The 115,343-nt window shown below is 46.6% G+C and carries 92 protein-coding genes (2 of these 92 only partly in view); 36 read left to right on the forward strand and 56 right to left on the reverse strand.

The features are described 5' to 3' along the window. Positions 1 to 102: the 5' end (the start) of a CinA family protein gene (locus tag GZ78_RS08160; protein ID WP_034834658.1), read on the reverse strand. 393 nt of this gene lie to the left of the window's left edge; 102 of the gene's 495 nt are visible here — the first part of the coding sequence; its start codon is at positions 100 to 102; the stop codon falls past the left edge of the window. 181 nt (positions 103 to 283) lie between these two features. Here GZ78_RS08160 and mutS point away from each other — a divergent pair, with 181 nt between their 5' ends. Beyond that, complete coding sequence (gene mutS / locus GZ78_RS08165) at positions 284 to 2,890, forward strand: DNA mismatch repair protein MutS (protein ID WP_034834659.1); 2,607 nt, start codon at positions 284 to 286, stop codon at positions 2,888 to 2,890. 361 nt (positions 2,891 to 3,251) lie between these two features. Next, positions 3,252 to 3,575, forward strand: coding sequence for a ferredoxin FdxA (gene fdxA, locus GZ78_RS08175; protein ID WP_034834664.1), 324 nt, complete (start codon positions 3,252 to 3,254; stop codon positions 3,573 to 3,575). 141 nt (positions 3,576 to 3,716) lie between these two features. On the opposite strand, the gene rpoS is transcribed toward fdxA, so the two are convergent. Then, entirely contained in the window at positions 3,717 to 4,742 is a 1,026-nt protein-coding gene (rpoS, locus tag GZ78_RS08180; protein ID WP_034834667.1) for an RNA polymerase sigma factor RpoS, read from the reverse strand. Positions 4,743 to 4,843: 101 nt separating this feature from the next. Then, positions 4,844 to 5,629 carry a peptidoglycan DD-metalloendopeptidase family protein gene (locus GZ78_RS08185; RefSeq protein WP_152558620.1) on the reverse strand — a complete coding sequence of 262 codons (786 nt, stop codon included), beginning with the start codon at positions 5,627 to 5,629 and terminating at the stop codon, positions 4,844 to 4,846. A 595-nt stretch (positions 5,630 to 6,224) separates the two neighbouring features. Here GZ78_RS08185 and GZ78_RS08195 point away from each other — a divergent pair. Next, a complete protein-coding gene (locus tag GZ78_RS08195; RefSeq protein ID WP_034834670.1) occupies positions 6,225 to 7,478 on the forward strand; it encodes an ISL3 family transposase in 1,254 nt (417 codons plus the stop codon). Positions 7,479 to 7,529: 51 nt separating this feature from the next. On the opposite strand, the gene GZ78_RS08200 is transcribed toward GZ78_RS08195, so the two are convergent. From GZ78_RS08200 to rpsB, 30 genes are all read right to left on the reverse strand, one after another. Further along, positions 7,530 to 8,465 carry a DUF368 domain-containing protein gene (locus tag GZ78_RS08200; RefSeq protein ID WP_034834671.1) on the reverse strand — a complete coding sequence of 312 codons (936 nt, stop codon included), beginning with the start codon at positions 8,463 to 8,465 and terminating at the stop codon, positions 7,530 to 7,532. A 106-nt stretch (positions 8,466 to 8,571) separates the two neighbouring features. After that, positions 8,572 to 9,240, reverse strand: coding sequence for a protein-L-isoaspartate(D-aspartate) O-methyltransferase (locus tag GZ78_RS08205; protein WP_034834672.1), 669 nt, complete (start codon positions 9,238 to 9,240; stop codon positions 8,572 to 8,574). Position 9,241: 1 nt separating this feature from the next. Continuing rightward, positions 9,242 to 9,985, reverse strand: coding sequence for a 5'/3'-nucleotidase SurE (gene surE, locus GZ78_RS08210; protein WP_034834674.1), 744 nt, complete (start codon positions 9,983 to 9,985; stop codon positions 9,242 to 9,244). Next, positions 9,966 to 11,024, reverse strand: coding sequence for a tRNA pseudouridine(13) synthase TruD (gene truD, locus GZ78_RS08215; RefSeq protein WP_051785953.1), 1,059 nt, complete (start codon positions 11,022 to 11,024; stop codon positions 9,966 to 9,968). Before truD ends, surE begins: the two co-directional genes overlap by 20 nt. A gap of 312 nt (positions 11,025 to 11,336) precedes the next feature. Next, on the reverse strand, positions 11,337 to 11,840 hold the full coding sequence (gene ispF / locus GZ78_RS08220; protein WP_034836137.1) for a 2-C-methyl-D-erythritol 2,4-cyclodiphosphate synthase: 504 nt from the start codon (positions 11,838 to 11,840) through the stop codon (positions 11,337 to 11,339). Further along, a complete protein-coding gene (ispD, locus tag GZ78_RS08225; RefSeq protein ID WP_081869738.1) occupies positions 11,840 to 12,574 on the reverse strand; it encodes a 2-C-methyl-D-erythritol 4-phosphate cytidylyltransferase in 735 nt (244 codons plus the stop codon). Before ispD ends, ispF begins: the two co-directional genes overlap by 1 nt. Positions 12,575 to 12,856: 282 nt before the next feature. Beyond that, positions 12,857 to 13,129, reverse strand: coding sequence for a septum formation initiator family protein (locus tag GZ78_RS08230; RefSeq protein WP_034834676.1), 273 nt, complete (start codon positions 13,127 to 13,129; stop codon positions 12,857 to 12,859). Between the two features lie 264 nt (positions 13,130 to 13,393). Further along, positions 13,394 to 14,686, reverse strand: coding sequence for a phosphopyruvate hydratase (gene eno / locus GZ78_RS08235; protein ID WP_034834679.1), 1,293 nt, complete (start codon positions 14,684 to 14,686; stop codon positions 13,394 to 13,396). Positions 14,687 to 15,371: 685 nt separating this feature from the next. After that, positions 15,372 to 15,809 (reverse strand): isochorismatase family protein, encoded by a 438-nt coding sequence (locus GZ78_RS08245; protein ID WP_269078761.1) that lies wholly within the window; start codon positions 15,807 to 15,809, stop codon positions 15,372 to 15,374. A 294-nt stretch (positions 15,810 to 16,103) separates the two neighbouring features. Further along, entirely contained in the window at positions 16,104 to 16,247 is a 144-nt protein-coding gene (locus tag GZ78_RS29385; RefSeq protein WP_161787339.1) for a hypothetical protein, read from the reverse strand. 513 nt (positions 16,248 to 16,760) lie between these two features. Next, complete coding sequence (gene kdsA / locus GZ78_RS29825; RefSeq protein WP_034834685.1) at positions 16,761 to 17,615, reverse strand: 3-deoxy-8-phosphooctulonate synthase; 855 nt, start codon at positions 17,613 to 17,615, stop codon at positions 16,761 to 16,763. A 9-nt stretch (positions 17,616 to 17,624) separates the two neighbouring features. Continuing rightward, positions 17,625 to 19,256: a CTP synthase gene (locus tag GZ78_RS08255; protein ID WP_034834687.1), complete on the reverse strand. Its 1,632-nt coding sequence runs from the start codon at positions 19,254 to 19,256 to the stop codon at positions 17,625 to 17,627. 139 nt (positions 19,257 to 19,395) lie between these two features. Next, positions 19,396 to 20,703, reverse strand: coding sequence for a tRNA lysidine(34) synthetase TilS (gene tilS / locus GZ78_RS08260; protein WP_161787340.1), 1,308 nt, complete (start codon positions 20,701 to 20,703; stop codon positions 19,396 to 19,398). A 101-nt stretch (positions 20,704 to 20,804) separates the two neighbouring features. Continuing rightward, a complete protein-coding gene (locus tag GZ78_RS08265) occupies positions 20,805 to 21,755 on the reverse strand; it encodes an acetyl-CoA carboxylase carboxyltransferase subunit alpha (protein ID WP_034834691.1) in 951 nt (316 codons plus the stop codon). A gap of 336 nt (positions 21,756 to 22,091) precedes the next feature. After that, positions 22,092 to 25,601, reverse strand: a complete 3,510-nt coding sequence (dnaE, locus tag GZ78_RS08275) for a DNA polymerase III subunit alpha (protein WP_034834694.1) — start codon at positions 25,599 to 25,601, stop codon at positions 22,092 to 22,094. A gap of 207 nt (positions 25,602 to 25,808) precedes the next feature. Continuing rightward, positions 25,809 to 26,435, reverse strand: a complete 627-nt coding sequence (gene rnhB / locus GZ78_RS08280; RefSeq protein ID WP_034834698.1) for a ribonuclease HII — start codon at positions 26,433 to 26,435, stop codon at positions 25,809 to 25,811. Then, positions 26,422 to 27,579, reverse strand: a complete 1,158-nt coding sequence (gene lpxB / locus GZ78_RS08285; RefSeq protein WP_034834700.1) for a lipid-A-disaccharide synthase — start codon at positions 27,577 to 27,579, stop codon at positions 26,422 to 26,424. The genes rnhB and lpxB overlap by 14 nt, the downstream gene beginning before the upstream one ends. Positions 27,580 to 27,700: 121 nt before the next feature. Next, entirely contained in the window at positions 27,701 to 28,468 is a 768-nt protein-coding gene (lpxA, locus tag GZ78_RS08290; RefSeq protein WP_034836142.1) for an acyl-ACP--UDP-N-acetylglucosamine O-acyltransferase, read from the reverse strand. Positions 28,469 to 28,518: 50 nt separating this feature from the next. Continuing rightward, positions 28,519 to 28,959, reverse strand: coding sequence for a 3-hydroxyacyl-ACP dehydratase FabZ (gene fabZ / locus GZ78_RS08295; protein WP_034836144.1), 441 nt, complete (start codon positions 28,957 to 28,959; stop codon positions 28,519 to 28,521). Positions 28,960 to 29,126: 167 nt separating this feature from the next. Then, entirely contained in the window at positions 29,127 to 30,155 is a 1,029-nt protein-coding gene (gene lpxD, locus GZ78_RS08300; RefSeq protein WP_034834701.1) for a UDP-3-O-(3-hydroxymyristoyl)glucosamine N-acyltransferase, read from the reverse strand. Positions 30,156 to 30,158: 3 nt separating this feature from the next. Next, positions 30,159 to 30,656 carry an OmpH family outer membrane protein gene (locus GZ78_RS08305; RefSeq protein ID WP_201772690.1) on the reverse strand — a complete coding sequence of 166 codons (498 nt, stop codon included), beginning with the start codon at positions 30,654 to 30,656 and terminating at the stop codon, positions 30,159 to 30,161. Between the two features lie 350 nt (positions 30,657 to 31,006). After that, positions 31,007 to 33,322 (reverse strand): outer membrane protein assembly factor BamA, encoded by a 2,316-nt coding sequence (gene bamA / locus GZ78_RS08310; RefSeq protein WP_034836147.1) that lies wholly within the window; start codon positions 33,320 to 33,322, stop codon positions 31,007 to 31,009. A 47-nt stretch (positions 33,323 to 33,369) separates the two neighbouring features. Further along, complete coding sequence (rseP, locus tag GZ78_RS08315; RefSeq protein ID WP_034836149.1) at positions 33,370 to 34,740, reverse strand: sigma E protease regulator RseP; 1,371 nt, start codon at positions 34,738 to 34,740, stop codon at positions 33,370 to 33,372. Positions 34,741 to 34,899: 159 nt separating this feature from the next. Then, positions 34,900 to 36,087, reverse strand: a complete 1,188-nt coding sequence (ispC, locus tag GZ78_RS08320; protein WP_034834705.1) for a 1-deoxy-D-xylulose-5-phosphate reductoisomerase — start codon at positions 36,085 to 36,087, stop codon at positions 34,900 to 34,902. Positions 36,088 to 36,089: 2 nt separating this feature from the next. Continuing rightward, positions 36,090 to 36,890 (reverse strand): phosphatidate cytidylyltransferase, encoded by an 801-nt coding sequence (locus GZ78_RS08325; RefSeq protein ID WP_034834706.1) that lies wholly within the window; start codon positions 36,888 to 36,890, stop codon positions 36,090 to 36,092. Beyond that, entirely contained in the window at positions 36,884 to 37,663 is a 780-nt protein-coding gene (gene uppS, locus GZ78_RS08330) for a polyprenyl diphosphate synthase (protein WP_456236225.1), read from the reverse strand. Before uppS ends, GZ78_RS08325 begins: the two co-directional genes overlap by 7 nt. A gap of 281 nt (positions 37,664 to 37,944) precedes the next feature. Next, the gene (gene frr / locus GZ78_RS08340) at positions 37,945 to 38,502 is read right to left on the reverse strand and encodes a ribosome recycling factor (RefSeq protein ID WP_034834709.1); all 558 of its coding nucleotides are present in this window, start codon (positions 38,500 to 38,502) and stop codon (positions 37,945 to 37,947) included. After that, positions 38,495 to 39,235 carry a UMP kinase gene (gene pyrH, locus GZ78_RS08345; protein WP_034834711.1) on the reverse strand — a complete coding sequence of 247 codons (741 nt, stop codon included), beginning with the start codon at positions 39,233 to 39,235 and terminating at the stop codon, positions 38,495 to 38,497. Before pyrH ends, frr begins: the two co-directional genes overlap by 8 nt. Positions 39,236 to 39,496: 261 nt before the next feature. Continuing rightward, the gene (gene tsf, locus GZ78_RS08350; protein WP_034836154.1) at positions 39,497 to 40,357 is read right to left on the reverse strand and encodes a translation elongation factor Ts; all 861 of its coding nucleotides are present in this window, start codon (positions 40,355 to 40,357) and stop codon (positions 39,497 to 39,499) included. A gap of 188 nt (positions 40,358 to 40,545) precedes the next feature. Next, entirely contained in the window at positions 40,546 to 41,379 is an 834-nt protein-coding gene (gene rpsB, locus GZ78_RS08355; protein ID WP_034834712.1) for a 30S ribosomal protein S2, read from the reverse strand. 876 nt (positions 41,380 to 42,255) lie between these two features. Between rpsB and map the strand changes: the two genes are divergently transcribed. The 4 genes from map to GZ78_RS08375 all read left to right on the forward strand — a co-directional run bounded on the left by map (position 42,256) and on the right by GZ78_RS08375 (position 47,878). Next, positions 42,256 to 43,056, forward strand: coding sequence for a type I methionyl aminopeptidase (gene map / locus GZ78_RS08360; RefSeq protein WP_034834714.1), 801 nt, complete (start codon positions 42,256 to 42,258; stop codon positions 43,054 to 43,056). 97 nt (positions 43,057 to 43,153) lie between these two features. Continuing rightward, a complete protein-coding gene (glnD, locus tag GZ78_RS08365) occupies positions 43,154 to 45,871 on the forward strand; it encodes a [protein-PII] uridylyltransferase (protein ID WP_034834716.1) in 2,718 nt (905 codons plus the stop codon). A 386-nt stretch (positions 45,872 to 46,257) separates the two neighbouring features. After that, entirely contained in the window at positions 46,258 to 47,211 is a 954-nt protein-coding gene (gene corA / locus GZ78_RS08370; RefSeq protein WP_034834718.1) for a magnesium/cobalt transporter CorA, read from the forward strand. A gap of 172 nt (positions 47,212 to 47,383) precedes the next feature. Then, complete coding sequence (locus GZ78_RS08375) at positions 47,384 to 47,878, forward strand: aminoacyl-tRNA deacylase (protein WP_051785955.1); 495 nt, start codon at positions 47,384 to 47,386, stop codon at positions 47,876 to 47,878. Positions 47,879 to 47,920: 42 nt separating this feature from the next. Here GZ78_RS08375 and GZ78_RS08380 read toward each other — a convergent pair whose 3' ends face one another. Genes GZ78_RS08380 through GZ78_RS27280 form a run of 3 tightly spaced genes read right to left on the reverse strand, consistent with a single transcriptional unit; the run spans position 47,921 to position 50,514 of the window. Further along, complete coding sequence (locus GZ78_RS08380) at positions 47,921 to 49,267, reverse strand: sensor histidine kinase (protein ID WP_161787341.1); 1,347 nt, start codon at positions 49,265 to 49,267, stop codon at positions 47,921 to 47,923. After that, a complete protein-coding gene (locus tag GZ78_RS08385; RefSeq protein WP_034834719.1) occupies positions 49,254 to 49,931 on the reverse strand; it encodes a winged helix-turn-helix domain-containing protein in 678 nt (225 codons plus the stop codon). Before GZ78_RS08385 ends, GZ78_RS08380 begins: the two co-directional genes overlap by 14 nt. Before the next feature lie 55 nt (positions 49,932 to 49,986). After that, a complete protein-coding gene (locus GZ78_RS27280; RefSeq protein WP_051785957.1) occupies positions 49,987 to 50,514 on the reverse strand; it encodes a PepSY domain-containing protein in 528 nt (175 codons plus the stop codon). Positions 50,515 to 50,860: 346 nt separating this feature from the next. Between GZ78_RS27280 and brnQ the strand changes: the two genes are divergently transcribed. The 13 genes from brnQ to cydX all read left to right on the forward strand — a co-directional run bounded on the left by brnQ (position 50,861) and on the right by cydX (position 71,024). Next, positions 50,861 to 52,198, forward strand: a complete 1,338-nt coding sequence (gene brnQ, locus GZ78_RS08395) for a branched-chain amino acid transport system II carrier protein (RefSeq protein ID WP_034834721.1) — start codon at positions 50,861 to 50,863, stop codon at positions 52,196 to 52,198. Positions 52,199 to 52,550: 352 nt separating this feature from the next. Beyond that, entirely contained in the window at positions 52,551 to 53,705 is a 1,155-nt protein-coding gene (locus tag GZ78_RS27285; protein WP_051785958.1) for an ATP-dependent zinc protease family protein, read from the forward strand. A gap of 8 nt (positions 53,706 to 53,713) precedes the next feature. Next, positions 53,714 to 55,255, forward strand: coding sequence for a UUP1 family membrane protein (locus tag GZ78_RS08405; RefSeq protein WP_034834722.1), 1,542 nt, complete (start codon positions 53,714 to 53,716; stop codon positions 55,253 to 55,255). Positions 55,256 to 55,258: 3 nt separating this feature from the next. Continuing rightward, positions 55,259 to 56,257: an alpha-L-glutamate ligase-like protein gene (locus GZ78_RS08410; protein WP_034834723.1), complete on the forward strand. Its 999-nt coding sequence runs from the start codon at positions 55,259 to 55,261 to the stop codon at positions 56,255 to 56,257. Positions 56,258 to 56,465: 208 nt separating this feature from the next. Next, positions 56,466 to 57,131, forward strand: coding sequence for a glutathione S-transferase family protein (locus tag GZ78_RS08415; RefSeq protein ID WP_034836166.1), 666 nt, complete (start codon positions 56,466 to 56,468; stop codon positions 57,129 to 57,131). A 424-nt stretch (positions 57,132 to 57,555) separates the two neighbouring features. After that, the gene (locus GZ78_RS27290) at positions 57,556 to 59,748 is read left to right on the forward strand and encodes a diguanylate cyclase (RefSeq protein ID WP_051785959.1); all 2,193 of its coding nucleotides are present in this window, start codon (positions 57,556 to 57,558) and stop codon (positions 59,746 to 59,748) included. A 250-nt stretch (positions 59,749 to 59,998) separates the two neighbouring features. Then, positions 59,999 to 62,131, forward strand: coding sequence for a di-heme-cytochrome C peroxidase (locus GZ78_RS08425; RefSeq protein ID WP_034834725.1), 2,133 nt, complete (start codon positions 59,999 to 60,001; stop codon positions 62,129 to 62,131). An 88-nt stretch (positions 62,132 to 62,219) separates the two neighbouring features. Further along, positions 62,220 to 63,605, forward strand: a complete 1,386-nt coding sequence (locus tag GZ78_RS08430; protein WP_051785960.1) for a cytochrome P450 — start codon at positions 62,220 to 62,222, stop codon at positions 63,603 to 63,605. A 57-nt stretch (positions 63,606 to 63,662) separates the two neighbouring features. After that, a complete protein-coding gene (locus GZ78_RS08435; protein WP_081869740.1) occupies positions 63,663 to 65,504 on the forward strand; it encodes a c-type cytochrome in 1,842 nt (613 codons plus the stop codon). Positions 65,505 to 65,763: 259 nt separating this feature from the next. Beyond that, positions 65,764 to 67,668, forward strand: a complete 1,905-nt coding sequence (locus GZ78_RS08440) for a hypothetical protein (protein WP_034834726.1) — start codon at positions 65,764 to 65,766, stop codon at positions 67,666 to 67,668. A 500-nt stretch (positions 67,669 to 68,168) separates the two neighbouring features. After that, positions 68,169 to 69,743, forward strand: a complete 1,575-nt coding sequence (locus GZ78_RS08445) for a cytochrome ubiquinol oxidase subunit I (RefSeq protein WP_034834728.1) — start codon at positions 68,169 to 68,171, stop codon at positions 69,741 to 69,743. Between the two features lie 12 nt (positions 69,744 to 69,755). Next, complete coding sequence (gene cydB / locus GZ78_RS08450; protein WP_034834730.1) at positions 69,756 to 70,889, forward strand: cytochrome d ubiquinol oxidase subunit II; 1,134 nt, start codon at positions 69,756 to 69,758, stop codon at positions 70,887 to 70,889. Between the two features lie 12 nt (positions 70,890 to 70,901). Continuing rightward, on the forward strand, positions 70,902 to 71,024 hold the full coding sequence (gene cydX, locus GZ78_RS28260; RefSeq protein ID WP_034834731.1) for a cytochrome bd-I oxidase subunit CydX: 123 nt from the start codon (positions 70,902 to 70,904) through the stop codon (positions 71,022 to 71,024). Between the two features lie 141 nt (positions 71,025 to 71,165). On the opposite strand, the gene GZ78_RS08460 is transcribed toward cydX, so the two are convergent. After that, positions 71,166 to 71,534 carry a vWA domain-containing protein gene (locus tag GZ78_RS08460; protein ID WP_034834733.1) on the reverse strand — a complete coding sequence of 123 codons (369 nt, stop codon included), beginning with the start codon at positions 71,532 to 71,534 and terminating at the stop codon, positions 71,166 to 71,168. Positions 71,535 to 71,748: 214 nt separating this feature from the next. Here GZ78_RS08460 and GZ78_RS28825 point away from each other — a divergent pair, with 214 nt between their 5' ends. Next, the gene (locus GZ78_RS28825; protein WP_330217609.1) at positions 71,749 to 72,012 is read left to right on the forward strand and encodes a lactonase family protein; all 264 of its coding nucleotides are present in this window, start codon (positions 71,749 to 71,751) and stop codon (positions 72,010 to 72,012) included. A gap of 180 nt (positions 72,013 to 72,192) precedes the next feature. On the opposite strand, the gene GZ78_RS08465 is transcribed toward GZ78_RS28825, so the two are convergent. The 5 genes from GZ78_RS08465 to GZ78_RS29390 form a co-directional block, all read right to left on the reverse strand. Then, positions 72,193 to 73,407, reverse strand: a complete 1,215-nt coding sequence (locus GZ78_RS08465; RefSeq protein WP_034834734.1) for a type II toxin-antitoxin system HipA family toxin — start codon at positions 73,405 to 73,407, stop codon at positions 72,193 to 72,195. Next, positions 73,407 to 73,643, reverse strand: a complete 237-nt coding sequence (locus GZ78_RS08470; RefSeq protein WP_034834737.1) for a helix-turn-helix transcriptional regulator — start codon at positions 73,641 to 73,643, stop codon at positions 73,407 to 73,409. The genes GZ78_RS08465 and GZ78_RS08470 overlap by 1 nt, the downstream gene beginning before the upstream one ends. Before the next feature lie 166 nt (positions 73,644 to 73,809). Then, the gene (locus tag GZ78_RS08475) at positions 73,810 to 75,138 is read right to left on the reverse strand and encodes an ATP-binding protein (protein WP_034834738.1); all 1,329 of its coding nucleotides are present in this window, start codon (positions 75,136 to 75,138) and stop codon (positions 73,810 to 73,812) included. 171 nt (positions 75,139 to 75,309) lie between these two features. After that, a complete protein-coding gene (locus GZ78_RS08480; RefSeq protein WP_161787342.1) occupies positions 75,310 to 77,079 on the reverse strand; it encodes a VWA domain-containing protein in 1,770 nt (589 codons plus the stop codon). A 110-nt stretch (positions 77,080 to 77,189) separates the two neighbouring features. Continuing rightward, on the reverse strand, positions 77,190 to 77,387 hold the full coding sequence (locus GZ78_RS29390) for a hypothetical protein (protein WP_236631512.1): 198 nt from the start codon (positions 77,385 to 77,387) through the stop codon (positions 77,190 to 77,192). A gap of 84 nt (positions 77,388 to 77,471) precedes the next feature. On the opposite strand from GZ78_RS29390, the gene GZ78_RS08485 reads away from it, so the two are divergent. Beyond that, positions 77,472 to 78,602 carry a TraG/VirB4 family ATPase gene (locus GZ78_RS08485; RefSeq protein ID WP_161787344.1) on the forward strand — a complete coding sequence of 377 codons (1,131 nt, stop codon included), beginning with the start codon at positions 77,472 to 77,474 and terminating at the stop codon, positions 78,600 to 78,602. On the opposite strand, the gene GZ78_RS08490 is transcribed toward GZ78_RS08485, so the two are convergent. The 5 genes from GZ78_RS08490 to GZ78_RS27295 all read right to left on the reverse strand — a co-directional run bounded on the left by GZ78_RS08490 (position 78,593) and on the right by GZ78_RS27295 (position 83,612). Beyond that, positions 78,593 to 79,492, reverse strand: a complete 900-nt coding sequence (locus GZ78_RS08490; RefSeq protein WP_081869741.1) for a protein kinase domain-containing protein — start codon at positions 79,490 to 79,492, stop codon at positions 78,593 to 78,595. The genes GZ78_RS08485 and GZ78_RS08490 overlap by 10 nt on opposite strands. A gap of 15 nt (positions 79,493 to 79,507) precedes the next feature. After that, the gene (locus GZ78_RS08495; protein WP_051785962.1) at positions 79,508 to 80,473 is read right to left on the reverse strand and encodes a DUF3150 domain-containing protein; all 966 of its coding nucleotides are present in this window, start codon (positions 80,471 to 80,473) and stop codon (positions 79,508 to 79,510) included. After that, positions 80,470 to 81,474, reverse strand: a complete 1,005-nt coding sequence (locus GZ78_RS08500; protein WP_051785963.1) for an AAA family ATPase — start codon at positions 81,472 to 81,474, stop codon at positions 80,470 to 80,472. Before GZ78_RS08500 ends, GZ78_RS08495 begins: the two co-directional genes overlap by 4 nt. A 96-nt stretch (positions 81,475 to 81,570) precedes the next feature. Continuing rightward, the gene (locus GZ78_RS08505; RefSeq protein WP_051785964.1) at positions 81,571 to 82,605 is read right to left on the reverse strand and encodes a lambda-exonuclease family protein; all 1,035 of its coding nucleotides are present in this window, start codon (positions 82,603 to 82,605) and stop codon (positions 81,571 to 81,573) included. An 11-nt stretch (positions 82,606 to 82,616) separates the two neighbouring features. Continuing rightward, the gene (locus tag GZ78_RS27295) at positions 82,617 to 83,612 is read right to left on the reverse strand and encodes a recombinase RecT (RefSeq protein WP_051785965.1); all 996 of its coding nucleotides are present in this window, start codon (positions 83,610 to 83,612) and stop codon (positions 82,617 to 82,619) included. Positions 83,613 to 84,185: 573 nt separating this feature from the next. On the opposite strand from GZ78_RS27295, the gene GZ78_RS08515 reads away from it, so the two are divergent. Continuing rightward, positions 84,186 to 84,371, forward strand: coding sequence for a hypothetical protein (locus tag GZ78_RS08515; RefSeq protein WP_034834742.1), 186 nt, complete (start codon positions 84,186 to 84,188; stop codon positions 84,369 to 84,371). Here the strand turns inward: GZ78_RS08515 and GZ78_RS08520 are convergent. Beyond that, entirely contained in the window at positions 84,348 to 85,364 is a 1,017-nt protein-coding gene (locus GZ78_RS08520) for an integrase domain-containing protein (RefSeq protein WP_051785966.1), read from the reverse strand. The two genes, GZ78_RS08515 and GZ78_RS08520, sit on opposite strands and share 24 nt — an antisense overlap. Before the next feature lie 950 nt (positions 85,365 to 86,314). On the opposite strand from GZ78_RS08520, the gene dptF reads away from it, so the two are divergent. The 8 genes from dptF (at position 86,315) to GZ78_RS08570 (ending at position 101,974) form a co-directional block, all read left to right on the forward strand. Next, positions 86,315 to 87,898, forward strand: coding sequence for a DNA phosphorothioation-dependent restriction protein DptF (dptF, locus tag GZ78_RS08535; RefSeq protein WP_051785967.1), 1,584 nt, complete (start codon positions 86,315 to 86,317; stop codon positions 87,896 to 87,898). Continuing rightward, positions 87,898 to 89,259 (forward strand): DNA phosphorothioation-dependent restriction protein DptG, encoded by a 1,362-nt coding sequence (gene dptG / locus GZ78_RS08540; protein ID WP_051785968.1) that lies wholly within the window; start codon positions 87,898 to 87,900, stop codon positions 89,257 to 89,259. Before dptF ends, dptG begins: the two co-directional genes overlap by 1 nt. Further along, complete coding sequence (dptH, locus tag GZ78_RS30255; protein ID WP_034834745.1) at positions 89,240 to 94,369, forward strand: DNA phosphorothioation-dependent restriction protein DptH; 5,130 nt, start codon at positions 89,240 to 89,242, stop codon at positions 94,367 to 94,369. The genes dptG and dptH overlap by 20 nt, the downstream gene beginning before the upstream one ends. Before the next feature lie 98 nt (positions 94,370 to 94,467). Then, positions 94,468 to 96,573 carry a DEAD/DEAH box helicase family protein gene (locus GZ78_RS08550; protein WP_034834747.1) on the forward strand — a complete coding sequence of 702 codons (2,106 nt, stop codon included), beginning with the start codon at positions 94,468 to 94,470 and terminating at the stop codon, positions 96,571 to 96,573. Then, positions 96,563 to 96,763: a DNA modification system-associated small protein gene (locus GZ78_RS08555; protein WP_034834749.1), complete on the forward strand. Its 201-nt coding sequence runs from the start codon at positions 96,563 to 96,565 to the stop codon at positions 96,761 to 96,763. Before GZ78_RS08550 ends, GZ78_RS08555 begins: the two co-directional genes overlap by 11 nt. Further along, positions 96,760 to 98,742 (forward strand): AAA family ATPase, encoded by a 1,983-nt coding sequence (locus tag GZ78_RS08560; RefSeq protein ID WP_034834751.1) that lies wholly within the window; start codon positions 96,760 to 96,762, stop codon positions 98,740 to 98,742. Before GZ78_RS08555 ends, GZ78_RS08560 begins: the two co-directional genes overlap by 4 nt. Position 98,743: 1 nt before the next feature. Further along, positions 98,744 to 99,124, forward strand: coding sequence for a hypothetical protein (locus GZ78_RS08565; RefSeq protein ID WP_034834754.1), 381 nt, complete (start codon positions 98,744 to 98,746; stop codon positions 99,122 to 99,124). Positions 99,125 to 99,133: 9 nt separating this feature from the next. Then, positions 99,134 to 101,974 carry a DNA-directed RNA polymerase subunit alpha C-terminal domain-containing protein gene (locus GZ78_RS08570; RefSeq protein ID WP_034834757.1) on the forward strand — a complete coding sequence of 947 codons (2,841 nt, stop codon included), beginning with the start codon at positions 99,134 to 99,136 and terminating at the stop codon, positions 101,972 to 101,974. Positions 101,975 to 102,090: 116 nt separating this feature from the next. On the opposite strand, the gene dndE is transcribed toward GZ78_RS08570, so the two are convergent. From dndE to dndB, 4 genes are read right to left on the reverse strand one after another with little or no spacing between them, the layout of a single operon-like run. Continuing rightward, positions 102,091 to 102,444: a DNA sulfur modification protein DndE gene (gene dndE, locus GZ78_RS08575; protein WP_034834758.1), complete on the reverse strand. Its 354-nt coding sequence runs from the start codon at positions 102,442 to 102,444 to the stop codon at positions 102,091 to 102,093. Between the two features lie 11 nt (positions 102,445 to 102,455). Then, positions 102,456 to 104,417, reverse strand: a complete 1,962-nt coding sequence (dndD, locus tag GZ78_RS08580) for a DNA sulfur modification protein DndD (protein WP_034834761.1) — start codon at positions 104,415 to 104,417, stop codon at positions 102,456 to 102,458. Next, positions 104,407 to 106,137 (reverse strand): DNA phosphorothioation system sulfurtransferase DndC, encoded by a 1,731-nt coding sequence (gene dndC, locus GZ78_RS08585; protein WP_081869742.1) that lies wholly within the window; start codon positions 106,135 to 106,137, stop codon positions 104,407 to 104,409. The genes dndD and dndC overlap by 11 nt, the downstream gene beginning before the upstream one ends. Next, positions 106,127 to 107,248, reverse strand: coding sequence for a DNA sulfur modification protein DndB (gene dndB / locus GZ78_RS08590; RefSeq protein ID WP_081869743.1), 1,122 nt, complete (start codon positions 107,246 to 107,248; stop codon positions 106,127 to 106,129). Before dndB ends, dndC begins: the two co-directional genes overlap by 11 nt. Positions 107,249 to 107,361: 113 nt before the next feature. Between dndB and dndA the strand changes: the two genes are divergently transcribed. From dndA to GZ78_RS08610, 4 genes are all read left to right on the forward strand, one after another. Beyond that, positions 107,362 to 108,489: a cysteine desulfurase DndA gene (gene dndA, locus GZ78_RS08595; protein ID WP_034834765.1), complete on the forward strand. Its 1,128-nt coding sequence runs from the start codon at positions 107,362 to 107,364 to the stop codon at positions 108,487 to 108,489. Then, the gene (locus GZ78_RS08600) at positions 108,490 to 109,302 is read left to right on the forward strand and encodes a restriction endonuclease (protein ID WP_034834767.1); all 813 of its coding nucleotides are present in this window, start codon (positions 108,490 to 108,492) and stop codon (positions 109,300 to 109,302) included. Between the two features lie 68 nt (positions 109,303 to 109,370). Continuing rightward, positions 109,371 to 109,559 carry a hypothetical protein gene (locus GZ78_RS08605; protein ID WP_034834769.1) on the forward strand — a complete coding sequence of 63 codons (189 nt, stop codon included), beginning with the start codon at positions 109,371 to 109,373 and terminating at the stop codon, positions 109,557 to 109,559. A gap of 96 nt (positions 109,560 to 109,655) precedes the next feature. After that, the gene (locus GZ78_RS08610; RefSeq protein ID WP_034831824.1) at positions 109,656 to 110,993 is read left to right on the forward strand and encodes an IS1380 family transposase; all 1,338 of its coding nucleotides are present in this window, start codon (positions 109,656 to 109,658) and stop codon (positions 110,991 to 110,993) included. A 510-nt stretch (positions 110,994 to 111,503) separates the two neighbouring features. Here GZ78_RS08610 and GZ78_RS08620 read toward each other — a convergent pair. Genes GZ78_RS08620 through GZ78_RS08635 form a run of 4 tightly spaced genes read right to left on the reverse strand, consistent with a single transcriptional unit; the run spans position 111,504 to position 115,209 of the window. Beyond that, positions 111,504 to 113,528 (reverse strand): DNA phosphorothioation-associated putative methyltransferase, encoded by a 2,025-nt coding sequence (locus GZ78_RS08620; protein WP_034834772.1) that lies wholly within the window; start codon positions 113,526 to 113,528, stop codon positions 111,504 to 111,506. Continuing rightward, positions 113,518 to 114,006, reverse strand: coding sequence for a hypothetical protein (locus GZ78_RS08625; protein WP_051785969.1), 489 nt, complete (start codon positions 114,004 to 114,006; stop codon positions 113,518 to 113,520). Before GZ78_RS08625 ends, GZ78_RS08620 begins: the two co-directional genes overlap by 11 nt. A gap of 59 nt (positions 114,007 to 114,065) precedes the next feature. Next, positions 114,066 to 114,482, reverse strand: coding sequence for an HIT family protein (locus GZ78_RS30950; RefSeq protein ID WP_034834774.1), 417 nt, complete (start codon positions 114,480 to 114,482; stop codon positions 114,066 to 114,068). Between the two features lie 4 nt (positions 114,483 to 114,486). Continuing rightward, positions 114,487 to 115,209: an epoxyqueuosine reductase QueH gene (locus GZ78_RS08635; RefSeq protein ID WP_051785970.1), complete on the reverse strand. Its 723-nt coding sequence runs from the start codon at positions 115,207 to 115,209 to the stop codon at positions 114,487 to 114,489. A 49-nt stretch (positions 115,210 to 115,258) separates the two neighbouring features. Here GZ78_RS08635 and GZ78_RS30955 point away from each other — a divergent pair, with 49 nt between their 5' ends. Further along, positions 115,259 to 115,343: the 5' portion of a ubiquitin family protein gene (locus GZ78_RS30955; RefSeq protein ID WP_081869827.1), read on the forward strand. It continues 344 nt past the right edge of the window; 85 of the gene's 429 nt are visible here — the first part of the coding sequence; the start codon lies at positions 115,259 to 115,261; the stop codon falls past the right edge of the window.

Consider the following 115,343-nt stretch of genomic DNA (forward strand, 5'->3'; position numbering starts at 1 on the left):
GAGCCAACCTCCGGTACAGGACTCAGCAGCTGCGACTTTCAAGTTTGCAGACTTCAGTTTTTCGGCCAGCTGTCCCAGCTTTTTGTCAAAATCTCCGGACATCAATCGCGCCTCTGACCCATGCAGAAATGTAATTCTTTCAGTTAACAACAGGTACTCACCAACAGCTTATAGCTGCTTGAAGACTAAAGATAAACCATTGCCCCCATGAAAACAGCCGACTTTTCATAGTAAAATACCAGATTGTTTGTCAGTAACCCCAATTCAAGGCTTACCCTCTTCTATGAGCCAGAGCAAAGATACCAAAAGTCAGCATACCCCCATGATGCAACAATACCTGCGCATCAAACAGCAGAACCGGGATCATCTGGTATTTTATCGCATGGGTGATTTTTACGAACTGTTCTATGACGATGCCCGTAAAGCTTCTGAACTGCTGGATATCACCTTAACCACTCGTGGACAGTCTGCCGGCGAGCCTATTCCCATGTCAGGGATACCTTATCATGCGGCCGAGGGCTACCTTGCCCGACTGGTTAGACTCCGCGTCTCTGTTGCTATCTGTGAACAGGTAGGAGACCCTGCGACATCAAAAGGACCCGTTGAACGTAAAGTAGTCCGAATCCTGACTCCCGGAACGATAAGCGATGAAGCGCTTCTGGATGAACGACAGGATAACCTGTTAACAGCACTAAGCTGTTCAGAGCAACAGTTTGGAATAGCCTCTCTGGATATCAGCAGCGGTCAATTCACGGCTATAGAAGTCACTGGGGAAGAAGCACTACTGGCAGAAATTGAACGCATTAACCCAGCTGAAATCCTTGTTAATGACAGTTGCGAGTGGCCATCGCAGATTATTGGACGCCCGGGAACAATTAAACGTCCGCCCTGGGATTTTGATCGTGATACGGCTTATGAAGGACTGACTCGCCAGTTTCAGACAAAAAATCTACAAGGATTTGGCTGTGATTCACTGGTAACCGGCCTGGAAGCCGCAGGCTGCCTTTTACAATATGCTAAGGAAACACAACGAACAGCATTACCCCACATCCGTAGCATTCAGCAGGAAATCCGGGAAGAAAGCGTAGTACTCGATGCTGCCAGCAGAAAAAATCTGGAGCTAACCCAGAACCTGAATGGTGGAAGAGACCATACACTCTTGTCTGTGCTAGATAAAACAGCCACTGCCATGGGGAGTCGATTACTTTCGAGATGGCTTAACAGACCTCTGAGAAATCTGCAGAAATTGCAGAAACGGCAATCCATAATTTCAACAATAAAATCAGGCTATTACTTCGAACAGATTCAGCCATTACTCCGAGGCATTGGAGACATAGAACGAATTCTTGCCAGGGTTGCACTAAAATCTGCTCGCCCGAGAGACCTGGCTCGGCTGAGAGATGCTTTGAACCAACTACCTGAACTGCAATCCATTCTGAGCACAATCGACAACGAGCACATTCACAAACTGGCAGAGGCCATCAGTGAACACCCAAAGGTTGCGGACCTGTTAAGTCGATCCATTATCGAGAATCCTCCTGTCATCATAAGAGATGGAGGCGTCATTGCAGAAGGCTACGACTCAGATTTGGACGAGTTTCGAGCACTCAGTCAGAATGCCGGTGACTACCTCATTGAACTGGAAAAAAGAGAAAAAGAAAGAACTCGACTGCCAAGTCTGAAAGTCGGATTTAACAGAGTTCACGGCTATTACATTGAGCTCAGCAGAAGAGAATCTGAAGATGCACCTGTCGACTATATACGTCGTCAGACGCTAAAAAACACAGAACGATTTATCACCCCCGAACTAAAAGAGTTCGAAGACAAGGCTCTGTCCAGTAAAAGTAGAGCTCTTGCCAGGGAAAAAGCCCTGTATGATCAATTATTGGAAAACCTTCTTGAAGCCCTGGGCACTCTCCAGGAGACGGCTATGAGCCTTTCCGAACTGGATGTATTGAACAATCTTTCAGAAAGAGCTGAGACGCTGAATTTCTGTCAGCCAGAATTGAGTTCTAATCCCGGCATTGATATTGAAGAAGGCCGTCACCCCGTTGTAGAGCAAGTACTCACAGAACCCTTTGTTGCCAACAATGTAGCATTGCATACAACAAGAAGAATGCTTGTCATCACCGGCCCTAACATGGGTGGTAAATCAACCTATATGAGACAAACGGCTCTGATCGTTTTATTGGCCCATGTCGGCAGCTTTGTCCCGGCGCACCACGCAAAAATTGGTCTTGTAGACAGAATATTTACCCGAATAGGTTCTTCTGATGACCTTGCCGGAGGTCGCTCCACATTCATGGTAGAAATGACCGAAACGGCCAACATCTTACATAACGCGACTGCAAGCAGTTTGGTTTTGATGGATGAAATCGGCCGTGGCACAAGTACTTTTGATGGTTTATCGCTGGCCTGGGCTTGTGCGCATCACCTCGCTGATACAGTTAAAGCATTCACCCTGTTTGCTACTCATTATTTCGAATTAACGCAATTACCAGACGAATGCAGCTCCGTCAAAAATGTCCACCTGAATGCCACAGAACATGACGACAGAATTGTATTCTTACATTCGGTTCAAGAAGGTCCCGCAAGCCAGAGTTATGGTTTACAGGTTGCACAATTAGCAGGCGTTCCCAGAAACGTAGTCAAACAGGCAAAATCGAGACTTCAGCAGCTTGAGGAAGGTTCGTCTGATCAGACTATGCTATCAACCTCAAACCACGCTACAAATGAGAGCAATGAGAATCCCGTTCAAGCAGATATGTTTTCAGCTTCACAGCCACATCCGGCAGTAGATGCCCTTAAGGATCTTGACCCTGATACTTTATCTCCCAGACAAGCCCTTGAGCTGCTTTACGATCTGAAATCACTGACGAAGGAGACCTGACAGAGTTTAGACAATTTGACTTTTAAGCTCAAAAAGAACGGCCACAGCCATAAGATCTATGCACTGGATTTGTTTTTACAGTACAACCATTCAAACAAACTCCGTAAAAAAGCTGTCCGTTCTACTGAACCTTAATACTCGAACGTCAACCTCAGTCAGATTCCAAGAAAAACTGACTATTCTCATAACTGCTTGAACTACTACCTTAGAAACAATACTGGTAGACTTGTCGCCTCGACTGGTTGCAATGTGCCAAATCAGTCGGGGGAAAGCGAGTGGAAGTGTCATTACTGATGGTGACATTTCATAAATGTATTGTGACTGACTTATCATCAGCCTGAACAAACGGAGTGTAACCATCATGACTTTCGTAGTGGGTGAAAACTGCATCAAGTGCAAATACACCGATTGCGTGGAAGTGTGTCCCGTAGATTGCTTTTACGAAGGACCCAACTTTCTGGTTATCCACCCGGACGAATGTATCGACTGCGCCCTCTGCGAACCTGAGTGCCCAGCCAATGCTATCTTCTCCGAGGATGAGGTGCCTGAAGACCAGCAAGAGTTTATTGAACTCAATGCAGTACTCGCTGACGTCTGGGACAATATTACAGAAAAAACAGACCCACTCCCAGACGCTGAAAAATGGGATGGTGTAAAAGGTAAACTGGAGCAGCTGGAACGCTGACATCCAAACACTTTTCTGAAAAGGTAGACGACGATATAAACCCGTTAAAGCCAGCTCTCAATAGTTAGCTTAAAAGTCTTCCAAAGAAAAAGCCATGACCTCAGGATCATGGCTTTTTTATTTCTCATGAAAACTAATTAATCAGCTAAACAAAGACTCACCTGATAAACCTTGCTTCTCCAGAATAGAACGCAAACGCTTGAGTGCCTCAACCTGTATTTGCCTGACTCTTTCTCTAGTCAGACCAATTTCCTTACCAACCTCTTCAAGAGTGCTGGTTTCATAGCCTCTCAGACCAAATCTTCTGGCAACAACTTCACGCTGTTTTTCAGAAAGCTCGCCTAACCATTTATCCAGGCTGTCATTGAGATCGAGATCTTGAAGCAGCTCTGCTGGATCAGACTCTTTCTCATCAGAAATTGTATCAAGTATCGACTTGTCAGAATCAGGACCTAATGGCGTATCAACAGAAGTAACACGTTCATTGAGACCCAACATTCTCTTTACATCATCGACAGGCTTATCCAGTAACTGCGCAATCTCTTCAGGGGTTGGATCATGATCCAACTTCTGAGTCAGTTCACGAGCAGCCCTAAGGTAAACATTTAACTCTTTGACCACATGAATTGGCAGACGAATGGTGCGCGTCTGATTCATGATCGCCCGTTCAATAGTCTGACGAATCCACCAGGTTGCATAGGTAGAAAAGCGGAACCCACGCTCAGGGTCAAACTTTTCGACCGCTCTGATTAACCCAAGATTCCCTTCCTCAATCAGATCCAGAAGAGTGAGACCTCGGTTAACATAACGTCTGGATATTTTCACCACCAGCCGCAGATTACTTTCAATCATACGACGCCGTCCAGCTTCAACACCTCGACGGGCAAGGCGGGCATAATGCACCTCTTCCTCTGGTGTTAACAGAGGAGAAAAACCAATCTCATTGAGGTAAAGCTGTGTGGCATCAATAGATTTATAGAAACCGTCATCATCACGACGAGCTCTACTGTAATCTGACGCACTGGGTGTCAAAGGCCGTGCTACAGGTTCTTTTTCTTCGACTTCTTCATTAAGTTCAGAATCCTGTGCTACTTCAACTTCACCCTTTCCCTGGGTAAAATCCTCAGCAAAACTACTTTGCTCTGAGTCATCCCTCTTCGCTGCCATAAGAGTCAGTCCTATCCGAAAGCCCCACTGTCCGCCGAACAACCAACTAAATCGTTGGGTCGACTCCCGTGAGATCCATCTACCGACACCGCAGAATGAAATCAGCGCTTTGGCAGGAATCGCATCGGGTCGACCGGTTTGCCATTGTGCCGAATTTCAAAATGCAGCTTAGGCTCTGTCGTTCCTGTAGAACCTATTTCGGCTATCTTCTGGCCTGCTTTAACTGAGTCTCCCTCACGCACAAGCAATTCCTTATTGTGAGCGTAAGCGCTCAGATAGCTATTATTGTGTTTCATAATAATCAGCTTGCCATAACCAGCGAGTTCACTACCGGCATAAACCACCTCGCCAGCGGCAGCTGCACTTACAGGCTCTCCCAATTTGCCTCTGATATCAATCCCTTTGTTCAAACCGTTACTGTTGCTGTATACCTGTACCACTTTACCTTTGGCTGGCCATTGCCAACTAAAAGCCCTAGATGATGGTTCTATTTTTTTATGTTTATTAGCTGGTTGTTTTTTAACCATACCAGAACCAACAGTTGCTGACACATTTTTTGATGCCAGCCTGGAAGTACGAGACCCATAGCTTGAGGGGGTCAAATTGACATGTTGACCTGGATAAATAGTATAAGGTGGACGAATGCCATTAGTGGCAGCTAACTCTTTGTAATCTCTACTATAAAGCCAGGCAATGGAAAACAGAGATTCACCGGGGCGTACAATATGGCTACCACTACTGACTTTAGGAGGGAGTCTGAGTTCCTTAATCTGAACAGAAGAAGGATTGTGTGAGCACCCCGCCAGTAGAAAAAACAATGCAATCAAACTAAATATTCTTGAGCAAATACTCAAATTAATACCATGCCCAAGATGATCGATCATCATTCACTCTGCTCCATACTTGCTCACTGAGGCGCTCCTCACCATATAATATATTAGGATATATTTAAATTTACTTAATCTAAAAAAATATATCAGACCAAGTAGTTTCACCTATATTTTATCGCCATTCACCCTATATGAGTCATCAACACCGAAATAGATTCCCAGTATCCTTTCAAACAACAAAATGCCAAGCAGATATGAGAGCTGATTTACAAAATAATCATGAGTAAAGACTAAATAACATGTCACATTTGGGGCACTGAAACCATAAAACAGATAGTTAACTTCAACAGCTCTATCCAAAACCGTTGATGCTACCATTGCGATGACTGAGATAATTCTATGGAAGAAAACAAACTAATCGATTTTACAAAAAGAAGAGAGCACTCCAAGTCGATTTGCAGGAATAATATGGCCGGAAATAAATCAGACGTTGAGTAATGAGTGCAAAGCACTAGCCCTTATACTCTCTATAAAATAGGCTCTTCAGGGATAACTGTGGGTAAAAATGAACAGATTTTGAGATAAAAGCATCAGTAGCAAACTTTTGATAGTTTTTTGTTGATGGACAAAAAAACAACAAAAGTGACCACTGATGCTGATTAAAACTATCCTCAATAAAGTTCATAAACTCAAGTCATTTGTTTATCAAGATGTAAAGCTCGGCTTCTATCAAGGTTCTGAAGTATTCAATGTAACCGTTGTTCCACGAAAGAACAGTCACGCTATCTGCTCAGGATGCCAGAAGCCTGCTCCTGGCTATGATCATCTTGCTGAACGTCGCTTCGAGTTTATCCCTCTCTGGGGCATCAGGGTTTTCCTGCTCTACATAATGCGACGGGTGGAATGCAATTCATGTGGTGTAAAGGTTGAACAGGTTCCATGGGCTGATGGCAAGAAGGAGCTGACCAAAGTTTACATGCAGTTCCTCGCACATTGGGCAAAAAAGTTATCGTGGAAAGAGGTTGCCAGTAGTTTCAGTACTTCATGGGAGAAAGTCTTTCATGCTGTTGAGTACGTTGTTGAATGGGGAAAGGCCCACCGTACACTCGATAACGTCAGGGCTATTGGCGTTGATGAGATTGCCTACCAGACAGGCCATAAATACCTGACTGTCGTTTACCAGATTGATCGCGGTTGCACACGATTATTGTGGGTTAGTCAGGAGCGTACAGAGGCTACGATTCGAAGCTTCTTCGCTTTCTTTGGTACGGAGCGTAGTCAGCGATTGGAGTATGTCTGCTCTGATATGTGGAAGCCCTACGTAAAAGCCATCGCGGAATGTGCCAGTCAGGCACTGCACATCCTGGATCGCTTCCACATCGTGGCCATGTTGAACAAGGCTATTGATGAAGTCCGGGCATCTGAACATAAGCAGCTACAGGCCGATGGTTATGAGCCTGTTTTGAAAAAAACACGCTGGTGCCTACTCAAGCGCAAAGAAAACCTCACAGAGAAAGAAGAGATAAAGCTGAACACCGTGCTTCAGTACAACCTGAAAAGCGTCAGAGCCTACCTGCTCAGAGAAGAATTTCAGGCATTCTGGGAGTACATTTCACCACATTGGGCGGAAAAATATCTGGATCGTTGGTGTACAAGAGTCATGCGATCAAAGATAGAGCCGATGAAAAAAGTTGCTAAAACTGTTCGACGACACAAGCCTCTCATCCTGAACTGGTTCCGGGCAAAAAAGGCGTATTCCAGCGGTATTGTTGAGGGTCTGAATACCAAGATAAAACTCACTACGAGAAAATCATACGGATTCAGAACTTATAAATGCGCAGAAATCGCTTTATATCATGCACTCGGCAAGCTGCCTGAACCGGAAATGACCCACAGATTTTACTGACGAGGCATAAAATAAGGGCTAGTGCTTGATGAACAAAGATATGCTTCTCAATTAATTTTCAGTTAAGCGACTACCAAACTTTTCCAGAAGCACAACCAGCACAATGGCTGACAACATTAATGCAATAGAAGGTAATAGATAAGCTGATTGTCCCGAAAGAGACTCATACGCCCAGGGAGAGATATTTCTTTCCAGAAATGGAACCTCCTGACCTGAACTGTTTATTCTCGTTTCAAGCGTTTCCTTCCAGGGCCACACTTTACTGAGAGCCCCCAACATTAATCCTGTTAAGAGCGACAAAGCCAGATCACGATGATGTTTTAACAGCCATGAAAGCACATGGGAAAAAGTCAGCAAACCCACAATGCATCCCGATCCAAAAACAGACAGCACCAGGACATCCAAACCTTTCACGGCAGCCAAAACTGCGGGATACAATCCCATCAGCAGTAAGATAAAACTACCGGAAATGCCCGGTAAGATCATGGCTGAGATAGCAATACATCCAGCGAAGAACAGCATCAGATAGGACGGTGTCAAAGCAGTAGGCGTCAACGTTCCTATAAAATAGGAAAAACCACAACCCAAAACAAGAAGTATCACTGATGTAACACTCCAATGTTTAATCTGTTTGAGCATGTGAACGCCGGAAATCAAAATCAAACCAAAGAAGAAGGACCAGATCAACTCAGGATAATTATCCAATAAGAATGTGATGAGATGAGCAAAACTCAAAATACTAAGGAGTATTCCTCCAAACAACAAAACCAGAAAAGTGCCATCAATATGCTTCCAGCAAGCAGCCACACCTTCTGATTTGAGCCTCATCAGCAATGCAGGATTTATGCTCTTCAAAGCATTAAGCAGGCGATCATAGATACCGGTAATAAACGCAATCGTTCCGCCTGAAACACCGGGAACCACATCAGCAGCCCCCATAGCCATTCCCCTGAGCAAAAAGCCCAGACCTTCTTTCATTTTCGACATGATCCAACCTGTCTTATTCTGTTAAGGAAATAATCAGAGCAATACATCTGCCAACCCTTTCAAACGTATCTGACAGACTCCCAGCCTTTATAGACCCCGGACTGCATTACTTCTGTATCCCATCCAGTAATGGCACAAAACGCACTGCTTCAAGAACCTCTCTCTTGAAGGTATCTCCCTGGCGGGTAATCAGCAACAAATCCTGAACGCCCCGATCACCAACAGGAATGACAAGTCGCCCATTATTTTCAGACATTTGCTGCAAAAGCTCTTCCGGCATCTGGTCAGGTGCTGCCGTCACAATAATCCCATCAAATGGCCCCATAACTGGCCAGCCCATCGCACCATCACTGAGCTTTAGCTGAGCATTTCGAATATTAAGCGTTCTTAATCGTTTTTTAGCTCGCTCATTAAGCGCTTTAATACGCTCAACGGAATAAACTTTTTTTACCAAAGGAGAAAGGACAGCGGTCTGGTACCCAGAGCCAGTACCAATTTCAAGCACCCTGCCCAGAGGACCTGCAGCCATAAGCGCCTCAGTCATTCTAGCCACGATATAAGGCTGAGACAGCGTCTGACCAAACCCTATTGGCAAGGCAGTGTCTTCATAGGCTCTGTGAGAAAGCGCCTCATCCACAAACAGATGCCTGGGAGCATTTCGAATCACTTCCAAAACAGCAGGTGATTTTATCCCTTGCTCCTTGAGTCTTTGAATCAGTCTATCCCGGGTTCTCCGAGAGGTCATTCCAATACCATCAATATCAACATCTTTCATGTCAACTGCCCAGCCATTCACTGAGCTGAGACAGAGTTGCATGATGAGTCTGGTCGTACTGGAGCGGAGTTACAGAAACAAACCCCTTCTCAATTGCATGAAAATCAGTACCTTCACCTGCATCCTGCTCTTTGCCAACAGGAGCAATCCAATACGCAGGCTTCCCCCTGGGATCCATAACCTTAACTGGCTTTTCAGGTCGTTCTCTATGACCCAAACGAGTGACTGCCACACCTTTTATTTGTTCATAGGACATATCGGGCACATTAATATTCAATATGGTTCCTGCTGGCAGAGATAAGTCCTTTAGTCTGAGAACTAAATCCCTGACAACACGCCCTGCCGCTTGAAAACCCTGCTCCCCTTTCCCACAGGCAGACACTGCAATAGCAGGCATGCCCATAAAACGACCTTCCAGAGCAGCACCTACGGTCCCTGAATAAAGAACATCATCCCCAAGATTGGCACCGTGATTAATACCAGAAACAACAATATCAGGCTCACTTTCCAATAATGCATTAACAGCCAGATGCACGCAGTCTGCCGGTGTACCATCAACACTGTGAAAGCCACTGGGATGCTCCGTTACCCGCAGAGGGCGATCAAGAGTCAATGAACTGCTCAGGCCCGAACTGTTTCTGTCAGGCGCAAAGACAATTCTTTCACCCACACCTTCCAAAGAGTTATGCAGCGTTGCCAGCCCCATGGCAGCAACACCATCATCATTACTTAGCAGTATTCTCATCCAACCGTCCTTCTATACACTCTAAAATCTCCCTCAATACTGCGGTTGCAAAGCAGCCTTTTGGCAAAGAAAATTCAAGCTGTATATCACTTTCTGACAACCAGTCCCAAGTCATGGAAGCCGGGATCAACCGAATTGCCCTTCTTTCTTGCTTCAAGCCTTCTTTCTCCAAGCCTTCACACAACAACAGATTTCGACCTGCAACTTCTTCTTCCATCTTTCTGCAAACTGAATCTGAAAGCAACTCCCCTCTGCCCCACATGGGAGCCGTCAGAGAAACCTCTCCAACCTCTATTCTTGCCATTAGATCCTGATCATGATCACGAAGAATCAGACTACCACTGTCTTGAAAGCCAGGAACATCACCCTCAAGATAACGAGTCCACACCTGTTGTGATACTCGTTCTGACAGCACCTGATTAAAGAGCCAGGATCGAGCTGCAGACAAATAGATCGAGCGTTTGTTTCTGTGGGCTTTAAAGCTGCCAGAAAACATCAACATGGCTCGCTCAACATTGATGCCCTCATGACCAAATCGCTGTCCACCAAAATAATTGGGCACTCCCTGGCTGGCAACCAGCTTTAAACGCTCTTCTAACAACTCATGACTGACAGTGAGCCCCCTTAGCGTAATGATAAATCGATTACCCTTTAACGCACCGGTTTTTAACTTTTTACCATGGCGGGTAGCAGCAAGAATCTCTAAAGACTCATTATTCAGACCGGCCCACTCAGGTGAGTCCTGCCCAGGCAACCAAACACTAAACCACTGACGTGTAATCCCATATCTATCCTTGCGGCCCGCATAACTCACGGAAGAGCGCTTAACACCCGCAAACCTGGCCAGCTGTCCTGCCACCCAATCTGTGTTTTCACCTGTTTTTTGAACATTGATATATGAATGCTCACCTTCACCATCAGGTATGAAAGGCAATTCTTCTTCAACAATGAAATCATCAGGTACAGCTTTGAATGAGCATTGTCCCAGAGGACCACCCCAGGCATAAGCCCAGGCTGAGGTATAAGAAACTTGATTCATTAAACAATAATCTTTTAAGAGAAACGCGTGCTAATCCACATAGACATTTGGATGAAATAAATCAGAAAACCCAGATTCCCCTAAAGTCCTCAGAAACCGAAATAGCCATGAAACTGTCGGGCCGAAGCTTTAGAGAATAGAATTCAGTAGATCGTTTGCAGCCTTGGAAACGGGGCAGTCCACGTTAAATTTGTGTAAAAGTTGGCTAAATCAAGCCATTTAACAAAAAAACAGCCTCTTTTACTGGGCTTCAGACAGATATCATCTTAATTCCAGCAAGATTCTGGATACCATTAAAAATAACCAACATTATTACAGGGTATTCAGCTGCTGAGAAGTTCCCAGAAGAGCGACAGCATGGACAGCGATTCCTTCCTTTCGCCCGGTATAACCCAACTTTTCTGTCGTTGTAGCTTTTACATTGACGGCCCCGGTCTCAACCTGTAGATCCTTGGCAATATTTCCACGCATTACTGGAATGTGAGGAGCCATTTTCGGTGCCTGAGCAACAATCGTGCTATCGAGATTAATAACCTGATACCCATTCTCATGAATTAATGCCACCACATGCCTCAGCAACTGTCGGCTATCGATACCTTTATATCGGGAGTCTGTATCGGAAAAATGCTGTCCAATATCACCCAGTGCCGCAGCACCCAGTAACGCATCACAGACTGCATGCAGGAGAACATCACCATCAGAGTGAGCTAACAACCCGTAATCGTAATCTATGCTGACTCCACCCAATATCACTTTACTGTCTGCTAAAGCTTCATCTGAAAATCGATGAACATCAAAGCCATGACCTATTCTCATCATACTGTCTCAATCAGTTTGGCTTGCTGTTGAATATAAAGGGCTGCAAGCGCAAGGTCTGCCCCTCGGGTCACTTTGATATTATCGCCATGCCCCTCAACCATAAGAGGCTTGAATCCTGAATGCTCAATAGCACTGGCCTCATCGGTAACCGGCATCTCATCATCAAGCGCTTTTTTCAAGGCATCATAAAGCAACTTCATTCGAAACATTTGTGGTGTCAAAGCATGCCAGAGCGCATCCCTGTCCACTGTCTCTGTGACTTCACCTACTGACGAAGTTCGCTTCATGGTATCTCTTACCGGTATCCCCAGAAGACCACCCACTGTATGATCAGACAACTGTTTGACCAACCACTCAAGATCTGCGTGACGAATGCATGGGCGCGCAACATCATGAACCATAACCCAATCTTCCGCATCTGCCAGTTCTGATAATGCCTTCAGTCCATTTAACACGGAGTGGTAGCGCTCGCTGCCTCCCTGAACCAGTAAAATCCGCGAATCTCTAAGCAACTCTATATCGGTGTAATACTCATCCTCTGCACCGATTACAACAATCAACTTCTCCAGAACAGTAAAATCCAGAAGGCGCTCCAGAGTATGCTCCATCAAGGTCCGACCATGGATTTCAAGATACTGTTTGGGAATATCGCTCTGCATACGACGACCTACGCCTGCAGCAGGAACAATTGCCCAAAAACGGGGTTGATGAGAATTTCTCGCAGTACTCACATTGCCACCTACGAAAGATCATTAGAAACCTGTATCTGACAGGCTATGAATCAAAGAGCCAAAGTCGGAAATACCGCTTACCCCGAACTATAAAAATAGCTGTAAAGAACAGAATAGCGGTAATTTCTCAGAACTCTGATCAAGAAATATACCTCAACACTCTACTTATTAAATTAACACTACTGTTCCATTTAATAGACATGATTATTCTGACTTCAAACTGACTTTCATTCGGTTGGCCGTTTGTAAAAACGAGACACGCCCCCGTAAATACAGGAACTGTCAGTCGTAAATCAGATAATAGGTTTCATCTTTTTTGATCATACCTAAATCGAGACGGGCCTGCTCTTCCAGTGTCTGCAAACCATTCTGTAACTCAATAACCTCAGTAGCAAGCAGATGATTACGGCGATACAACCGATCGTTTTCCCGATCTTGCTGAGTAATCTGACTTTTAATGGCTACCATCTCTGCCACACTACCCTCCCCCATCCAGAGTTGGACCTGAAGGGCTACCAATGCCAATAGCAGTAATGTATGCACCAGCTTTCGCATCTGAACCACTCATTATTTTAAGTAGATGAGTCTATCAAAGCTTGAAAAGTGTGCCCACGGGGAAAGCATAAAAAACAAAGATATTTGAACAAACAGAAACTATTGAAGAACAAATGGCAGCTTTTCCAACACCTCAGAAAATACTCTACTTCAAGCATTCTCGTTCCAAGATAATGCACCCCAAGGTTTCCTGACAGATTCCAACCCTAAAAAAAGGGAGACTTCATCAGCCTCCCTTTTTCAGAACATTATACAGCTAACCTATCAGGCTCGCTTGAACTCCGCGAGACCACGGTAAGGAGCTTTAGCACCCAGCTCTTCTTCAATTCGAAGTAGCTGGTTATACTTGGAAACACGATCAGAACGACACAGAGAGCCGGTCTTGATCTGGCCAGCAGCGGTACCTACAGCCAAATCAGCAATAGTCGCATCTTCAGTCTCACCGGAACGATGGGAAATCACTGCCGTATAACCCGCGTCTTTAGCCATCTTGATTGCTTCCAGAGTCTCGGTCAGAGAACCAATCTGGTTGAATTTAATCAGGATAGAATTGGCAACGCCTTTCTCAATACCTTCTTTCAGAATCTTGGTATTGGTCACGAACAGGTCATCACCAACAATCTGGATCTTGTCACCCAGAATATCAGTCTGGTACTTAAAGCCATCCCAGTCGGACTCATCCAGACCATCTTCAATAGAGATAATCGGGTATTCTTCAGTCAACTTGGCCAGGTAATCAGAGAACTCATTAGAAGAGAAGATCTTGCCTTCACCCTTCATATTGTACTGACCATCCACATAGAATTCGGAAGCCGCACAATCCATAGCCAGAGTAATATCAGTGCCCAGCTTGTAGCCAGCCGCTTCGACTGCTTCCTTGATCACAGCCAGAGCATCGGCATTGGAAGCCAGGTTAGGTGCAAAACCACCCTCATCACCTACTGCTGTATTCAGGCCTTTGGCTGACAGTACTTTTTTCAGAGCGTGGAATACTTCTGCACCGATACGCAGACCTTCAGAAAAAGTTTTGGCAGCAACTGGCTGAACCATGAACTCCTGAATATCGACGTTGTTATCTGCGTGCTCACCACCGTTCAGGATGTTCATCATCGGAACGGGCATAGTAAACTGACCAGAGGTGCCATTGAGATCAGCAATGTGCTGGTACAGAGGAATGTTCTTATCAGAAGCTGCTGCTTTTGCAGCAGCCAGAGACACAGCCAGAATGGCATTAGCACCCAGAACACTTTTGTTCTCGGTACCGTCCAACTCGATCATGGCCAAATCAAGACCGCGCTGGTCTGCAGCAGTACGGCCCAACAACGCTTCACGAATAGGACCGTTAATATTGGCAACAGCTTTCAGAACGCCCTTGCCCAGGTAGCGAGACTTGTCTCCATCACGCAACTCCAGAGCTTCACGGGAACCTGTAGACGCACCAGAAGGTGCAGCTGCACGACCCATAGCACCAGACTCCAGGATCACGTCGGCTTCTACGGTTGGGTTACCGCGAGAATCCATGATTTCGCGACCTTTGATTTCAACAATTTTTGCCATGATAGCTTTCTCTCTACACAAATGCCGATGGCTAATGAAAAATACTTTGCATCACGTTCTGAAAAACACAGCTAGACAAACTATCTTCCACAACACAATCGTCTACGAAGGGAAATATGCCCGACCGGATCGAGCAATGAGGGATCATCCTGCAGACCGTCGATTCTTCAGATCTTCACCTGCTGAATAAAAACGCTCTCAGGCTGATTGGATAATAGTACTGATTTTGCCCATCAGTGCCATTATCGAATGGGACTTTTTTTTGACTTCCCGAACGTTTCAATGCGGCAACTATACCAACTCCCAGCGGGTTATCAACTATTGCACATTGCAACACCGAAGAAGCAAACATTAACATCTGAATTCAGCATTTCCTGAAGATCTCACAGTTTTGAAAAACAGCGCACAACCATTGAAAACAGGCAAGAATAATAGCCTTAATGACTCAAACATCGATACATAATGCTTATCAAGATACCTTACTGAAAAAATTTCCCCCACCAGAACCGGAGTAACCTGAATCTCCACAACACTCACGCAATATCGACCATCCGCACTAACGACAAGGCTTCTCTTTGGCCGCTTTGGAAATCGAGTGTATTTCCGGATATTTAGTCATTGTTTTTCGCCACTGCTTATCATTAAACCCCCTGATATCTTCCTCAAACCACCCAAGCCTTTCTTCCTATTGACGATTGACTGTAATATTCAATTCCCGATCAACCATGACCCCAAATCCTGCTTTCTTTGCACCTTCTGCTGTCGCCCTGACACACGCCGAGTCAAAACAACCCACAGGCATAACATCAACCACCCCCTCTCTCTGCAAGAACGGTTTTAGCCTGCCGGGTATGGCTTCAGCCACATCCCAGGATTTAGCAATATTCAACGGCTCGAACGAGTCATAACTGTCTTTCAAGAAGTAATGGTAAGATCGCTTAGCCTTCAGAGCTACCAACAGCTCTGGAAGGGTTTTACCCTTATCCATAGCAAAATTAACATTAACAAAAACCACCCAGTCATTGCTTAAAAGCAGAGTTGCCAGCCTGACCTGCTCTGATAACACTCTTTCTACCTCTACCGGGTCAAATTGCTGATCTTTAAATCCGGTTTGCATATCAATAAAAAAATGGCCACTTTTCCATTCTTTCTTGACAGCAGACCTTCAATATAAGCAATCGTGTCATTCACTCCCGCCCTGCCCAGACTCGGAAAAACCAATAGAATTAAGAAAATAATGCGAACAACGACTGAAAACTGAATAGAAAATGTCATAACACGACTCTTGCCACAAGGCAAAGTATCCGACAACGGACAAATCGGGATAGGGCGTAGCCTCACGGCTACGCTCCTCCCACAACACCCAGCATACGGTCCGTACTGGGCGTTTCGGCCAGTTAAGCGACCAACAACCTGATCAAACCTTCTTCAGGTTATTGGGATGAGCGATGCGTGCCATCAGGCTTGTATCGCTTGCCGGGCTTTCGTAATCCTGTGATGCCGACACAACCTCAGCCCTCATAACGTCGCAGCCTCCGGTTCCGCCGTGACCACTTGGCATGAGTTCCAGTGTTTGCTGGATTTGTCTGCGTCCGGTGTATCGAATAACAGAAACTATTCACCACTCTGTACCGTTCAGGCCTTCACTGACATTCGCCAGCTACTATGCCGTCTGCTGACTTCTGTATGGCGATCAGACCACCTTACGATAGCCTCAGTCCGAAATATCAGACACCACACAGACCTCCCGAGGTAAGTCACACCGCCTTCGCCGCACAACCGCCAGATCTACTGCCTGAGTGTCCGGATGAGTATGGACTTCGTCATCATACGCTGACTCGTCCTCACGCAGACAGCCTCATATCTGATTTCTGTTCGTCGGCTCGCGGTTTTGCTCCACACTGCCTTCAGCCTGCACCTCACGATACAAACCTTGTGCTTCGCTAGTCCTTCGCCCTCATCTGGCTGGACAGGGGACTTTCACCCCCAAGCTGTGTGACATGCTCGGCACACGTATAAAAAAACCGCCATATTATGGCGGTTTTTTTATACTGCTGATGATGTCAAACCAGAATCAATGGGTATCGAGTTCAGGCAAAGACTTCACCAAATCATCAACGGCTTTCACCTGACTCAAAAAGCCTTCCAGCTGAGACAGACGCAGTGCAGATGGGCCATCACATCTCGCCGAGTCCGGGTCCGGATGAGCCTCCAGAAACAGACCCGCTAAACGAGTAGACATACCCGCCAGCGATAATTCAGTCACCTGATGACGTCGACCACCCGATGCAGCACCCATTGGATCTCTGCACTGCAGCGCGTGAGTTGCATCGAAAATAACGGGAGCCTGCCCACTGACTTCTTTCATAGTACGGAAACCCAGCATATCGACTACCAGGTTGTCATATCCAAAAGAAGAGCCTCGCTCACAGAGGATGACTTGCTCGTTACCCGCTTCGGCAAACTTGTCAACGATGTTACCCATCTGGGATGGGCTCAGAAACTGAGGCTTTTTGATGTTTATTACAGCCCCCGTTTTAGCCATCGCATACACAAGGTCGGTCTGACGAGCCAGAAACGCTGGCAACTGAATCACATCAACCACTTCAGCCACCGGCTGACACTGATGAACTTCGTGAACATCAGTAATCACTGGCATACCGAAGGTTTCTTTCAATTCTTGAAAAATCTTCAGTCCTTCTTCCATTCCAGGCCCACGATAGGAGTGAATGGAAGAACGGTTGGCTTTATCAAAAGAGGCCTTGAAAATATAGGGAATTCCCAGTTTCTCTGTGACAGTGACATAGTTTTCAGCCACTTTCATGGCCATATCACGCGACTCAAGGACATTCATGCCACCAAACAACACGAATGGCTTGTCATTAGCCACTTGAACGGAACCGACAGAAACCACTTTCTGTTCAGACATACTGCGTCCTCAATCCTGCTGAGCCTGGTAGTTCAGTGCCGCTTCAATGAATGACTTGAAAAGCGGATGACCATCTCTTGGCGTAGAGGTGAATTCCGGGTGGAACTGACAAGCTACAAACCAGGGGTGTTCTTTCACTTCCACTATCTCAACCAGAGCATTATCTTCGGAACGACCCGAGATCACCAGACCGGCATTTTGTAACGGCTCAAGGTAATTGTTATTCACCTCATAGCGATGACGATGACGCTCAGTGACAACATCTGCATCATAGGCAGCATGAGCATGCGTGCCTGCTATCAAATTGCATTTCTGGGCACCCAGTCGCATGGTACCACCAAGATCGGAAGCTTCGGTACGGGTTTCCACAGCACCGTCTGATGCAAGCCACTCGGTAATCAGTCCGATAACCGGATGTTCAGAGTTCTGATCAAATTCGGAACTGTTAGCCCCCTCCAAACCAGCCTGGTTACGAGCGTACTCAATAACAGCCACCTGCATACCCAGGCAGATCCCCAGATAAGGAACCTTGTTTTCACGAGCATGGCGAACGGCTTGAATCTTACCTTCAACACCACGATGACCAAAACCACCCGGTACCAGTATGGCACTGACACCTTCAAGGCGACTCAGGCCTTCCTGCTCCAACAGTTCGGAATCGACATAGCGGATATTAACCTTGGTACGGGTTTTTAACCCTGCATGTCGAACCGCTTCAATCAGGGATTTGTAGGCATCAAGAAGCTCCATATACTTGCCAACCATGGCAATGGTGACTTCTTTTTCAGGTTTGGTGTCTCGCTCTACCACATCAGCCCACTCAGAAAGGTCAGCGGCTGGCGTATCAAGGCCAAATTTTTCAACCACAATCTGATCCAGGCCTTGTTCATGCAACATCTGTGGGATGCGATAAATGGTGTCAGCATCTTCCAGTGAAATAACTGCACGCTCTTCAACGTTGGTAAACAGAGAGATCTTGCGTCGTGCAGAAGCTTCAATAAATTGCTCACTGCGGCACACCAGAATATCGGGTTGAAGGCCAATAGAACGCAACTCTTTTACAGAATGCTGAGTAGGCTTGGTCTTGGTTTCGCCTGCTGTCTTGATGTAAGGCACAAGGGTCAGATGCATCAGCAAAGCTCTGGAAGAACCCAGTTCAACCTTTAACTGTCGAATAGCTTCGAGGAAAGGCTGAGACTCAATGTCACCAACGGTACCACCGACTTCAACCATGGCTATATCCGCATCACCGGCCCCCTGAACAACACGGCGCTTGATTTCATCGGTAATGTGAGGAATGACCTGAACGGTACCACCCAGATAATCCCCACGACGTTCTTTGCGAAGAACATCCTGATAGATTCTGCCTGAGGTGAAGTTATTTCCCTGCTTCATGGTAGTGCGCACAAAGCGCTCGTAATGGCCTAAATCAAGGTCGGTCTCAGCACCATCTTCAGTAACAAAGACTTCACCATGCTGGAAGGGGCTCATAGTGCCTGGATCTACATTGATGTAGGGATCCAGTTTGAGCATCGTCACCTTAAGGCCACGAGCCTCAAGGATAGCTGCGAGGGAAGCTGAAGCGATGCCTTTGCCCAATGAGGAAACAACACCGCCCGTGACGAAAATATAACGCGTCATTAGTATCTGCTGGCTCTTAATGCGGGGTGAAAAAATGAATACTCAAGATGGGAGATCAGGATACCAAAACCGCCGCTAAACGTAAAACACATACTGTAAAAATGCTCAGAAAATTTAGTTATGGCACCGCTTTGCGATTTCAAAAACCTGGCTTCCAAGACAATTTTTTGCCCAAATGGGGCTCACAGGCATAATGCTCTGTTACAAAAATCCCTGGTAATGCTATCAGCTCATTACCATGAAAAATAAAAGGTATAACATCCCTGACCCAAGGTGGAACCTTGTACTCCTGCAGCCATCGTTTGATACTTTTACGACCTGCACGCCCCTTCACTGCCACCTTCATTCCTGCTGGCACCTGAGACCTGAAAAGAATGCGGACTGCGCCACCCGGCAATCTCACTTCCCCTCCATTGATCACAGACAAACGTCCGCCGGAAAAAGGCAACTCATAGGCTTGATCTTGATCCCAGCTCCATTTCAGCTCGCTCCTTTCCTTGTGTTCGAACTGACAAATGAGTACCAACTTGCCTGCAAAACGGCGTAACTGATGATCTTCAAACTGCACCACAGGTTCCGCATCAGGACTCGCATCCATCACATCCGAGAAAACACTGTTCAGAAGAACCCGATCAGGCATTTTCAAATGATTGGCAGCCAACCAATAGCGTAAAACCCTCTGGGCAGATGCCCTATCAATACTACTCAGCGAAGCTACATCAATAACACTGCAGCCGCCCCAAAGAGTATTAGGAGGCGCCTCAATAACCTTCTCAGCCATCTCTTTTGTTTGCTGAAACAGTAGCTGATTAACCTCTGAGACATCTTCTGAAAACTGAGCCAGACGAGATGATACTCCCGGCCAGGCAGCCTCAATTTGTGGCATCAGGTTATGTCTGAGAAAATTACGCCGAAAACGCTGATCTTGATTGGATTCATCTTCAACAAACTTCAATCCAACATTTTCAGCATAATTTTCAACAACCTGGCGAGTTATACTCAGCAAAGGTCTGAATAAAACTCCGCTGCCCAGTTCTCTTGAAACGGGCATTCCTGCGACACCGTCCAACCCACTGCCTCGAAGCAGCCTGAAGAGAACAGTTTCTGCCTGGTCATCCTGATGATGCCCCATGACCAAACATCCACCTTCGGGCAAACATCCTTCAAAAGCGGTATAGCGAGCCTCACGGGCTTGACGCTCCAGATCTGAAGAGTGCTCTAAAGACACTCTGACGACCTGCAGTGGAACCTCCCATTGCTGACAAACAGAAAGACAGTGATCTGCCCATGAATCAGCATTGCCGCTCAATCCATGATGCACATGTATGGCTGAGAGAGACTCTATTTCACCTTTATCCCTCAGACACACCAACAAATGAAGCAAAACCGTCGAGTCAACACCACCACTAAAGGCCATCACAACCGGCCTGCCTGCAACCTTTTCCATTTGCTCAGACAGATGCTTTTTTAACGCGAAAAATCTTTCACCCCTGGACGGAATGAAAGATTTTTTCAATCGCTTCTCATACTCGAATGACTGATCCGTCATCAGACAGAGCCGTAATCCCTGATCCGCTTGTAACGACTTTCAATGAGTGTATCGGCATCCATGGACTCAAGCTTCTGAAGCTCTTCTTCCAGGGCCACACCCAGTGAAGCTGCCATCACTTCGGGATGACTGTGAGCGCCACCCAGAGGCTCAGAAACCAGCCGATCAACCAGTTCCAATTCTTTAAGACGTGTGGCCGTCACACCCATAGCTTCTGCAGCAGTGGATGCATACTCAGATTTTTTCCAGAGAATCGAGGCACAACCTTCTGGGGAAATCACGGAGTAAATTGAGTTCTGCAACATTAGTAGCTTGTCACAAACACCAATGGCCAGCGCTCCACCGGAACCGCCTTCACCAATAACCGTAGAAATGATGGGCACTTTAAGACGGGACATAACGGCCAGATTATAGGCAATCGCTTCACTCTGACCTCGCTCTTCTGCGCCAATACCCGGATAAGCGCCCGGAGTATCAATAAAGGTCATGATGGGCATCTTGAATCGCTCCGCCATTTCCATAAGGCGACAAGCCTTACGGTAACCTTCAGGCTTGGGCATACCAAAGTTACGGAGTACTTTTTCCTTGATTTCACGGCCTTTCTGATGACCAATAATCATTACAGGGCGACCATTGAATCGAGCAATACCACCGACAATAGATGGATCATCAGCAAAATGCCGGTCACCATGCAGCTCATCAAACTCTGTAAACAGGTACTGAATATAGTCCAGAGTATAAGGACGACGAGGGTGCCTGGAGAGCTGAGCCACCTGCCAGGCAGAAAGATCAGAAAAAATTTGCTCAGTCAGGGTTTTGCACTTGTCCTGCAGTCGGCTAATTTCATCAGTAATATTCAGTTCGGCATCGCTACTGACCAGTCTCAGCTCTTCGATCTTTGCTTCCAACTCAGCGATCGGCTGTTCAAAATCCAGATAGTTCGGGTTCATAGATTCCACTTCAAGAGTTCAGCATCAGCAACACAATGACAACAGGGCAGCGGAATTCTCTGGAATTAAACAGCCCACCCCAAAAAACCTGACCTGACTCATCGCATTGAAGCCACCTGAGTATTCCCAGAAGGCCTCAGGCGCTAAATAATCAAAAATGCCTTCAGTGAGCCTGCCGGACTTACGCCAATTTCGGCCTGCAGACTCAAGCGAAAGAAAAGCAGTTTTCAATGGCAACCATAAAGCCACCTTTTCGAAAGCTACTTTTCAGATAAATTTGTCAAGAAAAATACGTAAAAGCGACCGATATGTCGAGTTAAAAAGCGTAAGCGTCCGTTACTGATACTCTACCTTGGCAGATTCCTTGCCCAGCCATTGCCTTAAATCCAGCACCAATTCATCACTGGGACTGACATTCCACTGTTCTCCTAACTGAAGACTGGCAGAGGCATCTTCTCGGGAATAATTGACCTGTACCGGTAAACGACCCGGGTGTTGACCCAGCAACGTGGACATCTTCGAATGGAAGCTTTTATCTATCTGCAGACTATTGAGATTCACCTGCAGCCTGCGGGCATAGTAGCTTCGGGCATCGATAAGGTTAAGCGCTTTCTTGGCTCTAACCTTCAGACTCCCAGAGTAATCGTCAAAGCTAACTTCGCCTTCAAAGACAATCACCGTATCCAATTTAATCAAAGCCTGACACTGCTCATAGACATCTGCAAAGATAGAAACCTCAATCCGGGCGGTACGATCATCTAATGTAACAAAGCACATTTTATCGCCACGCTTGTTTTTCATGGTTCTCATGGCCACAACCAATCCTGCAATGTTCTGGCTTTCACCTCTTGCAGGTTGGAGATCCCGGATACGATTTCGTATAAAGTGGCGAATTTCCTGCTCATACTCATCGATAGGATGACCCGTCAGATAAAGACCCAGCGTGTCTTTTTCACCGCTCAGCCTGACTTTGTCGGTCCATTCCTCAACGCGGCCATACTTGTCATAGACATTCTCTTCACCCGCTGGCACCAATGCACCGAATAAATCACCGTGCCCGGAATCTAAACTTTTTGCTGCCTGATCAGCCGCTTTAATCGCTTCAGGCTGACTGGATTCCAATACAGCACGATTAAAGTTATATCGGGACTTTTTACCCGGTACCGGGCCTAACAAGTCTACTGCGCCTGATCGAATCAGAGCTTCGAGAACCCGTTTATTGATACTCTTGGCATCAACCCGCTCACAGAAATCAAACAGATCCTTGAAAGCACCTCCTGACTTTCTGGCCTCAACGATTGACTCAATAGGGCCCTCTCCTACCCCTTTAATGGCACCCAAGCCATAAACAATATGCCCATCATCGTTAACACCGAACATATAGTCACCGCTGTTTACATCCGGCGGCAATACTGTGAGCTCCATCTCTCGGCACTCTTCTATGAACGTCACAACCTTATCGGTATTCTGCATATCTGAACTCATTACTGCTGCCATGAATTCAGCAGGATAATGAGCCTTCAACCAAAGAGTCTGATAAGAGACCAGAGCATAGGCCGCTGAGTGAGACTTGTTAAAACCATACCCGGCAAACTTTTCAACCAGGTCAAAGATTTTCATGGCCAGCTCGCCATCAATCCCCTGGCTTATAGCCCCCTCTTCAAAGATCGACCTTTGTTTGGCCATCTCTTCCGGTTTTTTCTTACCCATGGCACGACGCAACATATCCGCCCCACCCAGGGTATAGCCTGCCAACACCTGGGCAATCTGCATAACCTGCTCCTGATACAGGATAATGCCGTAGGTGGGCTGCAAGATCGGCTGAAGCCACTCATGCTGATACTGAGCATCCGGGTAAGAAAGCTCTTCACGACCATGCTTTCGATTGATGAAGTTATCTACCATGCCTGACTGCAAGGGGCCAGGACGGAACAGAGCCACCAGAGCGATAATATCTTCAAAACAGTCGGGCTGAAGACGCTTGATCAGGTCTTTCATACCCCTGGACTCGAGCTGGAATACAGCGGTAGTCTCAGCTCGCTTCAACATGTCGTAGGAGTACTTGTCCTCGAGATCAATCATCATGATATCGAGTTCATCCTCACCGCGCTGCTGACGGCGAGGGTTGATCATTTTCAGCGCCCAATCAATGATGGTCAGTGTTCTCAGCCCCAGGAAGTCAAACTTCACCAGACCTGCAGACTCCACATCATTCTTATCAAACTGAGTAACAACACTACCACCGCTCTCATCACAATAAAGCGGGGCAAAATCTGTCAGTTTGGTGGGTGCTATAACAACGCCACCGGCATGCTTACCGACGTTCCGGGTAACCCCTTCAAGTTTGAGGGCCATCTCCCAGATTTCTTTACCATCCTCATCGACCTCAAGGAAATCCCTGATCATGGCCTCTTGCTCAAACGCCTTGCTCAGAGTCATGCCAATTTCGAAAGGAATCATTTTCGAGAGCCGATCTGCCAGTCCGTAGGACTTGCCCTGAACCCTGGCAACATCTCTGACCACCGCTTTAGCGGCCATGGTTCCGAAAGTGATAATCTGGGATACCGCATCACGGCCATAGGTTCGAGCCACGTAATCGATGACCTTGTCACGCCCATCCATACAAAAATCGACATCAAAGTCAGGCATGGATACCCGTTCAGGATTCAAGAATCGCTCAAACAGAAGATCGTATTGAATGGGATCAAGGTCGGTAATCTTTTGCGCATAAGCCACCAGAGAGCCCGCACCGGAACCACGACCAGGCCCTACTGGAATCCCGTTATTCTTTGACCACTGGATAAAGTCCATTACGATCAGAAAATAACCCGGAAATCCCATTTGCAGAATAATGTCCAGCTCGAAGTCCAGTCGATCACGATAAATCTTCTCTTTACTGGCGTATTCCGGATCCGCAGGATCCAAAATAGACTGAAGGCGATCCGACAATCCGTCATGGGAAAACTTTCTGAAGAAATCATCCATTGTCATCCCGTCAGGGATAGGGAATTCCGGTAAAAAATACTCCCCCAGGTGAACATAAACCGAACAGCGTCGGGCGATTTCAACTGAATTCTCAAGCGCTTCCGGGATATCAGAGAAGAGTTCGCACATCTCTTCTTCCGATTTCAGATACTGCTCTTCGCTATAACGTTTGACCCGTCGCGGATCATCCAGAGCCGAACTTTCACCAATACAGACTCGAGCTTCATGAGCCTCAAAGTCTTCTCTCTTGATAAACATGACATCATTGGTCGCCACAACCGGGCAAGCATATCGCTCAGCAAGGGCGACAGAACCATGAAGACAGGCCTCATCACCTGCCCGGGAAGTTCTGTGAAGCTCAAGGTAATACCTGCCCGGAAAAGCCTCCATCCATTCAGTCAACAATTCTCCAGCCAGCTCCTCATTGCCACTGAGAATCGCCTGCCCCACATCACCCTCTTTAGCACCGGAAAGGGCTATCAAACCTTCAGATTTCTCCTTCACCCACTCTCTTTTAACAATTGCTTTTCCATGAACCTGATTCTCCAGAAAAGACTGGGAAATCAGCTCTGTGAGGTTTCTATATCCTTTTGCATTCATAGAAAGCAACACAAGTCTGACTGGCTCTTGTGCCGGATCAGAATGGGTGACCCAGAGATCAGCACCACTGATAGGCTTGATGCCCGCACCCTGAGCACCGTTATAAAATTTTACCAGTGAGCAGAGGTTTGACTGATCAGTAACAGCCACTGCAGGAATCCCCTGGTCTGCAACTGTCTTGATCAAAGGTTTGATGCGAACCAGACCATCGCTCAGGGAAAATTCTGAATGGAGTCTCAGGTGTATGAAACGTGCAGGCATGAGAGAAGGTAGACCAACTAAAGGGAATCCTTAATTTTAACAACAGAGCTCCGAAATCTGCCAGCCCTGTGTTTCCAAGAAAGGATATTTAAACAGTAAACAACCATAAATCATGATTACCAACCCATAAGAAAGCCCTGCTGGAATAAAAAACCATTAAAACAGGGCCCAAAGGAAGAAATTCATACTAAAAAACCGGGTATCAACTTATGAATGTTCCACAGAAGCAGCCAACAATGCTTCACGCACCGGCTTGAATGATCGACGATGAATAGGCGTTGCTCCCAACTTTTTCAGCGCATCCATATGGACCTTGGTAGGATAACCTTTATGACCACCTATCCCATAGCCAGGGTACAACTTCTCCAGCTCAACCATTTCGCGATCACGAGTAACTTTTGCAAGGATTGATGCCGCACCAATTTCAGCTACACGGCCATCCCCTTTTATTACGGCTTCAGCAGGGCAAGGGAGATCAGGACAGCGATTCCCATCGATTAACGCCAAATCAGGTTTTATAGAGAGCCCCGCAACAGCCCTTTGCATAGCAAGCATGGTGGCATGGAGAATATTGAGTTCATCAATTTCGTCGACTTCCGCTCTCCCTAGTGACCACGACAGCGCCTTCTCTTTAATTTCATCAAAGAGCTCATCTCGCCTTTTTTCAGACAGCTTCTTGGAATCATTCAAACCCGCTATGGGGTTTTCCGGATCCAGTATCACGGCGGCTGTTACGACCGGCCCACAAAGCGGACCACGACCTACTTCATCGACACCACATACCCGGGAAAAAGCTTCGGGGACAGCAAACAAATCCATTTCATTTTGTTGCATCGTACTTTCCTACTACTGACATAATCGCCTGATACGCCAGAGCACTGGCATCTCGCTTAAGCGTTTTATGAATCTCTGTAAATTCCTGAACCAGATGACTTCGCCACTCCTCATCATCAAGCGCTCTGGACATGGCCTCATAAAGCTTTTCCGGAGTTGCATCATTCTGCAACAACTCGGGCACACAGGGCTTACTTGCCAATAAATTAGGCAGACCAACATGCTCGACCTTTACCAGACGGCTGAGTATTGAGTAACTCAGGGAGGCCATTCGGTAACTGATCACCATAGGTCTTTTATGCAAGGCTGCTTCTAGCGTTGCTGTTCCCGATGCAATCAAAATAGCATTCGCTGCAGCCATCATCTGTGAGGCTTTACCCACAGCAACCGTCACATCCAAATCCGAATAACTTTCCAGCATGGGTAACAGCTGTAATTTTCGTTTTTCACTGGCACAGGGCATCAGAAATCGAATGTCAGGATGATCTTTCTTCAATAAACGTGCTGTTTGCAAAAACAGATCACCCAAACGAGCCACTTCAGCTTTACGACTGCCGGGTAATAACGCAACAATTGCCCCCTTCTCCTCAATACCAAGGGAGCGACGGGCCTCTGAAGAATCCGGACTCCATGCCACCTGATCAGCCAGAGGATGACCGACAAAAGTGACTGGAACGCCATGCCCCTGATAATAATCAGCCTCAAAGGGCAGCAATGCCAGCATATGATCAACTGAGCGCCTTATTTTTTTCAGGCGTCCCTCTCTCCATGCCCAGACCTGCGGACTCACATAATGAACAGTGGGAATCTGATTGGATTTCAGGAATTTTTCTAAAGGAAGGTTAAAGTCAGGTGCATCTATTCCAATAAAGACATCCGGCTTTTCAGACACAAAGGCTTCTTTAAGCTGTTTACGAATGCCAAGCAGTTCTTTCAGCCGGCCCAGAACCTCAACAAGCCCCATCACCGAAAGTCTTTCCATAGGAAAAAGACTTTCAAACCCCTCAGCTATCATCATCGGGCCACCGATACCGTAGCACCGGGCATCAGGATGATGGACTTTGATCTCCCTGATCAGGGCTGCTCCCAGGATATCACCAGAGGCCTCCCCGGCCACCAGAGCAAATGACAGTGTTCTGGACATTCCTATTTATTCACCTTTGAAGAGGCAGGACACCCCTGCAACTACCACCAGTGAACCGCTGGAAAAGTCGAAAGTAAAGACGGGATCAGAGGTGGCAGACAGGAAGAAGTGATTGAATCGATCAGCGAGTGATGCCGCGAGTTGACGCTCTGAGAGAATCAATCAACAGCTCAATCTCAGGCTGTTTTTCCATAGACTCAAGTCGACCAAGCGCTTCGCTGGTTCGCAAGCCTTGTCTATAGATCAACTTATAGCACTGTCGCAATTCACGAATCAGCTCCGGGCTATAACCACGACGCCTCATTCCCTCAAAATTCATACCGTGCGCCTTGGCCGGATTACCACTGACCATAACAAATGCAGGTACATCTTTAAATATGGCGGTATGAGCAGCGCTCATACTGTAATCACCAATGACACAGAATTGATGAACCGTAGTAAATCCACCAAGAATAACGCCGTCTCCAACTCTCACATGCCCTGCTAGAGTCGCGTTATTGGCCATGATAATGTTGCTGCCGACAATGCAGTCATGAGCAACGTGAACATAGGCCATCAACAGATTGTTACTGCCTATTTTGGTGATCGAAGTATCCTGAGTGGTACCACGATGAATCGTGCAACCTTCCCGGATAACATTATTGTCGCCAATCTCGAGCCAGGTAGTCTCTCCCGCATACTTCAGATCCTGACAATCTTCACCGACGCTAGCGAACTGAAATATACGGTTATTTCTGCCAATTCTGGTATGCCCTTTGATGACTACATGAGCATTAATTTCTGTTCCAGAGTCAATTTCAACATTTGCGCCAATAACGGCATAGGGTCCGACCTTTACGTCCGGCGCCAGGACAGCACTCGGATCGATGATTGCTGTTGGATGAATCAATTCATCACGAACAACATTTGATTCTTGGCTGGAACGGGAATCAATCAAGACTATAGTTCCTTTCTTGCACAGGTTATTTCAGCAGAGCAAGCTATCTTACCATCAACCTGTCCTTCACAGGAAAATTTCCAGATATTTCTTTTCATGGCTACGAACTCAGCCCTGAGTATTACCTGGTCACCAGGGACAACAGGGCGACGAAAGCGGACTTTATCAGCACCTGCAAAGTAGTAGATACTATTGTCTTCTTCCTGTCTCACCTTCATCTGATAACCAAGAATACCTGCAGCCTGAGCCATAGACTCAATCAACAAAACACCTGGCATAACAGGGTGATCAGGAAAGTGCCCGGTAAATTGAGGTTCATTAGCCGTAATATTTTTGAGGCATTCAATGATGTTTTTCTCAAGATCCACAGCTATCACTCTGTCGACCAGAAGAAAGGGATAGCGATGAGCCAAAATAGACTGGATCTCCTCAATATTGATCATGCAACTGAACTCAACAAGGTTATCAGTAAAGATTCGAAAATCATCAACCACAGGCGTAATGCTGGCATTGAACACTCACCTCAATACAACAAAAGGCTGGTAATCCAGCCTTTAAGTACTATGAACCTATTGAACAGAACGAACAAACGAGTTCAAAATACACTCTGCTAATCATCAAGCCGACGCTCACATTGCTTCAGCCGTTTAGCCATATCATCCAGCTTCCTGAAGCGCACAGCGTTCTTACGCCACTCACCCGCTTCCATAATTCCAGTTCCAGAAGCATAAGCACCGGGCCGAGTGATTGACTTGGTCACCATCGCCATACCTGACAAATGGACGTGATCAGCAATAGTGATATGGCCTGCAAGCCCGGCAGCACCCGCAATAGTGCAATATTCACCCACTTTTGTACTTCCGGAGATACCCACATTAGCTGCAATGGCCGTATGCTTACCAATTACAACATTATGTGCCACCTGAACAAGGTTATCGATCCTGACGCCATCATGAATAACCGTGTCGCCCAGCGCGCCACGATCAATACAGGTACAGGAACCAATCTCCACGTCATTACCAATAACGACACCACCTATCTGGGCAATTTTGTGCCACTGACCATCGGAACGGGCATTACCAAAACCATCTGCACCAATAACAGCATTGGCATGAATAATACTGCGCTCCCCCATGAAGACACCGTGGCACACAGTAACATTCCGACAGATATGGCTGCCTGCCCCGATCACAGAATCATGCCCGATAATCGCACCGGCATCTATTCTGACATTTTCAGAAACCTGTACTCCAGACTCAACCACTACCCCTGGACCAATAGCAGCGGTAGGATGAATCTGAGCATCTGGAGCAATCACTGCGGTTGGGTGTACACCTTCTGGCTGCCCCATATCTCCATCAAACAGATGAGAGAGAGTGGCATACCCCAAATAAGGGTTTTCGAGAATCAATGCATTTCCAGTCCAGGCTTCTGCCTGAACCGGAGTCAAAATGACCGCACTGGCCCCCGTACTTTCCAGATAACGCGCATAAGCAGGATTAGCCAGGAAAGCCAGCTCTCCGGTTATCGCGTCCTGTAAGGTATTTAAACCAGAGATCTGCTCCCCTGCATCACCCTTAAGCTCAGCACCTACCTTGTCAGCCAGTTCAGACAAGGTATAGGAAAAAGACTGCATCATCGATTACTTCAACTTGTTCATACGCTCAATCACCTTTCTGGTGATATCAAATTCAGGTTTAACAAAACGAACCGCGCCACGCTCCAGCACCAGATCATAGTTCAGTTCTTTAGAAACCTCATCAATGGCTTTTTCAAGCTTTGGTCTCATCTTGCCCAGCTCAGCCTGATCAGAACGAGCTTTCTCACCTCTCAACTGACGATCTTGCAGCTGAAGGTCTTCAAACTTACGCTTGATTTCAAGCTGACGGTTCTCGCGCTGTCCGTCTGTCAGTGTTGGACCATCTTTCTTAAGCTTTTGTTCCAGTCCTTTAATATCATCTTGAAGCGCTTTTAATTGCTTTATTTTTGGAGCAAACATCTTCTCAGCTTCTTTGGCATACTTTTTGGCAGAGTCTGACTCCAGTACAGCCATTTCTGAGTCGACTACTGCAATCTTTTGTGCCTGAGCCAGTGGAGATAATAGCAACAGAGCTACAAACGCCAGTTTGATCGATTTCAAGTTCATTCTCCTGAATAAAAAATGTAAAGTCCAAGCCTGAGCATACAACTATAAGCCAGAAACCACCTAAAGCCTGAAACACCCACCTATGTGCTTGAGGTATCTTCGGAGTTCCCACTCAGCAGCACGCGAGATTGGCCTCATTATAATGAAAAGACACTATATCGCATCTATTTAATGCTGCACTGCCTTTAAAGAATCCGTAAACATTGAACCCTTCCACCTGATAACCCAAAGCTGACTCATTACCATAAATAGCACTAAAGTCCAAAAGCTCTGAATCAAGAGAGAAATCAAGGGGAAGCAAAACAAGTGCTGACCAGGATAGACCTGGCCAGCATTGATGCTTTTTAGAAAGGTGTACCCAGAGAGAACTGGAATACCTGAGTCTGATCTTCGCCTTTCGGATTCAGAGCTTTGGCCAGACTGAAAGTCAAAGGACCCAGCGGAGTAATCCAGGTCAGGCCAATACCAGCACTGTAACGTAGCTCTGCGAAATCAGGGTTTGAACAGTCCTTGATATCGCCACTGGGGCAGCTGGTATCAAAAACATTACCAAAATCAAAGAACAAGCTGGTTCTTAGTGAACGCTGATCTTTTACGAAAGGTAATGGGAAGAGAATTTCAGCGGTACCCTCAATAACAAGGTCACCACCGATAGAGTTATAGTCACTATCATTCTTCTCCTTAGCTTTTGGTCCCAGAGAGTTATCCTTGTAGCCCCGGACAGAACCAAAACCACCGGCGTAAAAATGCTCAAAGAATGGGATATCGGTTGTATCACCATAAGCACCGATATAACCAATTCGTGTCGACACTCGTCCGGTTAATGACTGAGTAATAGGCTGAAAGTACTGACCACGATAAACCAGCTTATAGAAACTGACATCTGAACCAGGAATAGTCACCTGAGCAGATGCACTCTGCGAGTAACCACGTGTGGGCAACAAACCCCGGTTAAGCTCACTCTCAGACCAGCCCAGTGTAGCCTTCAGATTGGTGAAGTTATCGCCATTATTCTTCAGATAATCCAGAATGTAATCCGGTGTATCAGTACCCGTTTTAATACTGGTAGCGTCCACACCTAATCCCATACTGATGGACTGCGTTTCTGAAATCGGGTAGCCAAAGTTGACATTAGCACCGGTAGTATCAGCAGCGTAGTTTGAAATATCAGTATTGCTGTAATCGTATGAACGGTGAAATACGCTAAACCCACGACTCACACCATCTACCGTGTAATAAGGGTCGGTGAAGCTGAAATTATAGAGCTGACTGACATCACTCTTGTTGAGTCCAACCGAAACCTTGTTACCTGTTCCAAGGAAGTTATTCTGACTCACAGAGCCACCCAACAACAGACCATCGGATTGAGAGTAACCAACACTAGCAGTAATACTGCCAGAAGGCTGTTCTTCAACGGTATAATTCACATCAATCTGATCACTGGTTCCAGGAACCGGCGGCGTTTCCACATTAACTTCTTTGAAGTAACCCAGCCGCTCTAGACGTACTTTAGACTGCTCAATTTTCTGACTGTTTGCAGAGGCTCCTTCCATCTGACGCATTTCACGACGCAGAACCTCATCTTCCGTTTTCGTGTTACCAGAGAAATTAATTCTACGAACATAAGCACGTTTGCCAGGATCAACAAAGAATGTCAGCGAGACGGTTTTCTTTTCATGATCCGGAGTAGGAATACCTGTTACGTTGGCAAAGGTATAACCTTCATTACCCAAACGTCTGCTAAGAATTTCTTCGGTCGTCGTAATAACCCTGCGGGAAAAGACTTGCTCAGGCTTGGCCAACAATAATCTTTCCGCTTCATCTTCAGGGATTATCAGATCACCCGCCAGCTTAACATCGCTAACCGTATATTTATCACCTTCATCAATGTTGACTGTGATAAACACGCTCTGCTTGTCAGGACTGATTGAAACCTGAGTAGAACGAATACTGAAATTAATATAACCACGATCAAGATAATAAGAGCGCAAGCGCTCCAGATCACCTGACAGTTTTTCTCTGGAATATTTGTCGCTGGAGCCAAAAAAGGAGAACCACCCGGACTCTTTCAGCTCAAACAGATCAACCACATCTTCCTGAGGAAACACAGAATTACCAACAACATTAATATGCTGAATGGTGGCAACCTTGCCTTCTTTAACATTAATGGTCAGTTTGATTCGGTTACGAGGCTGGGCTTCAACGTCAGCAGTAATACTGGCTCCATATCGCCCCTGGGCAACGTACTGACGCTCCAGTTCAAGACGAATGGCCTCTAAAGTAGCCTGCTGAAATATCTCGCCCTCAGCCAGACCTGATTTACTCAAGCCCTGTTTGAGATCTTCAGTTTTGATCGCCTTGTTACCTTTAATAACGATCTCACTGATGGAGGGACGCTCAATAACCGAAATAACCAGAATATCTCCATCTCTGGCCATTTGAATATCTTTGAAATACCCTGTCTGAAACAGGGATTTAGCTGCACTGGAAATCTGCACGGATTCAATATCATCTCCCACCTCAATGGGTAATGAATTAAATACCGTTCCGGCTGAAACCCTCTGCAGGCCATCAATCCGGATATCAGACACTACAAAAGCGTTGGCGCCTGACGCATAGGCCATTGAGCCAATCAGCAGAGACAACAGTGATCGCTTCATGGAATCCGTTCTTAGTCCGTGTTCATCTTTTACTCTGGGTAGTAGCATCAGAAAAGCCGGCTTATGTCGTTATAAAGAGCCAGTATCATCACACTGACCACCAGAGTCACCCCAATTTTCAGCCCAACCATCTGGGCCTTTTCAGATAGAGGTTTACCCCTAACCCACTCCACCAGATAGAACAACAGATGTCCTCCATCCAGAACAGGAATGGGCAGCAAATTCAAAACCCCGAGACTGACGCTCAACATAGACAGGAAGTAGAGAAAATTCTCCAATCCTGATTGCAGGGACGCGCCAGCCACTTTAGCAATGGTAATGGGACCGCTCAAGTTTTTTACCGAAACCAGTCCCACCACCATTTTCCACAGCGACTCAAGAGTCAATCCCGTCAAGGCTGACGTTGCCTGTACGGCTTTGGGAACTGCGGACAAAGGATCAAACTGCAACGTCCTGGTCATATCGTCAGGCCAGGAGACAGATTGCACTCCTGCACCAATATAACCCACTCGCTGACCTTCCACCTCTTTATCACCCGGCGTAAGGGTCAGTCTTTGGACACTGCCGTCCCGTTCAATTTCTATTTGTAAGACTTTACCAGGATGACTACGAATCAGATTAACCCAAGCCAACCAATCCTGTACAGGCTCACCATTTGTCTTGAGTATCTTGTCACCTGACTGCAGACCTGACTGCTCAGCTGCACCGCCTGCAACAACCTGACCTACGATAGCAGGTATCTGAGGCGAATAAGGAACTAACCCCAGTGATTTAACCGGATTCAACCCCTCATCACCCACCAGCCAGTTATCCAAAGACAACTGTCTGATCACTTCAGAGCCTTCAGGCTTGACACCAGGCACTCCAGGCCTGACTGTGACATCTACGGTGCGACTGTCACCGATAAACGACAATAGCTCCATATTAACCTGTTGCCAGCCAGGCGTTTCGGTTGAGTCAATCCTTACAATTTCATCACCGGGTTGAATACCTGCCAGAGCTGCCGGAGAATCAGGTAATACTGTTTCTACCTGAGGCAAAACGGTTTTCACACCGAGCACGTACATCAACCAGAGAGCCGCTATAGCCAACAGAAAGTTTGCAATAGGACCTGCCGCCACAATCGCTATACGAGAAAGAACGGGTTTACTGTTAAAAGCAAACTGTTTCTCGGATTCAGCTACTGGCCCTTCCCGCTCGTCCAGCATCTTGACGTAACCACCCAGTGGGATGGCTGCAATAACGTATTCTGTTCCCTGACGGTCAGTTCTTTTCCACAGAGGCTTACCAAAACCCACCGAGAAACGCAGCACTTTGACACCGCAACGGCGAGCCACCCAAAAGTGGCCAAACTCATGGATACTGACAAGAATACCCAGCGTTATGACAAAGGCCAGAAAAGTCTGCAAAGTTCCAATTATCATTTCGGGCTACCCAACCTCCGGTATACCTGCCTGTCTACCTTGACTCTGCAATGCCACAGCAGTGAATGACAGTATTTTATGATTCAAAGTAAGACTGTAAATAGAATATCGCCAGAATGACAGTGAATTATATGCCTTTCCATCTTACGAGCTTCACGCTGTCTTATGCCATTGCTCAATCTTGGCCCTGGCCTGCAACCTTGCTCTTCGATCAGCGTCTAACACCTGTTCTATATCACCCGCACTGTTAACCTGAAGCGCCTGCAATGTTGCATCAATAACATCAGGGATACGATCAAAGCGCAGGTGATCCCCTAAAAAGGCCTCAACAGCCGCCTCATTGGCAGCATTCAGCATTGCAGCAGCAGTGCCCCCTGTAGAAGCAGCGTCCTGTGCGAGTTGCAGGCATCTGAAACGCTGCATACAAGGCTTCTGAAAATCCAGTCTTCCGACATCAGCCAGAGAAAGCGGCGCAACACCCGACTGTATACGCTCAGGCCAAGCCAGCGCATGGGCAATCGGAGTTCTCATATCCGGATTACCCATCTGCGCCAAAACAGAGCCATCTTCGTAATCAACCAGAGAGTGAATAATACTCTGGGGATGGATCACGACCTCAACCTGAGAAGGACTAGCCCCAAACAGCCAACAGGCCTCAATAAACTCCAAGCCTTTATTCATCATCGTGGCCGAGTCCACGGAAATCTTTCGGCCCATACTCCAGTTGGGGTGTGCACAGGCTTGTGCCGGTGTCACCATAGGGAGAGTATCCACTGGCACATCCCTGAAAGGTCCACCCGAAGCCGTGAGCAAAATTCTTCTAACCCCTACCCTGTCAAGTCCTTCACGATAACCATGAGGCAGACACTGGAAGATAGCATTATGCTCACTATCAATAGGAAGCAACTGAGCCCCGGACTCTTTCACCGAGTCCATAAAAAGTGCACCGGTCATTACCAGAGCCTCTTTATTGGCCAGCAAAACTTTCTTTCCTGCTTTAACCGCCGCCAGTGTCGGTAACAGACCTGCTGCCCCGACAATAGCCGCCATCACCACATCAACCTCTGAATCAGCTGACACCTGGGCTACAGAGCGGGCACCACCGAGCACTTCGGTTTTAAAACCTTCAGCCTTGACTGAATCCCTTAACTGATCTGCAGCAACAGGATCCGACATCACAGCAAAGTCAGGCTTGAATGTCCTGACTTGCTCTAACATGACATCATGACTGCGACAGGCCACCAGAGATCTGACTCTGTATCGATCACTGTTTCGAGCAATTACATCAAGAGTACTTTTTCCGATTGACCCGGTTGAACCCAGAACACATACCTGTTGCATGCTTAACTCCCAGCGACAATCAGAGCCAGTGTGAAAACCGGAATGGCTGCTGTCAGACTATCTATTCTATCCAGTACACCACCATGGCCCGGTAGCAGGTTACTACTGTCTTTAATGCCGCGCTCACGCTTGAGCATACTCTCAAAAAGATCACCCAAAACAGACACGAGGACAACAGCCACCGAAAGCAGCAAGAGCCCCATTCCCCGGGCAAATGACAAATCATGATAAAGACCAACACAAGCGGCCACTAACAGTGACATCAGCAAGCCACCCACCAAACCTTCAATGGTCTTCTTGGGACTCACGCGCTCAGCCAATTTGTGCCGACCGAGATTTTTACCTGCAAAATATGCCCCAACGTCAGCAGCCCACACCAGCAGGAAAACCAACATAATGGTCCAACCCTGCTGATCATGAAATTTGAGTTTGGACAAAGCAAACCAGGCAGGCACAAGGGTCAACAAACCCATTACCAGCCTAAGCAATCGACTATGGCAGAATTTTGCGGATACTGGATAACCTTTCACCAGAGCAAATGCAATCAACCACCAGACAATCGAAACAGCCAACAATAAATAAGCGGATACACCTTGGACAAACCAACAGGCAACACCTGTCAATACTGCATAACCCAACCGAGTAACGGCATCTTCGAAACCGGAAAGATTAGCCCACTCCCAAGCTGCCAGCATGATAACCAGAGCAATCAGAACTGAAAAAGCGGTAGGGGGAAGAAAGATAACACTGGCCAGGGCCAATGGTGCCAACACCACGGCCGTGAGAATTCTCTGTTTTAACACGTAGCCTCAGCCTCCAACTGCTCGCTGGTTTTGCCAAACCGTCTCTGACGATTGACATAAGCCAGGAGCGCACACTCAAACTCCTTACGGTCGAAATCCGGCCACAAGGTTTTGGTAAAATAAAATTCGCTGTAGGCACACTGCCATAAAAGGAAATTACTGATACGCTGCTCACCACTGGTTCTGATAAGAAGGTCTGGCTCAGGCAAACCTGCCGTCGTTAGATTCTGGCCGATTAATGACTCATTAACCTGGTCTGCGGATATCTCACCCTGCTCTACCATTTTAGCCACTTTGCGAGCAGACTGAGCAATATCCCACATTCCTCCGTAATTGGCAGCAATCACCAGAGTCACTTTCGCCTCATCGGCAGTCAAAGCTTCTGCTTCTGCAATATGCTCTTGAATTGTCGGACTGAAACGACTTACGTCGCCTATAATCCTGAGCCTGATATTATTCTTTTTGAGCTTGCGAGTTTCTCTGCGAAGCGTCCTCAGGAAAAGCTCCATCAAACCATCCACTTCACTCTTGGGACGGTTCCAGTTTTCACTGCTGAAAGCAAACAGAGTAAGTACCTCAACACCGACTTCCCCACAAGCTTCTACTACTTCCCTGACGGCCTTTACACCCGCTCGATGACCAGCAAGACTGGGAAGCAATCGCCGTTTCGCCCAGCGGTTATTTCCATCCAGAATGATGGCCACATGGCGAGGCAACTTCTTGACCGGTATTCCCTCTAAGCTGCCGTTTTCCTCTTGCGATTTCATGGCCATTCACTATTTTGTTGATCTGAAAAAAACAATCTTTTTTACAACACCTTGCAGGAGCTCACAGCAAATTGCAAGCTCACACAAGGGGCTATTATCAATGCTTTCAGGCCTGTTTTTACGGAGAAACCAGAGACATGGAAAAGACAGCATCCCCGCTCAAAAAAGCATCAAGAAAAGCATCAAACAGCCATAAGCCTGAAGTACAGCCATACCTTCAAACAATGAACCCACTGCTACATTGGCATGGCTGTAATTTCATAACAAATCAATAGAAGACGAAGTCCTTAGACTTCCATCAGATCTTTCTCTTTGGTGGCCAGCGCTGCATCAACAGCAGCAATAAACTTGTCCGTTACTTTCTGGATATCATCCTGTGCACGACGCTCATCGTCCTCACTGATTTCCTTTTCCTTTTCCAGTTCCTTAACGTCAGCCAGTGCGTCACGACGAATATTGCGGATAGCAACTTTGGCATTCTCAGCTTCCTGACGAGCCTGACGACTGTATCCCTTACGGGTTTCTTCTGTCAGAGCAGGCAGCGGTATACGAATCACCTCACCTGCAGTAGAAGGATTAAGACCCAGGTCTGACTTCAGAATCGCTTTTTCCACATCAGGAACCATCTGCCTTTCCCAAACGCGAACAGCCAGAGTTCTGGCATCTTCTGTAGAAATATTAGCGACCTGACTCAGTGGAGTGTCGGAGCCATAGTATGACACCTTGACGCTATCCAGCAGACTCGGATGAGCACGACCCGTACGAATTTTCGCAAACGCCCCACTCAGAGAGTCAACACTCTTATTCATGCGATCTTGCGCATCTTGCTTAATTTCTTCAATCATTTACCACCCCACTCACCAGTGTTCCTTCTTCGCCACCTACCACCGTATTGAGCAGAGCACCGGATTTATTCATATTGAAAACCCGAACAGGCATCTGCTGATCCCGGACCAGGCAGATTGCAGTCAAATCCATAACGCCAAGCTTACGCTCAAGCACATCATCATAGGTCAGGGATTCGAATTTTACTGCATCAGGATGTTTGACAGGATCCTTGTCATAAATACCGTCAACCTTGGTTGCTTTCAGAACAACATCCGCGTCTACCTCTATGCCACGAAGACAGGCAGCTGAATCTGTTGTAAAGAAAGGGTTACCGGTACCTGCAGAAAAGATCACTACATCACCACCGTTAAGGTAGCGCATTGCACGACGATGGTCATAGTGCTCTACAACACCATCCATCGGAATGGAAGACATAACACGGGTATTGATATTTGAACGCTCAAGAGCATCACGCATAGCCAGAGCATTCATGACAGTTGCCAGCATACCCATATGGTCGCCAGTCACACGGTCAAGACCAGCAGCACTTAATGCCGCTCCACGAAAGAGGTTTCCGCCACCGATTACGATACCAACCTGAACGCCGATACCTACCAGCTGGCCGATCTCCAGGGCCATTCTGTCAAGAACACTGGGATCAATGCCAAAGCCACCTTCTCCTTGAAGGGCCTCACCACTGAGTTTAAGCAGAATGCGCTTGTATTTCGGTTGTCGATCATTTGCCGGCATTTTCAGCTTTCCGATTCAGAGTTAGGCGAAGAAGCGCCTGCCCCCGACAGCCTGCCGACTCAGCCCACGCTCTGATAAACGAGCTTCAAACACTATATGCTGCTGATCTCAGCGAACTGAATCAACAACCTTGCATTAGTGAATTACTCTCAGACACCAGAACATAAGTTAAACCTGCAGGCTTGTCAGGCAAACGTCAAAGCGCTTACCTGACTAATAGGTCAGGCACCATCCATTAACCAGTAATAACCAGTATCAGGATTAGAGTCCAGCCTGAGCGCGAACTTCAGCAGCGAAGTCCACCTCTTCTTTCTCGATACCTTCACCGACTTCGTAACGAACAAAGCTGGTGATGACAGCGTCAGCTTTCTTGGCCAGAGCGCCGACTTTAACATCAGGATCTTTAACGAAAGGCTGTTCTGTCAGGCTGTTTTCAGCCAGGAACTTGTTGATACGGCCTACAATCATCTTCTCGATGATTTCAGCCGGCTTGCCAGACTGCTCTGCCTGAGCTTTGAAGATTTCCTTCTCTTTCTCAACCAGATCAGCAGGCATTTGATCTTTGTTAACCACTTGAGGGTTAACAGCTGCAACGTGCATAGCTACATCACGAGCCAGTTCGGAGTTACCACCGTCCAGGCTAACCAGCACAGCAATACGCTTGTTACCGTGAACGTAAGCGTCAATAACGCCACCTTCTACGATACTAATACGACGAACATCGATGTTTTCACCGATTTTCTGTACCAGTGCCAGACGAGCTTCTTCCAGCTCACCTTCCATCAGCTTGGCTACGTCAGCTTCCTTACGATCAAAAGCAGCGTCCACTACTCTTTGAACGTAACCCAGGAAGTTGTCGTCACGAGCAACAAAGTCGGTCTCGGAATTCACTTCAACCATAACACCAAAGCTGCCATCTTCTGCAACTTTAGTAGCGACAATACCTTCAGCGGCAGTACGACCTGCTTTCTTGGCGGCTTTAGCCTGACCTGACTTACGCAGCTCTTCAATCGCCTTTTCGATATCGCCTTCTGAAGCAACCAGAGCCTTCTTGCATTCCATCATGCCCAGGCTAGTGCGCTCACGCAGTTCCTTAACCAGTGCTGCAGTAATTGCTGCCATGGTGGGTTCCTCTCGCAAATATTCAATAAGGGGTTCAGGACAGCCTTGAGCCTTCTTGCACTGCCTCAAGCCTTATAAAGAAGCTTGTGCATACTGAAGCTCTTGTCAATGACTATCCCAATATGACAAACGCTCTTTTAAATCTGAAAAAAGGGGGCCAGGCCCCCTTTTCACAACGATTCAGAAGATTAAGCTTCTTTAGCTTCTTCCTGACCGTCATCAGCCTTGGTTTCAGCTGCTGCTGCTTCTACAACTGCAACTTCAACTTCAACTTCAACTTCTGCTTCTGCTTCTGCTTCAACTTCAACTTCTACGAACTCGCTTTCAGCGCCAGTATTGGCAGCTGCACGACCTTCGAGAATGACATCAGCAGCAGCTTTGATGTAGAGCTGAATGGCGCGAATCGCATCATCGTTACCTGGGATAACGTAATCAACACCTTCAGGGCTGGAGTTGGTGTCAACGATACCGATGACAGGGATACCCAGCTTGTTAGCTTCCTGAATAGCGATGCGCTCGTGCTCAACATCGATAACAAACAGTGCGTCTGGCAGACCACCCATTTCCTTGATACCACCCAGAGAGCGATCCAGTTTTTCCAGATCACGACGGCGCATCAGGGCTTCTTTCTTGGTCAGCTTTTCGAAAGTACCATCTTCTGCCTGAACTTCAAGATCACGCAGACGACGTACAGACTGACGAATGGTCTTGTAGTTGGTCAGCATACCACCCAACCAGCGGTGAGCCACAAAAGGCATAGAGCAGCGAGCTGCTTCTTCACGGATGATTTTACCGGCAGCACGCTTGGTACCAACGAACAGAATCTTGTTCTTACTTTCGGCCAGCTTGTGAACGAAGCTCATCGCTTCGTTAAAGGCAGGCATGGTGTGCTCAAGGTTGATAATATGAATCTTGTTGCGCGCACCAAAGATAAATTTGTTCATCTTTGGGTTCCAGAAACGAGTCTGGTGACCAAAGTGCACGCCCGCCTTGAGCATGTCACGCATGGTGACTTGAGCCATGAGAATTCTCCTGTTATAGGGTTAGGCCTCCACACACCCCATGAATTCGACCCGATGATCAACTTTCGCTGATAGCGCCCGGGCACCCTGAATCATGTGTCGGTGCATGTGAGTTCTGTTTAAAAAATAATATAAAAACCACGCATTCAGGAAAGCCTGAGCACGAGGACGCGGATTTATACCACAACTAGACTATTTTTCAAAGCTGACAAGCATCATTTTCAGAAGAATCATGGGCACAATTAGACTAAGGAGTAGCCCCAAAATAACTTCCTTATTCAAATCTGCTCAAAATCCGTTCGGGCCGAGCTTGTCAAAGCCCAATGCCATCACCCTTCGACAGGCTCAGGGCGAACGGAGTCCAGGTGAAAATCGGGAAGTTATTTTGGGACAAATCCTAAAGGCACTATCAACATCGAATAACTGTTTCAGAATCAGATCCCATTCAGATCATAAGCCCCCATGAAATGGCCACTTCTGATATAAATGAAACCAACCCGTCGCATTCTCCATACCTATAGCCATCATGATTATTCAGGTACAAAAGTCCATAGTTAGCATAATCACATGTGATTCATGGATACCGGATTTATCATAACTCGCACCATCACAGTACCCGCCCCTCTATCTGTACTCTTAATATCATTTATGAATTTTGCGAAGCGCCCTACCCCCTAAAAACTTCTCTAAACAGTACTATGCCCAACTCACCGTTCTTTTCTGATAGAATTTAAGCAAGTGCATCCGTAAAGCCCGGGGAAAACAGCCGAAGTAAACCGTCATAGTGATTGAAGCCGCTTTTTATACTTCTGGTATTAAAGACTTGTCACCATGAAAAACACTCAGCATTTTCCTGGCCTCACATAGAACATTGAAATGAACGTTACGATCAAAACCCCTGAAGATATTGAGAAAATGCGTGTCGCCGGCAAACTGGCGGCTGAAGTACTGGAGATGATTACTCCCCATGTTAAGCCCGGTATAACCACTGGCGAACTGGATCGTATCTGCCACGATTACATCGTTAATGAGCAGCAGGCGATACCCGCCCCTCTCAATTATGGTGCAGCACCTGGCCGCCCCGGGTTTCCAAAGTCCATCTGCACATCATTAAACCATGTTGTCTGTCATGGTATCCCCAACGACAAGAAGGCACTGAAAAGCGGCGATATGCTGAACATCGATGTCACCGTTATCAAAGATGGTTACCACGGTGACACCAGTAAGATGTTTCTGGTTGGCAGCTCACAACCTTTTGCTGAAAAGCTGGTTAAAGTAACCCAGGAATGCATGTACAAAGGCATTGAGATCGTCAAACCCGGAGTAAGACTGAGCGACATTGGCCGGGTTATCGCCCAGCACGCCCATGCCAATCACTACTCGGTAGTAGAAGAATACTGCGGCCACGGTATCGGAAAAGTCTTCCACGAAGATCCTCAGGTACTCCACTACGAAGGCTATGGCGACCACAACGACTGCGTTTTGCAGGAAGGCATGACGTTCACCATCGAACCGATGATTAACGCCGGTAAGAAATTCACTAAATTACTGGGCGATGGCTGGACGGTCGTCACCAAGGATCGCCGACCTTCTGCTCAGTGGGAACACACCATTCTTGTTACCTCTGACGGAGTCGAGATACTGACCCTCAGAAGCGAAGAAACCTTCCCTTCCTGATCTTAAATGGCTCGCCCATCTTATCGACAGAGCGCGCGGGCCATTTTTTAGCGATGGAATGCGATAAAAAAACCAGTTTCACACAAGCCAGACCATTATGAATCATGCAAGCCCACAGATCCCCAATCAATTTAAAGTCAAATTGTTTGACAAAAGCGCCTTTGTTACCGCCCTCAAATCACAACCAGCCATCCCTCTCTATAAAAACACCATCCATACCGGCAAAGAAACTCTGAATCAATGGTTCAAGGAAGAAGCCAGTATTGATGAACTGGTTTACAGTCACACCTGGCTCATTGACCAAATCATTATTACTGCATGGGAACAACTCCCCTGGAACCACTCAGAATCCATCAGCTTGCTGGCAGTAGGCGGATATGGTCGGGGAGAACTGCATCCGGGCTCTGACATTGACATTCTGATTCTACTGGCCAGCGATGAATATCAGCTTCACCAGACGGAAATTGAAGCTTTCTTAACCACCCTGTGGGATATCGGCCTTAAAGTTGGCTCCAGCGTTCGCTCCATAACAGAATGCTCTGAACAGGCCAGAGATGATCTGACCATCATCACCAACCTGATGGAAGCTCGCCCGCTCTCAGACCCTGACAACCTGAACCAACGGCTTCAGGAAAAAATCAATGTCAGTCAAATGTGGCCCAGCAAACACTATTTAAAGGCCAAGTTTGACGAACAAAAAGCACGTCATAAAAAGTACGCAGACACAGAATACAGTCTGGAGCCCAATGTAAAAGGCTCTCCCGGCGGAATCCGCGATCTGCATATGCTGGGCTGGGCTGCACGACGCCACTTTGGTACCCGCGATCCAATCAAACTCATGGCTCTTAATTTTCTGACAGAAGCCGAATATGATCAGCTGATTCGCTGCCGTGAATTTTTATGGAAGGTACGCTGGGCTCTTCACACGCTCACAAACAGAGGTGAAGACAGGCTGCTGTTTGACTACCAGCGCTCACTGGCAGAGCAATTTGGCTATCAGGATCACCCGGGGTCAATGGCAGTAGAACAGTTCATGCAGAGCTACTTCCGTACCGTACTCATCGTCGCTCAACTTAAAGACCTGATTCTTCAGAACTTTGATGACAAAATCCTGAATGCCGACACACCACAAACCATCATACCCATCAATGAACGGTTTCAAATACACAATCAGTACATTGAAGCCACTCACGATCAGGTCTTTACCGAACACCCACCCGCCATTCTGGAAATGTTTGTTCTTATGACCCGCAACCCGGATATTCTCGGACCCCGTGCCGAGACCATCCGCCTGCTACGGGATATACGACACACCGTCGACAACCAGTTCAGAAAAGACCCAAGGTGCGCTAAATTATTCCTTCAACTGCTGCAAGCCCCCTATGGCTTGACCATAAGCCTTCGAAGAATGGCCCGTTATGGCATTCTTGGTCGTTACTTGCCAGAGTTTGGTCGAATTATCGGACAGATGCAGTTTGATCTGTTCCACACTTATACAGTGGATGCTCATACCCTGTTACTGATCAAGCACCTGCGTAGCTTCCGGTACGAAGAAAATAAACAACGATACCCTATTGCCTCCAGCATTATCGACGACATCAAGAAACCTGAATTACTGTATGTTGCCGGCCTTTATCACGACATTGGCAAGGGACGAGGCGGTGATCATTCTCAGCTGGGAGCAGTGGATGCTGAAGTATTTTGTCGTCGTCATGGCCTGAGACGCGTAGACACAAAATTAATTGTCTGGCTGGTTCGAGAGCACCTTACCCTGTCTGTCACTGCCCAGAAAAAAGACCTTTCTGACCCAGAAGTCATCCATGATTTCGCTCGAAAAGTAGGTAATCTGAACAACCTGAATCATCTTTACCTGTTGACCGTCGCTGACATCAATGCCACCAATCCAGAACTGTGGAACGGCTGGCGCTCTTCACTCCTGCAGCAGCTCTATAGCCAGACTCGTCAGGTTCTTGAATACGGAATAGAGAACATGCCAGACAGCGATGAAAGGATTCAGGACATTCAGCAAGAAACCCTTGAGCTACTGGATGTTAATAACCTCAACCTTCAGTCCGTCCATTCACTCTGGGATACACTGGACGACGATTATTTTTCTCGACACGACCCCCATGAAATTGCCTGGCATACTCAGGGCATACTGGCTCATAAAGGGCAGGAACCTTTAATTCTGACACGGGAAACAGACACGGACAGGGAACACAGCGGATCACAGATATTTATCTACACCCCTGATCGACCCAACCTGTTTGCCGCTACTGTAGCGGGTCTGGACTCTCTTCATCTGAGCATTCAAGATGCCAGAATCATCACCTCAAGCGACCAGTTCAGTCTCGACACTTATACCGTTCTGGAAGAAGATGGCTCTGCCATAGGGGACCATGAATCGAGAATTCTGCAGATCCATCAGTATCTGCAACAAATCCTCAGCGACCCCAATCAAATGCCCGTAGCGGCCCAGCGACGCACTCCACGGCAGCTGAGACACTTTGCTAATAAACCTCTGATCACAATCAGTAATCTACCGGGCATCAAAAAAACTTTACTGGAAATCAAGGCGACTGACAGACCGGGTCTACTGGCTACGGTAGTAAGAAAGTTTGTAGATCTGGAACTACAGGTACATAACGCCAAAGTAGCCACCTTTGGTGAAAAGCTCGAAGACAGTTTCTTTATCACCGACAAACACAATCAGCCTATCAGCGATCCTGATGTGGCTGAGCATATCTGCAACACTCTAAAACAGATACTGCAACAGGCATCCGAACAGGATGTCATCCGATTCCAGAAATCTTAAAAACTGAAAATGACTGGTCAGCTCTAAGGAAGGTGCGAACATGAGTCTGTCGAAGTGCATTACCAGCATCCTTCGGCAGGCTCAGAATAAGCAGACGTGTATAGGGTAATTAACGCTTGCCTGCACCAGGAGCCTGTCGGATTTAAGACAATTTCGGCCTTAAATCCAGAAAGAGCGGCCATCTTCTCCATTGAATTTGTTTAAAATAAGTCAACCATTCGCACAAATCCAACGAAAAAGCTGACTCACTCTACTGAATTTCATGCTCGAAAGCTTAAGTCTGACAGGTTCCTGGAGCCCTATACTTTCTGGACTAAGGTACATTGATCTGTACAATAGGATACCCTTCCCCGAAGAACCAGAATTGCTATCAGGGTCTGTATTCTATGATCAACGCCTATCACCGTAATACCGAGCAGTATTGCATCACCCGCATACAAACTGATATGGCGCTCCCTGAAAACACCCTATGGCTTGATCTTGTTGAGCTTGAAGACAGCGAAGACGAATGGCTTAAGCAGGAGTGCCCGGGATTTATTGAAGACGAAGACGCACTGTACAAGATTGAAGCTTCATCACGTTTTTTCGAGAGTGAAACCGGCTTTCATATCCGTTCTATATTCCCCCATCAGGCTGGTCAAGAGTTTCGTAGCATCAATGTTGCATTCAACCTGCGCGACGATCAACTGGTCACCCTGCAGGATGAGCCCACTGCACTGTTTCGATTAATGAGAAACTACCTGAAACTGCAGCACATCAAGGCAAGAACCCCTATCGATATTCTGATCGCTTTGTTTGACGCCAAGGTGCAGTTTCTGGCCGATACTCTGGAAGAAGTTTACGAAACACTGGAAGCCACCAGTCAACACGCACTGTCTGATGATAATACCGAAGTGGATGATCTTCTTAAAAATATCACGCTGCAGGAAGATATAAACGGCAAGGTGCGTCTGAATTTGCTGGATAGCCAGCGCTGCCTTAGATACATCCTGAAAAACTGCCGCCATAAACTCGATGATGGTCAGGTTGATCAGGTTCGGGACATACTGCGTGACATTGATTCACTGACCCCTCACACCGGTTTTCTCTTTGATAAAATCAACTTTCTGATGGATGCCACCATGGGCTTTATCAATCTGGAACAGAATAATATTATCAAGATATTTTCCGTAGCCGCTGTCATGTTCCTGCCGCCAACCCTGATCGCAAGCATCTATGGCATGAACTTCAAGGTCATGCCCGAGCTCACCACCAGCTGGGGGTACCCGCTGGCGCTGGTACTAATGCTAACCAGTGCTCTGGGAACCTATTTATTCTTTAAACGAAAAGGCTGGCTATAATACTCAGGTCTCAAGAACTATTGAGGCTTTATTTCCATGTCTCCGTCATGCTTTATAAGCGTCTGAGAGTACAAACAAAGCCTCAACGGTTCCTGGCAGCCATCGGCTCTCCGTTAGCTGCCCCTTCTTTCTCCTAAGCGGGAATAAGCTATTTTCTGCGGAGACCGGCGCCATGAGCATAGCACCCAAAATCGATCGTTATCTTCAGACCCATAACCTCTCTTTCGACACCATTTCTCACCCTCCCAGTCGCAGCTCTGTTCAGAGCGCCATTGCCGCTCAGATTCCATTAAGCAATGTGGCTAAGGCTGTGATTCTAAAAGACGATACAGACAACTATCTGATGGCCATAGTACCAGCCTCGAGTCGTCTACAAATGAAGCAAATGCAGGAGATTACTGATTGCCAACTGAAACTGGCCAGTGAAAAAGAATTGAGCCAGCACTTCAGAGACTGCCAGAAGGGCGCTGTCCCTCCTATTGGAGAGGCCTATGATATGGATATGATTTGGGACAATAAACTCAGTCTGCTACCCGACGTCTATATTGAAGCAGGCGATCATGAAACCATGATCCACCTCTCTAAAGAGGCTTTTCAGCATATTCTTGCCAATCACCCCCACGACGATCTATGCGTCACGCCTCATAAAGATAAAGACGATTTATAACAGATGAAAGCCTGCCTCCTCTGTGGCAGGCTTCCAACCCCATTAATGAAAGGTCAGCTTAACGGTAAAAGTTTGTCTATTTCGCACAAAACTGACTCCGGCACCGTGCAGATCAGCCACCACTTTAACCAGCGACATTCCCAGCCCATGCCCGGGTGTTGTACGACTCTGGTCCAACCTGTAGAGCCGCTGAAACACCTTGTCCTGCTCTGCCTCTGGAATGCCTTTTCCCTGGTCGATCACTGATACCGAACTCTGATCAATTATAACTTTAACTTCGCTACCTTCTGGCGAATATTTGATCGCATTTTCGACCAGATTAAACAAAATCCTGAACAGCAACTGGTGATTCCCCTGCACAACCAGAGCTTGCTCTACTTTCAGCGACAATGTCTGCTCACGCACTTCAGCCAGAGGTTCAGCCAACTCAATAACTTCAGAAGTGATCTTTGAAAGATCGCATTGGACAAACTCAAGATCCCCCTGACCGTACTCCAACTTTGTCAGCTCCAGCATGGCATTAAAGGTATGCAAAATAGTCGCAAGCTCTGCCTGAGCCCCCAGAATATCTTCAGCATCGGCACTACCCTTGCGCAAATATCCATCCAGTTTAATGCTTAACCGGGACAGAGGCGTTCTGAGATCATGAGCAATACTGCTGGTGACCGATGCAATGGCCTCAACAGAAGCTTCAATCTGATCCAACATATGATTGATATGCCCTGCCAGCTCATCAAACTCGTCACCTTGCTGCGTGACAGGCACCCTGGCAGCCAGCTCACCATCCCCTACTTGTGCAGTGACCTGATTGATAGTATTGAGACGAGCCAATACCTTCCTGGAAAACAGAAACCCGGTAATTAAACCGACTAATAAAACCAGCACCATGGCGGCGTATAGCGCCAGAGTGAACCGAGAAACAAAAAGGTTAAAATCTGAAGAGTTATAGGCCAGAACCAAAGCCCCCCAGCGACTATTGATTCGGCTGCCTCTGACCCTCTGAAATCGGCCATCCTCCAGAACAGAGTCACCCAGTATCCAGAAGCTGCCCATGGAGGGTGACAATGGCACTGTCTCTGGCAGATAGTTAAGGTTACCCAGATAACCATCCGAACTTTTCAGCACAACCAATACCTGACGATTGTCTTCAGCCAGCTGCTCTACTGCCAGCCGGAACTCTTGCTCGGTACTGCTTTTGGCTAGAGATGACAGGGAATTAAGCTGTTCCTGAACAAATTGATCCTGACGCTTTTCGTAAAAACCCAGACTAAAGTCTTTCACCAACCATAGCGCTGATCCACAAAGCACCAGAACAATAGCCGTATGCAACAAGGTATAACGCAGTAATGAAGAGGCCTTGATACGACCCAGCAAATTAAGCCGACTCACGGAGCACATAGCCTGCCCCCCTCACAGTTTGAATCAGAGAAGCACCTCCTGCGGAATCCAGTTTCTTTCTTAACTTGGCGACATGAACATCAATAATATTACTGCCCGGATCAAAGTGATAATCCCACACAGATTCAAACAACATGGTTCTGGAAATCACCTGGTCTTTATGCTCCAGCAAAAAACGCAGAAGCTGAAATTCTCTCGGCTGCAAATCCACTTCAACCTGATTTTTTATTACCCGTCTGGATAAAAGGTCCATTTCAAGATCAGAAATAATCAGACACGTCTCTGCTTCTTTAGCATGCCCTCTTCGGGTAAGAATCTCCGCCCGAACCAGAAGCTCTCCAAAAGAGAAAGGCTTGCAAAGATAATCATCCCCTCCCAGTTTCAGGCCTTTTATTCGTTCATCCACGCCATCCAGGGCACTGAGAATAATAACCGGTGTCAGGTTTTCAGCGGCACGCAGGGCTGCCAGCACTTTAAGCCCCTCCATCTGGGGCAACATCCGATCCAAAACAATAACATCGTAGTTTTCACCCGACGCCAGAAACAGACCGTCTCTGCCATTATCCGCAACATCCACTGTCCAGCCATGCTCCATAAACCCCTTAGCAATGTATTCACGGGTTGTCTGGTCATCCTCTACCACTAACAGCTTCATATCATCACACCTGCAGACACTGTTCATCACTCATAACCGTTCAGTCAACGGTCCATTATCGGGTCACGGGAATTGGCTTTCCTGACTGGAGGTCAACAATCACTTTGCGCTCACCTTTGTCTGTCAGTAGCTCAATCTCAAAAAAGACAATACCTTTTTCCTGCTCCAGCTCAGCCTCCACCAGCTGTCCCGGCACAATTTTTTGTGCTTCATCGACTGCTTTTTTCAGTGTCATTCCACTGTTCATCAGTAACTGATATTTTTTACGCTTGAGTGCATTACTGGATATAGCATCCTTTTCATCCAACCAGATCTTTCCGGAATCAGCATCCATAATCACTTCCAGCTCGACACTGTCCTGAGGATCAATAATGGTGAATTCATACACCATACTGCCGTCTTCATCATCAATTCCGAACTCACTCAGAAAACCCGAATAACGATCCGTAATTTTCTGAATGGCCTGCTCAGGCTTGATCTTCGCGTTCTCCAGAGCCAGCCTCAAAAGCACATCTTCCTGACCTGCCAGAGCAGCTGTTGATACCAGAAAAAGTCCAAGCACAGCCTCTTTTAACAGTTTCATGACCTCATACCTGTAAAAAATGAGCGAATAGCTGCAAAGATAGCCACTCTACAATGAAGCCCCAATGAGCAAAAGATTAACAAAAGTTAATCTTTTGCTCATAAATAAACTCTGACTCAATCGAACCCAATATTGAGCTGTGATACCCGCCATGGCACATTAGTTGTTCTATCTTTAATTTGCAGGATTTCAGGCCTAATCACTGGAAAGCCAGCAGATCAGGCTACCACTTTCCAAAATTGAGTCCATACTTTCTATTTATTACAAAAATCGTTCATCACTCACAAATTGAATATGAACGTCTACTTCTGACCAGATAACATGACATCGAGGCAGAACCCTTCGCATGAAGCAACGATTAAGCCTTCAGAATATTATTGGAATGAGTTTTATGACCTTTGCCCTGTTTCTGGGCGCAGGCAATCTCATCTTTCCTCCGTTGGCGGGACAGTTGGCAGGCACTCAGGTCTGGCTGGCAGCAGCTGGGTTTCTGATTACAGGAGTAGGCCTACCTTTATTGGCGGTCATAATGGTCTCCAGGGTTGGAGGGAGGTTTAATGACATCAGCCGAGAACTGCCTCGCAGCCTGATAGTACTGATGGGATGCTGTATCTACACGATCGTCGTTCCCATTTACGGTGCGCCAAGAACCGGGCTTGTTGCTTATGAAATCGGAGTCATTCCCTTTCTTAAAGAGCCCGATGCCATTTCAAGACTGATATACAGCATCACATTCTTTGGAATTTCCTGGTATCTCAGCCTTTACCCTGGAAAGTTGCTTGAATCTGTGGGCAAAATCATTACTCCAGCTCTCATCCTGCTCCTGATCATTCTTGGCATTGCACCCATCATTTCCCCTTTGGGAGAAGCCGGTGAGCCTATGAACGATTATGCCGGAAATGCCTTCGTTAGAGGATTTCTGGAAGGCTATATGACCATGGATGCTCTCGCAGCGTTGCTATTTAGCATTGTCATTATCACCAATCTGAAATCTCACGGCATTACCTCTCCCAACGCTCTGGTAAGACATTCGATTATTACAGGCTGTATTGCTGCTTGCGGACTGGCTCTGGTCTACCTTTCCCTGTTTAATCTGGGCACCACGAGCCGCGACATCATTCAGCATCCTCAAAACGGTGGCCAAATCCTGTCCGCTTACGTCAGCAACCTGTTTGGCCACTATGGCAACGTTTTATTAGCAACGGTGGTATCACTGGCCTGTCTGACCACCTCAATCGGTCTGATCACTGCTGCTTCAGAGTATTTTTGTGAGCTTTCCAAAAAACTAAATTATAAAGTCCTGGTCGCCGTTATCAGCATTTCCTGCATGATGTTTGCCAATCTTGGTCTCAACCAGATTATCGAACTCTTTATCCCTGTCCTTCTTATTCTGTACCCGGTTTGCATTGCCCTGATTTTACTGGGTCTGATCAGGGACCTTATGCCCAACCCTCAACTGGTTTACCGGGCAACCCTTTTTGTGACCTTTCTCCTCAGCCTTGTTGATGCCAGCAAAGGTCTGAACCACCCTCTTGCCGATGAGCTGCTTGAACCCTTCAAGGCACTGCCCGGGCATGACTTTAATCTCAGCTGGGTGATCCCTTTTGTCATCACAATTGCCCTGACCTGCCTGGCGGGTAGATTTACCCGTTCACCGTCGCCTGCTCATGAGGATCAGGCATGATAAAACTGCCGGGGTACTACTTGAATTTTGCCCTGTTGCAATAATCGAGCGGAACCAAACCAGAACAACCTTCCGGAATCGTCTTTTGATTTAACTACGACGTTCATTAGTAGAGGCGTTCTCATATCGCTGCAACATAATGGGAATAGCAGATTCGGCATGACAACAAGAACAAAAATCAGGCGTTTCTGACATAATTTTGTGATGCATTTACATCCCATACCACAATACGCCATATTCCCCCGCCAACCGCTTGGCAAGTGGATAAACATCAAGTAAGCTGCTCCGCTTGCGATAGACTATCGCGGCTACTACTCACTCACTCATTTATGTATACATAAGCAGCTTACCCATGACCCGTTTTCCGGCATTACCCGCGGTTATCCTGGCGATATCCGCTTTGACTGGCTGCCAGGTACTGCAACAACCTGCCCAAACCACAGACAGTCAGAAGACTCCCCAAACAGAAACCGAGTCCCCCAAGCCAGAGCAGAAGCCAGGCGATGCGCAAGGTAACAAACCTTCCACACCTTCTCGCCCGGACACCCTATCTGTTAAGCAGCAACTGGTTCAGACCCCTGCCCGAGTAGGAGGAAAACTGGTTCTTGGTTTTGCGGAAAAAGGCACTCTTACCGAATACGGTCTGGAACTGAATGCCAAGATCGATACCGGTGCAGGTCGGTCGTCCATTGACGCCAGAAACATTGAGAACTTTGAGCGAGATGGTAAAAAGTGGGTTCGCTTTGACCTGCCCAGAACCAGTAAAGGCAATGTAACTCTGGAATTACCTGTTAAAGACACCATCCTGATCAAGCGACCCGGTGGTGAAGAGTCTCAGGCTCGCTATATTGTCAACATGAATGTCAAAGTGGGTGACATCACCCAGAATCTTGATGTATCACTCAACGACAGAACGCGTTTTGAATTCCCTCTGCTGATAGGTCGTGACTTCCTCAAGGATATGGCCATTGCCGATGTTGGCAAGCAATATATTGCCTCCGAGAAAGTACTGGATACTGTGACTCGAAAGATTCCGGCAGATGACAACCTGAGCATCAAAGAACAGATCGACAAACCCGTCGACATCAGCGGACTGGCTCTGGTGGGCGAACTTGAACAAGTACATGTAAAAGGGTTCAAGAACACCTTCAAGGCGCGTATTGATACCGGAGCCAAAACCTCTTCCATCGATGCCAGAGACATTGAGTTTTTCGAAAAAGAAGGTACAGAATGGGTTCGCTTCAAAGTCGTACATGGCGATGAAAGCCAGGCTTTTGAACGTGAAGTTCACCGCGAGATTGAAATAAAACGTCATGGGGGCCTGGAAAACCAGGACCGTGTCACTGTCTTCATTCCCATTACACTTGGAAAAATTTCCAGGGATGTTGAGTTTACTCTGACAGATCGCGCCGGTTACGAATATCCGATTCTGATTGGTGAAAGGTTCCTGAGCAATACGGCTCTGGTTGATGTTGCCCAGCAAAATATTGCTGAGTTAAAGAAGTGAGGTTTTGAATGAAAGGACGTTTTCAACTCAGTCTGGCTGTAATCATTCTGATTGCTGCAGGCTTGGGCCTGACTTTATATAAACATTTTGCCCTGGGTTTTCCACTCACCCGTGGTGAAACGACAACGGTCTGGAGTGTTGAGGCTGAGATCCAGTTCAAAGCCGACGGTGGCCCAGCCAAAGCAACCCTGACTCTGCCTGACCAACAGTCCGGTTTCCGCATATTAAATGAATCTTTTGCCTCACCTGGCTATGGCATCAACCAGTTTGATGATGATGGTCAGCGCCGCGCTGAATGGAGTATTCGCAAAGCCAGTGGCATGCAAAGTCTGTTTTATAAGGTTAGTTTGCACCCGGATCGCCAGCAGCTGGAACCACTGGCTGCTCCTGCTGAAGAAGACAACGGCACTCTAAAGGCCAAACCTTCACTGCCAGAACCTTATCAGACAGCAGCAGACTCCCTGCTTGATCGAGTCAAAGAACGCTCTGCTGACAGCCGAAGCTTTACCGGCACTCTGATCAAGGAATTCATTGCAAAGCAGCCCAGCCAGAATACCAACATGCTCCTGAGCATGATTGATAGTCGCGCAGAGCTGACCAACCTGTTGATCGACATGCTCTCCATGGCTGACATCCCGGCCCGTGTCGTACGCGGACTCTACCTCGAAGACGGCAGACGTCGTCAACCCATGGTAGAAATGCTGGAAGTGTACACCAATGATGGCTGGGTTCTTTTTGACCCGGAAACCGGCGTATCCGGCAACCCTGAGAACTTTTTCCTCTGGCAGCGTGGCGGTAAGTCACTTCTGGATGTAATGGGTGGCACAGCCTCTCGCGCTTCCTTCTCCATGATTTCCCAGAATGTTCCTTCACGGGATTTAGCCATTGAAACCTCCCGCGCAGACGATGCTGCCCTGGTAGACTTTTCAATCTACTCCCTGCCACTGGAAGTACAGAACGCCTTCAAAAGCATTTTGCTGATTCCCATCGGCACTCTGGTGGTTCTGATCATGCGTATTCTGGTGGGCCTGAGAACTTCCGGCACCTTTATGCCAGTCCTGATCTCTGTTGCCTTCCTGGAAACCCAGTTACTGCCCGGTCTAGTCATTTTTGTCACGATTGTTTCCATTGGCCTCTGGATTCGCTCAATATTGAGTCAGCTCAATATGCTCCTTGTCGCCAGACTGGCGGCGGTCATTATCGTCGTCATCGGTATAATGGGTGCAATGAGTGTGCTCAGTTGGAAGATGGGGATTACCCAGGCTCTGACCGTCACCTTCTTCCCAATGATTATTCTCGCATGGACCATTGAAAGAATGTCCATCCTCTGGGAAGAAGAAGGCCCCAAAGATGTACTCATAGAAGGCTTTGGCAGCCTGCTGGTTGCTTCCATGAGCTATCTGCTGATGTCTAACCCAATGGTTGAACATCTGACCTATAACTTCCCTGAGTTACTCTTTACCGTTCTGGGCCTGACCTTAATGCTGGGTCAATATACGGGTTACCGTTTGCTGGAACTCCGCCGCTTCAAACCTCTGGTTGGAGGTTGAACCATGGAGTTCATCAAACAGTTTTTCCGCAGTTTTGCCAGTCCTTCCAGTCTCCACGAGGCTGGAATACTGAGCATGAACATGCGCAATCTGGATTATGTGATTAAATATAATCCTCGCAAACTGCTACCCCAGGTGGACGATAAACTCACCACCAAACGGATGGCAGAAAAAGCCGGTGTAGACGTCCCGAAATTACTGGGCGTTGTCGAATATCAACACGATATTAAAAACCTGGGCAACCTGCTTGGGCAGCATGACAGCTTTGTTATCAAACCGGCTCAGGGCAGTGGCGGTAAAGGTATTCTGGTTATTGTCGGTCGTGATGGTGAACGTTACGTCAAAGCCAGCGGAGACACACTGGAATTCGAAGACATCAATCGACATGTCTCCAACATTCTTGGCGGCCTTTACAGCCTTGGCGGCAAAAGTGATGTCGCTATGATCGAGAGCCTGATCGTGGCTGATCCGGTATTCGACGATTACAGCTTTGAAGGGGTGCCTGACATTCGCATGATTGTCTTTCGGGGCTTCCCAGTGATGGGGATGCTGCGTCTGGCGACCCGCGCTTCCGATGGTAAAGCCAACCTTCACCAGGGAGCTGTTGGCGTAGGTCTGGACATTGCATCAGGCAAAAGTCTCAGAGCCGTTCAGTTTGACTTACCCATTGAGAAACACCCAGATACGGGACACAACTTTGAAAAGTTGGAAGTCCCTCACTGGGACAAGTTGCTCAAGCTGACTTCCGCCTGTTACGACATGACAGGACTGGGCTACCTGGGCGTCGACATTGTCCTGGATAAAGTCCACGGCCCACTAATCCTTGAGCTTAATGCCCGTCCAGGTCTGGCTATTCAGATTGCTAATGGCGCCGGGATTCAGCCCCGACTGGAGCTGATCGAATCCCTGCCACATTGGAACATCTCTATTGAAGAAAAAGTGGCTTTCTCAAAAGAGCGCTTTATCTCTAGGAGGCTGACCGAGAATAGTGGTCGAGCATAAAATTCAGTAGAACGAGGCCATTTTTTCGAGGTATTTGTGCGAATAGTGGGCCTATTCAATCAAATTCATCGGAAAAAGGGGCCGTTCTTTCTGGATTTTAGGCCGACCTGTCTATTCTCGGACAGGCTCCTAGACCGTAATCCTTTTTTCATCAGGGCGTCATCGCCCTGATGCATCCTTTTTGCATCTCACTTTGAGTCGTATTGACATGCCAAATATCGAACTGATCAGCTTCAAGCTCTGTCCGTTTGTTCAACGCTCTGTCATTACTCTTCTGGAAAAGAACATCCCATTTGATATTACCTATATCGACCTGGATGATAAGCCAGACTGGTTCCTGACTATCTCGCCCACGGGTAAAGTGCCGCTTTTAAGAATTGACCCGAATCAGATTCTCTTTGAGTCTGCGGTCATCAACGAGTATCTCGACGAAATTACACCGCCGTCATTGCACCCGATAGATCCATTTGAGAAAGCTCAGCATCGCGCCTGGATCGAGGTTGGCTCAAACCTCTTGATGACCAGTTATCGTTTCACTGTGGCTTCAGATCAAGAAAAACAGGATCACCAAAGAGTGTTATTGATCAACCTGTTGAGAAAGCTGGAAGCAGAGTTAACCGGTAAAGTATTTTTCGATGGCAAACGTTTCACACTCGTGGACGCTGCTATTGCCCCGGTCTTCCGCTGGATAGAAATTCTTGATCGACGACTGGCAACAGGTTTGTTAAATGAGGCCCCGGGACTGTCCCCCTGGAGTAGCAACCTGCTGAATCGCCCCTCAGTAAAAAATTCAGTGGTCAGTGACTTTGAAGCGTTATACATCAGCCGGCTGATTGATAGTGACTCCCAGTTGCGCTTCAACCTGAACACCTGACCCACACCCAAAACAGGCAGTCAATCGTTACTGCCTGCTCTTCCATACTGAACAATAAGTCGTTGCATCCCGCTCTTAATTCAAGGATTTCACTCTCACTAAACACTTTGGTTTGAGTGAAAACGTATTTGAATACCATTTTATTTTTGAATGAACGACCCTGCCGTCTTGGCCTGCATACCTTCTCTGTGTCACAATCATTGACAGAATAATTATATTTCGACAAAGACCCCCTAAGGATTTGTCTTGAAATAACTTCCCGATTAAAACATGAACTCCGTTCACCCTGAGCCTGTCGAAGGGTGGTGGCTCTGGGCTTCGACAGGCTCAGCCCGAACGGGGGGGGTCAAATAAGGAAGTTATTTACGGATTATTCCTAAGCAGCCGTGAGTAAAGAGAATCATGCCCCTCATTTGAGGAGAATATGATTTTTATAATAAAAAATGAAAAGCTGTATCAACGTCAAGGAGGACTGCCTGATTTGCAGGTTCCATTGACCTATTCATCCTGTTCTGCGAGAGCAGCCGTCTTCATCAGGGCTTTGCTGGTAACACTGCTGTCCATGCTTTTCGGCCAGACGACACTGGCTGCCCCTGTTGCTGAATCTTCGCCATCAGGATCCGTAGAGCTTTCCAGCTACCTCACCCCAGTGACCGCACCGGAAGCCATTCTGTCCGGAAAACAGCCCAATGCCACCGACCGCTGGTACAAGCTTCGTCTGACATTGAACCACTCTTTCAATTCCGACTGGTTACTGGTTTTCAGAAGAACACCCCACAACAAACTGGATATTTTCACTCCTTCTGCCAACGGCTACCGAATCACTTCACTGGGTACTGGCAGTCATAGCCGAAAATCAGATCCACGAGTACTGAAACTTAACCTGCCTGACGACAAGATACATGACCTTTATATACGGGTAGACAACTCAATACCTAACAGACTGAACCCAAGCCTGTGGCCCCAGTCACTCTACACTCTGGACGAGTACAGGAATCAGGCATTTTCAGCATCATTACTGGCTCTGCTGCTCCTTTTTCTGGTCAGCACAGCAGCTGTGATGATTTATACCAGACATCAATCCTATCTGCTGCTTACTGCCCACCTGCTTGCAACAACCACTCTTGTCCTGATGTACCAGGGTGAAATTTTCCGGATGATCAATTGGTCCGGAGATCCCGGACTTTGGGTTTTAACCATGACGGTGATCAGTCTGGTCTCCGCTCTGGCGTGTTATAAAAATCTGGGATTACTGGCCCTGTATACCCCCAGAGCTGATCGACTGATGCTCTGGCTCTGTTGTTTATCAGTCGGATTTGTTTTCAGTTTTTTCATGACTCATCAAATCCTGTTGCTGAACGCTGCCTTTTTAATGATTGCCCTGACTGCTGCCCTATTAACCTCCAGCCTGCTGACCATCTTTGCTCAAGGGGTACGACCGGCCAAGCTGGCATTACCGGTCATGGCCACCCTGTCCCTTGCCCTGTTCAGTAGCTGGGTGTCAACGGAATGGCCCAGAGCCATTCCCAGCCAGGCAGAGCTGGCGCTGATCGCCCTGCAATCTCTATTGATTACAGGGCTTTATTGGGTTAACCGGAAACACAAACATCGCCAGGCTATTTCTATTAACCTGGTGACGACTCACAATGATAAACGACGGGTATTTGATTCAGCCCTGCGAAAACACCTTCAGGCACCTGCGAACGCCCTGATGGATGAAAAAGCCATTCGTGAGCGTATTCTAGAAACACTCGATGCTGTGATGCCCGGCACCCCCTCGATGATTCTGGTCAAAAGAAAAAGTCACTGGGATATCGACAGTCACTACCCAAAGGCCGCCCAGATACTGAAAAGCAGCATTGACAGTATTGAAGAGGAGCTCATCAGCATTATCAGCTCTGACCAGGAACACCATGTCCGACTGGAGGACAGAAACGGGGTAAAATACTGGGTATTCCTGCTTCATACTGAGGAAAACCATCACACCCTGCTGGTCGTTTCTCCAGGAAGTCAGCGTAAAAAGTCCTTAAAGTGGCAGCAAATCACAGACATCAGTACCCATGCCCGAACGCTGTTTCAGGCAAACCAGCAAACTCGTTTCTGGAAGTTACAGGCCAGCCTGGATTCATTAACCGGTCTTCTGAATCGAAGAGCCTTTATGAATGAAGCGACTGAGATTGTTCATCGAAAAGATTCCGGACAGAGCCAGTCATGCCTGATTTTTATTGATATTGATGACTTCAAACAGATCAATGATCGCTTTGGTCACCCTGCAGGTGACAAAGTACTCTCCGAGCTGGCCAATCGTATGCGAAAAGAACTGCGTCAGCAGGATCTCATCGCTCGTTATGGGGGTGAAGAGTTCGTTGTTCTCCTGCCACAAACCAACGCCGTACGAGGCGTGCAGATAGCCGAACGACTCAGAAACTCAGCCTCACTGTATCAAGGTGGGCCTGTCCCTCTCAGTATCAGTCTTGGCATTGCTGTCACCGGCCTGAATACTGACACTCTTGATAAACTTCTCCAGGAAGCAGACGACGCACTTTATGAAGCCAAACACTCTGGCAAGAACCGGGTCTGCAGGGCGCCCTCGTGTGAAGATATACGACTAGCATAATTTAATAATTATTCAAACAAGCTCACATCCCTTGGGAAATGTAGCTTCCATAACAAATCGTCACTTGCAAGTTGAAATTTTGCCCAATACCATAAAGCATACATTCTGGTAAAAATAACGAAAAGCCGTGAAATCAAACGACTGTATTTTCACAGGCGAATAATAAAACACCAGAAATCAACTGGCCCCTGCCACACACTATAAATATAAAAAATCTAGTTCTTTTGCCATAACAATAGGGACATTTATCATGGCTCTCCAACTTGTCACCCGGCTGATCAAGGCCGCTGGAGACTTGATCAAGCTCAACAAACAAGCACTCAAGTTTATCTGTCTGGGTTTAGCGCTTTCTATCACGATTACGTTTATTGCAGGTAAAGCCTACCAGTCCTGGGATAACGATCCCCAGCGAGGGGCTATAGGCATTGAAAACGGTGAATTTAATGAGAGCTACTCAACCCCTGTCTACCTGAATCAGGGTTGGTCTGCTTCAGACAGCCTGTGGTACTACAACACAACTCAGGGTTCAGCACTGCTACCCTATGACTTTTACCTGTCCTTAGAACAGAAAAATTCTCAAGTGCCTGTTCGTGACAACATGAACATGGACAAATACCGTTACCTGCCTCAAAAACCGACTTTCTTTAATCCCGATGGACTGGCAGTCGGTTTTGTTAAGGAAACCTATCAAGGCAAGGAATACATGGGCTACACCTGTGCAGCCTGCCACACCTCCCAGGTGAACTTTCAGGGCAAAGGGATTCGAATTGATGGCGGACCTGCCATGGCAGATATGGTTGGCTTCCTGACCAGCCTGGAAGCCGCCATGAAACAGACAATCAATGAGAATGAAAAAAGAGAGCGCTTTGTCAAGAATGTGCTGGCTCTCAAAAATGATTATAAAAACGAAGAACAGGTCATGGCCGACCTGGAAAAGTGGACTGAAGCCACTCAGCTCTATAACACCATTAACCACAGCAAGGTTAAGTACGGTCATGCCCGACTGGACGCTTTTGGCCGCATATACAACCGTGTACTTCAATACGTTCTGAGCAAAGAAAATGTTAAAGATGCTCTGATTGCTGTCACATCCCCCTCGGGCAGACACATACTGTCTCAACCTGAAGTGGACAAAGTACTGGAAGGCGTCAACGAAACCATTCTGGGCAACGATGACTTCTCGTTGATCATCGAACGACTGATGTCAAAAGAGCCCGGGTATCCAGGCCTATCTGTTAAGGAAACGCTATACGTCAGAAATGCTCTCTTTAACGAGCCCAATGCACCGGTCAGTTACCCTTTCCTATGGGATATTGCTCAATCAGATTATGTACAGTGGAATGGTTTGGCAGGTAACAGCGGCCTCGGACCACTGGGACGTAACACAGGAGAAGTCATTGGTGTGTTCGGAATTCTGGATTGGACAGCCACTGACACTGGCTTCAGCCTGTCTTCCCTGCTAACCGGACAGGATCACAAACGCCAACACATTAATTTCAAATCGTCCATCAATCTCGTCAATCTGCAAAGACTGGAATCTCACCTTAAAAGTCTTCAGTCACCTCAGTGGCCTGAAGAGATTCTGGGTAGCATTGATCAGGAAAAAGCCGCTCGCGGCCAGCGCGTTTATACCCAGTATTGCCAGTCCTGCCACGAAGTTATTGATCGCAGCAACCTGGACAGAAAAGTCATCGCACAAATGTCCGGACTCGAACACATTGGCACCGACCCAGCTATGGCGGAAAACAGTGTTCTCTACAAAGGCAAGTCCGGTAATTTTGAACACACTTATCAGGACGTTGACGTAGGTACCGTTCTTATCACTGAAACTGCGCCGGTCGTACAGACGCTGACATCGGCAACAAAAGGCGTGGTAGCGACTCCGGATGCCGACAAATGGTGGATTCGCAGAGTGGCTGACTGGTTCTATACCGTAGGCCTTTCCTTCTTTAACAATGATATCAAGGCCAGCGTCAAGAATGGCAATTACAACCCTGACACCACGGCCAACCCCTATAACTCACTCCTGGCTTACAAAGCCAGACCCTTGAACGGAATCTGGGCAACCGCGCCTTATCTTCACAATGGCTCAGTACCCACACTGTATGACTTGTTATTACCCGTGAAGAGAGAAGGCGATCCGGATGAAGGTGCTTATCGCCCCGATACCTTTATGGTGGGCAGCCGTGAATTTGATCCTGTCAGAGTCGGCTTCCGCTCCGAAGGCTATCAAGGTACACGCTTCATTACTCAGGGTCGCGGAAACCTGAATACGGGTCACGAATACGCAGCAGGCAGAACAGCACAAATGAACGGAACCGTTCTACCTGCACTGGATGACCAACAACGCTGGGATCTTATCGAGTACATAAAAACTCTATAGCCCGTCAAAGCGCTCAAAAACAAGATTTGTTAAAAGTGCCAGGACTGTTCAGTCAGCCCTGACACTGATTGTAAGAGAAAAGGACCTTATGACCACACCCATCGCTGAAAGCAGCATTGCCAACCTGTTTTCCTCGAATAAAGATTATCTGGCCGAATACGACAGCCTGCCTGATGCTGAAAAGTACCCTCAGGTCCTCAAGTGGATGAAGAGTGAGCCTCTACCATTTTTCGCACAACTCAGGACAGAACGCCCGATTCTGGTCACCCCGGAATGCACACTGGTATCACATTTCACCGATGTGCGTGACATGCTGCAAATGCCAAAGATTTTTACGGTAGATCTCTATAAGCCAAAAATGGGCGTCACCGAAAAAGATCCCGGCTACCTGATGGCACACGACGATGATGCCCTTCACTATCGTGAAAAATCCCTTATGCAGGGTATGCTGAATCGAAATGACCTGCCAGCCATTCGCAAGTTGATAGCAGAATCCGGTGCTGACATTCTCAAGAATGCCAATAACCACATTGAGATCGTTAATCAATACTGTCGCATGGTCCCGGCCATACTGGTACAGGACTATTTTGGCCTGGATGAAGTCGAAAAAGAGTCGCTGATCGAATGGTCTTTCTGGAACCAGTTTGATGTCTTCCATAACCAGCCTTTTGACCTGAACTCACCTGAGAAAAGCCAGCATATCGTCGATAAGCACAGCGAAGTCACCGTTAAATTACAGAGTTACATGACAAAAACCATGGTGCGTAAGCTGGCTATAGTGAAGTTGGATGAAACCAAGAACCTGCTCTTGATTGGCTGGCGTATTATCAAGGGTGTTATCAATAAACTCCTTGGAAAGAAAACGCCTGTTGCTAAAGACGACATTATCAGTCGAATGCTGCGCAGTAGCTTTGCCGAGCAAGTCGACTTTGACCTGGTTCGCATAGGCGTCAATGCCGGCGGTTTGTTGATTGGTGCTATAGAAACAACCTCACAGGCAGTGTCTCAAGTCATTGAATTCATTCTTGAGCGTCCAGAGCTGTTAAACAAGGCCAAAACCCTGGCGGCAGACTCCGACACCAAAGCGTTTGATGACCTCGTATGGGAAGCTCTGCGTTTTGTACCCATTAGTCCTTATATGTTCCGTCAGATGTCAGAAGATTATGAGCTGGCCAAGGGTACACCCCATGCTACTACAATCAAGAAAGGCACCAATGTTCTGGCTTTAACCCAGTCAGCTATGTTTGACCCATATGCCTACGACCAACCCGACACCTTCTCCCCGGGCAGAAACTTTTATCACAACTTTACCTTTGGCTTTGCTTCACACGACTGTCTGGGAAAATACATTGGTATGGAAATGATACCCGAAATGGTTAGGCAGGTTATGCTAATGCCTGGCATCAGCAGTGACGGAAGTATTGATTACAAGGACGGTCCATTCCCTGAACAGTACGAGCTTCAGTGGAAATAACCCGACTTTGTTCATGCCGTATCACAGGGAAGTGATAGACAACGAGGATAATCAGGGATGAAGCTTAATTTTTTCGGCATATTGATTCTGGCCATAGCCGCTGGCGCTTACTGGTTATTTAATGTCTATCTTGGCGGAGAACAGTTACACGCTCCTCCGCCTCCCCCTGTCGTACGTGACGTACCTGATGAATGGCCCGAAGCTCGACAAAAACGACAGAGCGCTATTAATCAGCATCTGGATCAATACCAGGTAGCCTATCAACGCTTTGCCAATTTCCCGACCAGTGAAACCGACGGCATCCCCTTTATTATCCTAAAACTGCTGCCTGTTGTTGCTCCTGAGTTCTGGGGTAAAGGCGATGACTTTCTTGAAGTCATGGGTCTCTTCCAGGATGAAAGACTGAAAGGCTCCCCCTTACCCCGAGGTATTGGCTTCAGTGGCTTATCTCGCACGGAACCCCTGGGTAATATCGATTATTCATCGTTTGCCTGCGGTGGATGCCATATTGGTCGGGTACGATTGCCTGACGGCTCTATTCAGTATTTGGATGGTGGCATTAATACCCAGTTCAACGTGATTGGTTTTAGAAAACGATTAACCCAGACACTCACAAAGATCTATCAGGGCGAAACGGATCCGGAAAAGAAACAGACGATACTCACCGAAACCTTCTTGAATGCTCTGGAACAGAGTCAAACCAGCGACCCTCATTTTTTCTATAAAAACTATCAGTTTGAGGGTCGTCACTTTGATGCAGAGTATGAAAAAGCCCAGATCACCCTATTCAGGCAGCAAGCTGCCACTGTGATTCCTGATTTCGCCTCCCATGCAGAGCAGGTATACAAAGGCTGGGGCATTCTGGTGGATCGCCTCTACCCGGAAATTAAATCGGATATCATGTCCGGCTTTCCCGGAATGGAAGACGCTATAGCCTTTAATGCTGTTAACGCTTATTTCAATCTCCAACAGACTCCCGTTATCAGCTGGTTTGCACCTTTGGCCCTCCCCTCTGTTCCAGGGATTACCGACATCATGGCGGTCTGGTATCAGGATGCCCATGACCCACGCTGGAACGAAGAACAGTCGGACCTGATCAATGGTGGCGGTCAGTGGAATGGCCATATACCTCTGCCCATTTATAAGAACATCGCCGCCCAGCTGACCCTCGGGTTCGATAACATTGATATCAGGGTTTCAGCTTTTTCAGAAGAGCTATTAAAGAAACTTCCACCCGCGCCCTACCCTTTTGACGTGGATATTAGCCTGGCTAAAAAAGGTCAGAAACTGTTCACTGAAAATTGCGCCAGTTGCCACCAGCCCAATAATGGCAAAGTGTATAAGAGCCTTGGAACCAATATGGGACGGGCAAAAATTGCTGGGACTCTGATCACACTGGGAGCTAGAAGCAGCTTTACTTCCGATACCAACTGTTCCGTGACCACTGAGGTTGAAATGTACGGCAACACGGTAAAACCCTGTGCTGAATACAGAGGCGTTTCCTTAACTGGGAAAAGTCGTCTGGCCATGACCTCCCCCAAACTCCACGATGGCTATAATGCCCTGCCGCTGGTAGGAATATGGGCTCAGGCACCTTATCTTCACAATGGTTCTGTTCCTACCCTCTATCACTTGCTGATGCCAGGCACACGCCCTGACCGTTTTATGAAAGCACGCCTCGACTATGATCCGGTTAAAGTCGGATACTCCTGGCAGCCTGACCTGAAACCCTATCACGGCCAGGAAGAAGGCTACCTCTTCAAACCTGCCAGCTCCCCAGCCATCAGCAACAAGGGACACGATACTGACATTGTTGACGGTGAAAGAACTTACCGACTTGACTGGAGCAAGAATGAAGCAGGGGCGATGGCCATCATTGAGTATCTCAAGACACTTTGAATGACTTCTGAGTAAGGGCAGCATAAGCTGCCCATTACATAATGATGCACAGCCTCTCACCCATCCATCAGATAACAGACAGACCTTTCCAAGAGAAATCACCACCCTGTCGGATAACAGGTATGCAGGGGAAAAATACTCTTTGCGACCCGCCCTTACAAAACACTTACTCTAAAGCGTAAATCTACATATACTGAACCGTCATCCAGAGACTTTAAAATAACATTCTGATCTACCACACACAGCGAATTAAACAACAATGCCCGCTCTGTTCAGTCGTCGGCGACAGCAACGGAATGACGATGACCTCCAGCTTGAAGAACGAGATTTAAGCTGGCTGGAAAAAGTCGCACGTGCTCCACATCAGGAGCCCTGGAGTGTCACCATATTACAGTACGCCTGGACCGCAGGCCCTGTAACGCTTCTGGCCGCTTTTGCTGGCTATTATATTGGCTACGGCACTATGATGCCGCTGGACAGAACCCTTTACTTCATTGGCTATTCCATTGTTGCCATTGGTATGGGTCTGTTCACCAAATTGATGTACAACGTGACACATGGGCGAAAAGTCAATAAAGACAAAAACAACCTCCTCAGTATCATAGACCGAATTCCTGAAATTATTTATATGGTCCGGGATCTGGCCCAGCGCAACATGGCTGAAGATGCACGACGCATTCATTCTGCTGGCATTCTGCTCCGAAAACTGGATCTTGGCCCTGAGTGGGTCTCTACCGCAGTAGAAGATATCACCGGCGATCCCAAGCTGGCCCGCAAAGCTGAACAGATTGAAATTTTTCGCCGGGCGGGTCTTTATCACAGAATGCGAGACATTGTTCATGAAGTGTCTGAAGAGACTGAGCGATATCATAAAGAACTCAAGGAGCTTCACCCCCGTATTGCCGAAGCCCTGAAAAGCCGACTTTCCGGTATTGTCGCAAGACCCCATGAAGGACAACCCAGAGAGCCTCTCTTTATTGAACGAATTCTTACCGCCAGTGAGCGAGACAATGAAGAATTAATGACACTCCACGATGTCGAAGAAATCCTGATACTGTGTTTTGAACTGATTTGCGGCCGGGAAATATCCTGGTTAAAAATAGAATATACCGGACGCTGGGATCTGGCCAAGGCCCTGGACAAACTGGAAGAAGAACGCAATGATTTTCGTATCAGCCGGGCCAGGGTGTACTCCCGACTCAAGGCACTGACGACCTGGCTGCATAATGTTGATGTCCAGAATGACATTATTACCGGTCACGGCCTCAGTCCTCAGAAGTTGCTGACTGCAGCCACTGAATCTCTCGACAACCTGAGCCTTCAGGTTCGACAGGCCAGAGACCTGACCCGTAAAACCGGCAAGCATGTCATGGCTCTGAACATCAAGCGCAAACAACTGGATAAAGCCATTCAGCTTTATAATGAAGCTCATCGCGCTTATCTCAAGCAGGGTCGTGACAGCGACAAACTCAAACGAGCCCTGAAGCACTGGCAAAAACTATCGACGCTTTACCAGCAAAATCCGGCTGAAAACTTCAAGCGAAGCCTGACCATTTCAGAACAAAGCATTGAGCTGGATGATGACACCCGAATGGAAGTCGCCAACCGTCTGGAAGAGTTCCTGAAAGAATCCCGGTTACGCAGGGAAAGTTATCGAACCCACTCCCCTTTGTCGCCTGCCCAGAAAGATCTGACAGAAACTCGCGCCAGAGAAGTAGCCATCGAAGTGGCCACTATTCTTGACCCCTATATTCATCTGCATGACCCGCAAATTCAAAGAGCCATCGAAAGTTCCAATGCATCCAGTCTGGCTTTTCTTGAACCGGGCATGAGCGCCAAAACCAAGGCAACCCTGGGAGAAGCTCTGGCTGCGGATGTTGACAAAAATCTATCGGCCAGTGCAGAAAAGCTGGCTCAGAACCTGATTCGTTACTATCGAGTCCCTCTCAGTGAGCGAACCATCAATTTCCTGGTGCAAACCTATCAGGCTGATCTGGAAAGATTACAGTTTATCGCCCAGTTCGAAAGCCCAATGAGTGCCCGCTATTCATTGGATAACATTTCCCCCATCGAAGTCCCACCCGCAAAAAACAATTGGCAAATTGACCTGTATAACGCAAATAAAATCATCAGCAAATACAGCTCTGCTACTATTCATAGCTGACCAACTTCACTCGGCGACATTCAAACCAACCGGGTGATTTCTTTCCATTGACTGATCGAAAACACTGATAGGTAGTTATTACAGATATCAGTTTTTCTTATACCCTTTGTTCTAATTCATGAACAGATCGTTTCGTTTTTACACAGTATATCTATCTAATTTCTTACATATTAACCATTTTTTTCTCTGTTTATCCCTTGCAAGACAAGGGATTTCATGCGTTTTTGATAAAGGTCAAATTTTGCGTCTTACCGAAGTTCAGATATGTAACAAATCGGGGTAACATATGCACAATCTGATTAACCAGCCATAGATTGATCCACACCCATCCAAGATCCGTATAAACGGACTCATCGTCGCGCCTGCTATATACATACATTCCAAATGTATTTCTTATACTGAACGCGCGGGTACTGCAGTACAAAGGACCTCTGTGGCAGCACATTTATTCTGATTTCCAGTACGGATCTGATTTCACACTGTCATTAACGAGGAGCACCATGATTCCAGAAGAAATCATTGACCTATCGCGATTTCAATTCGCGATGACGGCACTCTACCACTTCCTTTTTGTTCCACTCACCCTGGGCATGACTTTCATGCTGGCGATCATGGAGTCGGTCTATGTCATGACTGGCAAACAGGTCTACAGGGATATGACCAGGTTCTGGGGGAAATTATTCGGCATTAACTTTGCACTCGGTGTAGCAACCGGGCTGACCATGGAATTCCAGTTCGGCACTAACTGGTCATTCTACTCCTACTATGTTGGGGACATCTTTGGCGCCCCGCTGGCCATTGAAGCCCTGATGGCCTTCTTCCTAGAGTCGACATTCGTCGGTATGTTCTTCTTTGGCTGGGACCGACTCAGCAAGGTCCAGCATCTGACCTGTACCTGGCTAATGGCCATTGGTACTAACCTGTCAGCCATGTGGATTCTGATTGCCAACGCCTGGATGCAAAACCCGGTAGGCGCAGAGTTCAACTTTGAAACCATGCGCATGGAAATGACCAGCTTTGCAGACCTGATTCTGAATCCGGTTGCCCAGGTCAAATTCATTCACACCGTATCTGCTGGTTACACCACCGGAGCCATTTTTGTACTGTCTATCAGTGCCTGGTACCTGCTGAAAGGACGCGACATCGGTTTTGCCCGTCGCTCCTTTGCGGTAGCGGCTGGTTTTGGTTTGGCTGCCATTCTGTCCACTATTCTGCTGGGTGATGAGTCCGGTTATGAACTGGGCGATGTACAGGAAGTTAAACTCGCAGCGATTGAAGCTGAATGGCAAACGGAACCTGCACCCGCCTCGTTTACTGTCATAGGCCTGCCGAATCAGGAAGAACAGAGAACCGACTACGCAGTTAAAATCCCGTACGCCATGGGCATTATTGCGACCCGCTCTCTGGACACGGAAGTACTGGGCATCAAAGATTTGATCGACAACAAAGTTGAGAGAATCAACAGCGGTATTAAAGCTTACGAACTGCTTGATAAACTCAAGAACGGTCAAGACACCCCTGAAAACCGCCACGCCTTTGAAAAAGTGGTGGACGATCTGGGCTACGGTCTATTACTCAGCCGTTACACTGACGACATCCCTAACGCGACCCCGGAAATGATTCAACAGGCTGCTGAAGACGCCATCCCAACTGTATGGCCTCTGTTCTTCGCTTTCAGAATCATGGTGGCCTGTGGTGTGCTGATGCTACTACTGTTTTTGGCTGCCTTCTACAAAACAGCTCGCAGATCGGAATACAAGAGTCCAAAATTCCTTAAGCTCTGCTTCTTTGCCCTGCCTCTGCCATTTATTGCCAGTGAAATGGGCTGGTTTGTAGCCGAATTTGGACGTCAGCCATGGTCTATTTCCGGTATTTTACCCACCTACCTGTCAGCATCCACTCGAACCGAAATGGATCTCTGGATGAGTATCATCGGATTTGCAGCCTTCTATACCGTATTCCTGGTGATAGAAATGTACCTGATGATCAAATACGCCCGCAAAGGCCCCAGCAGCCTTCATACAGGTCGCTATCATTTTGAACGTAATCGCACCGGCGATATGGCTCAGGCATAACAGGAGGTCACTATGGATTACGAAGTTCTCAAATTTATCTGGTGGGTTCTGATCGGTGTATTGTTCATAGGCTTTGCCATTATGGACGGTTACGATCTGGGCACCGCAAACCTGCTACCTTTCATGAGCAAAACCGACGACGAACGTCGCATCATGATTAATGCGGTAGCCCCCCACTGGGACGGCAATCAGGTTTGGCTGATTACTGCCGGCGGCGCACTCTTTGCTGCCTGGCCTATCGTATATGCCACTGCATTCTCTGGCTTTTACTGGGCCATGCTACTGGTATTGTTTTCATTAATCGGACGACCACTGGCTTTTGATTATCGTTCAAAGGTCAACCCGGAACACCGTAAATTCTGTGACTGGGGACTGTTTATCAGCGGTATCATTCCCTCTCTGGTCTTCGGTGTTGCCTTTGGCAACCTGTTCCTGGGCTTTGGCTTTGATCTGGACGACACCATGCGTTCAAGCTTCACTCAGGGCTTCTTCTCACTGCTGAACCCCTTTGCCTTGCTCTGTGGTGTTGTCAGCATTGCGATGCTGACCATGCAGGGAGCTGTTTGGCAAAGTATGCGCTCCGGCTCCCCTATCAAGGAGCGCGCCGCCACAGTCTCTCGCTTATCAGCACTGGTCACCCTCGTGACATTTGCTCTTGCCGGTGTCTGGGTAGCGAACCTGCCAGGTTATGAAGTAGTCAGTGGTCTGGTGATTGACGGCCCTGCCAACCCTCTGAACAAAACCGTTCAAGTGGCAGACGCAGGTGCCTGGCTGATTAACTACACCAAATACCCTATCATGCTGATTGCACCCATCATGGGCTTTGCTGGCGCTATCGGAGTTTTCCTGACAGCGAACAGCCGACTCCATGGTTTGACCTTTGCTTGCAGCTCCATGACTCAAGCAGGCGTTATCATGACAGCCGGGTTTTCACTGTTTCCGTTCATTCTGCCTTCCAGCACCAATCCAAGTGTCAGCCTGACCCTTTGGGATGCTGTTTCCAGTCATCTGACTCTGGGCATCATGACAGTGGTGGCGTTTATATTTGTGCCGACCATTTTGATCTATACCAGCTGGTGTTTCTACAAAATGTGGGGACGCATGACTGCAGAACACATTAACGAAAATTCTCACTCACTGTACTAAGGAGGTCAGACTATGTGGTATTTTGCTTGGATTCTCGGCGTATTGCTGGCCTGTGCCTTCGGCATCATCAATGTCATGTGGTATGAGTTTCATGAGATGGACTTCGACACGGATACCAACGACTTAGAGGATTGACGCTGGTCTTTGGGGACCAATTTTCCTGGTCCCCAAGCTCAAAAAATCGGGTTTAATCGTACCCAATGGTGAGCAAAAATTCCTTTCTGAAGGGCATTCCCTGCCCGACTATTTTTAGTCCCCAAAAACCTGATGCAAAAACTATTGGATCAGCCAGTCTCTGGTCAAAGCGAACAGAGAGGATTTTAGCTGATACAACTGTTCAATCATCAGGCTTGTTGGGAACAACTCCTCAGGCAACTGAATATTGATTCCCAGCCCCACAACATCTATCCCTGAACACCCGCAGCGTTTCACCAGATCAACCACCGCATCATGGTGATCGATATCCGGTGCGCCATCGGTAATCATCAGGATCAGACGCCTCTCGGCGTTTGACTGACAAATCTGATGCACTGTATGCCACAATCCTGAGGCCATGGGTGTTGAATCATGGCTATCCAAAGCAGAGAGTATTTCTGCAACTCCCAGGTCAGCCTCCTTGCCTGAAGAGGGTGTCTTAAAAGCCAAAATTCAAACCCAGTGAGGCGCTTTGCTCGGTGTAGAGTGACACTTCATTGGGACTCTTTCCCAGCTGTCCATTTTTTCTATAAATGGGTGACACTTCTCAAACAACGCCCAGAGAAGCCAGTTGTACCATAAAATAGCGTAAATATTGGCCTTTACAGCCCTACTCAGGTTGTAAGCCAGCAANCGTATCTATCGTGACGGCAACACTCATGAGCTGAACGGTGCCCTGGATGTTACCCTGAGCCGCGACGGGCGACACGTGTATGTAACGGCCTTTGTTGGGAATGCCTTGTCAGTGTACGACGTGGACAGCGACGGCGCGCTCTCCAACCCCCGTATTTACCAGCACAGCAACTCTAGTAAGCTGAACGGTGCTATGAGTGTCGCCCTGAGCCTCGACGGGCAACACCTGTACGTAACGGCCGGTAAGGGGCATGCCCTGTCGGTGTATCAGGTGATCCATGATACCTCCCGTTGAGGTGGAAGGAGAGAATGAAAGAGATTATGGAGCTCTTGCTGGCACGGTCACTTCCGGAGTTGCAGTGATCGGGGCGGCGGTTATCGGAAGGGTCTGCTGGGCTTCACACCGTACCAGACAGGCTCAATGAAGGTTGTCCTGTCGCCCCTCAAGACCGGCTAGCCGCCCTATCAAATTGCCTCAGGCTGAATTGAGTGTTTGCATCAACAGTTCTGAAAGTTTATCACCAATATCCCGAAACCCTGCATGCTTATCTGAAAGCTCTGTAACAAGAGGCAGTGTTGCCTGTGCCGCCTGTTCAACCTCTTCAACGATACGGTTGATATCCTTGGTGCTCAGACCGCATTGCATTCTGGCGAACTTCTGCAGCATTTTCCATTTTGGCCAGCGTTTTGAGCCACCGAGTGTTAGTGCCATAGTATCATTTGGAATATAGGGTGTGGTACTGACCACATCAAACACGGGAGCCAATGATCGGTTGACCGCAGGTATTACCCCAGATTGATGGCCCTCAAGGTGATCATACAAAACACCAATATTCTTTAGATGAGCATCCCCATTACGAACCAGAACATTGACTAACAACAGTTTGAAAAAATCCGCCAATGCCCTGCCCTGTAATTCAGGAGAAACAAATTGTTTAATGGTGCGTACGCAGGATTCAACACTGGCGTCGTACTTTTCCCGCGTTGTTCTTCCCTGAAGTACACAGAAATCCTCAAACCCTAACGGTGTCCCATCTGGCGTAAGATCGAATCGCCGGGTGATCAGTAGACGCCCATTGTCACTGATATAAAAAGGTGCCACATTCAAACCCGCCTTCTGGCACAGAGTGAGACAAATATATTCATTACAAGCGAGTTCAGGAAATTCATTGCCCCAGCTTTTAACAATGTAGGAGTGCGAAGGAAAAGTCATCCGGTCAAACGCATCTTTGGATTCTGCTGCGTCCACCAGAACTTTCGGCTGCACACCAGCCACTGCTGACCGCAGGGCAAAACGGCTAAGCAGATGATCAAACAACTGTGCATCGTCACTTTCCAGTAATGACTGTAAGTCGAGTGCGGCGTCACTATGCTCCGGCATGGGCTGACCGGACAATGTATAGCCAAGTCGCCCAATATGGTTTTGACCGAGAATAGCTAGCATGGACAGATCATCACTGCCGTATTGCTTGGCAGTGTACCGTTCTATCGTCTCACGGAGATGCCCTTCCGGAAGGTTCATTTGAAAAACCGGGTGCAAATCTCCGTAGTTGTAACTTTCAATTCGCATCGGCATGGTCAGGGATAAGGCTTCATTCGCTCCCTGATTATAAGTAAAAACATGCTTTGAACCACTTCGGGTCAGACGGCCGGTAAATGCCTGTACGGTATAAACATCGATATCAGCCATTATTTCATCCCTTTCAGTTCATCCAGGTCAGGAAGGCCATAGGGTTTAACGGATAAGGTAAGCCCCAGCACTTCGAGGATTCGCTGAACCTTCCTGATGCCAATATCAGAGTAGTCATCCCTTTCAAGCGCTCCGATGGTGGTTCTGTCCAGACCTGACAGCTGCGCCAGCTGTTGCTGACTCCATTTTTTCTGTTTGCGGTGAGTGCGGATTAGCTCGCCAAGTTTTTCTAGCATGGTCACACTGTTAATAAATGATGTTTATATTCATCATTGTAGCATGTTAGTCATCTATATGATGAATATACGCATCATTTATAACTGATGTTTTTCTGCAAGAAGAGCATTTATCTCAACGGTTAAGTCACAGGTAGGTGCCTAATGCTCCTGCTGAAGGATTTAATCAAAACCAATCTGCCAGATCGTCCAGAGAAAAGCCCCTGTACTCAATATCATATCCCTTCAGTTGCTGCACCAGCTTGGTGGCTTTTTCCTGTAAATGCGTTTTGCGGATATTTTTCGGGTTACGCTTGATTTCAGCAATCAGGACTTTTTTATCCAGTTCATTGACCGCGACAAGATCAATTTCATTCTGGTTCCCTCTCTCCCAGTAACTGCCGACGATATTGTACTCACCGGTTTCCGCAATGACTTCCCTGACGATTTCTTCCAGCCAGTGACCACTCCAGGTCGGGTAGTCACGCTCAATGACTTTATGGATAAACGGGAAGTTTCCAATCTCTACGGCGCTACGGTGCTTATAAATAAAGCGAAACCAAAAGGCCAGGAAAGCATCGGCAATGCGATATTTAACCAACCGGGTTCCCGGTATAGACAACACGGGTCGGTTTCTGCTGATGATATCAAATTCATTTTCCAGACGATCAAGCTGTGGCCCCACGGAAATACCCAGCAAAGATTCTATTTCAGGTCGGCTCTTACTCCCGGAAGCAATAGCCGCCAGTATGGAAAAATAGGTACCATGTTCAGGTCCGAACTCTTCGGCCAGACGATAATGCCCTTCCTCAATGACCAGGCTGTGTTCGTTAATCAGCTGCGACCAGAGGTCGGATGCAGGGTCAATGTTAAACAGCCACTCCAGATATTTAGGAACACCGCCACTGAGCATGTACCACTGCAGAAGTTTTTCAGGCGTAAACTCCTGCCGGTCATTCAGCATCTGGGCGATATAGCGGCAACGCAACGGCTGAAGGTTGATGCGATGATCGGCTCGACCAAACAAGGGCTCTCGTCCATCCTGAAACAACCGGGTCATAAGGCTGTATAAAGAGCCACAACAGATCAGGTGCATACGACTCTGTTGTCTGTACCGATCCCATAAATCCTGAAGTTCGGAAAAAAACGCTCGATTAACCCGTTGAATATCCTGAAACTCGTCCAATATGACGGTAACCGGCGTCGTGATGCTGAACTGCAACAGGATTTCCATGACTTCCCGAAGACGTGCAGGCTGACCAAATATGGGAATATTTAAAACCGTTCTGATCTGTTCGACAAACTCCTCACACAGCAATGACTCCTGTTTTCTGGATACAAACAGATAGATAGAAGCTGCAGCCGCAGTGTTCTGAGGAAAGGTTTTATTTAACAGCGCGGTTTTACCGACCCGGCGCCTTCCTACTACAGTCGTCAGGTGGGCCGTTCCTTTAGAGGCTTGTTCACTCCACTCCCGGAGCTGTTCAAGCTCGTCTTCTCGGTTATATAATCTCATGACAAGTTACCGTAGTAATTATTACAGTAACTATATCATACTTTATTTGTTTATACGGAGAGTATAAAACATAGCTGTATATACATACAGCTATAGCGGTGCAGCCAGATCTGCACTGATAAAAAGCGCCACCCTAATGCTTCAGAGCATGAGTGGGTGGCGTTTTCAGTTTCAGCAAAGCAACCAGTCTCTGGTCAAACGGAAGAGTCTATTTTTCAATTCACCTAATTGCTCAATCATTAGACTTTTTTTTTGAAACAGCTCCTCCGGCAGCTGAATATTGATCCCAAGCCCCACAACATCTATTCCAGAACATCTACAGCGCTTAACCAGATCAACCACCGCATCATGGTGATCGATATCAGGTGCGCCATCAGTAATCATCAGAATCAGGCGCCTCTCGGCGTTTGACTGACAAATCTGATGCACTGTATGCCACAATCCTGAGGCCATGGGTGTTGAATCATGGCTATCCAAAGCAGAGAGTATTTCTGCAACTCCCAGGTCAGCCTCCTTGCCTGAAGCTATGGGATAAACCCGCTCAGCTACAGTACCCGGATAGGCGGAAGCAGTCACACTCACACCTTTGATAGGTTTCAATGCCATGATCAGAGCCAGAACCGCCTCCCTTGCCAGTGGCATCCTTGAAGCCATCGAAGCCGAAATATCGAGAGAAATATGAACGGTCGCATTAATTTCTATGGATTCAGAGCGTCGTTTGAAAAGACGACCATCATCCAGAGCTATTCTGTGCAATCGTTTACCTTCTATTCGAATACCTCGCTTGCCGATGCGATCTCTGGTTAAGGTTTTGGCCTGAACCAGGCCGGTAAGCTGTGCGGCTAATTGTGCTGATTCTGACTTTACCTTCCAGAGCAAATCCTTTGCGGCTTCCCTGTCTTCACCACTGATAACAACTTCATCAACCATGGGTGTCGTTGTTACCGCTGAAAAGCCTGCTGATTGCCCACTACTCCAAGATTCAAGCTCTCCTGCCACGGACTCAAACAGGTCTTCAGGCCAATCAAAATCTGACGACTCCAGAATTTGTTTCAGGCTGTCCTTCTGAGAAAGCGGGTCTTCAGCCTTTTCTGAAGCATCTCCGTTTTCAGAAACAGTCTGGTTATCACTGCCAGACAAATTCTCAGGATTTTCGCCTTTCCCTTCCACAGAATCAGATTCCAGACCATCACCTGACACAGAATCTGATTTATCCTCCTGATCCTGTGTTTCACAATGCTGAGAATGGGATTCCTGATCTCCTGACGAATTCTCTGTTTTGTCAGCACCTTCCTCACCTGAATCTTCGCTTTCAGAGTTTTCATTGCTGAGATTCTGAAATAACGCAATGATCTGGTCAGCCAGATTCAGAGTTTCTTTCGTGCTTTTCAGATCAGGCACCTTGTCCAAAAGTCCATGAAGCAAATCCAGTAACTGCCTTGGAAAACAATCTTTCATCACTTCACGGGCTTTCACTGCTTCCTGCTCCAACGCCTTCTGTCCTAACACCTCAAATCGCAGGATGGCCAATAAAGAGTCGTTTAGCACCTTCACAGGTGGATCACTCTTTTTTGGCGCACCTAAACGACCTTCAGCCACTAACTGCCTGACGACTTCCGCAAGAGAAAAAGCAGCACCGGGATATTCCTGACTGATTGCTTTTTCAATGCGAATGTCTTCGAGTAAGTTAGTGAGCCTGCGCCGTAAAGCAGACCCCTCATAGTCCAGATAAAAATCCGTGTAACGCACATGAGCCGCTTCGTGACACAAAAAGCCCCAGCAAAGAGCTTCCTGCTCTCGCCGTTGCGGGTCAAAGGCTGGAATCCAAATACACTCGCCATCAGTGCATGCCTTACGGCCAGAAACCTCAACCCGAACGCCCATTTTCCTACCCAATGCACTGCCAACGATGGGTAATGCACGCTGTAAAACAGGAGCCATATCCAAACACCTCGCACTCTCTATATGAAAGAAGAAAGAAAAAAGGGACATAGCTCCTGCCCGAGCGGGCACTATGTCCCGCTTGAGATGACTGGCTTACACCAGCCGGTTTAGAAGTAAAAAGTGGCCGTAGAAGCCGTTTCCTCCGGCACTACCACCTGTTGCTCAATAACAGGTTCTTCCTGAATCTCTGCATTATTTACCACTGACGGCTGAGGTTGAGCTAACTCCTGATTCTGCACCATCACAGGTTCAAGAGCCGTCAAACCTTCCGCACAACGCTCCATCTGTTCAACCGAACAGAGCAATAAAACCCGCTCCAGCCGCTGTTTGATGATTGGTCAGGGCATCAGGAAGCGTTGCTGAATATGGTGTCCCGCCGGGGACAACTGATGAACCTATCGCTGTTTGAATCCAATAGTAACTACAACGCTATTATCGCTGCCACTTCCGGAGCGGGAAAAACTGTTCTGGTCAATGAGATTATCAGCAATATTCTGATTCGTGGTGGTCAATGCTGGGCACTGGATATTGGCGAGGGTTATAAGAAACTTTGCCAGCATTTTGATGGACTGTTTCTGGATTTTGATCAGGGCAGTGAAATTGGTATGAATCCTTTTGCACTGGTTCATGACTATGAAGAGGAAGGTGATATTCTGCTGGCGCTGATTATTGCTATGGTTTCGCCGCGAGAGCCATTAACGCCCTACCAGGAAGCCAGTTTACGGGAGCAGATTCGAGAACTTTGGGAAAGTGAAGGTACCGGCAGCTCCATTGACCTATTACAGGAGCGATTACAGCGACATCCGGATGAACGAATCACTGACCTTGCCGTGCAACTTAGTGCCTTCACTTCAAAAGGCGAATACGGTCGTTTTTTCTGTGGTGACAATACGCTCGATATTAATCAGTCATTTACAGTACTTGAGTTACGGCATCTGGACAGCCGCAAACACCTTCAGCGAGTTGTGATTCTGGAGCTGATCTACCTGATCCAACAGATCATGTACTTTGGGGATGTCAGCCGAAGGAAGCTGGTCGTGATTGATGAAGCTTGGAACCTGATGCGGGACACTCAGGGAGCAGCCCTGTTTATAGAACATGGATTCCGTCGTTTTCGACGATTTAATGGAGCCAACCTCATGGCCGCACAGCGGATCGAAGATTTCTATGAAACTGCTGCCGGGCGGGCTGCAATGGATAACAGCGCCACTCAGTTTCTACTCAAGCAACAGCTGTCCACCATTAATGAACTGGAAAAGCAGCAACGGTTACCTTTATCACCTGAAGGCTACAAACTGCTGAAAACCGTTCATACGGTGGAAGGCAAATATTCAGAAGCACTGGTGCTCACTGAACAGGGATCTGGAATTGGTCGTTTGATTCTCAACCCATTCAAAAAACTGCTCTACTCCAGTCATCCCGAAGATGAGAGTGCAATCCGAACTTATCGATCACAGGGATTTTCCCTGAGCGATGCCATTATGCAGGTACTGAAAGATAGAGGCAGCCATCAGGTTTGACTGGCTGAAAGCTCAAGTCTTACATCTTCTGGTATATCCGAAAAGGCTTCATGCTTTAAGAGTTCATTTGCCTTAGGCTTTTTCCTAGCAGCTTCTTTTTCAAAAATTCGATTCTCCTCTGCTAGACATGCAGCATTGGCTTTTGCCAGCTTTTCTGAAAAATTCTGAATACTTGTAATATCAGGTGATCGTAGCCAAACATCTACGTTGTTTTTTTCCAAAGCCTTAGCTTCATCCACTGGCATTTCTGCTGCTTTAATCGACTCCAGCAATGATTGACTAGAAGAACTCAATTCAACATTTGCTGATATGGCCTCAAGAGCATTGAAAACAGTGACTAATATTCTATCGTTGGGCTTTGAGTCCCATTCTGCTCGCTCAAGCGCACTGATTTTAATTCGACCTTCTGGTGCGACATACAAAAAGTCAACTGCTTTGGCTTCACTGTGGTTTAAACCCAATGTGTCCAAAGCCTGAACCGCTTCGAGCATCTGTTTTGCCAATACCCGGAATGTATAATCGTCTTTAATAGTCCTGAAGCTTTCATTTCTGTGTTTCAGATCCCCATCAGCCCATTGAGTGACTAAGATGCCTGTTGAGCCCAAATCATAAGCTTCCCGGAGCTGAATGATTTCCGGACGTCCTTGTGACAAAGCAAGGTGCTTTACATCATGGGGGTACTGAAGCAATCCATACTCTCTGGATTTATCAACGACTTTGATTGCCCACTGAGTCTTGTCTCTTAAATCTACTGCACGATAGATCGACGAGTACAGACCACTATCTACATATTCTTTGACTTGATAGTTCTCAAAAAAATGACTTTGATGTGCAAGTTTTTCATCACAGCGATACACATAGCGAACCTTTAATGCATCGTGAAAATCCACGTCCTATGGACGTGGTCATGAATGGTTGGCTCCGCCTNCCTGTTGCTCAATAACAGGTTCTTCCTGAATCTCTGCATTATTTACCACTGACGGCTGAGGTTGAGCTAACTCCTGATTCTGCACCATCACAGGTTCAAGAGCCGTCAAACCTTCCGCACAACGCTCCATCTGTTCAACCGAACACAGCAGTAAAACCCGCTCCATCAGCTGAGTCAGCACTTCGCCTTCTAACGCTCCGTTATTCGGCAGTTGTGATAACCCGGCATCTAGCCGTTGAACTATGGGAGAAATTCCGGGATCAACAAACGCTAAACCGTGAAGTTTATCCCTGAGCCGAAGAATCGGATTCAGGGCTTTCCGGGTGACTTTGCTTTTCCCTCTGAAGGTTTGCTCAAACAATGTTTGGGCATCCCGACTGATTTCTTCCCGCAGTGTGCCACCCAACTGGTTTACCTGTTGATTTAGATTCTCCGGCTGGGGTGACGCCACTACTTTGTAAGTCGTGTATCCGAAGTGGAAACGCTGACCTACATCCTGAGCATCCGGTACGGCACTTCTTATGGCTTCAGCAAAATCAGGATGTGCGCTAACCCATTCCTGAATATGCTGGTCGTAGCCTGTCAGAAACGCTTGTTTTTCCAGATTAAAGTCCTGCTGCACCTGATCTAGTTTCAGGCTTAAACCTGACACATAATGATCGGGCACGGCATAACCACCCAGAAATCGCACACCTTCTCTGCCACAGAGCCGACACGCCTGATCCCTCAAACGATGAAACGGCTTCAGCACTTCCCGTTTACACAGCTTTTTGCTTCCCAGCGACACCACTTCATCAGACGGCAGTTGCCCACCTTTGCCTAAAACCAAATCCTCTGGTTTCAGGCGACGTGCGCCTGACCAGATAGAGCAGTCCAGAGCAATCACAGACATCTGATCCAGCACTTTGGTTACAGCAGCCTGCTTTCCAAAAGAGTCTGTCATGAGTCCACTCCTGAAGACCAAAGTTCGCCAAAAACATCATGTCCGATTCGATGAATAGCTTGCCGCTCAGCCGGTTCCACTCTGGCAGTCAAAGCTTGTTCCAAAGCGTATTCAAACACTCTGGGCGCCCCCTGAAACCGAAGTGATAACCTTGCCCAACGCACAAGCCCACGAGTAGACAGGGTGACACTGAGTTGCGACTCGCCTTCCCCGGCTCTACCATCAGTGTCACCAGTAAACAGACGACGAACCTCGTTTGAGAGTTTCACCATCTTTTCCCTGACAACCACCGGTAGGTCTGGCACTACCTGATTCAGAATCATCATCTCAGTGAGTTCATCAGGATAATCAACCGCGATAACCCTGAATCGATCCAACCAAGCCAACGATTGTCTTAATACCCCCTGATACAAACCACTGCCATCCCCTGCCCCTGCACTGTTACCCGTGGCAACAAACCGGAACCGGGGATGCACCGGAATGATTTCTCCGCCGTTCTGCGCCAATACGAGAGGCGCACCGTCCAGCAGATCATACAATCCAGCAAGTTCGGCGGGGTCCGCCACATCCATCTCATCCAATATCAGAATATGACCATCTTTTACCGCAATACTGAGAGCGCCATACTGGAAGGGAGTTGATCCCTTATCCAATACTTTCTGTCCCAGCAAATCGTCCAACTCCAACCTTCCATGTACGGGCACCATCTGCACAGGCCAGTGCAACCTTGCAGCAGCTTGGGAAACCAGACTGGTTTTCCCACATCCTGTCGAACCACACAAAAACAGGCCGTCACCTTCCGGATTATCCAGAAACGCCAGCAACTTCCGCAGCCGGTCTCTGTCAAACACATAAGGCTGAACAGCCGGTACAGCGGGATGCCCGCACTCCTTATAACCTTCAAGCAGGATCAGTTGATTGGTATCCAGATCAAAGGTTTCATTCAGCTCATAAAACACCGGTTGCAAACCAGCTGGCTCAGACTGAACATCAGTTTCCATCGTTAATATCCTGCACTCTCTTAAAACAAAAAAAGGGCAGAAATTCCCCCCGACTGGGGAAAACAACTGCCCCACCCGGGTTAATGAAATATTGATTCAGAAATAGAAGCTTTGGTTACTGACTGTTGGGTTTAACACCAACAGTTCATTCCCAGTCACTTCGAATTCCGGTTCTCTCTCGTCCACTCTTTTATCGAGCAAGGTTACTCTCACCAGCTCCCTTGCCTTGCGGTGAAAAGAGTCAAGATCAGGCAACGCCAGCTGGTGCTGCTTGCACAATGCTTCCAGCGCTTTCTGATAATCTATGGAACCGCTGCACTCACTGCAGCAGATTCGTAAACCATCAGACTCAGCTACCCGGAAAGTTCCCATCAACTTCTTCAATTCCTGTTGCAGTAGCTTCTGTTGATACTTTCCGCTATCCAGTTCCTCTTTCAACTCATCCAAGCGACACTGACGACGGCGATAGACCGTTGCCATCTTGTGCCATTGCGCCTGTTCAGACAGGCCTTGTGGCACAAATACATCCAGATTCGGATCTTTCTCCGGCTCATCACCTTCTTCCACAAGCTGCCAGAAAGCTTCTGCTTCCTGCCGCAACTGTTGAATCAGATGCTCATCTCTGTTGATACAGGCCGGAAGAATCGGCATACCTTTGCGGTAAAAGCACAACCAAGCCCTTGGAGCATCAGCGATAAGCATTTGAAACTGTACTTGAGCAAATGCTCGTCGATAGCCTTCTGACTGATCCTTCAAAGCCTTCACTTCCTGATAGACCTTTTCGGACGGAGATTTCAGCTCTACCGGGATACCGTCTTTGGTAATGCCATCAAAGCTCGCTCGTAGCTTCAGATTCTGTTCCCACTCACCACAAACAGGCAAGAGAGGTGCATCACCCAACGCTTCCTCCATCCGAATCCTTGCATCGTCTTCATCCTCAATTCCTCGTTGAACATGAGGGTTTGAAGATAAATCCGGCTCCTTCAGAATCCCTGATTTCTCTGCCCAAAGCTGCCACCGTGATTTATAAGGCGACTGCCCAAGAATCACAGCCGCATCACTGGCTGTAACACCACAACGACGCCAGTCTTGCCACGCCTTTGACCGCTGCTCAAGATTGACTTGCTTCATCACAACTCACCTTAAGCAGCCGGTGCTGCGGATGCTGCTTGCGCTTCATCCAGCCGGAACAAGCAGTAATTCAGAGCATTACCATCTTCCTTAAACCGTTCCTGGGCAAAACCCTGAGCGGCAGTAAATGCTCCTGTTCCCTTAGCTCGATCCACAATCTGACCAATAAAGGAAAGAACCTGTGGTTCAAGATCACTGGGATCAGGCACTTCATCACCCGCAATATCCTTCGCTGGCAATAACTCTCCTGCTATCTCAGCCAACGCACTATCCAGAACATCTGGTTCAGACGACACAGGCTCAGCTATCTCCTTTTTCTCTCGCTCCTTCACCTCATTACTGGCTGCTTCTGCCAGCTTGGATTCATATTCCCGCAGATCAGGCACTGGCTCACCCATCTGGGTTTCCAGCAACCTTTCCGCTTCATCTGGTTCAAATAATCCGCTGAGGCCATAGGCAATCCGAATCGCCTGAATCTGGGACTTGTGCCTTAACATACGTTTAGGACAAGTCTGCCAAGGGCCAGGGAACTTCTTGCCATTCTTGATCACCGCAGGTCGGTACAGCTCATCCAGGTACTCCCGCACCCGAATCGCATGCTCCCGATCCTTTCTATAGACGACGCATTCCATCCAGGGATGACAGGCTTTCATATCCTCATCAAACTGAACCAGTTCTTCAGGGTAATGAAACTCCATACCATCGCTTTCGGGATACGCATTCATAATCCTTGTCCACCCGTCGACAGATATCACAGGCAGCACACCGCCTCTGCGATCACTTAGACCATATATCTGCCGTATAAATGGATTCAGACCATAACTGTCAGCCACTGACAACAGAGACAGCATCTGCTCCCGTGTAGGAACACTGCCGTTCTGCTGCCGAAACGCAGTCTGCGCCAACGTATTCAGCAACTCATCTTCACGAAACCCATAACGCTCCGCAAAACGAGCCACCAGATCGTTGGCACCGCCACCATCATTAACAACACAAGAGTGATTCATAAGAAGCTCTCTTACTTTCCTGAAAAGAAAACGCAAGACAGAACTTCCCTACATGACAGAGAGATTCTGCCATGCAGAAGGGCGCAGAATTTCAGACAGGCAAAACCAGTCGCAAAACCCATACGTCGCTTGAAAAGTCACCAAAGTGACTGGAATGACAAGGCAGCGGATAAACCGTTGCTTTAATTGAAAATCAGCTTTCGCTGCGAACCTTCAAGACTGTTATCGCAAGATACAGACCGTTCAGTTCATCTCCGGATTCTCTCGCAACATCACGAGACGCTCATAGCATTCAAACTATGAAGGAAACCACACTGCTACGAGCATCTGATCCGCCGGGTCAGCCGACACTCTAACCTCTGTGGTTTCATAACCTGTTAATCAATAACGTCACGGACTTCTCTCATACAAGAGAAAGTCTATTCCCGATTAGCAGGTATCAAGGAACTTTCACTATAGGACAAAGAATCTGATTTTACTCAGCAAAAATCGAACTATTCCTGTAGGAAATGATCTGTAATACAGATATAAACGACCTGTGATAAACTGATATTTAATATAAAGGAGAGCATCATGGCTAAATCCAAACGAAAACGCCCCGCTTCAGCAGTGCTGAAACTTATGAGTATCCCCATGTTCAGGCAGCGTAAGGTGGAACTGAAAACCCGCTACAAGCGCAAGGACAAACACAACGGTAAGTCTGATTCCAGGCTGTACCAGAAAGCACTGAATGAGTCAGTGTTTTCTCGTGCGGCTTGAGTCAGCCCCCTTCCCTTTACGGCTCCCTAAATACGCTGACACAACCTCCACCCTATTATGCCCAAGTAGCGCAGCAATTTTCTGTCTTGCCTCCAGATCCCTGCTTTTATCGACGACAAAATCACCCGCTATCACTGGCGCAGGTTTTCCCGTCAGCCGCTGGTATTGCTCACATGCATAAGCCGCCCTCAGGTCATGACGGTGCTTCAGTCCGTACTGTTTGAGTACTGAGCCACTGCTTTCTCTTACCTTTGCCAGAAAATCCGGCAGCCGTTTCCCCGCAGGAATCAAATTATTGGTTGTCCCCTGAAGCTTGGCAGCCTGAGTTAAAGCCAGCAGCGCAGTATCCGTGACAGGTACCCATCGTTCAGCCCGAGATGGGCTGGTTGCAGTCCGCTTACCCCTCCCGCCCTTGGTGCCAAGCTCAATATCAATACTGCCACTCTCCTTGTATTGCTGAAGAGCTTTCTGGCAATCCAGTAATGCCGCTTCTTTAGAACGAAGCCCCAGCTCACGACATAAGCCCAATATGGCTGCTATACGATCATGGCCTTTCATGATCAAGTCCGCTTGCACCTGCGCCAGTTTTTCACGGCTCAGCTCGGGCGCTTCTGTTCTGACCTTATGTCGATTGGCCTGTAGTGCTTCTGCCGGTTTAATGCTGATATCACCGTTCCCACGCAATGCCCTTAACACCACATTGCACGCCGATAACCGGTTTTGTGCCGTTGCCACAGACAACGACTGACCTTCACCATTCAGACGTGCACGCAGATACTCGGCATAATGCCGGAGTGTATGGTTGTTGATTTCGTGGGCTTCCTTAATCCCCATGCATTTTGCCCAGAGACAAAATTGTTTCCAACGGTCTGAGTGGGTTGCCACCGTATGAAACTGACCGGGCATAGCCACCTTCAGAGCATTGTGTCCGGCATAGGACAAACCACGACCATAGCCAAAATTACAATCATTATGAGTCAGAAATTGAGACATAACTCTCCCCTTCCATCCAGAACTGGCACTTATGTCGAAAAATCAGAAAACGACGGAAATCTGCCCCTGGAACCCTGATCCAAGTTTAATGTGAGGCCACATCACGCAGTGGCCAGACGGGACAGCCTGTAACGCAAGGGTTGCGGGCAGTGACGCTCATCGCTACAAAGAGCAGAGCTTTGCTGATGCCAGCAGCTGAGGCGATAACTGTTATAACCAGCACAATGACTGACCGGGTTTAGTATCACGCCTGCTTATGAAAGTTCGCCATGAAAGCGACCAAAACAATGGAAAGAAAGCCGATAGAAGACACTGGTCGATCCGCAAGGCACGAATGCCAATACAAACAGAGACGGTCTCTGGAAGCGGCTTTTTGGAAATGAGCTTTCCCAAATCAGAGCAACAAAAATTCTACGACCCGGTGAGCTGGGTGATAACAAACGTACAACTCAATATTGCATAAGAATGGATAAGCTTTTGGAGACGACCTGTCTGACGCTTTTTCTGAAAAAGCCATCAAACAACCCGTGTGCCAGAGTCGCTATGCACTGGCAACCTCACAGCTGATGTTCAGCTGTATGAAAGACTCGCGAAGAGTGGTCGGTGCCTCACGGCAAGCTTTGTGGTCTGATTATGACTACGTTGCAAGTAAAGTTATGCTCCTGTCAATAATCATACCAACTGTGATTTTAAGCAAAAAAGTCACAGTAACCGAGGAGGATATTATAACTCCTCATCGAGAATCTTCTATTTTCATTTAATGACTACAAAACAAATAATTCGTTTTGTGCGGCTACCTCTATCCCCCAGAAAATGGCACAATCGAGCCATTTATCATCAATTTTCACAATATTGCTACCCGCTCTGAGACGTAATCCTGCTCAGTAATTTACTGTCGCAAGGCCTGAGGGCGATAGCGTATCTGAATACCACTGAAATATGTAAGTATCATGTCACTAAAGCAATTGCTTAACACTCTATCGAGGTCTTCTGCACAGGCAGTAAGCACACTGGGTAATGCAGGCAGCAACACTGTTAAAGAATATCTGTACATCAAAACCAACATAGAAATCGCTTTCCAGAAAGCGATTGAACAAGCCAATTCACGAGAAAAAATCATTTTTCTATGTGGCTCAAGTGGTGATGGGAAGTCCGAAATCCTGACACGCTACTACCACATGCACAAAGAGAAACTGGATTTCCATCTGGATGCTACGCACAGCTTTCAGCCGGATATGACAGCTATTGAAACACTCGACCACACATTCAAATGTCACAAGGAAGGTAAGAAACCACTTATTGTGGGTATCAATATTGGCATGCTCGGCAACTATGCTGAAGAAGGGTCTGAAGAGCACAGCAACATCAAACAATCCATCAAAGCATTTCTGAAAAATGACTTTGATCATATCTATACAAACCACATTTTTCTAAACTTTGAGGATTACCCTAAGTTCGAACCAGACAATGACCAGATCATTGCACCATTCATAGAGTCGTTGTTGCTTAAATTGACAGTAGCATCTGACGACAACCCTTTCTATCAGGCATGGAAACAAGAAGAAGGTGCTAACACAACTCTACATGTCAACTATCGGCTACTGCTATACCCTGAAGTTCAGCAGGTAATCATTCGTACTCTATTGAAAGTTCGCCTGAAATACGACCAGTTCCTGACAGCCAGAACTCTACTCGACTTTGTTTATAACTTGTTGTCTGGTCCTGGGTACCTCTTCGACAACCTGTTCACCGATAAGAATACTGAGCTAGCTAAGGCGCTGACTCATTTCGACCCGTGCACTATTCGCTCAAAAGACATTGATCTATTTATGATTCAAAACTCTCTGAACATTACTGATGAGAAGTTTGAAGCATTCAGAAGCGATGTTAGTCAGCTGATTCTGGTTGAAAAAATGGAAACAGGCTCATGGATACGCTTTTTCCACATGATTCAAGAACTGGAAATTAGTAACAATTACCATGCTCGTTTTAACAGTGCTTTCCAGAACCAACTATACGATGAATACGTAAAAATCTGGCTTTTACATCTAAATTACAGTGGTCAAAGCTCAGAAAACAAGGAGCTTGAGAAGTTTTACAGCAAATGTTTTTTAGAGGCTTTGTTCCGGTTTGCCAATCGGTTTGCCCCAGAGTTGACCAGTAAAAGCCAGCTATTTTTAGCTGAGTATAACGGTTATCAAGTATCTACAGCTGTTGATGTTGAAGCTAATTTGCAACGCATAGTGCAGCACAAGCCTCTGCGACTGAGTCACTTCAATGCGGTGTTAGAACTAAATTATGAGGAAGATCTGCCACCTGTACCAATTAGTGCCAGTTTTTTGGATTTGATTTTAAAAATCAACAGCGGCTACCGACCAAACAAGCACGACAAAAACAATATTGTCATTCTTGAAGAGCTGATTGAAGACATCACTCGCCGTGTTCAAGAAAGCAAAAAGCTTCATATTCATAAGGATCAAGATGAATGGACCCTTATCAATCGTGGTCATCAAATTAAAGTGAAGGGGCAATAATGAATCTTGTTAAACGTCTTGCAGCCCTCGGACACATTGAAAATGTTGCAGAAAAAAACGATCTGAATAACTACCTACCCATTCGTGGCAAAAACAACACGATCAATTATGGCACAGTGGCAGGTAAGGTACTTGGCTTGCTCCTTGGCAAGGAACTGAACACCAGTAAATACAGTCCAGAAGAGTTTAAAAATGCCTGTCTCAATGAACTCAGCGAGCTGCAAGTAGAAAACGACATACTAGAGCATATCGAAAAAATGTATTTTCGGAATAATGCTCTGACTAAGGTGTCCCCTGAGTTTTTACTCCTGGGGCAAGAGGAGAAAGAAGCTCCCGCAAGCAAATATCTGAGCCAGATATTTAGAAGTTTCCTCAAAACTGACGATCAACCGAGTGAACTGGATTGTAAAGCCAACTTTATCGAAGCCATTTTTATTAAAATGTTGCAGAAATATCTGCTCGATCCTAATGAAAAAAAATCAGCGAAAAGCCGTCAGGAACAACCATATCTTCCTTACATGGCAGATAACTTCAGTAAGGACATCCGCTTCCTCAGTGGCAAGACGGAATACTTACTCACTCATTTTGAAGAGTTTCTAGAGCTTTACAACTTTCTGTACTGTTCACAGCTGGCACTGAATATCCGTAGCTGGACATCTGGAGAGCCGCGAAGTCAAAAAATGTACTTCATTCTTGATACTGAGAAAGCTAGCCAGGAGCGTAGCCATATCAAGTCAGATGGTTTCTACCCCATGCATCGCTCCATGGCTACCGTTTTTCCAATTCTATCTCTCCTTGACACGATTAATAAGCAAGCGCCAGATGAGTGTGTAGCTCCATTATGGCAATACGGCGATGCCTTGGTTTCAGAAGATTATGACTCCGAAGAGCTAGCGACCCAAATTAGTCAATATGCTGAAACCTTTGCATTGAATCGTAAAATCAAACTTCGCACTGGTGAGTACAGTAGTACACCTATTGACCAATTAAGACTGCTGGTGAGGTATGCGCTTGATCAGTTTGAGCGAAGTCGTTACACAGAGAAGAAAAGTAGACACGAAGTTCGTGATGCCTACCTGAAGCAGTTCGATGAGCATATTGCAAAACACTTTGTACAAAATAGAGGTAGTGCTGGCCGTGTTCTGGTTCTGAATCAGGACTATCTGTTGCTGCTTACCAATCTGACTATTGGAGCAAATGGACAACTCCGTTTTCAGGAGCTGTTAAAAGAATTTCAAGCTCGCGGTGTCTATTTCGACAAACAATCCGAGCAAGCATTAATCGCCTTTTATGAACGTGTTGGCAACGTTGACCGTATGAGTGACAGTGGAGACGCCGTATATGTCCGTAGCACCATTTGAACAATTTCTTGTACAGCGCCTCACTAGCTGGCTAGAAAATCGTATTAGCGCCGGTACCCGCTACCAATTCCAGTCTCCTGATGCTGAAAATACAAAGCGGTTGTTTGATCAAATAAAGACCAATTTTTCCGGCTCAATCACATTTTTCTCAACGCCACTGCACTATATCGAAATCAATGGCGTAAAACTGATATGTGTTGTTCATGCTGAAAGTCGTGATGAGCTGAGTGACGGATTTAATGATAACTACATTTCTGCCGTGCGAGATGAAGTTGCAGGTCAATCTGGTGATTTCAGTAACAGTGCCTTGCTGATCATTCACAACAGTTTGCTGGATACATTGATAAACAGTGCTGATAATCTTGCTGCCGATGGAATGCCATGGGCTACTGAAAGCATCAAGGTAGATCTTGAAAACATCATTCAAAACCAGCCTAAACCCAGTCGTGTATTACTGTGCCTGTTGCGTTGGCAAGCTGAAGTACTGGAGGATCTGGGCGGCAGCATGTTTGGTTATGAACAGTTGTTTAGTGCCATGTCAACTGGCAGTGAACCTGATCTCACCTCGCTTGGTCTTTTGCCTGATAGTGGCCTTACAGACATGAACAGCGACAAACAAATTGAGCAAAGACTAAAAGATAATAAAAAGTTGTTTGATGATATCTACAACACAATCAGCAATCACCCTGAAGAAATAGCTGAGCGTCTGTCTGACTTTGGCGAAAAGTTCATTAAAGAGCAGTTCGATAATCAGGAAGATGATGCCTGGAGACTAACTGATGTTCAGGTATTCTGGAATGAAGTTGAAGAGCAACGTAAGCAAGGTCTTGATTTTGCAGCAATTGACTCCGAAGGTTGTAAAGTTGTAGGCCCTCGTAATAAACGGGAAACTGCCGCTGGCAAGCGTGAAAAGCACCTCATTCTTGTTGCTGAGCCTGATGCTCAATACTTTGACCTTAAGCTGTCTTTCCATGGTAAGGACCTGGAGAAAAAGCAAGTAAGCATCAGCAACAACAAAAGCTTGAAAAATCTGTCTAGCGAAATCATTCGCCTCACCTCAGGTGGTAGTAAGCGTTACTTGAAAATACTGGCTCCATTCAATGGCCAGCCAACCTACTTGACAGTAAAAACCAATCGGCCTCGTACTAAAGAGTGTTTTACTTTCCACATCCTGGTAGTAAAAAAAGGTGACTTCCTGCTGAGAGGTTTCGAAAACAACTTTCTGGTTAACCCTGGTAAGCAAAGTCTCACCTTACAGACCGAAGAGATGAGTTTGCGACTCAATGACCAGCAATCTAGCATCTTTTATCTTTCTGAAGAAAATTGTGAAGCTGATGTCAATGACTTTGGCTTTATTAATTATCAGACAGAATATGAGAGCTCAGACGAAGTCGTATTCACTCTACGTAATGCCAATAGCTGCTTAAAATTCAACATAGTAGGCGAAGTCAACCATGAAGCTCTGAGTTTGCCGTTGCTGATGGATGAAGGCCGCTTTAACCTTCTCTTCAATGATCATTATTATGGGCAATTTAACTCTGCCAATGGCAAGGTGATCATCGATAACAAGGAAGCCCGGGTAATAGGCCGTCGATTATTGCTGTTACAGCGAGAAGAATCTTTCCTGGAACTGGATCAGGTTTCCCAGATAAAAGATGGGATAAATGCTACTGAACTGAAAACCGTTGCCCCAGATATCTTCCACGCATGGAATACCTTGACCGCATATCTGAAGAGTCGCAACACCCTTCTCTCACTCGTATCATGGGGTCCAGTTGTAACGGAACTGGTTCGCGATTACGTTACCGCCTGCCTGAACTATCTTAACAATATACCGCTAAGTCGAAATATCAGCGATGCCGACCGAATGGTTCTAAAAGTTGGGGTCGCGCAGTATGAAGATCAGGAATACTTCACTCCCTATCATCCACTGATTCTTGGTTACTATCTCAATCTGGTCGATCAGATTCGCGCTGACGAGACGAATCGCTCATTCAAAAACCTACCGGATGTGACCCGCAAACGTCTGAACCCAAAAGGGTTACTCCCATACGTTTACTCAGAGTCAAGTAACTTCAGCTACACCCAGGTTACCGACGAAAATCCGTTCTGGTTGGAAATGGTTCCTCAGCAGGACACCAGTTACAGCTATGTCATCAAACTGGTGAAAGAAAAATCAGAAGAATTTATCAAGACCTTCAGCGAGCTGTTTAAACAGGTCGATGACGCACCTCTGATCATAAACTCAGTAAATAATCGTGACAATTGCGAGATATTTTTGGGGCTTCTTAGCTATTACCTGGAACATTTACTTCATGCTCGACACGTACATGTCAATTTGTACGATGATGAGCTCTGCGAAACAGAGTTTGACCGTTTTGCTGAGATGGGTGCTTACGATCAGATCAAACAAGAATATCAGTTGGATAAGGGTAAAGCCCGAGAGAAGGCTGATAGCATTATCGATCTGCTGCGTAGTCGGCTCTCTTTCTCAAAGTTCACTCACGATGAACATGATGAGCAACAATACGCACACCTAAGCTTTTTCAAAAATAACCAAAAGGTTCAGCGTATAAGTAGCAACATCGACGAACATGTATCTGGCGTTGCTGCATCCGGACTTTTAAACGGTGAGTCGTCACTGAGCGATAATCACAGTTACAAAACAGGCTTTGGCCTCAAGAACATAGATTCTGAAGGCAAACCGCACTTGCAGCTAGCAAGACTCTATGGCCGGCTACTGTATCCATGCAAAGAAGCGAATGAAGAATACTCTGAACGTTCTTCTATTGCTTTAGCGGTAAGGGATGAGTTTAAAGATCTGTTGGAGAAATCCTATGAAAGCTCCATCTGGACAACCATTATTGACCCAAAAGTCACCCTGGACTTTTTCCAGAATGAGCAAAATCTGGTACTGATTCATTACTCCGACCAGTACACCAATTCAGCAGGATATGACGCCATTACAGTTACTCGGCAGACTGATTTATACAAACAGATTCTCAGTCAGCAGGGTGATGATTTAATCAGTGAGTTCAATGCCTTTAATGGCGAGTGGCTACTGAAGATGGTGACAGACCGCCCCACTGAGAAGAAAGCCAAGCTGGGCATTATTGGTGGTTGGAAATTGGTCAGCGCCATGCTGTCTGGTTCGGATATCACCTGGGTTCCAATTTCTATAGCTGAAATGGTGCGAGTGTCAGGCAATATTGGCCTGAAGATTTCCGATAGTGACTTTGCTCCCTTCCATAAAGGCGGGAAATTCAAGGGAACAATGTCAGACGACATCCTCTTCGCTGGCTTTAAGGATGGTCAGCTTTATTTATTACCTGTCGAAGTTAAAACAGGTAATCATGGTAAAGACTCTCTGAACAAGGCTAAGGAGCAGTGCGAAGCTCTTCAACGTTATCTGGTTGAAGGCTTGTTTGGACCCGATACTCTGGAAGGTCGCATATACCGAAGTCTGTTTATCCGTCAGGTACTGATGCAGGTAGAAAAGTATCAGCTGTATGGAGTTTTTGACAAAGACTACTTCTCTGAGTTTCTATCAAACCGCGAGATGTGGCTCAGTGGTGACTACAAGCTGGGGCAATTACAAGACTATCCGGAAGCCATGGTTGTTGCCCATCTTGATGGAGAAGGGGTATACCAGACAGCAACAGAGTTGAAAGACTCTGTACTTGAGTTGCAAATTCCTATTGGCTATCTGGATATGCTGGTTAATCAGCCTCTTAATACATTGCTGTCGAAACTGGTATGCGATAATCAACTAAATATTCCTGAGCAATGGTTTTTGAGCAAGGGGTTGGAGTCACAAACTTACGAGCCTGAAGCATCTGTAAATGCAGAATCAGAGAGTGACGATGATTCTGAAGATGTTGACAGTTTAGATACATTGGTGACAGTTCCTGATCGCCCAACTGCAATCAATAATCAGACAGCTCCTGCTGAAACACAAGAATTGAATCCAAATGATGATGGGGCACTGAAAATCCAGTTTGGTTCAGACCATACAACAGGTCAGGCTGTACATTGGGAGCCCACAAATACAGAAAAGGTATTCAATCCGAACACCGCCATCATTGGTACGATGGGCACAGGTAAGACTCAGTTTACCAAGAGTGTCATTACTCAGTTGGTGCGCAATCAGGATAATAATGTCGATGGGCAGCCTCTAGGCATTCTGATTCTGGATTACAAGGCTGACTATATGAAAGAGGATTTCATAAAAGCCACCAATGCTAAAACATTTAATCTGGAAAACTTGCCCTTTAATCCCTTGGCTTTATTTGGTGATAAACCACGCTTGCCAGTACATACAGCAAGTTTGTTCCGTTCAACTCTGGCTACGGCATTTGGTCTCGGAGCGAAACAGCAGAACAAGATTCGCAACCTGGTGATGGATGCTTATCAGCGTTCTGGCATCAATGCTAATGACAAGAGTACCTGGTCACGCCCTGCTCCAACCATTCAGCAAGTCTGGGATGTATTCATGGAAGATGAAAAAGTTGAGCAGGATAAACTTTTTGCGGTAATGGATGAGTTGATCAGCTTCCAGATCTTCGACCCTGATACCAACAACTGTCAATCACTATACGATATGGTTGATGGTGTTACTGTCATAAACCTGTCTGGATACGACCCGAATATTCAGAATCTTGTGGCAGGTATTATCCTGGATATTTTCTACAACCAGATGCATCAACAGGGAAGTTCCAAGGTAGACGGGAAGTTTCGACAGCTCACCAAATTTGTTTTGGTGGATGAAGCCGACAATTTCATGCGACAAGACTTTACCAGTCTGCGCATGCTGATGAAGGAAGGCCGTGAGTTTGGTGTTGGCACTATCTTGTCTACTCAGGAAATGGATCACTTCCGCACTAACGATAATGACTTCTCCAGCTATATCAACAGCTGGATTATTCACAAAGTGGCTAAGCTGAAGAAGCAGGATATTCAGACCATTTTCAACACTAAAGGCAAGGATGAAGAAGAGCGGGTAATGAGCCAGATACTACAGCTTGAAAAGCACTATTCGCTGTATATTGGCGGATCGAATAGTGCCCGGAAGATTAAGGACTTAGCATTTTGGGAGATTAAAGATAAATAATTATTAAATCTCAACATATTGATGCATGGCAATCAGAGAGCGGTTCATAAACCGCTCTTGATTAAGTTGCAGCCAAAACACTCAAAAGGTCAATAATAATGACTTTAAAGCAAATAAACATTCTGGAAGAATATCGAACAGGTGAACAGGATCTTGTAGAAGGTTTCTATAAGCCCTGCCTTCGTGAGTCTTTTTTCTACGATCGAGCAGTAGGGTATTTTCGTTCGACAGTTTTCCTTTTGATTGGCCCCAGTTTAATCGATTTTGCCAAGCGCGGCGGCACAATGCGATTAGTTTGTTCTCCGGAATTGACAAGCGAAGATTACGATGCAATAAGTACTGGCTACCAAAGTCGTGATGATACTCTAGGAAGCGCTTTAAGCAGAGATTTCGAGTCATTAAAGAGCGATGAACGGCTACAAGCCAATACTGAAGCCTTAGCTACACTTATTGCGCTTGGAGTGATTAGCGTTAAAATTGCCTTTCGCCCAAAAGGACAAGGAATCTACCACGAAAAAATGGGAGTATTTAAAGACAAACAGGGGGATGTTGTTTGCTTCAAGGGTTCAGTAAACGAGTCTTGGAGCGGTTGGCACGAGTATGGTAACTACGAATCCTTCGATACCTACTGTTCGTGGGATGAAACCAAAGAAACCATCCGTGTTAAAAACAATGAACAGTATTTTGAGCGTTTGTGGAATAATGAATTAGAAACCGTGCAAGTGGTCGAGCTGCCTGATATCGCTCGCGAACAGATTGAGTTGGTTGCCAAAGAAAGCATCGATGACATTGATGTCGCAAAACTCTACGAAGTCCAGAATGCAGAGCTAGAACGTTTAACCTCAAACAAGCGAAAACCACTACCACATCAACTGTCTGCAATTAACGGCTGGATAGCTCAAGGTTGCCGTGGCGTGCTCGAACATGCCACTGGCAGTGGCAAAACCTTTACTGCGCTTACAGCAATGAAGCCCCATCTGGATGAAGGTGGAGTTGTACTAGTGCTAGTACCCGATCGCCTTCTCCACAAGCAGTGGGGTGACGAGATCCTCGAAGAATATCCTAATGTCACCATTCTCAAAGCCGGTGATGGCCATGACCGTTGGCGTAAGAACCGTCGTCTTCGCAAGTTTACTCAACCTGGTAAGGACTTTGGGCCCAGAGTAGTTCTTGTTACTATGGCCACCGCAAGGCTGACGGAATTCTGTGATGGACTCTGCCAGGGGGTACATTTGATGGTAGTCGCCGATGAGGTACACGAAATAGGCAGTGCCGGAAATGCCAAGGCTATGACTATCCAGACAGGAATGCGACTAGGGCTCAGTGCTACTCCGCGACGCTTTGGTGACCCCGCAGGCACTGACAAAATTTTCGCTTACTTTGGTGAAGTGGTTAAACCTCCTTTTACATTGATCGATGCTATCAAGCAGGGTCGCTTGGTAGAATACGAATACCATCCGGAACCTATTCGCCTAACGGCGGAGGAATCCGAAGAATGGGAAGCAGCCACACGCGAAATATCATTAGAGTATGCCCGCTCAAAACGAGATGATAGCGGCTCACCAGTGGTAAACCCGCGACTGCAGAATATGCTTATACAGCGATCTCGCATTGCTAAAAAGGCTTCTGCAAAAATTCCCTATGCAGTAAAAACTTTAGTTGATAACTACATCGAGGGGCAGAGCTGGCTTGTCTACTGCGAAGACCAACATCAACTAAGAGAAGTGATGGATGCTCTGCGCTCACACGGTCACGATCCTTGTGAGTACCATACAGGAATGAAAGGGGATGCAGCGGCTTCTCTCGAATGGTTCAAACGGTTCGGCGGAATCATGGTGTCGATACGTTGCCTCGACCAAGGTGTCGACATCCCCAAAATTTCACACGCAGTTATTCTTGCTTCTTCGCAAAACCCTCGGCAATTTATTCAACGTCGAGGCCGTGTGTTGAGAGTGTGCCCCGGTAAATACCATGCAGTTATTCATGATGCTGTTGTGGTGCCTGTATGTTTAGAGCAAGAACCAGGTCAATTATCACTACTTAAAAGTGAAATTCAAAGAAGTATTCAGTTTTCTAACACAGCAATGAATCGCTCAGGTTCTAATAAATTAATTAACATTGCCATTGAGCTGGGTATAGACCCCGAAGAAGTCGGACTATTTGATACGGATGGCATAGAAGAGGAAAGGACTGATGACAATTAAAAGTGATCCATTGGCGGTACTACTCGCAGTAAAATCTGAAATGAAGACAGAGCTTAGCGATGAGCTATTAAAGGCTTGCTATCAACTTCAGAGCGAACACCAGTACGACAAAGAGCGTACCACTATGAAAAAAATGCAAGCGTTGGTTGAAAAAGCAATTGCAAGTGATGAAGAGGATGTGTCTTTATGAAACTCAAGGAACTTACCGTCACCAACTTCATGCCCTATAAAGGTAAGCAAACAGTCTGCTTCCCTCAGCACGACACACAGAATGTCATGCTACTGTTCGGTGACAATATGCGAGGGAAAACCAGCTTTCTCAATGCGATGCGTTGGGGTTTCTATGGAGTAGCCCTGGGAAGGCATCTTCGCTCTATTCCTCGACTTAACATGATAAATATCGAGGCTGCTACGGATGGCAATTGGAATATGTCGGTTGTACTCAAATTCTCCGATGGTGGTAAAAGCTACGAAATTCGTAGACTCATAGAGAAAAAGAATCATGTATCTCAACCCAAGGTAGATGCAGATTTTGAAGAAACTGTTTGGTTGAACATCGATGGTGAACGCCAGCCTGGAGATACAGTAGAGAATCAAATTAACCAGATTGTTCCCGAAGAAATATCTCGCTTCTTCCTGTTCGACGGAGAGTTATTACAGGAGTATGAAAACCTTCTAATTGAAGGTGATGCTCAAGGGGAAAAGATAAAAGAGCATATTGAACAAGCGCTAGGAGTTCCTGCGTTAATTCATGGTCGTGATGAATTCAATAGCCTGTTAAAAGATGCTCGAAGGATACAAGCTAGAGACGCCAAAAAAAATACTGAGCTCAAACGCTACGCTGAGCAACAGACTCAACTCGAAATAAAACTGACCTCAATCGAAAATGATCTCAAAGATCTTGAAGCTGAGCGAGTCGATATCGAGAAAAAAATTGATGATATTGACGATGAGCTAAAAAATACTGAAGGTGTTCAACGGAAAAAAGTAGAGCTCGAGGGCCTATCTGCCGAGCGTAAAGCCATTGAACGCCAGCTAGTTGACCTATCTAATGAGCAGCGTGAGTTACTGAAAACTGCATGGTTGGATGTACTACACAGCAATATGTCTCCACTACTCGAAACCATAAAGCGGCGCCGAGATAGTCTGCAGACGTTGGTCGAGACCAAGACAAAGCTCAGCACCCAAATAAACATGCTACAGAAAAGCATCGACAACCCCTCTTGTGTTACTTGTAATCAGGTTATCCCTGATGAAAAGATTCAGCCTATTCGTGACCAGATTGCTAGCCTTCGGGCTGAAGAAGAACTCGCTGTTTACAACCCTGAAGAAATCCGTCAACTCAATAGCAAAATCGATAAGCTGTCTGTCATTCGTTCGGCCAATGAGGGACTTCGCCTGCAACAGAACGAAGACAAACAACGACAGTTAGATGTTCGTCTTATTCGGGTTGAAACAAAATGGGACGAGTTGCAGGAGGAAATCCGGGAATTCGACACTGATCAAATCATCCGTCAGCGCGATAAACGCGATCAATATAAGGCGCTGCTAGCCCGTCTTAATGTCGACATTACCAATGCTAAGTTAGCTCGCGATAAAAATATTAAAGAGCAGGATCACATCGCCACACTAATCTCCAAAAGCGCAGGTGGTCAGGGGCAAAAAAGTTCAATACGAGTCAACATGTATCAAGATCTGGAGTCAATCTTTACAAAAGGCATTGATCAGCTGCGAGATGGATTACGTGGTGATGTAGAGCAGTACTCATCCGCAGCCTTTGCCGAACTCACTACCGAAAAGAGCTACAGAGGCCTACAAATCAATCACAACTACGGCCTTTCTATCGTCGATCAAGCAGGGCGTGTGCTCAAAGAGCGTAGCGCTGGTGCAGAGCAAGTAGTAGCGCTATCTTTGATTGACGGTCTCAACCGTACCGCCCGAAAGTCCGGACCTATCGTAATGGACACTCCTCTGGGTCGACTCGACCCCAAGCACCGCAGCAATGTCTTGAAGTATCTACCTAAGATGGCTGATCAAGTGGTTCTGTTAGTACACGATGGTGAAATTGACCCTGACAAAGATATACAGAACTTTGCTGATCGTATTGGTGCCCGATACCAAATTCAGCGCATTTCTGCAACTGAGTCACGTATTGTAAAGAGTAATTGAAATGAATGAACCAAGCCGGATAGGACTGACATCAGCAACAGGTGCACAACTTGATGAGCTACTTGAAGACCTCAACCCTGACTCAGGTGACGAGGGAGTCAAGCTCATCAAATTTGATCTTTACCGCCTAGCCGTGGCTCTCCGCCTTAAAGCCAATACCCCACCTCCACCATTACCAGAGAAAAGCGTTACTAATCTGCGAGTAAAGGAGCTGGACCCAGATGGTTTACTATTTCTGGCAGCCGAAAACTCTAACCTATTACCTGCAGGCACGCCGATCTATGAGTTTATTGAACAATTGGCTGAGGCTGGAATCTCAGATTTTTATCGTGATTTTCAACAAACCGGCCAGCTGCCATTCAATCAATACTTCGGCGAGTAATCAAAAAGAATGGCAGCACTAAAACTTTACTTTGCTCTAATTAATGAAGACTCTTCATTAGAGGTCAGCGTTCATCGCAATCTATCGACCCTGCGTGAAGCCTGGCAGCAGACTGTTCAGGCGGATTGTGTGGGCATCATTCACATTGGTTTCATTCGTCCGAAAATAAAGAATGCAACTGCCCTGCTTAAGCAGCGTGGAAAGCTTCTATTGAGCGCGTCAGCTAAATGGGCTCTACCAGACGCTTATCTCAGTTCAGTGGCGGTCATTGCAGAACTTAAGCTAGCAAGCCAGATATTACCGCTATATCAACTATTACAGGGATTCGGCTGTGATGCCGTTGAGCCACAAGCGAATTTTCATGCTACTGCACAATTGTGCGAACAGTCACATCCTAAAAACGACTGCTCTCTCACCATTGCTGAAGCCGCTCGCCAGGTACTTAATCAGGCCATCCAACCACTGAATAAAGAGGAGATCTTCGCACGTATCGTTGAGCAAGATCTCTATCGTTTTGGTACCAAAAAACCAGTCAGCGCATTATCAGAACAGTTAAATCTCTACACACGCAATACCAGCGACAGTAATGCTGACGCTGACCCTCTGTTTATCAAGACAGAAGGTGATCGTTTCTGCTCACTGGATCATGTGTCTTCTGAGCTTAGCGGTTGGGTTAAGCATCTAGCCGAAAATTTACCTGAACTGGCTGCTGCCGCTAATCCCTTTGGTCTTACTGACGAAAAGAGCTATTCCAAACTAGCCGACCATTTGCCAGCCAGATTGCGCGACCAGCTTGATGCGTATCGATTCAGCCAACTAATAGATACCGTGGATCAGCTAGCCCCTCAGGAGCTGCTCAATATACTGCCGTACAGTCTATTGTCAACTAACATTAGTTCGATCAATATGTCGGTTAGAGTATTCAATGTACTCAAGGCACACGACATTGCACATCTAGCCGACTTAAAGAGCTACTCAGTAGCAAAAATGCTAATGTGGAATAATTTTGGCCGAAAATCAGTAAGTGACCTATGCAGAGCTATGATCGATGCTGCTGAAAAAGTCGCCGCCCAGATGCTAAATGGTAAGTACAATAGCTTAGAAGTCGACAATGATGGGATTAGTGATACCGACGAGCTGAAAGATGCTGAAATTGAGCACGATGAAGCTTATCGGATGACTCTAGTCTCCAATACACCACTAAAATCACATTTCGAAAAGGCATTAGCCGGATTACGTGACAACCACAGACAAGTCATCGAGTGCCGAACAGGCTATCATGGCACAACAATGACACTAGAAGAGGTTGGCAAACTAATTGGGGTCACACGGGAACGTATCCGCCAAATTCAAAAAAAATACGTCGATAGAATCATCAGTACTGAATTTTGGGACAACTGTATTGCCATCAAAATCGGACAACTTCTAATCAATCGAGAAACACCGCTGTATATTGAGATGCTGGAGGTCGAAGACCCTTGGTTTGAAGGTTTCATAGGTAACTACCAGCATTTAGCAGCTATTATCGAATTATTTTCTGAAAACGAGATCCGTATCGTTAAAATTAATGGGGCAAGCCTGGTCACTCGTATCAAGCTTGATGACTGGGAACAGTGCATCAGCCACTTCCGAAAAAGCCTCAAAGATAAAGCTACCGAAGGCAGCTGGACCCGTCAGGATATTGATACGACTTTTAGAGCAAGTCTTTCTGAGAAAGGAGCGCCAGAACTAGTACCACTGATGTGGGATGAATTTGAAAACGCCCTTCAGTTTGAAGGGGAAGGTGAAGATGCTAAATTGCTATCGTTTGGAGTTAGTGCAGATTCTGTTATACAAGCTGTGCTGCTTCAAGCTGAATCTCCACTGCATTTTACTGAAGTTGCAGCACGGGCAACCAAATTACTAGGTAAGCCCGTCGATGAGCGCCGCGCACAAAATTCATTGATGAGCCAAGGCGCAAAACTCTATGGGCGTGGTATCTATGGACTCGAGAAGTTCAATCCTATTTCTCCACGCATGTGCAGTAATATCCGGCTGGCTGTTTGCAATATCCTTTATGAAGGACCACTAATGAAGCAATGGCATGCCAATGAAATACTTGGAATGTTGCAAGCCAAATTCCCAAGTCTACCCGAAGAGTTGGATAACTATATTCTTAATATCATCTTGCAGGAGGCTGACCGGTTGGTCTATTTAAATCGTATGGTCTGGGCTCGTGTTGACTCTAAGCAGGATGTTAATGACCGTGTAGATATGGCTGACGCCTTCACCCAAATCCTTGAAGAGCATGGCGGCCCTTTGAAAGGCAAAGAGATAAAAGATCGGTTAGCGGCCATTCGCGGCGTATCCAATAAACTTCAACTGCAACCTACCGAACGAATGATCCAAATCGGTCCCGATTTCTGGGGTTTGGTTGAGCGAGATATTGGTGGAACCCCTGAAGGAAATGCTGAAAAACTTAACAACCTGTATCAGAAACTGCAAGAGCGACAAAAGGGTATACATGTTTCAGAAGTGTGGCAGTATGTAAGTGTAAGCGATAGCTCTAGAGAGCACCCGTCACCTTATGCCTTATTGAATCTTGCACAACGTGACTCTCGATTCTATTTAGGGCGTGCAATGTACTTGGGCCTATCAGAATGGGGTGATGATACAAGGCGCCTAAATATTGCGCAGGCTGTAAGAAAACTATTTAAAAAGGCATCATCACCAATGACAATAGCTGCAATAAATGCAGAGATAGAGGATTTAATCGAAATGCCTGTTGATGGATCAGTTACTAATACCCTTATTAATTCAGGGGCAACATTCGATTCAGCGAGTAAACGTTGGCATTTTCCAAAAAACTAATGCGATCTGAGCGAAGAATACAGCTAAGTTAAGTTTACAATCTCTTATTATTCTTTTTCCCATATAACACAGCTGGAGAAAATCCTTCCTCAGCTGTGTTGTTTGTACAAGTTAATCTAGCTGTAATCACTCATTAACGGAGTGATATTAATATCGTTAAGTAAAAAAGAAATTCCACGATTTAAGTGAAGCTTTAGACACAACATGAGATCGTCAGTTCCGTCTATGACAGATCGCTCTTTCAACAAAGCTGCATAAATATCACTATATTGTCCGCCAAACACCTTCCACGTCATCTCAACAGAACTGTCAGAAGGAATGTCCTCATAAGGAGGAACAGATGGTTCAGCCAATGAAGTACAAAAAGCCCACCGACAGAGCGTATTCCAGTTTTCAATCCCTGTTCGCTTTTTCAGCTGAAGCAGCTGCTGTTTACCCTTTTCAGAAAGGCGGATATTTTCAATTGTCATAATTTAACTCCTTAAAAATACCCTTCTTTGATAACAGACGACTTAATATCTTCCTGATACTCAATCTTGTACTTGGCAGAGATATAAGGCTCCAGCCCTTTGCAATATTGCTGGTCAATTTCCTGATCAGTAGAGAGCAGAATTACCTGATGACTGGCATTAGGGAAGTAATTCTCAATCAGATGATTACGGTGCTTGCTATCCAGACGACCAAGAGGCGTGTCGATAATAGCAGGCAAAGGGCGACCCGAAGCCTTTGCTAAACCCCATAAAATTGAGATAGCCAACAGCTGACGCTCGCCTGCGGAGAGACGGGAAGGCTTGATTGGATGTTGATCCTTGCCCAGCAAGGTCAACTTGAATGTATCAGTATCAATATCGATTTTATCAATCAGATCGTCTTTACGAATCAAAGACTGGAAGCTTTCCAGAATTTTCTGCTCCAGACGGCTGATATCTTCGTTAATCAACAATGATCTGAATTCAGTCAGTACATCTCTGACATTATCGGCCTGCTCAAGCACCTTAAGCTGACGTTCAATATCAAAGCCTTTATCAGCAGAGTCTGTCAGCTTTTTGCTGATCTGAGCATCTTGATGATTAATCGCTTCCTCTCTCTCCTGAACCTGCTGTGTCACAAGGTTCAGCTCGATATTCAGCTTTTCGACTGCTGTTTTAGACTCTTCTATTCGGTGCTGAATTCCAGCAATAATATGTTGTGCCGGAACAGCACCTAACTTACCACTTATCTGCCCTATTTTTTCCCGAAACTCATCATATCCTTGTTTGAGTTCTTTTCCTTGCGACTGCACACTACTGAAAAACTCATCGTTTAAATCAGAAAACGCTTCAGGAGAAACATTTAGATAAATTTTTTCAGGTATCTGCTTCAAGCGATCAGACTCATCTTTTTCCACAAACTGGCGTGCAGAGGCAATAGCTTCCTGACCAGCACCGGCAGCTTCAAGCAGCTGAAGGAGCTTGGAGTCTCTGACGGATAAAGATTCAACCACTGCCTTGGCAACAGCGCCCTCTTCTTCCTTAATAGCCTGCTCTTTGGCTTTGTAGATGAGATCTTTTACCAATAAAAGAGGTGCGGCGCCTTCCGCATGTTTACGCATCTCTTTTTTGTGCTTCTCAAACTCTTTTTCAACGGCATTCTGTTCTTCTTCAAGAGCTTTCTTTAGCTTATATAGCTCGCCACCTTCACGACGAAAATCAAGCCATGCTTCATTTAATTCGCCCTCGGCTTGCTTCAGCTTCTCTTTCAATAGAGTTCTTTGCTCATTGAGAGGCAGGAGCTCTTTTTTAAGCTCTTTTTTCCGAGTCTCCAGCTGTTGGATCTGAGCTTGAACCTCAGCAGTCTGCTGCTTAATTTTCCTTCGGTTCTTAAGAGCATTCAGATCACGAGACAAGTTATCAACCACGTCCAAGCCCAGCAGGGCATGGATACCGGTTTTAATCAAACCTGCGGATTTACGGGCATCGGCAAGGCTTTCAATTTTTTCACCGTCAAAGAAAAACAGCCCGGAAATATTAGATGGTATGAACTCATTGACATATTCATCCCATTGCTCGGAAAGCAATGGCTCCTCAACTCCATTTTTACATACCAGTAAATTTTCTTTGACACTTTTGCCACGAACAGACCAGGAGCGTTTAACCTGATAACGATCTCTCTTTCCCTCATTATGGTGATAGAAAAAGAGTTCCAACATGGCACTTTTGTGACGGGAATGTCGGTTGATCGTTTCTTTCAGGTAATCTTCATACGCCATACGTCCTCGATTAGACGTTTTGGCGTGTTTGCCATAGAGAACCAGCTGCAAGGCATCAAGTAGCGTGGTTTTACCGCCACCGTTCAGACCACCGATCAGGATGATATTCTTCTCCCCTCTTGGGGTGAAGAATATGGAGTGGTCGCTGCCTTTGTATATGCCAAAGTTCTCAATATTCAGTTCATCAAGCAACATGATCTACAGTATTTCCATCCTGAGCAGTGGTCTGTGGTGTGATGATATGTACCAGATCAACATCTTCTTCAAGGGACAGTACATCCTTAAGCTGGTCTCTCGCTATCTGTAGACGCTGCTCAGTTTCTTTAATCTCTTTATCTTTTTTCTTCCGGAGCTCAACTTTACCGGAAAGGTGTTTGACTTCTTCCATCAGAGTATCGAGTTTTATTTCCGTACTCTTGATCTCTTTGCGAAGACGGTAAGTCAGAGCTTCTGTCTCATTCGCAAAAGAATATTTCTCAATGGCTCGCTCCAAAGTGTCATAAAGCTTGGCACGTCGAATCATGGTTTTATTCTGGAGCTCGATATGCAACAGTTCACGAGTCTGCTTATAGAGAAGGATTGGGTCTATTTCACTGTCTGGATTTTTCTTCACATACAGTTCACAGGCACGTTTCAGCAGAAGCATTTCTTCGGCACCAAAAGACAAACCTTCGGTCAATTGAATGCCAGGATACGGCTCACCCATCACTTCTTGATACAAGCCTGGCAGAGCATCTTCTATCTCATGTTTTTCCATGACCCAGATGCGTCGAATGGCTTCCATATCGTCGTCGTTGAGCAGCTTCATGGAACGAACTTCTTCAGGGCCGTTTTCCTGAATAGCCAGTTGAGCTCTTAACACAGCTTTGAACAGTTCGTGTCGATGTTCTTCAGTGTAAGGACCATAAACCAACTTGGCTTCGCCATAGCGGGTATTGATATGAAGGGTTGTGCGACCATCCATGCGACGCCAGTCTCTGCGAGAACGATCGACCTCATAATTGGTATGATCGAGGTAATCATCTCGCAATTCCAGTAGAGGAGCCATCCAGATTTTTTCATCATCATTATGGATCATGGCGTGCAGGGATTTATCCTGGCCAACCAAGGTGCAAACATAGCAACCAAAGCGGCTGTCACCACAGCTTGGCGTGGTTGTATCTACCACCAGAGGGCATTCATTATCTTCTGTAGCACCCTGATACATCGTCTGGAGCTGGAAGTTCTCAACACCCCAGGGATTTCTGATCTGGTTCAGGTAAACCCAAACATCATCATTACTCCATTCACCAATCGGGGTGAACTTCCAGACACGATCCAGAGTTTGGTCTGCCACTAAACCTTCACGAGTATTGCGTTCATGCTCTTCTGCTTCACGCATGTTGGCAGAACGCGTTGTACTCTCAAGCTTGCGGGTACCAAGCACCAAAATCGCTTCGCCATTTTGCTTAACCGTATCTTTGATAAATGTTTCGGAAGGCTTAATCTTCAAACGATCAGTACACCAGCGAAATTTTGGCCGAGGTGCCGGATAGCCCTTACCAATCACATTTACCCAGAAACGGTTTTCTACTGCTGGTGTCAGGCGATGTGCCTGAATAGGTAAGTCTTGCGCTTCTGCAGACTGGTTAATTTTTGCCAGAGAAGCTTCTACCCACAGAGCAACCACAGGGTTTTCTACCAGTGTATCGGTGCTGATGACATGCACTGGTTTGATATGCTTCTCTTTGGGCAGATCAGCAAGAGCCAGCCATACCAACTGCAACACGGCGGTAGAGTCTTTACCACCGCTATAACCCACAACCCAGGGGATTTCATCGCTTAAGTAAAGTTCCTGCGTTTTTTTCAGGACTTCATCGATGGTTTGTTTGAAGCCTTGCGCTTTAAAAGCAGACTTTCGTGCATTACTTGACATGTTCACCTCGCTTAAAGGCTTCTTCAGTTCGCTGCTCATCCGGCGTCAAACTGATGCCAAGCTGCATTTTGATGTAGTTGGATGTAAGAGTAACATTGTGCCCGGCTTTGGTGACACGTCCGCCAGACATACAGCGGCCTTCCCAGGCCTTGGAGTTGGTGCGTCGCCAGTCAATATTGTTCAAACCTGATAATTTCAGTTGTCTATCTCTCATAGATATATTAATCAGCCGATTGCAAACGGCACCCAGCGCTTGCAGTACCACGGCATGACTATGTATAAACTCTTCTCGTACATCACCTGCGGTGATTTTTGATTCACTGACAAGCTCCCATTCGGGGATGTTTGCAGCAACTTCGTCCCAAAAATCGATGCAAAGTCCAGCAGCTTCTTCAACACTCATTCCATCTGTCTTATCCTCTGTTTTTAACTCAACACCACTCAACATCGCAATATTTGCTGAGTTAATTGAGCTTAGAGTAAACAGTTTTCGTGAGCGTGCGGACAATGCTGATTTTTCCATATCCACTAAGCCACTGAAGACCTCGGACTTCATGGCCACCAGCCTGGAAATTTGGGCTTGTGCATCCCGGTGATCATAACACAAACCTAACGATAAACTTGTTTTAACAGCGTATCGATTTAAGTCCGCAAACATCTGCTGACAACGGTTCAGACCACGGTCAACAAAAAACACTACAGACAAGGTTTCCTCGCCCAATGCTGGGTGTTGCTTGAGTGCTTCTTCGATAGCAGCTCGGCGATGCTGACCATCATTGATGATAAAATGTGACTGCATATCGACTCTCAGCGAGCCGACCAAACTTTCATCACCATCATCACCTAACGGAATAAAATCAACATCGCCATCAATCGAGGCTGTGATCGACGAAAATACGTAATCATCTTTGTTCCTGACCAAGTAGCGGGCTATTTCCGGTATGCGCGATCGGTTCAAAAGCCTCTGCGCTCGAAGCTCTGGTTTTAACTCTTCCTCATCGAACAGAAATATTTTGGGAATCAGCTTAAGTGGACACATGGAAACATAATACTGACGCCCTGCCTGAGTACCCCGTATGGATGGGAATACATACTCGAATGAAGCAGTCATGGGGATAGTATGGATATAAAACCAAGGAAGTTTGTGAGATTATGACATTCTGTTTGTTTGTTATCCAGACGATTTTCATCTGAAGATAAAGCTGCTTATACAGGAATAAATTTATGTCGGTTTATCTGGATTGCAACGCTACTGCTCCCATTGATCCAGCCGTAGCGGCTGTAGTCACAAAATATCTTATTAAAGAGTTTGGTAATGCTGGAAGCCGAACTCATGACTTTGGCACCCGAGCTAAACAAGCTGTTGAAAAAGCTCGTCAGCAATTGGCTCAGGTTGTGTCTACAGGTAAAGATGAAGTTATTTTTACCAGCGGTGCTACTGAAAGTAATAATCTGGTCATTTTAGGACTTGCCCCTGAAGGTGAAAAAACGGGCAAGAAGCACATCATCACCACAGCGATTGAACATAAAGCTGTTCTGGAACCTTGTGAGGCTCTTGAAAAGAAAGGCTTTGAAGTCACTTATCTGAAGCCTGGTTCTGATGGTCGTATTAAGCCTGAAGATTTGGCTGATGCTTTACGTGATGACACGCTGCTGGTGTCGATTATGCATGCCAATAACGAAACAGGTGCCATTCAGCCGTTGGCTGAATGTTTAGAACTGCTTAAAACGCATGACGCCTATTTTCATACTGATGCCGCCCAAAGCTTTGGCAAAATCCCCAAAACACTGGAAAACAAGCGTATTGATTTTATCAGTGTCAGTGCCCACAAGCTGTATGGTCCCAAAGGGGTTGGTGCATTAATTGCGCGTAAAAGAGGCTACAAGCGCCCTCCCCTGTCGCCAATTATGTTTGGCGGCGGTCAGGAAAAGGGCTTAAGACCAGGGACCCTGCCTGTACACCTGATCGCAGGGCTGGGTGAAGCTGCTGAACAAGCACTTCAGAACCAGGCACAGCGTAAAGAGGCATGTTTAAAGTTAAAAGATGAAGCACTCTCTGCATTGTCGGAACTGAATCCTCGCTACCACGGAGCTGATAATGCTTTGGCTCATACCATTAACTTCTCCGTCCCGGGCATTAATTCTGAAGCAGCCATAGTTGCTCTAAAGGGTATTGCTGCGGTCTCTAATGGTTCAGCCTGTACTTCCCAAAGTTATACCCTCAGCCATGTTCTGACTGCGATGGATATGCCGCAGGAAGAAATCATGGGTGCGATCAGGGCATCCTGGTGTCATATGACAGAAACCGTTGACTGGTCAGCGATAGTGAGAGCATTGAAAGAACTGTTGTAAATGGAAAAAAGGACTATTGTACAGGCTGCTGTTGCGGTACTGGAAAAGGCAGCGCAGCCTCTCACGATCAGTGAGATTCATGGAGAGATCGTCAGAAATAATCTCTACACGTTTAATACCCCTACTCCTGAGCAAGTGCTAAGGGTGCAAGTTGTTCGCCACTGCGAAGGGGCTACATGGTCAAATATGGCCAAGAAGCGGTTTTTCCAAAAGGTAGGTGACAGTCGCTACGCCTTACTGTCTGATAAGGTAGAAGAAAAATCACCAGACCCAGAAATTATTCAGCCTGAGTCATTCTCATATATTGAAGAGATTAAGAAGCTGCAAGAGCTGCACCTTTGTCAGGTTAAAGGACATATTCTCGATGACCTGAAACGGCTGTCTCCCTATAATTTTGAGCGTTTCTCTGCTCAACTGTTATCCCAATACGGATTTCAGGATGTCAGCGTTACCAGTGTGAGCAATGATGGCGGTATTGATGCTCACGGGAAACTGAAAGTCGGACTGTCTTACATGAATGTGGCTGCTCAGTGTAAACGTTACACCCGGCGCAACAAAGTTTCCCGTCCTGAAATCGATCAGTTCCGTGGTGCCATTCAAGGCCGTTATGAGCAAGGTATTTTCTTTACTACCAGTGAGTTTACCGATGGGGCGCAGAACGCGTCCTTTCAGACTGGTGCAGTACCCATCATACTAATCGACGGCCCACAACTGGCGCAGATAATGATTGATCATCAAATTGGTGTCCAGCGTCAGGAAGTTCCGATTTTCAGCTATGATATGGAAATGGCTATTTCTTCAATGTATGACTAGCTGATCATCTTCTGAGCCTACAACAAAGGATTTCTGGACAGGCTACTGTAGATTTTTCTGGAGTAGTTATGGAACAAGCAACCAGCAAATCCTTTTCTGTAGTTCAAAGCTGTAACCGTCAGGAAGCGGCTGCAAACACCTCCGCAGATGGATCTTTTTACTCTGTTCCAAAATTGCTCTTGCAAATTCAGGAGGAATTATCTGAATCTGATTTTCTTCTCCTTGAGCTTAAAGCCGACAATAACCTGAATCCGTGACTTCATCAGCAATAAAAAAGCCTTAAAGCCATCCACCGAAAGGGGTGTAGGCTAAAATACGACCTACTCGTTTTTTCACTGAATAGGTGAATTTTTGTGGAACTCCATTTTGAGCAGTCTGATACGGAATTCTATACACCATTTGCTGGCCTTGCCTTTATTGGTCACGCCCTCAATAAAAAAACATCCCTCAAAAAATCACTCCGTAAGATTAAGAAGCGACATGGAATCGCCAATATTGATTTAGTGCGTGCTTATGTTGGCTTGCTGGCCCTCGGCAAAAATGACTTTGACGCCATTGACACCCTTCGCCATGACGATTGGTTCCAGCAATGCATGGGAATAAAACAGATGCCATCTGCCAGTCGATTGCGCCAGCGCTTTAATGAAGATGCTACCCAGCTTATTCCGCTGATTGAGGAAAGTCTTGCTGAGTTGCTTATAGAACTTGATGCTCCGCTTACACCACTTCCAAAAGAACTTGATCGCCAACAGCATATACCATTAGATATGGATGTCACGCCTCAAGACAATAGCAACTCCAAGAAAGAAGGAGTGAGTTGGACATATAAACACTTTTTCGGCTACTCCCCCATTATGGCTTACCTTGGGCAAGAAGGCTGGTGCATGGGGTGTGAGTTGCGACCAGGTTCGCAACACTCGCAAAATGATTTCATCCCATTCCTGGGTGCCGTTTTACAGAGAGTACGTCGTATAACGCAACAGCCGATATTGCTTCGGCTCGATAGTGCTCACGATGCTGAAGATACCCGCATGGCCGTTGCTCAACATGCTAACGTTGACCACATAATTAAATTGAATCCTCGCCAACAGTACACCTCCAAGGCCTGGCTACCTAAGTTTGAAGCAGCGAAGGTAGAGTGGCATGAGCTACGAGCAGGTAAGCACTATGCGACTTTGACTATTAACCATGAAGCTCACTATGGTCATCAGCGACTGATTATCAAAATGGTCAGACGAACGTCAGATGCCGTTGGTCAGATGTTTCTAACTCCAGACTACGAGCTGGAAGGTTGGTGGACAACATTGAATGAAGAAGAATACAGCGATAACGACGTTATTCTGCTGTATGAGAATCACGCCACCAGTGAGCAATTTCACAGTGAATTAAAAACCGATATGGATCTGGAAAGGCTTCCTTCTGGAAAGTTCGATACTAATGATTTAGTAATGTGTCTGGGCGCATTAACTTATAATATGCTGCGTTACATGGGGCAATCTTGTTTGCTGGGGCCGCAGTCACCTGTTCGTCATCAGGCAGCAAGGAGAAGAATAAAAACCGTCATGCAGGAGTTGATTTATCAGGCTGCCCGCTTTTTGGAGGCAGGCCGTCGCAAAATACTACGATTTGGCCGATATAGCCCGGCACTCCAAGTGTTTATGGGGCTTTATCCAGAAAAAATGCTTTGTTAGCCATCAATATTATTCTGTCTTTCTGAAATGAATGCCAGGTCTTGGTAGGTGATGCATCGCCTGAATTTCAAAATAATGACAAAAACAGCTGGGGTCTTTGCTGGATTATTCTGTTATTTCCTGATCAAAGTAGTAATAAAGTGATTTGCGGTAAGGTTGGAGCTTAAATTACACGATTTTCTCGAGATTAATTAAGAACTCACTGATTCAGGAATAACTTATACCGCACAATTGCGAATGAGCTTAATCTAACCCCCTACACCGTTCGCAGGCAACTCGATGCTTTGCTTTCCAGAATATCTCAGCAGTATTCTGCAGACCTTTTTGAATTCGCATGGGTTTTAGACTTGGTTCTTGATGAAGCTAATGGCGAGAGTGATTTCAGAAGCCTGAGCAGCCGTTTGGGAATGAAGGCGTCGCAAATAAAATTCCTGATACTGCTCACCAGAGATTTTGTGAAGTATCCCGTCCAGCACTACAAGAATCGGATTTTTCGTATCAAGACAGAACTCAGCCGTTTACCTTGAAAAAACGATACCCCCTTATCTCAATGCCATAAACTTCCTTCAGTGCAGTGGTCAGTTCACCCATAGCTGGACCAAAGTTTTTGTTCTCTTCAAGCAATCGCATCTCTTGCAACCTCTGGTCAAAAGATAATTGCTTTTTGCAATCTGCAAAGCTGTCATCAATAAGCTTCGATTTCCAGTACAGCGGCTGCGGCTCATACTCCCCATATCCATAGTCAAAGAACTCTATTCGCCCTGCTCTCATATTGATTTTGATCCGCTCACGCAACATAGGTAAAGGCTGGGTTTCAAAATCGTCGTAAACCATTAGAGTCAGCTTTCCTGAACGGATATGAATTTTTATTAGGTCTATCCCTTCAATTTCGCCATAAAGCTGCGTCGCACAACCAATGTAGAGCTGTAACTCTATAGGAAGCTGATCAATAAAGCGGGTATGCAAGATCAGAGAATGTCTGACATTTAAAATACTGGCGGGCAGTGACTGGTGAGCTTCTTCGCACTTCTGATCAATGAGATCGGGCTGAGCAAGAGAGAAGAGAAGGTTCTTCGATTCCTCTGTAGCTGAGCGGTAATTTCCAAAAAATGCTTTGATATCCCTTTTTAGCTGTTCAGGCATGCTGTTGTAGGGGCGGCGCTTGCTGAAGAGTTGCAGGGCAAAATAGATCAGCAACTCCTCTTTCCTTTGCTGCTCTGAACGTAAGAAGTCATCTTGATCGTATTTCAGGCAAGCCAGTTTAAAAGCCTGTTTGGGTGAACCCAGACAGGCTTTTATTTCATCACTAGCATCAAGTTCTTCCAGCGCAGGTAGTCGGCCAAGCTCAAGACATCTCTCCCAAAATGACTGAACTAACTCAGAATGTTGCTCCAGAACTTGCTGAGCTTTGGGAACACGTATAGATTTTTGTGACAGCTGCCGCCATCGCTGCCGACGCCGACCTTTATTTGCAAGATATAGTTGCTCTTCCTCTTTATCTTTAAAGACGTAAAATACGCCGGGGCCTACAGCTATCGGCTCTTCTTCTAACACCTGCTCAATAAAGCTTTGCAGCTCTGGCTGGCTGTAATATTTTTGAAAGGTGTTTCGTGAAGTTATCACCCCGTCTTTGTAGGCTTTAAATTTACTGACGTGAGCTTCTGTTCCCAGCATGGCTGCAATGACCAGGACTTTATCGGTAAGCCGCCATGCGCCAATCAGGGCATCAACCCGCTCTTCAATATCTTCGATAACATTAATCACAAAACCAAGATTGACCAAATCTGCATTGACCTTGCTGCCATCCGGTCGCCAGTTAGGGTCCCAGCCCTGAGCTGTGATTCCATGGGCTTCCAGTTCCCGTAAATCATCACCATGGCCACAACCGTAATCAAATACTGAAAACCGGCCATCCAGGTAGCCGTGATTGGCCAGAGATTTCATCGGTGTCGATAAATCATCTCGGGATAAAGCAGTCTTATGCCTGTCTATGGTATGTGCTTCCGCTGAATCAACAGCTGCGGATCGAAACAGCCGCCCATCCACCAGCGTATAGCCCCTGCTTTCCAGCAAACTTTCCCAGGATCGCTTGAAGCCAATTGCTCTGCTGTTTTCATATAATCCAGCCAGCTCTCCCTCTTGGGTAATCAGGCAAAAATCTTCGTAGTGTGGTGAGTTGCTCTGCACCATTAGCTCTTTACGGTGCAGTATTGGCGGGTTATCTGTTTTCTGATAACAGGTTTCTTTGCATTGCTGTTTAGCCAGATCAATGCTGATACTTTTTTGTAAGGCGGGATAAGCATCAGAAAAAAAGGCGGGATAGCTGAGCAAGGTCAGTTTGAAACCATCACGATGAAATTTGAGAATATCCCAGTCCTGCTCCTCAAGCCCTATGGTTGCCACTTGCGTAAGGGCATATTCTTTAAGCTGTTCATCAATACTCGGCAGTGCCGATTTGTGCAGATAAACAGCTTTGGGCAGCTTTTTCCCAATAGATAAGCCATTAACATATTCGTGGTATTGTTCAGGACTCATGATCTGCCAGTTGCTGTAAAAAGCCTTCAACAGTGTAGCGACGAGGCTGTCGCCTGCCAAATCGAGATCCTGTGAGCCAGCATATTTCGCTACTGGGGTTGCTGGAGTAACTGACATGGATGGGGAGGTCACTCCCATAGTAATAGAGCCGATCAAACGGACAATGGCTCACCAGCCAAGCGGCAACCTCTGATGATAGAAATCCAGGGATAATAAAGTCACAGGCCTGACCACCACGCTCACAAATTCGCTTGCCCTTACTGTTCAGCTCATAGCCTGCGTGCTGATCAAGTTTTGGTGCTATTCGAGGGGAGCTATTTTTTGTTATGGCTAACCCCAGTTTGTGACTGCAAAAGCCATAGGTAAGATTTATTGAACCGAATTGGTCAACCACCGGATCGAGAATATTTCGGGCAAGGTCTGATATCGCTTCCCAGCTAGCCTGTTTTAGTGGCTGGTTATCGGTCGTCTCCCGCACAAAGGTTTCACCACAACAAATGATGTCCCTGTAATAAAAATGACGACTGCATGGCTGATCTAATCGCTCCGAGTTGATAAGTAATCTCCTTTGCCGGGAAACATATGCCTTACTCCTCCCCTGGGATTGGTTACATCTCCTTTCCGTCTTGGGATCAGGTGGATATGACAATGAAAAATAGTCTGTCCAGAATCTACTCCACAATTGATACCAATATTAAAGCCTGTCACTGATGGGTCAACGGCTCTGATTGCGTTTTGCTGTATGGTCAGCAATTCATGCAGAGCTATAACCTCATAGTCATATAAATCGAAGTAACCTGCTATATGCCGGTTGGGAATAACCAAGGTATGCAGTTGAGTGACAGGGAAGGCATCTCTGATCACAAATGCGTGATTATTTGCGTCAACGAAGGATTCCTGTGACTGTTCGCAAAACGGGCATTTTTCTTTGTTTAAAGTCTCCCGAACACTCATAAAATCATGAACTCGAAGCGATGACGTTTATTGCTACAGATTCTTCATTGTCATCCTGTAGGTTGCCATAAAACTTTACCAGTCGCTTCACTCTCGGCCTGCCACTCGCCATACGATGCCGGTTAGTATCCCTCAGACTGTAAACACAGCCACAATACTCCTGCTGATAAAACACTTCTTGCTTGGCCAATTCAATCATTCGCTGGCTCCCGCCCTGTTTTCGCCAGTTGAATGTCCAGTAGGTGACCTCAGGGTAATGTGATGCTGCCCTGATACCAGACTCATTAATCTGTTCCATATTTTTCCAGCGGGAAATACCCAGAGTGCTGGAGATGACAGGGAAATCATGCTCACTAGCATAGAGTGCTGTACGCTCAAAACGCATATCAAAGCAGACTGTGCAGCGCTTGCCCCGCTCAGGTTCGTTTTCCAGCCCTTTGACCTGCTCGAACCAGTTGTCCTTATCGTAGTCTGCATCAATAAACGGCAGTTTCAGCTTATCGCAGAAACGCTTGTTTTCATCCTTACGAAGCTCGTACTCTTCCACCGGATGGATATTGGGGTTGTAGAAAAAGACCGTTTGTTCGATGCCTGATGCCTGAACCGCCAGCATCACTTCTCCGGCACAGGGAGCGCAGCAGGAATGCAGGAGTATTTTGTCAGCCTGTCCGGGTGCTTCGAGGGCTGGACGCTGATAGTCATCGAGGCTAAATGATGGGTTTGCCATTGTAGAATTGTCACTCTGCTTCCGGGGAATCCCCGAAGGTGGGAATAGTATGGCAAAGAAAGCTGAACTCACTCATAACTTCATTCCAAGACAAGCCTGTTTTCGCTTCTATGTAGAATTGAATGATTACTTGC

This window comes from Endozoicomonas numazuensis, assembly GCF_000722635.1.
Taxonomy (GTDB): Bacteria; Pseudomonadota; Gammaproteobacteria; order Pseudomonadales; family Endozoicomonadaceae; genus Endozoicomonas_A; species Endozoicomonas_A numazuensis.

Excerpts from the sequence above, each read along its gene's own strand:
- mutS (WP_034834659.1), top strand. The coding sequence starts at position 284 with ATGAGCCAGAGCAAAGATACCAAAAGTCAGCATACCCCCATGATGCAA.
- fdxA (WP_034834664.1), top strand. The coding sequence starts at position 3,252 with ATGACTTTCGTAGTGGGTGAAAACTGCATCAAGTGCAAATACACCGAT.
- rpoS (WP_034834667.1), bottom strand. The coding sequence starts at position 4,742 with ATGGCAGCGAAGAGGGATGACTCAGAGCAAAGTAGTTTTGCTGAGGAT.
- GZ78_RS08185 (WP_152558620.1), bottom strand. The coding sequence starts at position 5,629 with ATGATGATCGATCATCTTGGGCATGGTATTAATTTGAGTATTTGCTCA.
- GZ78_RS08195 (WP_034834670.1), top strand. The coding sequence starts at position 6,225 with ATGCTGATTAAAACTATCCTCAATAAAGTTCATAAACTCAAGTCATTT.
- GZ78_RS08200 (WP_034834671.1), bottom strand. The coding sequence starts at position 8,465 with ATGTCGAAAATGAAAGAAGGTCTGGGCTTTTTGCTCAGGGGAATGGCT.
- GZ78_RS08205 (WP_034834672.1), bottom strand. The coding sequence starts at position 9,240 with ATGAAAGATGTTGATATTGATGGTATTGGAATGACCTCTCGGAGAACC.
- surE (WP_034834674.1), bottom strand. The coding sequence starts at position 9,985 with ATGAGAATACTGCTAAGTAATGATGATGGTGTTGCTGCCATGGGGCTG.
- truD (WP_051785953.1), bottom strand. The coding sequence starts at position 11,024 with ATGAATCAAGTTTCTTATACCTCAGCCTGGGCTTATGCCTGGGGTGGT.
- ispF (WP_034836137.1), bottom strand. The coding sequence starts at position 11,840 with ATGAGAATAGGTCATGGCTTTGATGTTCATCGATTTTCAGATGAAGCT.
- GZ78_RS08230 (WP_034834676.1), bottom strand. The coding sequence starts at position 13,129 with ATGCGAAAGCTGGTGCATACATTACTGCTATTGGCATTGGTAGCCCTT.
- eno (WP_034834679.1), bottom strand. The coding sequence starts at position 14,686 with ATGGCAAAAATTGTTGAAATCAAAGGTCGCGAAATCATGGATTCTCGC.
- GZ78_RS29385 (WP_161787339.1), bottom strand. The coding sequence starts at position 16,247 with ATGCCAAGTGGTCACGGCGGAACCGGAGGCTGCGACGTTATGAGGGCT.
- kdsA (WP_034834685.1), bottom strand. The coding sequence starts at position 17,615 with ATGTCTGAACAGAAAGTGGTTTCTGTCGGTTCCGTTCAAGTGGCTAAT.
- GZ78_RS08255 (WP_034834687.1), bottom strand. The coding sequence starts at position 19,256 with ATGACGCGTTATATTTTCGTCACGGGCGGTGTTGTTTCCTCATTGGGC.
- tilS (WP_161787340.1), bottom strand. The coding sequence starts at position 20,703 with ATGGAAAAGGTTGCAGGCAGGCCGGTTGTGATGGCCTTTAGTGGTGGT.
- GZ78_RS08265 (WP_034834691.1), bottom strand. The coding sequence starts at position 21,755 with ATGAACCCGAACTATCTGGATTTTGAACAGCCGATCGCTGAGTTGGAA.
- dnaE (WP_034834694.1), bottom strand. The coding sequence starts at position 25,601 with ATGCCTGCACGTTTCATACACCTGAGACTCCATTCAGAATTTTCCCTG.
- rnhB (WP_034834698.1), bottom strand. The coding sequence starts at position 26,435 with ATGCAACAAAATGAAATGGATTTGTTTGCTGTCCCCGAAGCTTTTTCC.
- lpxB (WP_034834700.1), bottom strand. The coding sequence starts at position 27,579 with ATGTCCAGAACACTGTCATTTGCTCTGGTGGCCGGGGAGGCCTCTGGT.
- fabZ (WP_034836144.1), bottom strand. The coding sequence starts at position 28,959 with ATGATCAATATTGAGGAGATCCAGTCTATTTTGGCTCATCGCTATCCC.
- lpxD (WP_034834701.1), bottom strand. The coding sequence starts at position 30,155 with ATGATGCAGTCTTTTTCCTATACCTTGTCTGAACTGGCTGACAAGGTA.
- bamA (WP_034836147.1), bottom strand. The coding sequence starts at position 33,322 with ATGAAGCGATCACTGTTGTCTCTGCTGATTGGCTCAATGGCCTATGCG.
- ispC (WP_034834705.1), bottom strand. The coding sequence starts at position 36,087 with ATGCAACAGGTATGTGTTCTGGGTTCAACCGGGTCAATCGGAAAAAGT.
- uppS (WP_456236225.1), bottom strand. The coding sequence starts at position 37,663 with ATGGCCATGAAATCGCAAGAGGAAAACGGCAGCTTAGAGGGAATACCG.
- frr (WP_034834709.1), bottom strand. The coding sequence starts at position 38,502 with ATGATTGAAGAAATTAAGCAAGATGCGCAAGATCGCATGAATAAGAGT.
- pyrH (WP_034834711.1), bottom strand. The coding sequence starts at position 39,235 with ATGCCGGCAAATGATCGACAACCGAAATACAAGCGCATTCTGCTTAAA.
- tsf (WP_034836154.1), bottom strand. The coding sequence starts at position 40,357 with ATGGCAGCAATTACTGCAGCACTGGTTAAGGAACTGCGTGAGCGCACT.
- rpsB (WP_034834712.1), bottom strand. The coding sequence starts at position 41,379 with ATGGCTCAAGTCACCATGCGTGACATGCTCAAGGCGGGCGTGCACTTT.
- map (WP_034834714.1), top strand. The coding sequence starts at position 42,256 with ATGAACGTTACGATCAAAACCCCTGAAGATATTGAGAAAATGCGTGTC.
- glnD (WP_034834716.1), top strand. The coding sequence starts at position 43,154 with ATGAATCATGCAAGCCCACAGATCCCCAATCAATTTAAAGTCAAATTG.
- corA (WP_034834718.1), top strand. The coding sequence starts at position 46,258 with ATGATCAACGCCTATCACCGTAATACCGAGCAGTATTGCATCACCCGC.
- GZ78_RS08375 (WP_051785955.1), top strand. The coding sequence starts at position 47,384 with ATGAGCATAGCACCCAAAATCGATCGTTATCTTCAGACCCATAACCTC.
- GZ78_RS08385 (WP_034834719.1), bottom strand. The coding sequence starts at position 49,931 with ATGAAGCTGTTAGTGGTAGAGGATGACCAGACAACCCGTGAATACATT.
- GZ78_RS27280 (WP_051785957.1), bottom strand. The coding sequence starts at position 50,514 with ATGAAACTGTTAAAAGAGGCTGTGCTTGGACTTTTTCTGGTATCAACA.
- brnQ (WP_034834721.1), top strand. The coding sequence starts at position 50,861 with ATGAAGCAACGATTAAGCCTTCAGAATATTATTGGAATGAGTTTTATG.
- GZ78_RS27285 (WP_051785958.1), top strand. The coding sequence starts at position 52,551 with ATGACCCGTTTTCCGGCATTACCCGCGGTTATCCTGGCGATATCCGCT.
- GZ78_RS08405 (WP_034834722.1), top strand. The coding sequence starts at position 53,714 with ATGAAAGGACGTTTTCAACTCAGTCTGGCTGTAATCATTCTGATTGCT.
- GZ78_RS08410 (WP_034834723.1), top strand. The coding sequence starts at position 55,259 with ATGGAGTTCATCAAACAGTTTTTCCGCAGTTTTGCCAGTCCTTCCAGT.
- GZ78_RS08415 (WP_034836166.1), top strand. The coding sequence starts at position 56,466 with ATGCCAAATATCGAACTGATCAGCTTCAAGCTCTGTCCGTTTGTTCAA.
- GZ78_RS27290 (WP_051785959.1), top strand. The coding sequence starts at position 57,556 with ATGATTTTTATAATAAAAAATGAAAAGCTGTATCAACGTCAAGGAGGA.
- GZ78_RS08425 (WP_034834725.1), top strand. The coding sequence starts at position 59,999 with ATGGCTCTCCAACTTGTCACCCGGCTGATCAAGGCCGCTGGAGACTTG.
- GZ78_RS08430 (WP_051785960.1), top strand. The coding sequence starts at position 62,220 with ATGACCACACCCATCGCTGAAAGCAGCATTGCCAACCTGTTTTCCTCG.
- GZ78_RS08435 (WP_081869740.1), top strand. The coding sequence starts at position 63,663 with ATGAAGCTTAATTTTTTCGGCATATTGATTCTGGCCATAGCCGCTGGC.
- GZ78_RS08440 (WP_034834726.1), top strand. The coding sequence starts at position 65,764 with ATGCCCGCTCTGTTCAGTCGTCGGCGACAGCAACGGAATGACGATGAC.
- GZ78_RS08445 (WP_034834728.1), top strand. The coding sequence starts at position 68,169 with ATGATTCCAGAAGAAATCATTGACCTATCGCGATTTCAATTCGCGATG.
- cydB (WP_034834730.1), top strand. The coding sequence starts at position 69,756 with ATGGATTACGAAGTTCTCAAATTTATCTGGTGGGTTCTGATCGGTGTA.
- cydX (WP_034834731.1), top strand. The coding sequence starts at position 70,902 with ATGTGGTATTTTGCTTGGATTCTCGGCGTATTGCTGGCCTGTGCCTTC.
- GZ78_RS08465 (WP_034834734.1), bottom strand. The coding sequence starts at position 73,407 with ATGGCTGATATCGATGTTTATACCGTACAGGCATTTACCGGCCGTCTG.
- GZ78_RS08470 (WP_034834737.1), bottom strand. The coding sequence starts at position 73,643 with ATGCTAGAAAAACTTGGCGAGCTAATCCGCACTCACCGCAAACAGAAA.
- GZ78_RS08475 (WP_034834738.1), bottom strand. The coding sequence starts at position 75,138 with ATGAGATTATATAACCGAGAAGACGAGCTTGAACAGCTCCGGGAGTGG.
- GZ78_RS08480 (WP_161787342.1), bottom strand. The coding sequence starts at position 77,079 with ATGGCTCCTGTTTTACAGCGTGCATTACCCATCGTTGGCAGTGCATTG.
- GZ78_RS08485 (WP_161787344.1), top strand. The coding sequence starts at position 77,472 with ATGAACCTATCGCTGTTTGAATCCAATAGTAACTACAACGCTATTATC.
- GZ78_RS08500 (WP_051785963.1), bottom strand. The coding sequence starts at position 81,474 with ATGGAAACTGATGTTCAGTCTGAGCCAGCTGGTTTGCAACCGGTGTTT.
- GZ78_RS08505 (WP_051785964.1), bottom strand. The coding sequence starts at position 82,605 with ATGAAGCAAGTCAATCTTGAGCAGCGGTCAAAGGCGTGGCAAGACTGG.
- GZ78_RS27295 (WP_051785965.1), bottom strand. The coding sequence starts at position 83,612 with ATGAATCACTCTTGTGTTGTTAATGATGGTGGCGGTGCCAACGATCTG.
- GZ78_RS08515 (WP_034834742.1), top strand. The coding sequence starts at position 84,186 with ATGGCTAAATCCAAACGAAAACGCCCCGCTTCAGCAGTGCTGAAACTT.
- GZ78_RS08520 (WP_051785966.1), bottom strand. The coding sequence starts at position 85,364 with ATGTCTCAATTTCTGACTCATAATGATTGTAATTTTGGCTATGGTCGT.
- dptF (WP_051785967.1), top strand. The coding sequence starts at position 86,315 with ATGTCACTAAAGCAATTGCTTAACACTCTATCGAGGTCTTCTGCACAG.
- dptG (WP_051785968.1), top strand. The coding sequence starts at position 87,898 with ATGAATCTTGTTAAACGTCTTGCAGCCCTCGGACACATTGAAAATGTT.
- dptH (WP_034834745.1), top strand. The coding sequence starts at position 89,240 with ATGTCCGTAGCACCATTTGAACAATTTCTTGTACAGCGCCTCACTAGC.
- GZ78_RS08550 (WP_034834747.1), top strand. The coding sequence starts at position 94,468 with ATGACTTTAAAGCAAATAAACATTCTGGAAGAATATCGAACAGGTGAA.
- GZ78_RS08555 (WP_034834749.1), top strand. The coding sequence starts at position 96,563 with ATGACAATTAAAAGTGATCCATTGGCGGTACTACTCGCAGTAAAATCT.
- GZ78_RS08560 (WP_034834751.1), top strand. The coding sequence starts at position 96,760 with ATGAAACTCAAGGAACTTACCGTCACCAACTTCATGCCCTATAAAGGT.
- GZ78_RS08565 (WP_034834754.1), top strand. The coding sequence starts at position 98,744 with ATGAATGAACCAAGCCGGATAGGACTGACATCAGCAACAGGTGCACAA.
- GZ78_RS08570 (WP_034834757.1), top strand. The coding sequence starts at position 99,134 with ATGGCAGCACTAAAACTTTACTTTGCTCTAATTAATGAAGACTCTTCA.
- dndE (WP_034834758.1), bottom strand. The coding sequence starts at position 102,444 with ATGACAATTGAAAATATCCGCCTTTCTGAAAAGGGTAAACAGCAGCTG.
- dndD (WP_034834761.1), bottom strand. The coding sequence starts at position 104,417 with ATGTTGCTTGATGAACTGAATATTGAGAACTTTGGCATATACAAAGGC.
- dndC (WP_081869742.1), bottom strand. The coding sequence starts at position 106,137 with ATGTCAAGTAATGCACGAAAGTCTGCTTTTAAAGCGCAAGGCTTCAAA.
- dndB (WP_081869743.1), bottom strand. The coding sequence starts at position 107,248 with ATGACTGCTTCATTCGAGTATGTATTCCCATCCATACGGGGTACTCAG.
- dndA (WP_034834765.1), top strand. The coding sequence starts at position 107,362 with ATGTCGGTTTATCTGGATTGCAACGCTACTGCTCCCATTGATCCAGCC.
- GZ78_RS08600 (WP_034834767.1), top strand. The coding sequence starts at position 108,490 with ATGGAAAAAAGGACTATTGTACAGGCTGCTGTTGCGGTACTGGAAAAG.
- GZ78_RS08605 (WP_034834769.1), top strand. The coding sequence starts at position 109,371 with ATGGAACAAGCAACCAGCAAATCCTTTTCTGTAGTTCAAAGCTGTAAC.
- GZ78_RS08620 (WP_034834772.1), bottom strand. The coding sequence starts at position 113,528 with ATGAGTCCTGAACAATACCACGAATATGTTAATGGCTTATCTATTGGG.
- GZ78_RS30950 (WP_034834774.1), bottom strand. The coding sequence starts at position 114,482 with ATGAGTGTTCGGGAGACTTTAAACAAAGAAAAATGCCCGTTTTGCGAA.
- GZ78_RS08635 (WP_051785970.1), bottom strand. The coding sequence starts at position 115,209 with ATGGCAAACCCATCATTTAGCCTCGATGACTATCAGCGTCCAGCCCTC.